The sequence below is a fragment of the Pseudomonas sp. FW305-20 genome, assembly GCF_058788075.1.
In genome coordinates, this window is record NZ_JBYTAJ010000008.1 from 57,097 (window position 1) to 170,779 (window position 113,683).

108 protein-coding genes and 1 pseudogene (2 of these 109 running past the window's edge) are annotated in these 113,683 nt (G+C 58.5%); 51 read left to right on the forward strand and 58 right to left on the reverse strand.

The genetic code is table 11. The annotated features are described in order from the left end of the window. On the reverse strand, positions 1-464 hold the 5' portion of the coding sequence (locus AC3WP4_RS09265; protein WP_102615559.1) for a peptidylprolyl isomerase. The gene continues 40 nt to the left of window position 1, outside the view; only the first 464 of its 504 coding nucleotides appear in the window; it begins with the start codon at positions 462-464; its stop codon lies beyond the left edge, outside the window. 277 nt (positions 465-741) lie between these two features. On the opposite strand from AC3WP4_RS09265, the gene AC3WP4_RS09270 reads away from it, so the two are divergent. The 3 genes from AC3WP4_RS09270 (at position 742) to AC3WP4_RS09280 (ending at position 5,460) form a co-directional block, all read left to right on the forward strand. Beyond that, positions 742-2,439, forward strand: a complete 1,698-nt coding sequence (locus tag AC3WP4_RS09270; protein ID WP_102615560.1) for a glutamine--tRNA ligase/YqeY domain fusion protein — start codon at positions 742-744, stop codon at positions 2,437-2,439. Positions 2,440-2,478: 39 nt separating this feature from the next. Beyond that, the gene (gene cysS / locus AC3WP4_RS09275; RefSeq protein WP_102615561.1) at positions 2,479-3,861 is read left to right on the forward strand and encodes a cysteine--tRNA ligase; all 1,383 of its coding nucleotides are present in this window, start codon (positions 2,479-2,481) and stop codon (positions 3,859-3,861) included. A 390-nt stretch (positions 3,862-4,251) separates the two neighbouring features. Further along, entirely contained in the window at positions 4,252-5,460 is a 1,209-nt protein-coding gene (locus AC3WP4_RS09280) for an MFS transporter (protein ID WP_074878251.1), read from the forward strand. 201 nt (positions 5,461-5,661) lie between these two features. On the opposite strand, the gene AC3WP4_RS09285 is transcribed toward AC3WP4_RS09280, so the two are convergent. After that, positions 5,662-7,497, reverse strand: coding sequence for a sigma-54-dependent Fis family transcriptional regulator (locus AC3WP4_RS09285; RefSeq protein WP_102615562.1), 1,836 nt, complete (start codon positions 7,495-7,497; stop codon positions 5,662-5,664). A gap of 301 nt (positions 7,498-7,798) precedes the next feature. On the opposite strand from AC3WP4_RS09285, the gene AC3WP4_RS09290 reads away from it, so the two are divergent. Genes AC3WP4_RS09290 through AC3WP4_RS09315 form a run of 6 tightly spaced genes read left to right on the forward strand, consistent with a single transcriptional unit; the run spans position 7,799 to position 13,735 of the window. Further along, positions 7,799-8,893 (forward strand): ABC transporter ATP-binding protein, encoded by a 1,095-nt coding sequence (locus tag AC3WP4_RS09290; RefSeq protein WP_008146067.1) that lies wholly within the window; start codon positions 7,799-7,801, stop codon positions 8,891-8,893. Beyond that, positions 8,893-9,984, forward strand: a complete 1,092-nt coding sequence (locus AC3WP4_RS09295; RefSeq protein ID WP_102615563.1) for an ABC transporter ATP-binding protein — start codon at positions 8,893-8,895, stop codon at positions 9,982-9,984. The genes AC3WP4_RS09290 and AC3WP4_RS09295 overlap by 1 nt, the downstream gene beginning before the upstream one ends. Positions 9,985-9,986: 2 nt before the next feature. Then, entirely contained in the window at positions 9,987-10,853 is an 867-nt protein-coding gene (locus AC3WP4_RS09300; protein ID WP_074878246.1) for a carbohydrate ABC transporter permease, read from the forward strand. Between the two features lie 8 nt (positions 10,854-10,861). Next, a complete protein-coding gene (locus AC3WP4_RS09305) occupies positions 10,862-11,662 on the forward strand; it encodes a carbohydrate ABC transporter permease (RefSeq protein ID WP_017339615.1) in 801 nt (266 codons plus the stop codon). Between the two features lie 10 nt (positions 11,663-11,672). Then, positions 11,673-11,945: a DUF2160 domain-containing protein gene (locus AC3WP4_RS09310; protein ID WP_008146061.1), complete on the forward strand. Its 273-nt coding sequence runs from the start codon at positions 11,673-11,675 to the stop codon at positions 11,943-11,945. Positions 11,946-11,992: 47 nt separating this feature from the next. Then, a complete protein-coding gene (locus AC3WP4_RS09315; protein ID WP_076027932.1) occupies positions 11,993-13,735 on the forward strand; it encodes an ABC transporter substrate-binding protein in 1,743 nt (580 codons plus the stop codon). Between the two features lie 330 nt (positions 13,736-14,065). Here AC3WP4_RS09315 and AC3WP4_RS09320 read toward each other — a convergent pair whose 3' ends face one another. Both AC3WP4_RS09320 and AC3WP4_RS09325 read right to left on the reverse strand, forming a co-directional pair. Next, the gene (locus AC3WP4_RS09320) at positions 14,066-15,475 is read right to left on the reverse strand and encodes a heavy metal sensor histidine kinase (RefSeq protein WP_074878242.1); all 1,410 of its coding nucleotides are present in this window, start codon (positions 15,473-15,475) and stop codon (positions 14,066-14,068) included. Beyond that, a complete protein-coding gene (locus AC3WP4_RS09325) occupies positions 15,472-16,146 on the reverse strand; it encodes a heavy metal response regulator transcription factor (protein ID WP_074880806.1) in 675 nt (224 codons plus the stop codon). Before AC3WP4_RS09325 ends, AC3WP4_RS09320 begins: the two co-directional genes overlap by 4 nt. A gap of 464 nt (positions 16,147-16,610) precedes the next feature. Here AC3WP4_RS09325 and AC3WP4_RS09330 point away from each other — a divergent pair, with 464 nt between their 5' ends. The 5 genes from AC3WP4_RS09330 to AC3WP4_RS09350 all read left to right on the forward strand — a co-directional run bounded on the left by AC3WP4_RS09330 (position 16,611) and on the right by AC3WP4_RS09350 (position 23,135). Continuing rightward, positions 16,611-17,882, forward strand: a complete 1,272-nt coding sequence (locus tag AC3WP4_RS09330) for a TolC family protein (RefSeq protein ID WP_102615564.1) — start codon at positions 16,611-16,613, stop codon at positions 17,880-17,882. A gap of 49 nt (positions 17,883-17,931) precedes the next feature. Beyond that, complete coding sequence (locus AC3WP4_RS09335; protein WP_102615565.1) at positions 17,932-19,116, forward strand: efflux RND transporter periplasmic adaptor subunit; 1,185 nt, start codon at positions 17,932-17,934, stop codon at positions 19,114-19,116. Positions 19,117-19,168: 52 nt separating this feature from the next. Continuing rightward, positions 19,169-22,321, forward strand: coding sequence for a CusA/CzcA family heavy metal efflux RND transporter (locus tag AC3WP4_RS09340; RefSeq protein ID WP_102615566.1), 3,153 nt, complete (start codon positions 19,169-19,171; stop codon positions 22,319-22,321). Between the two features lie 201 nt (positions 22,322-22,522). Continuing rightward, entirely contained in the window at positions 22,523-22,723 is a 201-nt protein-coding gene (locus tag AC3WP4_RS09345; protein ID WP_076027927.1) for a co-regulatory protein PtrA N-terminal domain-containing protein, read from the forward strand. Between the two features lie 79 nt (positions 22,724-22,802). Further along, positions 22,803-23,135: a DUF2790 domain-containing protein gene (locus tag AC3WP4_RS09350; protein WP_076027926.1), complete on the forward strand. Its 333-nt coding sequence runs from the start codon at positions 22,803-22,805 to the stop codon at positions 23,133-23,135. A 172-nt stretch (positions 23,136-23,307) separates the two neighbouring features. Here the strand turns inward: AC3WP4_RS09350 and AC3WP4_RS09355 are convergent, their stop codons facing one another. The 17 genes from AC3WP4_RS09355 to AC3WP4_RS09435 all read right to left on the reverse strand — a co-directional run bounded on the left by AC3WP4_RS09355 (position 23,308) and on the right by AC3WP4_RS09435 (position 42,152). Then, a complete protein-coding gene (locus AC3WP4_RS09355; RefSeq protein ID WP_102615567.1) occupies positions 23,308-24,633 on the reverse strand; it encodes an OprD family porin in 1,326 nt (441 codons plus the stop codon). 318 nt (positions 24,634-24,951) lie between these two features. Further along, entirely contained in the window at positions 24,952-25,329 is a 378-nt protein-coding gene (locus AC3WP4_RS09360; RefSeq protein WP_074878228.1) for a type II toxin-antitoxin system VapC family toxin, read from the reverse strand. Further along, positions 25,326-25,760, reverse strand: coding sequence for a type II toxin-antitoxin system Phd/YefM family antitoxin (locus AC3WP4_RS09365; RefSeq protein WP_256581146.1), 435 nt, complete (start codon positions 25,758-25,760; stop codon positions 25,326-25,328). Before AC3WP4_RS09365 ends, AC3WP4_RS09360 begins: the two co-directional genes overlap by 4 nt. A 207-nt stretch (positions 25,761-25,967) precedes the next feature. After that, positions 25,968-27,431 carry an NADH-quinone oxidoreductase subunit NuoN gene (gene nuoN, locus AC3WP4_RS09370; RefSeq protein ID WP_033057078.1) on the reverse strand — a complete coding sequence of 488 codons (1,464 nt, stop codon included), beginning with the start codon at positions 27,429-27,431 and terminating at the stop codon, positions 25,968-25,970. Positions 27,432-27,438: 7 nt separating this feature from the next. Further along, positions 27,439-28,971 carry an NADH-quinone oxidoreductase subunit M gene (gene nuoM / locus AC3WP4_RS09375; protein WP_102615568.1) on the reverse strand — a complete coding sequence of 511 codons (1,533 nt, stop codon included), beginning with the start codon at positions 28,969-28,971 and terminating at the stop codon, positions 27,439-27,441. A 40-nt stretch (positions 28,972-29,011) separates the two neighbouring features. After that, the gene (gene nuoL / locus AC3WP4_RS09380) at positions 29,012-30,865 is read right to left on the reverse strand and encodes an NADH-quinone oxidoreductase subunit L (protein WP_074878221.1); all 1,854 of its coding nucleotides are present in this window, start codon (positions 30,863-30,865) and stop codon (positions 29,012-29,014) included. Continuing rightward, positions 30,862-31,170 carry an NADH-quinone oxidoreductase subunit NuoK gene (nuoK, locus tag AC3WP4_RS09385; protein ID WP_007946416.1) on the reverse strand — a complete coding sequence of 103 codons (309 nt, stop codon included), beginning with the start codon at positions 31,168-31,170 and terminating at the stop codon, positions 30,862-30,864. Before nuoK ends, nuoL begins: the two co-directional genes overlap by 4 nt. Positions 31,171-31,172: 2 nt before the next feature. After that, positions 31,173-31,676, reverse strand: coding sequence for an NADH-quinone oxidoreductase subunit J (gene nuoJ / locus AC3WP4_RS09390; protein WP_007905076.1), 504 nt, complete (start codon positions 31,674-31,676; stop codon positions 31,173-31,175). Between the two features lie 9 nt (positions 31,677-31,685). Further along, positions 31,686-32,231 (reverse strand): NADH-quinone oxidoreductase subunit NuoI, encoded by a 546-nt coding sequence (gene nuoI / locus AC3WP4_RS09395; RefSeq protein ID WP_200889382.1) that lies wholly within the window; start codon positions 32,229-32,231, stop codon positions 31,686-31,688. A 12-nt stretch (positions 32,232-32,243) separates the two neighbouring features. Next, on the reverse strand, positions 32,244-33,251 hold the full coding sequence (nuoH, locus tag AC3WP4_RS09400) for an NADH-quinone oxidoreductase subunit NuoH (protein WP_074878218.1): 1,008 nt from the start codon (positions 33,249-33,251) through the stop codon (positions 32,244-32,246). Beyond that, complete coding sequence (gene nuoG / locus AC3WP4_RS09405) at positions 33,248-35,962, reverse strand: NADH-quinone oxidoreductase subunit NuoG (RefSeq protein ID WP_074878216.1); 2,715 nt, start codon at positions 35,960-35,962, stop codon at positions 33,248-33,250. Before nuoG ends, nuoH begins: the two co-directional genes overlap by 4 nt. A 137-nt stretch (positions 35,963-36,099) precedes the next feature. After that, positions 36,100-37,455, reverse strand: coding sequence for an NADH-quinone oxidoreductase subunit NuoF (gene nuoF, locus AC3WP4_RS09410; RefSeq protein ID WP_008146041.1), 1,356 nt, complete (start codon positions 37,453-37,455; stop codon positions 36,100-36,102). Then, positions 37,452-37,949, reverse strand: a complete 498-nt coding sequence (nuoE, locus tag AC3WP4_RS09415; protein WP_008146039.1) for an NADH-quinone oxidoreductase subunit NuoE — start codon at positions 37,947-37,949, stop codon at positions 37,452-37,454. The genes nuoF and nuoE overlap by 4 nt, the downstream gene beginning before the upstream one ends. 2 nt (positions 37,950-37,951) lie before the next feature. Beyond that, entirely contained in the window at positions 37,952-39,736 is a 1,785-nt protein-coding gene (nuoC, locus tag AC3WP4_RS09420; RefSeq protein WP_074878214.1) for an NADH-quinone oxidoreductase subunit C/D, read from the reverse strand. Between the two features lie 72 nt (positions 39,737-39,808). Further along, entirely contained in the window at positions 39,809-40,483 is a 675-nt protein-coding gene (locus AC3WP4_RS09425) for a NuoB/complex I 20 kDa subunit family protein (protein ID WP_008146035.1), read from the reverse strand. Between the two features lie 10 nt (positions 40,484-40,493). After that, entirely contained in the window at positions 40,494-40,907 is a 414-nt protein-coding gene (locus tag AC3WP4_RS09430) for an NADH-quinone oxidoreductase subunit A (RefSeq protein ID WP_008146033.1), read from the reverse strand. Positions 40,908-41,390: 483 nt separating this feature from the next. Next, a complete protein-coding gene (locus AC3WP4_RS09435; protein WP_074878212.1) occupies positions 41,391-42,152 on the reverse strand; it encodes an SDR family NAD(P)-dependent oxidoreductase in 762 nt (253 codons plus the stop codon). 397 nt (positions 42,153-42,549) lie between these two features. Here AC3WP4_RS09435 and AC3WP4_RS09440 point away from each other — a divergent pair, with 397 nt between their 5' ends. The 9 genes from AC3WP4_RS09440 (at position 42,550) to leuS (ending at position 53,021) form a co-directional block, all read left to right on the forward strand. After that, the gene (locus AC3WP4_RS09440; protein ID WP_074878210.1) at positions 42,550-43,788 is read left to right on the forward strand and encodes an aminotransferase class I/II-fold pyridoxal phosphate-dependent enzyme; all 1,239 of its coding nucleotides are present in this window, start codon (positions 42,550-42,552) and stop codon (positions 43,786-43,788) included. A gap of 6 nt (positions 43,789-43,794) precedes the next feature. Continuing rightward, a complete protein-coding gene (locus AC3WP4_RS09445) occupies positions 43,795-44,625 on the forward strand; it encodes an HpcH/HpaI aldolase/citrate lyase family protein (RefSeq protein ID WP_232252196.1) in 831 nt (276 codons plus the stop codon). A gap of 10 nt (positions 44,626-44,635) precedes the next feature. Beyond that, positions 44,636-45,160: a MaoC family dehydratase gene (locus tag AC3WP4_RS09450; RefSeq protein ID WP_102615569.1), complete on the forward strand. Its 525-nt coding sequence runs from the start codon at positions 44,636-44,638 to the stop codon at positions 45,158-45,160. A gap of 108 nt (positions 45,161-45,268) precedes the next feature. Further along, a complete protein-coding gene (locus AC3WP4_RS09455) occupies positions 45,269-46,258 on the forward strand; it encodes an ornithine cyclodeaminase family protein (protein ID WP_102615570.1) in 990 nt (329 codons plus the stop codon). A 64-nt stretch (positions 46,259-46,322) separates the two neighbouring features. Beyond that, on the forward strand, positions 46,323-47,300 hold the full coding sequence (locus AC3WP4_RS09460; protein ID WP_102615571.1) for a C-terminal binding protein: 978 nt from the start codon (positions 46,323-46,325) through the stop codon (positions 47,298-47,300). Continuing rightward, a complete protein-coding gene (locus AC3WP4_RS09465) occupies positions 47,293-48,036 on the forward strand; it encodes a class II aldolase/adducin family protein (RefSeq protein ID WP_102615572.1) in 744 nt (247 codons plus the stop codon). The genes AC3WP4_RS09460 and AC3WP4_RS09465 overlap by 8 nt, the downstream gene beginning before the upstream one ends. Beyond that, positions 48,033-49,136: a pyridoxal phosphate-dependent aminotransferase gene (locus tag AC3WP4_RS09470; protein WP_102615573.1), complete on the forward strand. Its 1,104-nt coding sequence runs from the start codon at positions 48,033-48,035 to the stop codon at positions 49,134-49,136. The genes AC3WP4_RS09465 and AC3WP4_RS09470 overlap by 4 nt, the downstream gene beginning before the upstream one ends. Further along, positions 49,136-50,338 (forward strand): MFS transporter, encoded by a 1,203-nt coding sequence (locus tag AC3WP4_RS09475; protein ID WP_232252194.1) that lies wholly within the window; start codon positions 49,136-49,138, stop codon positions 50,336-50,338. Before AC3WP4_RS09470 ends, AC3WP4_RS09475 begins: the two co-directional genes overlap by 1 nt. Positions 50,339-50,432: 94 nt before the next feature. After that, entirely contained in the window at positions 50,433-53,021 is a 2,589-nt protein-coding gene (leuS, locus tag AC3WP4_RS09480; protein WP_102615574.1) for a leucine--tRNA ligase, read from the forward strand. Positions 53,022-53,212: 191 nt separating this feature from the next. On the opposite strand, the gene aceA is transcribed toward leuS, so the two are convergent. The 9 genes from aceA to AC3WP4_RS09525 form a co-directional block, all read right to left on the reverse strand. After that, entirely contained in the window at positions 53,213-54,538 is a 1,326-nt protein-coding gene (gene aceA, locus AC3WP4_RS09485; protein WP_008032724.1) for an isocitrate lyase, read from the reverse strand. A 494-nt stretch (positions 54,539-55,032) separates the two neighbouring features. Then, on the reverse strand, positions 55,033-55,794 hold the full coding sequence (locus AC3WP4_RS09490; protein WP_102615575.1) for a secretin N-terminal domain-containing protein: 762 nt from the start codon (positions 55,792-55,794) through the stop codon (positions 55,033-55,035). 237 nt (positions 55,795-56,031) lie between these two features. Further along, a complete protein-coding gene (locus AC3WP4_RS09495) occupies positions 56,032-56,457 on the reverse strand; it encodes a GNAT family N-acetyltransferase (RefSeq protein ID WP_074878193.1) in 426 nt (141 codons plus the stop codon). After that, positions 56,450-57,619 carry a ribosomal protein uL16 3-hydroxylase gene (locus AC3WP4_RS09500; protein ID WP_102615576.1) on the reverse strand — a complete coding sequence of 390 codons (1,170 nt, stop codon included), beginning with the start codon at positions 57,617-57,619 and terminating at the stop codon, positions 56,450-56,452. The genes AC3WP4_RS09495 and AC3WP4_RS09500 overlap by 8 nt, the downstream gene beginning before the upstream one ends. Before the next feature lie 86 nt (positions 57,620-57,705). Further along, the gene (purB, locus tag AC3WP4_RS09505; RefSeq protein WP_102615577.1) at positions 57,706-59,076 is read right to left on the reverse strand and encodes an adenylosuccinate lyase; all 1,371 of its coding nucleotides are present in this window, start codon (positions 59,074-59,076) and stop codon (positions 57,706-57,708) included. A 126-nt stretch (positions 59,077-59,202) separates the two neighbouring features. Continuing rightward, positions 59,203-59,826 (reverse strand): high frequency lysogenization protein HflD, encoded by a 624-nt coding sequence (gene hflD / locus AC3WP4_RS09510; RefSeq protein WP_076027912.1) that lies wholly within the window; start codon positions 59,824-59,826, stop codon positions 59,203-59,205. Continuing rightward, positions 59,823-60,968 carry a tRNA 2-thiouridine(34) synthase MnmA gene (gene mnmA, locus AC3WP4_RS09515; RefSeq protein ID WP_008146022.1) on the reverse strand — a complete coding sequence of 382 codons (1,146 nt, stop codon included), beginning with the start codon at positions 60,966-60,968 and terminating at the stop codon, positions 59,823-59,825. The genes hflD and mnmA overlap by 4 nt, the downstream gene beginning before the upstream one ends. A gap of 59 nt (positions 60,969-61,027) precedes the next feature. After that, the gene (locus AC3WP4_RS09520; RefSeq protein ID WP_074878184.1) at positions 61,028-61,474 is read right to left on the reverse strand and encodes an NUDIX hydrolase; all 447 of its coding nucleotides are present in this window, start codon (positions 61,472-61,474) and stop codon (positions 61,028-61,030) included. 211 nt (positions 61,475-61,685) lie between these two features. Then, complete coding sequence (locus AC3WP4_RS09525; RefSeq protein ID WP_102615578.1) at positions 61,686-63,911, reverse strand: NADP-dependent isocitrate dehydrogenase; 2,226 nt, start codon at positions 63,909-63,911, stop codon at positions 61,686-61,688. A gap of 496 nt (positions 63,912-64,407) precedes the next feature. Between AC3WP4_RS09525 and icd the strand changes: the two genes are divergently transcribed. Then, the gene (gene icd, locus AC3WP4_RS09530) at positions 64,408-65,664 is read left to right on the forward strand and encodes an NADP-dependent isocitrate dehydrogenase (protein ID WP_008146904.1); all 1,257 of its coding nucleotides are present in this window, start codon (positions 64,408-64,410) and stop codon (positions 65,662-65,664) included. 62 nt (positions 65,665-65,726) lie between these two features. Here icd and AC3WP4_RS09535 read toward each other — a convergent pair whose 3' ends face one another. Next, positions 65,727-66,008 (reverse strand): cold shock domain-containing protein, encoded by a 282-nt coding sequence (locus AC3WP4_RS09535; protein WP_074880797.1) that lies wholly within the window; start codon positions 66,006-66,008, stop codon positions 65,727-65,729. A 225-nt stretch (positions 66,009-66,233) separates the two neighbouring features. Between AC3WP4_RS09535 and clpS the strand changes: the two genes are divergently transcribed. Both clpS and clpA read left to right on the forward strand, forming a co-directional pair. Further along, complete coding sequence (clpS, locus tag AC3WP4_RS09540) at positions 66,234-66,617, forward strand: ATP-dependent Clp protease adapter ClpS (protein WP_074878178.1); 384 nt, start codon at positions 66,234-66,236, stop codon at positions 66,615-66,617. A 30-nt stretch (positions 66,618-66,647) separates the two neighbouring features. Further along, positions 66,648-68,918 carry an ATP-dependent Clp protease ATP-binding subunit ClpA gene (gene clpA / locus AC3WP4_RS09545; RefSeq protein ID WP_008146900.1) on the forward strand — a complete coding sequence of 757 codons (2,271 nt, stop codon included), beginning with the start codon at positions 66,648-66,650 and terminating at the stop codon, positions 68,916-68,918. Positions 68,919-69,069: 151 nt separating this feature from the next. Here the strand turns inward: clpA and infA are convergent, their stop codons facing one another. From infA to trxB, 4 genes are all read right to left on the reverse strand, one after another. Next, the gene (infA, locus tag AC3WP4_RS09550; RefSeq protein WP_002553999.1) at positions 69,070-69,288 is read right to left on the reverse strand and encodes a translation initiation factor IF-1; all 219 of its coding nucleotides are present in this window, start codon (positions 69,286-69,288) and stop codon (positions 69,070-69,072) included. 111 nt (positions 69,289-69,399) lie between these two features. After that, on the reverse strand, positions 69,400-70,107 hold the full coding sequence (locus AC3WP4_RS09555) for an arginyltransferase (protein WP_074878177.1): 708 nt from the start codon (positions 70,105-70,107) through the stop codon (positions 69,400-69,402). Positions 70,108-70,164: 57 nt separating this feature from the next. After that, positions 70,165-70,845: a leucyl/phenylalanyl-tRNA--protein transferase gene (gene aat / locus AC3WP4_RS09560; RefSeq protein ID WP_074878175.1), complete on the reverse strand. Its 681-nt coding sequence runs from the start codon at positions 70,843-70,845 to the stop codon at positions 70,165-70,167. 64 nt (positions 70,846-70,909) lie between these two features. Next, positions 70,910-71,869, reverse strand: coding sequence for a thioredoxin-disulfide reductase (gene trxB, locus AC3WP4_RS09565; RefSeq protein WP_074878173.1), 960 nt, complete (start codon positions 71,867-71,869; stop codon positions 70,910-70,912). A gap of 37 nt (positions 71,870-71,906) precedes the next feature. Here trxB and AC3WP4_RS09570 point away from each other — a divergent pair, with 37 nt between their 5' ends. From AC3WP4_RS09570 to cysG, 7 genes are all read left to right on the forward strand, one after another. After that, complete coding sequence (locus tag AC3WP4_RS09570; RefSeq protein ID WP_139273420.1) at positions 71,907-72,179, forward strand: hypothetical protein; 273 nt, start codon at positions 71,907-71,909, stop codon at positions 72,177-72,179. Next, the gene (locus tag AC3WP4_RS09575; RefSeq protein WP_076027906.1) at positions 72,176-74,578 is read left to right on the forward strand and encodes a DNA translocase FtsK; all 2,403 of its coding nucleotides are present in this window, start codon (positions 72,176-72,178) and stop codon (positions 74,576-74,578) included. The genes AC3WP4_RS09570 and AC3WP4_RS09575 overlap by 4 nt, the downstream gene beginning before the upstream one ends. A 65-nt stretch (positions 74,579-74,643) precedes the next feature. Then, entirely contained in the window at positions 74,644-75,267 is a 624-nt protein-coding gene (gene lolA, locus AC3WP4_RS09580) for an outer membrane lipoprotein periplasmic chaperone LolA (protein ID WP_102615967.1), read from the forward strand. A 157-nt stretch (positions 75,268-75,424) separates the two neighbouring features. Then, on the forward strand, positions 75,425-76,747 hold the full coding sequence (locus AC3WP4_RS09585) for a replication-associated recombination protein A (protein WP_074878169.1): 1,323 nt from the start codon (positions 75,425-75,427) through the stop codon (positions 76,745-76,747). Continuing rightward, the gene (gene crcB / locus AC3WP4_RS09590; protein ID WP_074878168.1) at positions 76,747-77,121 is read left to right on the forward strand and encodes a fluoride efflux transporter CrcB; all 375 of its coding nucleotides are present in this window, start codon (positions 76,747-76,749) and stop codon (positions 77,119-77,121) included. Before AC3WP4_RS09585 ends, crcB begins: the two co-directional genes overlap by 1 nt. Before the next feature lie 15 nt (positions 77,122-77,136). Next, positions 77,137-78,417: a serine--tRNA ligase gene (gene serS / locus AC3WP4_RS09595; protein WP_074878166.1), complete on the forward strand. Its 1,281-nt coding sequence runs from the start codon at positions 77,137-77,139 to the stop codon at positions 78,415-78,417. Next, positions 78,418-79,812, forward strand: coding sequence for a siroheme synthase CysG (cysG, locus tag AC3WP4_RS09600; protein ID WP_102615968.1), 1,395 nt, complete (start codon positions 78,418-78,420; stop codon positions 79,810-79,812). It abuts the gene before it with no gap. 129 nt (positions 79,813-79,941) lie between these two features. Here cysG and AC3WP4_RS09605 read toward each other — a convergent pair whose 3' ends face one another. From AC3WP4_RS09605 to AC3WP4_RS09645, 9 genes are all read right to left on the reverse strand, one after another. Further along, positions 79,942-80,943, reverse strand: coding sequence for a glutathione S-transferase family protein (locus AC3WP4_RS09605; RefSeq protein WP_102615969.1), 1,002 nt, complete (start codon positions 80,941-80,943; stop codon positions 79,942-79,944). Between the two features lie 90 nt (positions 80,944-81,033). Further along, entirely contained in the window at positions 81,034-82,035 is a 1,002-nt protein-coding gene (locus AC3WP4_RS09610; RefSeq protein ID WP_102615970.1) for a glycosyl transferase family protein, read from the reverse strand. After that, positions 82,032-82,367 (reverse strand): TusE/DsrC/DsvC family sulfur relay protein, encoded by a 336-nt coding sequence (locus AC3WP4_RS09615; RefSeq protein WP_074878158.1) that lies wholly within the window; start codon positions 82,365-82,367, stop codon positions 82,032-82,034. The genes AC3WP4_RS09610 and AC3WP4_RS09615 overlap by 4 nt, the downstream gene beginning before the upstream one ends. Then, a complete protein-coding gene (gene tusB / locus AC3WP4_RS09620) occupies positions 82,364-82,657 on the reverse strand; it encodes a sulfurtransferase complex subunit TusB (protein ID WP_074878156.1) in 294 nt (97 codons plus the stop codon). Before tusB ends, AC3WP4_RS09615 begins: the two co-directional genes overlap by 4 nt. Continuing rightward, entirely contained in the window at positions 82,657-83,019 is a 363-nt protein-coding gene (tusC, locus tag AC3WP4_RS09625; RefSeq protein ID WP_074878155.1) for a sulfurtransferase complex subunit TusC, read from the reverse strand. The genes tusB and tusC overlap by 1 nt, the downstream gene beginning before the upstream one ends. A 1-nt stretch (position 83,020) precedes the next feature. Beyond that, a complete protein-coding gene (tusD, locus tag AC3WP4_RS09630; RefSeq protein WP_008154829.1) occupies positions 83,021-83,413 on the reverse strand; it encodes a sulfurtransferase complex subunit TusD in 393 nt (130 codons plus the stop codon). Between the two features lie 138 nt (positions 83,414-83,551). Further along, positions 83,552-84,256, reverse strand: a complete 705-nt coding sequence (locus tag AC3WP4_RS09635; RefSeq protein ID WP_102615971.1) for a YoaK family protein — start codon at positions 84,254-84,256, stop codon at positions 83,552-83,554. Between the two features lie 35 nt (positions 84,257-84,291). Further along, the gene (locus AC3WP4_RS09640; protein ID WP_074878153.1) at positions 84,292-84,621 is read right to left on the reverse strand and encodes a DUF6388 family protein; all 330 of its coding nucleotides are present in this window, start codon (positions 84,619-84,621) and stop codon (positions 84,292-84,294) included. Positions 84,622-84,641: 20 nt separating this feature from the next. Then, positions 84,642-84,890 carry a hypothetical protein gene (locus AC3WP4_RS09645; protein WP_008154823.1) on the reverse strand — a complete coding sequence of 83 codons (249 nt, stop codon included), beginning with the start codon at positions 84,888-84,890 and terminating at the stop codon, positions 84,642-84,644. A 161-nt stretch (positions 84,891-85,051) separates the two neighbouring features. On the opposite strand from AC3WP4_RS09645, the gene AC3WP4_RS09650 reads away from it, so the two are divergent. Further along, complete coding sequence (locus tag AC3WP4_RS09650; RefSeq protein WP_102615972.1) at positions 85,052-85,402, forward strand: hypothetical protein; 351 nt, start codon at positions 85,052-85,054, stop codon at positions 85,400-85,402. Positions 85,403-85,559: 157 nt separating this feature from the next. On the opposite strand, the gene AC3WP4_RS09655 is transcribed toward AC3WP4_RS09650, so the two are convergent. Then, complete coding sequence (locus AC3WP4_RS09655) at positions 85,560-85,991, reverse strand: GNAT family N-acetyltransferase (RefSeq protein WP_074878149.1); 432 nt, start codon at positions 85,989-85,991, stop codon at positions 85,560-85,562. Between the two features lie 150 nt (positions 85,992-86,141). Between AC3WP4_RS09655 and AC3WP4_RS09660 the strand changes: the two genes are divergently transcribed. After that, on the forward strand, positions 86,142-86,579 hold the full coding sequence (locus tag AC3WP4_RS09660) for a hemerythrin domain-containing protein (protein WP_102615973.1): 438 nt from the start codon (positions 86,142-86,144) through the stop codon (positions 86,577-86,579). Positions 86,580-86,640: 61 nt separating this feature from the next. Next, a complete protein-coding gene (locus AC3WP4_RS09665; protein WP_102615974.1) occupies positions 86,641-87,234 on the forward strand; it encodes an NUDIX domain-containing protein in 594 nt (197 codons plus the stop codon). A gap of 21 nt (positions 87,235-87,255) precedes the next feature. Here AC3WP4_RS09665 and AC3WP4_RS09670 read toward each other — a convergent pair whose 3' ends face one another. Then, complete coding sequence (locus AC3WP4_RS09670; RefSeq protein ID WP_076027894.1) at positions 87,256-87,771, reverse strand: methylated-DNA--[protein]-cysteine S-methyltransferase; 516 nt, start codon at positions 87,769-87,771, stop codon at positions 87,256-87,258. A 151-nt stretch (positions 87,772-87,922) separates the two neighbouring features. Between AC3WP4_RS09670 and ggt the strand changes: the two genes are divergently transcribed. From ggt to AC3WP4_RS09685, 3 genes are all read left to right on the forward strand, one after another. Next, positions 87,923-89,650, forward strand: coding sequence for a gamma-glutamyltransferase (ggt, locus tag AC3WP4_RS09675; protein WP_102615975.1), 1,728 nt, complete (start codon positions 87,923-87,925; stop codon positions 89,648-89,650). Positions 89,651-89,723: 73 nt separating this feature from the next. Continuing rightward, the gene (locus tag AC3WP4_RS09680) at positions 89,724-90,257 is read left to right on the forward strand and encodes a cysteine hydrolase family protein (protein ID WP_074878139.1); all 534 of its coding nucleotides are present in this window, start codon (positions 89,724-89,726) and stop codon (positions 90,255-90,257) included. A 265-nt stretch (positions 90,258-90,522) separates the two neighbouring features. After that, entirely contained in the window at positions 90,523-91,218 is a 696-nt protein-coding gene (locus tag AC3WP4_RS09685) for a tRNA (adenine(22)-N(1))-methyltransferase (protein WP_305885253.1), read from the forward strand. Between the two features lie 40 nt (positions 91,219-91,258). Here the strand turns inward: AC3WP4_RS09685 and AC3WP4_RS09690 are convergent, their stop codons facing one another. The 3 genes from AC3WP4_RS09690 to AC3WP4_RS09700 form a co-directional block, all read right to left on the reverse strand. Beyond that, entirely contained in the window at positions 91,259-91,999 is a 741-nt protein-coding gene (locus AC3WP4_RS09690) for a Mut7-C RNAse domain-containing protein (RefSeq protein WP_074878132.1), read from the reverse strand. A 691-nt stretch (positions 92,000-92,690) separates the two neighbouring features. Then, positions 92,691-93,113, reverse strand: a complete 423-nt coding sequence (locus tag AC3WP4_RS09695; protein ID WP_074880789.1) for an MAPEG family protein — start codon at positions 93,111-93,113, stop codon at positions 92,691-92,693. A gap of 80 nt (positions 93,114-93,193) precedes the next feature. After that, positions 93,194-94,147: a diiron oxygenase gene (locus AC3WP4_RS09700; RefSeq protein ID WP_102615978.1), complete on the reverse strand. Its 954-nt coding sequence runs from the start codon at positions 94,145-94,147 to the stop codon at positions 93,194-93,196. A 199-nt stretch (positions 94,148-94,346) separates the two neighbouring features. On the opposite strand from AC3WP4_RS09700, the gene AC3WP4_RS09705 reads away from it, so the two are divergent. The 3 genes from AC3WP4_RS09705 (at position 94,347) to AC3WP4_RS09715 (ending at position 97,287) form a co-directional block, all read left to right on the forward strand. After that, the gene (locus AC3WP4_RS09705) at positions 94,347-95,303 is read left to right on the forward strand and encodes an AraC family transcriptional regulator (RefSeq protein ID WP_074878126.1); all 957 of its coding nucleotides are present in this window, start codon (positions 94,347-94,349) and stop codon (positions 95,301-95,303) included. A gap of 144 nt (positions 95,304-95,447) precedes the next feature. After that, a complete protein-coding gene (locus AC3WP4_RS09710; protein ID WP_102615979.1) occupies positions 95,448-96,197 on the forward strand; it encodes a tetratricopeptide repeat protein in 750 nt (249 codons plus the stop codon). Positions 96,198-96,360: 163 nt separating this feature from the next. Next, positions 96,361-97,287: a transporter gene (locus AC3WP4_RS09715; RefSeq protein ID WP_102615980.1), complete on the forward strand. Its 927-nt coding sequence runs from the start codon at positions 96,361-96,363 to the stop codon at positions 97,285-97,287. Positions 97,288-97,384: 97 nt separating this feature from the next. Here the strand turns inward: AC3WP4_RS09715 and AC3WP4_RS09720 are convergent, their stop codons facing one another. Further along, positions 97,385-98,083 (reverse strand): ion channel, encoded by a 699-nt coding sequence (locus AC3WP4_RS09720; protein ID WP_074878119.1) that lies wholly within the window; start codon positions 98,081-98,083, stop codon positions 97,385-97,387. A gap of 238 nt (positions 98,084-98,321) precedes the next feature. Between AC3WP4_RS09720 and AC3WP4_RS09725 the strand changes: the two genes are divergently transcribed. The 4 genes and pseudogenes from AC3WP4_RS09725 (at position 98,322) to AC3WP4_RS09740 (ending at position 101,969) form a co-directional block, all read left to right on the forward strand. Continuing rightward, a complete protein-coding gene (locus AC3WP4_RS09725) occupies positions 98,322-99,887 on the forward strand; it encodes an MltF family protein (RefSeq protein ID WP_207250609.1) in 1,566 nt (521 codons plus the stop codon). Positions 99,888-100,237: 350 nt separating this feature from the next. After that, positions 100,238-100,767: pseudogene (locus AC3WP4_RS09730) on the forward strand (dehydroquinate synthase/iron-containing alcohol dehydrogenase family protein); the annotation flags it as partial. A gap of 179 nt (positions 100,768-100,946) precedes the next feature. Further along, a complete protein-coding gene (locus AC3WP4_RS09735) occupies positions 100,947-101,276 on the forward strand; it encodes a DHCW motif cupin fold protein (RefSeq protein ID WP_102615982.1) in 330 nt (109 codons plus the stop codon). A gap of 96 nt (positions 101,277-101,372) precedes the next feature. Continuing rightward, complete coding sequence (locus AC3WP4_RS09740) at positions 101,373-101,969, forward strand: eCIS core domain-containing protein (RefSeq protein ID WP_102615983.1); 597 nt, start codon at positions 101,373-101,375, stop codon at positions 101,967-101,969. Between the two features lie 24 nt (positions 101,970-101,993). Here AC3WP4_RS09740 and AC3WP4_RS09745 read toward each other — a convergent pair whose 3' ends face one another. The 6 genes from AC3WP4_RS09745 to napE form a co-directional block, all read right to left on the reverse strand. Next, a complete protein-coding gene (locus AC3WP4_RS09745; protein ID WP_102615984.1) occupies positions 101,994-102,665 on the reverse strand; it encodes a class I SAM-dependent methyltransferase in 672 nt (223 codons plus the stop codon). A gap of 64 nt (positions 102,666-102,729) precedes the next feature. Continuing rightward, positions 102,730-103,326 carry a cytochrome c3 family protein gene (locus AC3WP4_RS09750; protein WP_102615985.1) on the reverse strand — a complete coding sequence of 199 codons (597 nt, stop codon included), beginning with the start codon at positions 103,324-103,326 and terminating at the stop codon, positions 102,730-102,732. A 9-nt stretch (positions 103,327-103,335) separates the two neighbouring features. Next, positions 103,336-103,821, reverse strand: coding sequence for a nitrate reductase cytochrome c-type subunit (locus AC3WP4_RS09755; RefSeq protein ID WP_074878098.1), 486 nt, complete (start codon positions 103,819-103,821; stop codon positions 103,336-103,338). 11 nt (positions 103,822-103,832) lie between these two features. Next, a complete protein-coding gene (gene napA, locus AC3WP4_RS09760) occupies positions 103,833-106,337 on the reverse strand; it encodes a nitrate reductase catalytic subunit NapA (RefSeq protein ID WP_102615986.1) in 2,505 nt (834 codons plus the stop codon). Continuing rightward, positions 106,334-106,594, reverse strand: coding sequence for a chaperone NapD (locus AC3WP4_RS09765; RefSeq protein WP_102615987.1), 261 nt, complete (start codon positions 106,592-106,594; stop codon positions 106,334-106,336). The genes napA and AC3WP4_RS09765 overlap by 4 nt, the downstream gene beginning before the upstream one ends. A gap of 37 nt (positions 106,595-106,631) precedes the next feature. Continuing rightward, the gene (gene napE, locus AC3WP4_RS09770) at positions 106,632-106,799 is read right to left on the reverse strand and encodes a periplasmic nitrate reductase, NapE protein (RefSeq protein ID WP_008154754.1); all 168 of its coding nucleotides are present in this window, start codon (positions 106,797-106,799) and stop codon (positions 106,632-106,634) included. Positions 106,800-107,162: 363 nt separating this feature from the next. Between napE and AC3WP4_RS09775 the strand changes: the two genes are divergently transcribed. Next, positions 107,163-107,735 (forward strand): DUF2214 family protein, encoded by a 573-nt coding sequence (locus tag AC3WP4_RS09775; RefSeq protein WP_102615988.1) that lies wholly within the window; start codon positions 107,163-107,165, stop codon positions 107,733-107,735. Positions 107,736-107,806: 71 nt separating this feature from the next. Here AC3WP4_RS09775 and AC3WP4_RS09780 read toward each other — a convergent pair whose 3' ends face one another. Beyond that, positions 107,807-108,106 carry a hypothetical protein gene (locus AC3WP4_RS09780; RefSeq protein ID WP_074878094.1) on the reverse strand — a complete coding sequence of 100 codons (300 nt, stop codon included), beginning with the start codon at positions 108,104-108,106 and terminating at the stop codon, positions 107,807-107,809. A gap of 215 nt (positions 108,107-108,321) precedes the next feature. On the opposite strand from AC3WP4_RS09780, the gene AC3WP4_RS09785 reads away from it, so the two are divergent. The 4 genes from AC3WP4_RS09785 (at position 108,322) to AC3WP4_RS09800 (ending at position 112,933) form a co-directional block, all read left to right on the forward strand. Further along, entirely contained in the window at positions 108,322-109,341 is a 1,020-nt protein-coding gene (locus AC3WP4_RS09785; protein WP_102615989.1) for a helix-turn-helix transcriptional regulator, read from the forward strand. Positions 109,342-109,681: 340 nt separating this feature from the next. After that, entirely contained in the window at positions 109,682-111,424 is a 1,743-nt protein-coding gene (locus AC3WP4_RS09790; protein ID WP_102615990.1) for an amidohydrolase, read from the forward strand. Positions 111,425-111,534: 110 nt separating this feature from the next. Beyond that, positions 111,535-112,275 (forward strand): TorF family putative porin, encoded by a 741-nt coding sequence (locus AC3WP4_RS09795; RefSeq protein ID WP_102615991.1) that lies wholly within the window; start codon positions 111,535-111,537, stop codon positions 112,273-112,275. Between the two features lie 199 nt (positions 112,276-112,474). Next, positions 112,475-112,933 (forward strand): GNAT family N-acetyltransferase, encoded by a 459-nt coding sequence (locus tag AC3WP4_RS09800; RefSeq protein WP_074878085.1) that lies wholly within the window; start codon positions 112,475-112,477, stop codon positions 112,931-112,933. A gap of 15 nt (positions 112,934-112,948) precedes the next feature. On the opposite strand, the gene AC3WP4_RS09805 is transcribed toward AC3WP4_RS09800, so the two are convergent. Beyond that, on the reverse strand, positions 112,949-113,683 hold the 3' portion of the coding sequence (locus tag AC3WP4_RS09805; RefSeq protein WP_102615992.1) for a phosphotransferase. It continues 126 nt past the right edge of the window; the window shows 735 of its 861 coding nt (coding positions 127-861); its start codon lies beyond the right edge, outside the window — the gene reads right to left on this strand; the stop codon is at positions 112,949-112,951.

The following is a 113,683-nucleotide window of genomic DNA, read 5'->3' on the forward strand; positions in this document are numbered from 1 at the left end:
GCAGGTACGTCCTGGTGGCCGGCTTTGGAAGTCGTGGCCACGCCTTTGATCTTGTCGACCACGTCGGTGCCTTCAACGACTTTGGCGAATACGGCGTAGCCCCAACCCTGAGTGGTTTTGCCGCTGTGGTTCAAAAAGCTGTTGTCAGCCACGTTGATGAAGAACTGGGCGGAAGCCGAATGCGGCTCCATGGTGCGGGCCATGGCAACGCTGTACTTCTCGTTCGGCAGGCCGTTGTCGGCTTCGTTCTGGATGCTTGGGCGCTTGTCTTTCTTTTCTTTCATGCCTGGCTCGAAACCGCCGCCCTGGATCATGAAGTTACCGATGACGCGGTGGAAAACAGTGTTTTCGTAGTGACCGGCTTTGACGTACTCGATGAAGTTGGCCACGGTGATCGGGGCTTTCTCAGCGTTCAGTTCCAGGACGATGTCGCCATGGTTTGTTGTCAGTTTGACTTGGGTCATGATCGGGGACTCTTTATAAAAGAAGCGGTTTCTAATAATTCGTGGGTTTTGGGGCATTGAAGCCCTCAACCGGTCCGGCCAGATTCGGCCAAGGTGCGCAGTTTAGCGTGCCGGGCGCGAATTTCGAGGCTGTTTTTCACTTGCCCCCGATTAAATGCAGCCGTTTTCGGGCCTGCTCTGTCAGCGACTTGACGGCATCGGCTATGATAAGCCCCTTTGTTTTAACCGCCGCTTTGATTTGGCCAACTGGCCGCGCACTTGTACGTTCAAGGATCCTATGAGCAAGCCCACTGTCGACCCTACCTCGAATTCCAAGACCGGCCCTGCCGTGCCGGTCAATTTCCTGCGCCCGATCATCCAGGCGGACCTGGACTCGGGTAAGCACACGCAGATCGTCACCCGTTTCCCGCCTGAGCCCAACGGCTACCTGCACATCGGTCACGCCAAGTCGATTTGCGTGAACTTCGGCCTGGCCCAGGAATTTGGCGGCGTCACGCACCTGCGTTTCGACGACACCAACCCGGCCAAGGAAGACCAGGAATACATCGACGCGATCGAAAGCGACGTCAAATGGCTGGGCTTCGAATGGTCCGGTGAAGTGCGCTACGCCTCGCAGTATTTCGACCAGTTGCACGATTGGGCCGTTGAGCTGATCAAGGCCGGCAAGGCCTACGTCGATGACCTGAGCCCTGAACAGGCCAAGGAATATCGCGGCACGCTGATCGAACCGGGCAAAAACAGCCCGTTCCGTGATCGCAGCGTCGAAGAAAACCTCGACTGGTTCGCCCGCATGAAGGCCGGTGAGTTCAAGGACGGCGCACGCGTGCTGCGGGCCAAGATCGACATGGCTTCGCCGAACATGAACCTGCGCGACCCGATCATGTATCGCATCCGTCACGCGCATCACCACCAGACCGGTGACAAGTGGTGCATCTACCCGAACTACGACTTCACCCACGGTCAGTCGGACGCCATCGAAGGCATCACCCACTCGATTTGCACCCTGGAGTTCGAAAGCCATCGTCCGCTGTACGAGTGGTTCCTCGAGAACCTGCCCGTGCCGGCGCAGCCGCGTCAGTACGAGTTCAGCCGCCTGAACTTGAACTACACGATCACCAGCAAGCGCAAGCTCAAGCAACTGGTCGATGAAAAGCACGTTCATGGCTGGGACGATCCGCGCATGTCCACGCTGTCCGGCTTCCGCCGTCGTGGTTACACGCCCAAATCGATCCGCAACTTCTGCGAAATGATCGGCACCAACCGCTCCGACGGCGTGGTCGATTTCGGCATGCTGGAATTCAGCATCCGTGACGACCTCGACCACAGCGCCCCGCGTGCCATGTGCGTGCTGCGTCCGCTGAAAGTCGTGATCACCAACTACCCGGAAGGCCAGGTCGAGAACCTCGAACTGGCGTGCCACCCGAAAGAAGACATGGGCGTGCGCGTCCTGCCGTTCGCCCGTGAGCTCTACATCGACCGTGAAGACTTCATGGAAGAGCCGCCAAAAGGCTACAAGCGCCTGGAACCTGCTGGCGAAGTGCGTCTGCGCGGCAGCTACGTGATCCGCGCCGACGAAGCGATCAAGGACGCCGATGGCAACATCGTCGAACTGCGTTGCTCCTACGACCCGGAAACCCTGGGCAAGAACCCTGAAGGCCGCAAGGTCAAAGGCGTGGTGCACTGGGTGCCGGCTGCGGCCAGCGTCGAATGCGAAGTGCGCCTGTACGATCGCCTGTTCCGTTCGGCCAACCCTGAGAAGGCCGAAGACAGCGCCAGTTTCCTGGACAACATCAACCCTGACTCGCTGCAAGTCCTCACCGGTTGTCGTGCCGAGCCTTCGCTGGGCAATGCACAGCCGGAAGACCGTTTCCAGTTCGAGCGCGAAGGTTACTTCGTCGCGGATATCAAGGACTCGAAACCGGGCGCTCCGGTATTCAACCGTACCGTGACCTTGCGTGATTCGTGGGGCCAGTGATTACAGGCCTGACCGGCCTTGATAAATAGGCAACCTAAAGTGCTTACGATCTACAACACGCTCTCCAAGAGCAAAGAAGTCTTCAAGCCGCTGGATGGCAACAATGTGCGCATGTACGTCTGCGGGATGACCGTGTACGACTACTGCCACATTGGCCACGGCCGCAGCATGGTCGCGTTCGACCTGGTGACCCGCTGGTTGCGGTTCAGCGGTTATAACCTGACCTATGTGCGCAACATCACCGACATTGAAGACAAGATCATCAATCGGGCCAAGGAGAACGGCGAGCCGTTCGACGCGCTGACCGAACGCATGATCACCGCGATGCACGAGGACGAGGCCCGCCTCAATATCCTCAAGCCAGACATGGAACCGCGGGCCACCGATCACATTCCGGGCATGCTGAGCATGATCCAGACGCTGATCGACAAGGGTTACGCCTACGCCCCGGGCAATGGCGACGTGTACTACCGCGTCGCCAAGTTCATGGGCTACGGCAAGCTGTCGCGCAAGAAGATCGAAGACCTGCGCATCGGCGCGCGGATCGAAGTCGACGAGTCGAAACAGGACCCGCTGGACTTTGTGCTGTGGAAAGCCACCAAACCGGGTGAGCCGAGCTGGCCTTCGCCGTGGGGCGAGGGTCGTCCGGGCTGGCACATCGAGTGCTCGGTGATGTCCACCTGCTGCCTGGGTGAGACCTTCGACATTCATGGCGGCGGCAGCGACCTCGAGTTCCCGCACCACGAAAACGAAATCGCCCAGAGCGAAGCGGCCACCGGCAAGACCTACGCCAACGCGTGGATGCATTGCGGCATGATTCGCATCAATGGCGAGAAGATGTCCAAGTCCTTGAACAACTTCTTCACCATTCGCGACGTGCTGGAAAAGTACCACCCGGAAGTCGTGCGTTACCTGCTGGTGTCGAGCCACTACCGCAGCGCGATCAACTACTCGGAAGACAACCTCAAGGACGCCAAGGGCGCGCTCGAGCGTTTCTACCACGCGTTGAAAGGCCTGCCGAACGTCGCGCCGGCTGGCGGCGAAGCCTTCGTCGAGCGTTTCACCCAGGTGATGAACGACGACTTCGGCACGCCGGAAGCCTGTGCGGTGCTGTTCGAGATGGTTCGCGAGATCAACCGTCTGCGCGAGAGCGATCTCAATGCCGCGGCCGGTCTGGCGGCTCGTTTGAAGGAGTTGGCGAGCGTGCTGGGGGTGTTGCAGCTTGAGGCTGACGACTTCTTGCAGGCCGGCGCCGAAGGGCGGGTCGATGCGGCTGAGGTTGATGCGCTGATTGCTGCGCGTCTGGCGGCACGTGCTGGTAAAGACTGGGCTGAATCCGACCGTATCCGCGACCAGCTCACCGCGATGGGTGTGGTGCTGGAAGACGGCAAGGGCGGGACGACCTGGCGTCTGGCTGACTGATTGCTGCGTTTGCTCCAAACAAAACCCGCCTTGTGCGGGTTTTTGTTTGGGCGCGAAAAGAGACCCTAACCCTCTCCCAAAGCGAGAGGTGACCGATTGGGGGATGTTCAAGAGATACGCCGATCTGAACGATTTTTAGCGAATCCATAATCAACTCGATGTTTCAGGTCGATGTACAACGCCAGACACCTCGGTCGGCCCCCTCTACCTCCGGGAGGGCTGGGGTGAGGGCAACGCTTTGCGTCGGCTGCACGGTAAACGCAGTCATCAAAACCAAAGCCTGTGGTTGCTTTTGCCGTGCGCGTAGGTCTTGATGTCTGACGCGGCCAAACTTGGCGGCGGCGCATGCAGCGGGATGCTGATCGGCGACGATTATGGAATGGAGGCATCATGGCTAATCACTATAGCGAGCTTCTAACGACCCCCGGTGCCACGGGGTTAGTGCTCGCGAGTTCTATTGCGCGGTTGCCGCAGGCAATGATCGGCATTGGCATTATCACCATGCTGGTGCAGCAAACCGGTGTTTACTGGCTGGCCGGCGCAGTCGCCGGTACGTTTACCTTGGCCAATGCGCTGATCGGCCCGCATATCTCGAAACTGGTTGATCAGCGTGGCCAGAGTCGCGTGCTGCCCGTCGTCACCGCTTTCAGCATTGGCATGTTGCTGGCGCTGATCATCGCTGTGTACCTGCGGGCGCCGGTCGCGCTGCTGTTTGTTCTGGCGGCACTCGCGGGGACGATGCCGAGCATGCCCTCGATGATCAGAGCACGCTGGTCGCAGCTGTTCCGTGGCAAACCGCAATTGCACACGGCGTTCTCTCTGGACACCGTGCTGACTGAACTCGCCTACATCATCGGCCCACCCCTGGCGATTGGTTTGAGCGTGAGTTTTTTCGCCGAAGCCGGGCCGCTGGTTGCCGTTGTGATGCTGGCGGTCGGGGTGACGGCTTTTCTTATGCAGCGCCAGACAGAACCGAAAGTGGTCGTGGGCAACATCAGCCGCACCAGCTCCACGTTGCTTATTCCCGGCGTACGCACCATCGTCCTCGCGCTGCTGGCGATGGGGATGATTGGCGGATCGATCGACGTGGCAGTCGTGGCCTTCGCCAACGCACAAGGCTGGCCAGAGTCCGCCACATTCATCCTCGCAGCCTATGCGCTCGGCTCGATGATTGCGGGTCTGACATTTGGTGCGTTGAGGATTTCTCTGTCGATAGAAAAACAGTTCTTTATCGGGATATTGGTCACGGCACTCACAAGTGTTTTACCGATTTTTTCAGCGGACGTTTATATCCTTTCAGGGATGCTGTTTATCGCTGGCATGTCATTTGCGCCAACCATGGTGATGGTGATGCACCTGGGTACGATCATTGTTCCGCCATCTAGGATTACCGAAGGCCTGACGTGGATGACCACCGGCATCAGCATCGGCGTAGCGCTCGGTGGCATGCTTTCGGGTCTGGTTATCGATTCTTATGGCGCGCGGGCAGGATTCGGGGTGGCCATTGGCGCCGGGGTCGTGATGGTAGTAGTCGTGCTGGTTGGGTTGCGCACATTGAGTGCGGTCTCAGCTGCGAATGTTGAGCCAGCCTTTCAATAATTGGCACTGTCCGGAATTTCGCCCTAACCCAAGCCCTCTCCCCCAGGAGCGGGGACTGATTGGGGGATGCTCAAGATGCTCGGCAACTCGGAATTCATGCTTTGAATCCATAATCAACTCGGTCGTTCAGGTCGATGTATAGCGCCAGACACCCCGGTCGGCTCCCTCTCCTGGGGGAGAGGGCTGGGGAGAACGCCTCACTCAATCTCCAATCTGCCGCAACCGCTTGTAAAGCGTATTCCGGCTAACCCCCAACCTGCGGGCCAAATGGGAGATATTCCCCCCAGCCGCCTGCAACTGCCGATTCAATTCCTCGGCATCATTCAAGTCAACCGCTACCGGCTCCGGCAAATCCACCGGCTCCATCTCCAAATCAACAAAAAAATCATCCGGCAAATGCTCCGGCCGCACCGGTTGTTCCTCGGCCATGGCCAGCGCTACCTGCATCACGCTGCTGACCTGGCGTAAATTCCCCGGCCACGGGTGGCGCCCGAACAACTCCAATACCTCTCGGCTCAGCCCGGCCCACTGCGATGGCTCGCGGTGTTGTTCCCACAGGCGTTTGAACAAGGCCTCTTTATCACTGCGTTCTCTTAACGGCGGCAGTTCCAGGGTCAAACCACCAATCCGGTAATACAAATCCTCGCGGAAGCGCCCCAACTGTACCTGTTCGCGCAACGAGCGGTTGGTTGCCGAAATAATCCGTATATCCACCGGGAACAACTCGCTGCTGCCCACCGGTTGCACACAACGCTCCTGCAACACTCGCAGCAGTCGAGCCTGAGTCGGCAACGGCATATCGCCGATTTCATCAAGGAACAGGGTGCCTTTGTCGGCCTTGCGGATCAGCCCGATGCTGCCTTTCTGGTTGGCACCGGTGAACGCACCTTTCTCGTAGCCAAACAGCTCTGACTCCACCAGTTCGGCGGGGATCGCTGCACAGTTGACGGCAATGAACGGTTTTTTACTCCGGGAGCCGGCTTGATGCAGGGCTTTGACGAAGACTTCCTTCCCGACCCCGGTTTCGCCGTGGATCAGCAACGGAATGTCTTTTTCCAGCAGCCGCTCCGCCTGGCGCACGGCTTTTTCCACGCGACTGTCGCCGAAATGAAGGGTATTGAGGCTGATCGCTGCTGGAGTTGTCACCGCCGATTCGGTGAACACTCGCGCCTGAATCGGCACCTGTTTCGGCCGCTTCAACAGGCATTGAAAGCGATTGCGCCCGGAGGCTTGCAGGGCGAAGGGCAGGCCATCGGGCTGGTTCAGCAGTTCCAGCAAGGACACCTTGAACAGGCTTTCGACGCTGACCCGCGACAGACTGATGCCCAGCAGATTGTCGGCCCGGCGGTTGGCCGACAGCACCTGACCGGTTTCATCGAAGATCAGCAACCCGGCCCATTGGCTGTCGAGGTTGTTCAGCCCGGTGTTGAAGGTCAGTTGAAAATGCTGGCCATGGAACAGGTTGAGGATCAGCCGGTTTTCCACAGTCTGACTCATCATTTTGACCATGCCGAGCGTGTGGGACGGCGGCAGGTAGCTGTCGCTGGACACATCCAGCACCGCGATGACCTTGCGTTCGGCATCGAAAATCGGTGCGGCGGAACCGGTCATGAAACGGTTGGCCTTGAGGAAATGTTCATCGTGCTCGATGTGCACTGCCTGCTCGCAGGCCAGCGCGGTGCCGATCGCATTGGTGCCGCTGCAGCGTTCCATCCAACTGGCGCCGGCGCTGAAACCGCGGGTCAGGCTCGGCTCGATAAAACGCTGGGTGCCCCAGGACGTCAGCACCTGGCCCTGATTGTCAGCGAGCATGATCAGGCAGTTGGAGTTACTGAGGATGTTCTCGTAATACGGCAGGACTTCCTGGTGAGTGGTTTGCACCAGTGAGTGCTGGCTCTCCAGCAATTGCGCAATGCCCTCGGCCGGCAACTGATCGAACGCCGGTGCGCTCTGATGATTGAGGCCGAACGCGCGGCATCGGGACCAGGAGTCCTGGATGATGGCGTCATGGGAGAGCGGCAGGGCGGGTGCGGCCATGGCAGTCGATCTCTGAGCATTATTATTTTTGTTATGAGTAACGCGATCCCTGCTACAAGGGCGTGTGCGATTCAGAATTTCCCGCAGTAAAAGCATCCGTAGAGTGTTGTTCACTATTGTTCATTGTCAACCGCCGGATTGTTCAATTGTTCAGTCGCGGTTGTTCATTTCTGTTCAGCAACGAACCCGGTTTTTCTTCCATTTTCAGGATTCCCAAGCCGGATCAACGGCTTGCAGTTTCTGGCACGAATGTCGCTCTGTTGCTCAGGTCGCTTGACTCCAATAATAAAAAGGCCGAGCCATGTCATTAACCCTGGAGCACGTCAGCCGCACCGTCGAGGGCCAGACCTGGATCGACGATGCGTGCCTTAGTTTCGAAGCCGGATCCTTCAACGTTTTGCTCGGGCGCACGCTGTCCGGCAAAACCAGTCTCATGCGCCTGATGGCCGGTCTGGACAAGCCCGACAGCGGGCGCATCCTGATGAACGGCGTCGACGTTACCCAGCGCCCGGTGCGATTGCGCAACGTGTCGATGGTTTATCAGCAGTTCATCAACTACCCAACCATGACGGTGTTCGAGAACATCGCCTCGCCCTTGCGCCAGGGCGGCGTTTCCAATGAGCTGATCCAGAGCAAAGTGCTGGAAACCGCAAAGATGTTGCGCATCGAGAAATTCCTCCAGCGCCATCCGCTTGAACTCTCCGGCGGTCAGCAACAGCGCACGGCAATGGCCCGGGCGCTGGTCAAGGATGCCGAGCTGATCCTGTTCGATGAGCCGCTGGTGAACCTCGACTACAAACTGCGCGAAGAATTGCGTCAGGAAATGCGCGAGCTGTTCAAGGCTCACCACACCATCGCCATCTACGCCACCACCGAACCCAACGAAGCCCTGGCGCTGGGCGGCACCACCACCATTCTTCATGAAGGCCGGGTGATTCAAAGCGGCAAGTCTTCCGAGGTTTATCACCAGCCGCAAACCGTGCTGGCGGCGGAGCTGTTCTCCGAGCCGCCGATCAACCTGATGCCGGGGCGTATCGCCGGCAACGAAGTCAGCTTCGCCAATTTCGTGCACTTCCCGCTCAACGTCGATCTGCGGCCAGTGGGCGAGGGCGAGTTCCGCTTTGGCGTACGGCCCAGCCATATTTCGCTGGTACCAAGCAACGACGATGACCTGGAACTGGCGGTGACCGTTGAGGTGGCCGAGATCAGCGGGTCGGAAACTTTCCTGCACGTGCGCAACGAACATTTCCTGCTGGTGCTGCACTTGCCCGGCGTCCACGAATACGACGTCGATGCGCCGATTCGGATCTATATCCCGACCCATAAACTGTTTGTCTTCGATACGCAGGGGCGGCTGGTCCAGGCGCCCGGTCGCCGTATCGCGAGGGTTGCCTGATGGCCGAGATTCGTTTGCAGCACCTTGCCCACAGTTACAGCCGCACGCCGACCGGCCCCGAGGATTACGCGATTCGCGAGATGGACCACGTCTGGGAGCAGGGGGGGGCTTACGCACTGCTCGGGCCTTCGGGCTGCGGTAAATCGACCTTGCTCAACATCATTTCCGGATTGCTCAGTCCGTCCCAGGGCCAGGTGCTGTTCGACAGCAAAGTGGTCAACGACCTGACCCCCGAGAAGCGCAACATCGCCCAGGTTTTCCAGTTCCCGGTGGTCTACGACACCATGACCGTGTTCGATAACCTGGCCTTCCCCCTGCGTAATCAGGGCATGGCCGAGGCGAAAATTCACAGCAAGGTGCAGGAAATCGCTGAAGTCCTGGACCTCCAGGCGTTGCTGGGCAAGAAGGCGCGCAACCTCACCGCCGATGAAAAGCAGAAAGTCTCCATGGGCCGAGGGCTGGTGCGCGATGACGTGTCGGCGATTCTGTTCGATGAACCGCTGACCGTGATCGACCCGCACCTGAAGTGGAAGCTGCGGCGCAAGCTCAAGCAGATCCACGAGCAGTTCAACATCACCATGGTCTACGTCACCCACGATCAGCTCGAAGCCTCGACCTTCGCTGACAAGATCGCGGTGATGTACGGCGGGCAGATTGTGCAATTCGGTACGCCGCGAGAACTGTTCGAGCGGCCGAGCCACACCTTTGTCGGCTATTTCATCGGCAGTCCGGGGATGAACCTGATCGAGGTTCAGCCGCAGCCTGGCGGTGTCGGTTTCGCCTCGACGCATTTGCCGCTTTCCGATGCTCAGCAGAAACGCGTCGCCGAGTCCGAGTGGAAAACCCTGAAGGTCGGTATCCGTCCGGAGTTCGTGCACGTGTGGGATGAGCCGTTTGATGAGGCGATGCAGGCACAGGTCGTACACGTCGAAGACCTTGGCACCTACAAGATCATGACCCTGAACCTCGACGGCGCCCCTTTGAAAGTGCGCCTGGCCGAAGACAAGCCAGTGCCTGAGGGAACCGCCTACATCAGCTTCCCGGCTCAATGGTTGATGGTGTATGCCGACGAATACCTCCTGGAGACGTAGCCATGAACAAGGTGCAGAACAACAAGGCCTGGTGGCTGGTGTTGCCGGTGTTTTTGCTGGTGGCGTTCAGTGCGGTGATCCCGATGATGACCGTGGTCAACTACTCGGTGCAGGACATTTTCGATCAGTCCAGCCGCTACTTCGTCGGCGCCGACTGGTACAGGCAAGTGCTGCTCGATCCGCGCTTGCACGACTCATTACTGCGTCAGTTCATCTATTCCGGCTGTGTGCTGCTGATCGAAATCCCGCTGGGCATCGCCATCGCCCTGACCATGCCGACCAAGGGCCGCTGGTCGTCGCTGGTGCTGATCATCCTGGCGATTCCGTTGCTGATTCCGTGGAACGTGGTGGGGACGATCTGGCAGATCTTCGGTCGGGCGGACATTGGCCTGCTCGGCGCCAGCCTCAAGGCCATGGGCATCAACTACAACTATGCGGCCAACACCATGGACGCCTGGGTCACGGTGCTGGTGATGGACGTCTGGCACTGGACGTCGTTGGTGGCGCTGTTGTGTTTCTCCGGTTTGCGGGCGATTCCGGACGTGTATTACCAGGCGGCACGGATTGATCGGGCATCGGCCTGGGCGGTGTTCCGACACATCCAGCTGCCCAAGCTCAAGAGCGTATTGCTGATCGCGGTGATGCTGCGGTTCATGGACAGTTTCATGATCTACACCGAGCCGTTTGTGCTGACCGGTGGCGGTCCGGGGAATGCCACGACCTTCCTGAGCCAGACCCTGACGCAAATGGCGATCGGGCAGTTCGACCTCGGCCCGGCGGCGGCTTTCTCGCTGGTGTACTTCCTGATCATCCTGTTGGTGTCCTGGCTGTTCTACACGGCCATGACTCACTCTGACGCCAACCGCTGAGGTCTGCCATGAGTAAAAGAAAGCTCATTCCGTTGCTGATTTACATCCTGTTCCTGCTGGTACCGATCTACTGGTTGCTGAACATGTCCTTCAAGAGCAACACCGAAATCCTCAGCGGCCTGACGTTGTTTCCGCAGGATTTCACCTTCGCCAACTACAAGGTGATTTTCACCGATCCGGCCTGGTACACCGGTTATCTCAACTCGCTGTACTACGTGAGCCTGAACACGGTGATTTCCCTGAGCGTGGCCTTGCCGGCCGCGTATGCGTTCTCGCGCTATCGGTTCCTCGGAGACAAACACCTGTTTTTCTGGCTCCTGACCAATCGCATGGCGCCGCCAGCGGTGTTTTTGCTGCCGTTCTTCCAGCTGTATTCCTCGATTGGTTTGTTCGACACCCACATCGCGGTTGCGTTGGCTCATTGCCTGTTCAACGTGCCATTGGCGGTGTGGATCCTTGAGGGCTTCATGTCCGGCGTGCCGAAGGAAATCGACGAAACCGCCTACATTGATGGCTACAGTTTTCCCAAGTTCTTCGTGAAGATCTTCGTTCCGCTGATCGGCTCCGGGATCGGTGTGACGGCGTTTTTCTGCTTCATGTTTTCCTGGGTCGAGCTGCTGCTGGCGCGGACGCTGACCTCGGTCAACGCCAAACCGATTGCGGCGGTGATGACGCGCACGGTCTCGGCGTCCGGCATCGACTGGGGCGTGCTGGCGGCGGCGGGGGTGTTGACTATCCTGCCAGGCATGCTGGTGATCTGGTTTGTTCGCAACCACGTGGCCAAGGGCTTTGCCCTGGGCCGGGTCTGAGGAGCTGATGATGGAATGGATGAGTTGGACCGGCCCTACGGCGGCATTCTTCAGCGTCATTGCCTTGATCCTGGTGGGCATGACGACCTGGGAACTGCGTTCGCCGAGCATTCTTCGCCGTGGTTTGTTGCCGATTGCCACCACCCGTGGCGATCGGTTGTTTATCGGTCTTCTCGGCAGCGCCTACCTGCATTTGCTGGTAATCGGCGTCACCGACTGGAGCATCTGGGTGGCGTTCGCGTTGTCCCTGGTGTGGCTGTTGGCTGTGATGCGTTGGGGCTAGTCGAATCGCTCGGCAAAGTTGCTCCGAAACCCTATAAGGAGGTCTCTATGTTCGACAAAAACAATAAGCTGCGACATAGCGTTTCATTGGCAGCCATGCTGGCACTCAGCGGGTTGAGCGCTGCAGCCTGGGCCGATGCCTATGAAGACGCCGCCAAGAAATGGATTGGCAGCGAATTCAAACCGTCCACCCTCACCCCGGAACAGCAGCTCGAAGAGTTGAAGTGGTTCATCAAGGCGTCCGAGCCGTTTCGCGGGATGAGCATCAAGGTGGTTTCGGAAACCATCGCGACCCACGAATATGAATCCAAAACCCTGGCCAAAGCCTTTACCGAAATCACCGGGATCAAGCTGACCCACGACTTGCTGCAAGAAGGCGACGTGGTGGAAAAGCTGCAGACCCAGATGCAATCGGACAAGAACATCTATGACGGCTGGGTCAACGATTCGGACCTGATCGGCACGCACTTTCGCTACGGCAAAACCGAATCGATCACCGACCTGATGGCCAACGAAGGCAAGGCTTACACCTCGCCGACCCTGGACATCAAAGACTTCATCGGCATCTCGTTCACCACCGCGCCGGACGGCAAGATCTATCAGCTACCCGACCAGCAGTTCGCCAACCTTTACTGGTTTCGCGCCGACTGGTTCGAGCGGGCGGACCTGAAAGCAAAATTCAAGGAAAAATACGGTTATGAACTGGGCGTGCCGGTGAACTGGTCGGCCTATGAAGACATCGCCAAATTCTTCAGTGAAGACATCAAGGAAATCGACGGCAAGCGCGTCTACGGTCACATGGACTACGGCAAGAAAGATCCGTCCCTGGGCTGGCGCTTCACCGATGCCTGGTTCTCGATGGCCGGCGCTGGCGACAAAGGCATTCCCAATGGCTTGCCGGTGGACGAGTGGGGCATCCGCGTCGAGGACTGCCATCCGGTGGGCTCCAGCGTGACCCGCGGCGGCGACACCAACGGCCCGGCGGCGGTCTATGCCACCACCAAATACGTCGACTGGCTGAAGAAATACGCGCCACCGGAAGCGGCGGGCATGACCTTCTCGGAATCCGGTCCGGTGCCGTCCCAGGGCAACATCGCGCAGCAGATCTTCTGGTACACCGCGTTTACCGCCGACATGACCAAACCGGGCTTGCCGGTGATGAACGCCGACGGCACGCCGAAATGGCGGATGGCACCGTCGCCGAAAGGTCCGTACTGGGAAGAGGGCATGAAACTCGGTTATCAGGACGCCGGTTCCTGGACCTTCCTCAAGTCCACGCCTGAGAAGCAAAAACTCGCGGCCTGGCTGTACGCGCAGTTCGTGACCTCGAAAACCGTATCCCTGAAGAAAACCATCGTCGGCCTGACGCCCATCCGCGAGTCGGACATCAACTCGCAAGCCATGACCGACCTGGCGCCGAAACTCGGTGGTCTGGTCGAGTTCTATCGCAGCCCGGCCCGTGTGCAATGGACCCCGACCGGGACCAACGTGCCGGACTATCCGCGTTTGGCACAACTGTGGTGGAGCCACATCGCCGAAGCGGCCAGCGGCGAGAAAACCCCGCAACAGGCGCTGGATGGTCTGGCCAAGGATCAGGACGCGATCTTGACCCGTCTGGAACGCTCGAAGGCGCAAGCCACCTGCGCACCGAAAATGAACCCCGAACGTGACGCGCAGTACTGGTTGGACCAACCGGGTGCACCGAAGCCGAAACTGGCGAACGAGAAGCCTAAAGGTGAAACCGTGAGCTATGCCGAACTGCTGAAATCGTGGGAGGCGGCGCGTAAGTAAGCGTCTGTAATGTGAAACGCAAACGGCACCGTGAGGTGCCGTTTTCTTTGGCGCCTGATCCATTGCAATCGCGAGCAGGCTCACTCCTACAATGATCTGCGGTGTTCACAGCATTTGTGACCGGCACAACACCTGTAGGAGTGAGCCTGCTCGCGATAGCGGAATGTCAGGCAACAAAGGTGTTGACTGACCGGGCGCCTTCGCAGGCAAGCCCGTTCCCGCAGGTTTCAGTGATGTCTACAGATTCTGTGGCCACCCCCGATCACTGTGGGAGCCGGGCTTGCCCGCGAAGTGGCCGGCCCGGATATTGGAAGTCGGGAGCCGGACACCTCAGCGCGCCACCCGCTCAACCGCAGGAAATCCCAACCGAAACACCGTCATCGCCCCCGGCAAGCTCTTCACCTCGGCCACACCCTGATGCAGGCTCATGATCGACCGCACAATCGCCAACCCCAACCCGGTGCTGCCCTGTGAACGCGAGCGGCTGCTGTCGACCCGGTAGAACCGATCAAACAGGTGCGGCAGATGCTGCGCCTCAATCCCAGCGCCCGGGTTGCTGACCAGCAACGAAACCTGGGTCGCGCCGCGCTCAATCAGCAGCGTTACGGTTTTCCCGGGCGGGCAGTGGCGTAGTGCGTTGGACAGCAAATTCGAGATCGCCCGTTGAATCATCAACCGGTCACCCATCACCTGCGCACTGCCGACCACGTTCAGATGGACCTGCTTGTCCTGCGCCGACAGGGAAAACATCTCGGCGACTTTCCAGGCTTCTTCTTCCAGGGCAACCGACTCGAACGGCGCGAGCGCCGACGGGTGACTGACCTGTGCCAGAAACAGCATGTCCGAGACAATCCGCGCCACGCGCTCCAGCTCTTCAGTGCAGCAAACCAGGACATCCTTGTACTCATTCACGCTGCGTTCGCGGGACAACGTCACCTGCGCCTTGCCCATCAAATTGTTGATCGGCGTACGTAGCTCATGCGCCAAATCATCAGAGAACTGCGACAGCTGCTGCACACCGGCGTCGAGACGATGCAGCATGAAGTTGATGCCCTGCGCCAGTTCGCTCAGCTCCTGGGGCATGTTCACCACCGACAGCCGATGATCCAGATCCTGGGTCGAGACCATCGCCGCCACTTTGCGAAATTCACGCATCGGCGCCAGACCGCGCTGCACCGCGCCCCAGGCACTCAGTCCGATAAAGATCAGCAGCAACGGCAAGGCAATCAGGGTCGAGCGCAGGTAGGCGCTGAGCAAGGCCTCATCGTGGGCGTTGTCCATCGATAACAGCACCGGGACGCGGGTGCCGTCCTTGAGGCTGATCAGCCTGGACGCTGTGAGGAATTTCGCCCCCTTGGCGTCGGTGTTGGTGGTGTAGGCCAACTCGTCGCTGACGGCCCGCACCGCCTTCAATTCAAGTCGCGGATCGGCCATGCCGGTGCCGGATTTGAGCAGTTGCGTGCGCAGGTTGTTGCGGTCGTAAATGGTTAGCGTGAGGTTGTCATGGCCCATGACCTGATCAAGCAGGATGTGCGGTTTCGCCCTGATTTCTCCGGGGTCAGTGTACAGCGACAGGCTGTGTTCAACCTGCTCCATCTTCTTTTCCAGACTGTCCCTGGATAACCCGTTCAGCTCATGGGTCAGGGCGAAATACGCCAGGATCGCCAGGAACACCACGAGCAGCGCGCCGAGAATACTGACCGTCAGCCCCAGCCGCATCGACAGGCTGGCCGGCTTCATTCCCGCGACTCCAGCACGTAGCCGACACCGCGCAGGGTGTGGATCAACTTGTTGTCGAACGGGTCATCGATCTTCGCCCGCAACCGCCTGATCGACACTTCGACCACGTTGGTGTCGCAGTCGAAGTTCATGTCCCACACCAGCGAAATGATCTGGGTGCGGGTCAGCACTTCGCCGGACTGGCGCATCAACAGATGCAGCAGGGCGAACTCCTTGGTGGTCAGGTCGATACGCTGTTCGCCACGAAACGCACGATGACGGCCAGGGTCGAGTTCCAGGTCGGCGACTTTCAGTACCTGCGGCACCGGGATGTTCTCGCTGCGACGCATCAGAGAGCGCACCCGTGCCAGCAATTCCGGAAACTCGAACGGCTTGAGCAGATAATCGTCGGCGCCCAGATCGAGGCCACGAATCTTGTCAGCCAGGCGACCGCGCGCGGTGAGCATCATCACCCGCGTGGAGTGAGTGCGACGCAGTTGTTCCAGCACGCCCCAGCCGTCCAGTTCCGGCAGATTCACATCCAGAATGATCAGGTCATAAACCTGTTGTTGCGCCAGATGCAATCCATCGGCGCCATTGGCGGCGTGGTCAACGATATAACCACTTTCCGTCAGTCCCTGATGTAAGTATTCGGCAGCTTTAAGCTCGTCCTCGACGACAAGGATTCGCATGATCAATCACCACTTTCATTGAATGGATATTTAATTAAGGTGGCCGGGAAAGTTGTTGTTTTTGTAAGGGCTTCCGGACGGGTTTGAATAACGACTCACTATTTTTCTACAGCACTTTCTCCGTTTGCAGGCGTGCAAGGTAAAGGCTGTAGTGACTACAGAGTCAACCGATTACTCGGTGTTGAGGCTTTAAAACCACAGTCTGCGACAGCCTGTCGCAGCAGGCGGGAACAAAAATCCATCTGCCTCATGAGAGGTGAATTGAGACAAGTACTGTTCGACGGATGCCGGCACATCATTTGTTTCTATGTATTGCTAGTTAGGTATTTGCGCTTTGCATGCTAGAGCAAAACAACTTGGCGCAACCGTGGATAACGGATTTGTAATGTTTCAGTCACCTTGTCGATAAGTTCAAAACCCTACCGTGGCGGCATCGAAGATTCTTGATTAAAGGAAGTATTCCATTGCCCGGTTTAAGAGAACTGACGGCGCGGTCACGCCTGAAAAAAACGGCGTGGATGGTCATGGTCAGCGGCGGTTTGTTGCTGGCCGGCGCGCCTTTTGCCAATGCATCGACCCTGACCCTCGATCAGGCCCTGCAAACCGCATTCGCCGGCAACCCGGATCTGGCAGCGGCGCAATGGGAAATCGGCATCGCCGAGGGTGACCGCCAGCAGGCCGGTCTGATCCCCAACCCCGAAGTGTCGTGGGAAGCCGAGGACACCCGCCGCGATTCGCGCACCACCACAGTGATGCTCAGCCAGCCGATTGAACTGGGCGGCAAGCGCGGCGCGCGGATCGATGTCGCCAGCCGCGCCCAGGACGCCGCCGGGATCGAACTGCAGCGCAAGCGCAATGTCTTGCGCGCCGATGTGGTTCAGGCGTTCACCAGCGCCCAGACTGCGCAGCAACGCGTGCAGTTGTCTCGCCAGTCGCTGCAACTGGCCGAGCACGGATTGCGCGTGGCGCTGGGGCGGATCGAGGCGGGCAAGTCGTCGCCAGTCGAAGGCACACGGGCGCAAGTGCAACGCTCCGAAGTGCGACTGGAACTGAGCCGCGCCGAACGGGATCAGGCCAACGCCTATCAGCAACTGGCGCAGGTCATGGGCGCACCGTTACCGACTTCGACCACCGTGCAGACGGCCACGCAAAGCATGCCCGCCGTGCCGCCGCCGACCCGCTTGCTGGAGCGCCTGAACGAGACCGCCGAGCTGCAGCTGGCCACGTTGCAGATCGATCAGCGCGAGGCATCGTTGGGACTGGAGAAGGCGCAACGGATTCCCGACCTGACCGTGAGCATCGGCAGTCAGTACAGCGAACAGGAGCGCGAGCGGGTCAACGTGGTCGGGCTGTCGATGCCGATTCCGCTGTTCAACCGCAATCAGGGCAACGTGCTGGCGGCAGCGCGCCGTACCGATCAGGCGCGGGATCTGCGCAACGCCACCGAGCTGCGCTTGCGCACCGAAATCCAGACCACCCTTGAGCAATGGCAGACCGCCAACGGCGAAGTCCAGGCGTTCAACCAGACCATCCTGCCCGCCGCACAACGTGCAGTGGACAGCGCCACGCGCGGCTTCGAAATGGGCAAGTTCGGTTTCCTCGACGTGCTCGACGCCCAGCGCACCCTGATCAGCGCCCGCACCCAATACATCCAGGCCGTTGCCGAGGCGACGGACGCGCGGGTGCGCATCGAACGCATTTTCGGCGACCTCGGCGCACTCGCCGTCAGCCCTTGAATTTCACCTTTCAGATCACTGCGCGATGGCATGGCGCAGAGGAGTTTCCATGGATAAAAAACTGATCGTTGTCGCGGTGGCAACGTTGGCGCTGGGCATTGGTATTGGCTCGATGTGGGCGGGCAACGGGTCCATCGAGGCCCACGCCGATGAAGCGGCGGAGCATGCGGACCACGACGAAAAAGGCGTTGCAGCCGAAGGTGAAGAGGGGCATCTGACGTTGAGTGCCGAGCAGATCGTGGCGGCGGGCATTCAACTGACCGAAGCGCGGGCGCAAAGCATCAGCCTCGGTTTGTCGTTCCCCGGCGAAGTGCGCCTGGACGAAGACCGCACCGCCCACGTCGTACCGCGGGTGCCAGGGGTAGTCGAGTCGGTGTCGGTCAATCTCGGGCAGTGGGTGAAGAAGGGCCAGCTGCTGGCGGTGATCGCCAGTCAGCAGATCTCCGATCAGCGTAGCGAACAGGCTGCGGCGCAACGGCGCTTGGCCTTGGCGCGCACCACCTACGAGCGCGAGAAGCAGTTGTGGCAGGACAAGATTTCCGCCGAGCAGGATTTGCTGCAGGCGCGCCAGGCGCTGGAAGAAGCCGAAATCGCCGTGAACAACGCCCGGCAAAAGATCAGCGTACTCAGTGGCAGCGTGGTTGCCACCGGCGGCAATCGTTATGAACTGCGCGCGCCGTTCGACGGGGTGGTAGTGGAAAAGCATCTGACGTCAGGGGAGGTGGTCGACGAAACCACGGCGGCGTTCACGCTCTCGGACCTGTCGCGAGTGTGGGTGACCTTCGGCGTTTCGTCCAAGGATCTGAACAAGGTGCAGGTGGGCAAAGCGGTCACTGTCAGCGCCCCGGAACTCAATGCGCAAGTCGCCGGCACGGTGGCTTACGTCGGCAGTTTACTCGGCGAACAGACCCGTACCGCCACCGTTCGCGTCACCTTGGAAAACCCTCAAGGTTCGTGGCGTCCCGGATTGTTTGTCACCGCACTGGTCGCTACCGACAGCCGTCAGGCCAACGTGGCGGTGCCGGAAGCTGCGATCCAGACCGTCGAGGACAAACCCACGGTGTTCGTGCGCACCGATGACGGCTTCGAGGCGCGGGCCGTGGAGCTGGGCAGTCGTGCAGCGGGGCAGGTGGAAGTTACGCAGGGGCTGGAGGCCGGTGCGCAAGTCGCTGCGGCCGGCAGCTTCGTTCTCAAATCGGAACTGGGCAAGGCCTCGGCCGAGCACTCTCATTGAAGACTCCCCCTAAAGACGCCCATCGATTCGCCCCCTCGACGAGAAGGTTCTCATGTTCGAACGCCTGATCCAGTTTGCCATCGAGCAGCGCATCATCGTGCTGCTCGCCGTTCTGCTCATGGCCGGCCTCGGGATCGCCAGTTATCAAAAACTGCCGATCGACGCCGTGCCCGACATCACCAACGTCCAGGTGCAAATCAATACCGGCGCCGCCGGGTTCTCGCCACTGGAAACCGAGCAGCGCATCACCTTCCCGATTGAAACCGCCATGGCCGGTCTGCCGGCGCTGGAGCAGACCCGTTCGCTGTCGCGTTCGGGGCTGTCGCAGGTTACGGTGATTTTCAAGGACGGCACCGACCTGTTCTTCGCCCGGCAATTGGTCAACGAGCGGTTACAGATCGCCAAGGAGCAATTGCCCGAGGGCACCAACGCGGTGATGGGGCCGATTTCCACCGGCCTCGGCGAGATCTTCCTGTGGACCGTGGAAGCCAGGGAAGGTGCGCTCAAGGACGATGCAAGTGCCTACACGCCGACGGATTTGCGGGTGATTCAGGACTGGATCATCAAGCCGCAACTGCGCAACGTCCCTGGTGTGGCCGAGATCAACACCATCGGCGGCTTTGCCAAGGAATACCAGATCGCCCCCGATCCGAAACGGCTGGCAGCCTACAAGTTGACCCTCACCGACCTGATCACGGCGCTTGAGCGCAACAACGCCAACGTCGGCGCCGGGTACATCGAGCGCAGCGGCGAGCAGTTGCTGATTCGGGCGCCGGGACAGGTGGCGAGCATCGAGGACATTGCCAATATCGTCATGGCCAACGTCGATGGCACGCCGATCCGGGTGAAGAACGTCGCCACCGTGGACATCGGCCGCGAACTGCGCAGCGGCGCGGCCACGGAAAACGGCCGTGAAGTGGTGCTCGGCACCGTGTTCATGCTGATCGGCGAAAACAGCCGAACCGTGTCCCAGGCCGTCGCCAGCAAGCTGGAGCAGATCAACCGTTCGCTGCCCAAAGGCGTGATCGCGGTGCCGGTGTACGACCGCACGCACCTGGTGGACAAGGCCATTGCCACGGTGAAAAAGAACCTGATCGAAGGCGCGATTCTGGTGATCGCGATTCTGTTCCTGTTTCTCGGCAACATCCGCGCGGCATTGATTACCGCGATGGTGATTCCGTTGTCGATGCTATTCACCTTCACCGGTATGTACAGCAACAGGGTCAGCGCCAACCTGATGAGCCTGGGCGCCCTCGACTTCGGCATCATCGTCGACGGCGCGGTGGTGATCGTCGAAAACACCCTGCGACGGCTGGCCCATGCGCAGCAGCATCACGGGCGTTTGCTGACCCGCTCCGAGCGTTTGCGTGAAGTGTTTGCGGCGGCCAAAGAGGCTCGGCGACCGCTGATTTTCGGCCAGTTGATCATCATGGTCGTGTACCTGCCGATCTTTGCCCTGAGCGGCGTCGAAGGGAAAATGTTCCACCCGATGGCGTTCACCGTGGTCATCGCCTTGCTCGGCGCCATGCTGCTGTCGGTGACCTTTGTGCCGGCCGCGATTGCGCTGTTCGTCACCGGCAAGGTCAAGGAAGAAGAGGGCATGGTGATGCGCGGTGCGCGCCGGGTGTATGCGCCGGCGCTGGCGTGGGTGATGAACCATCGCGCCGTGGCGGTGGGCGCGGCGTTGGGCGTGATTGTGCTCAGCGGCGTGCTGACCAGCCGCATGGGCAGCGAGTTCGTGCCGAGCCTCAGCGAGGGCGATTTTGCCCTGCAAGCCTTGCGCGTGCCGGGCACCAGCCTCACGCAATCGGTGGACATGCAGCAGCGTCTGGAAACCCTGATCCTGGGCAAAGTACCGGAAGTCGAGCGCGTGTTCGCCCGCACAGGCACTGCGGAAATCGCCTCCGACCCGATGCCGCCGAACATCTCCGACAGCTACGTGATGCTCAAGCCAAAAGAGCAATGGCCGGACCCGGACAAGTCTCGCGAAACCCTGATGGCGGAACTGCAACAGGCCGCCGCGACGTTGCCGGGCAGTAACTACGAACTGTCGCAGCCGATTCAGTTGCGCTTCAACGAACTGATCTCCGGCGTGCGCAGCGACGTCGCGGTCAAGGTGTTCGGCGATGACATGGCCGTGCTCAACGCCACCGCGGCGAAGATTGCCGCCGCCATGCAGAAGGTCAATGGCGCCTCTGAAGTCAAAGTCGAACAAACCACCGGCCTTCCGGTGCTGACCATCAACATCGACCGCGACAAGGCGGCGCGTTACGGGCTCAACGTCGGCGATGTGCAGGACACCATTGCCGTCGCGGTGGGTGGGCGTCAGGCCGGCACGTTGTATGAAGGCGACCGACGTTTCGACATGGTGGTGCGGTTGTCCGATGCCATGCGCAAGGACATCGAAGGTCTGTCGGCGCTGTTGATTCCGGTGCCGGCACTGCTCAATGGCGCGGCTGATCAGATTGGTTTTATTGCCTTGAAAGAAGTCGCCAGCCTTGATCTGGTGCTGGGGCCGAATCAGGTCAGCCGCGAAAATGGCAAGCGCCTGGTGATCGTCAGCGCCAACGTGCGCGGGCGCGATATCGGGTCGTTCGTCGAAGACGCGGGCGAGGTGATCGAGCGAGAGGTGCAGGTGCCTGCGGGTTACTGGATAAGTTGGGGCGGGCAGTTCGAGCAACTGCAATCGGCGGCCAAGCGCCTGCAGATCGTGGTGCCGGTGGCGTTGCTGCTGGTGTTCGGGTTGTTGTTCATGATGTTCAACAACCTCAAGGATGGCTTGCTGGTGTTCACCGGGATTCCGTTTGCGTTGACCGGCGGGGTCATGGCGCTGTGGTTGCGGGACATTCCGCTGTCGATCTCGGCAGGCGTGGGCTTTATCGCGCTGTCGGGGGTAGCGGTGCTCAACGGGCTGGTGATGATTGCGTTCATCCGCAACCTGCGGGAGGAGGGGCGTTCGCTGTCTGATGCGATCAATGTAGGTGCGCTGACACGTCTGCGCCCGGTGTTGATGACGGCGCTGGTGGCGTCCCTGGGCTTTATTCCGATGGCGCTGGCGACCGGTACTGGCGCGGAAGTGCAGCGACCATTGGCGACGGTGGTGATTGGCGGGATCCTGTCCTCGACCCTCCTGACGCTGCTGATCTTGCCGGCGCTGTATCAGCTCGCCCATCGCCGAGAAGAAGACACAGCTCCAACAGAGTAGGTGATCTACCTGTGGGAGCTAGCCTGCTAGCGATAGCAAATCTGTCAGTCGACACTGATGTTGATTGATCCATCGCTTTCGCGAGCAGGCTCGCTCCCACAGTTTTTTTGGCACATGACGGATATGTAATTTGTGCGCCACCGTTATGAAAGGTTCGGATTGTTACCTTGATCCCGTCAGCTACTAAACGAGGAATCAAACATGAAATTCGCACAAATCAGTGCCTTTGCAGCAGCGTTGGCGATGTCTTCTCTGGCCTTGGCCGAAGGCGGCGGCGATCGGACCTTCGAAAAAATGATGACCGCCAATGACCGCTCCGTAGAACTGTTCGTCGCCAAGGAACAAGCTCGCGACCCCGTCGTCGTCAATGAAAAGAAAGACGACAACACCAAAGACTTGTAAGCGCATCGCACTTGAACAAGCCCGACATCGAGTCTCGATGCCGGGCTTTTTTATGGGCCAGGATTGGAAGGAAATGGATATGAAAGTGCTTAAGTCAATGACGTTCGCCAGCGTGCTGGCGATGTCCCTGAATGTGTTCGCCGAGGGTGGTGGTGACCGGACGTTCGAGCGGGCGCTGAGTGCCAATACCAAAGCCATGCAGCAGTACGCGGCCAACCAGGGCAAACCGGCGCCGGTGGTCAAGGACTACGAATACGGAATGAAGCTGGACGTGGTGAAAGTGGTGAGCGTTGTGCGCCCGCCAGCTGCCTGCGCCGTAGTCCCCACCGCCATGACCTACGAAGACTCCAAGGGCCAACTCAACACCATCAAATACACCGTGGCGGGGGATTGCCGCAATCGCGGCGGCTGACACCGCCTTGATGGCCAGGACCGGATTCTCCGAAGGCGCTGCCGAATCTTCGGCAGCTCCTTCGGGTTTTATTCAGGCGCACATAAAAAAGGCGCCCCGAAGGACGCCAAAGATTCACCTCTTACCAAAGGAGCAAGGAGCTTCTAAAGGTGAATGTGTATCAACCGCTCAATCAGAGAATCGCCAACGGGTACTCGACAATCACCCGCACTTCATCCAGATCCGATTCAAACGCCGTGGCGCGAGTCGTGGCCTGGCGCAAACGCAGCGACAGGTCTTTCATCGAACCGCTCTGCACCACGTATTTGACTTCGACATCGCGCTCCCAGCGCTTCTGGTCGGTCAGTGGATTGCCGTCAGCATCGCGGCGCATGTACACGGCGTTGGCGTTGGAGTAATCGGCGTCGGTGCCTCGGGCGTAACGAGTCATGAACGATAGCCCCGGCACACCGTAAGTGGTCATGTCGAGGTCGTAGCGCACCATCCACGAACGTTCCTTGGGCGAGTTGAAGTCGCTGTACTGGATGGAGTTGTCGAGGAAGATCGAGTCGGATTGACGCAGGTAATCGAAGTCGTCATTGCCGTTGTTGCGCTGGTGCGAAAGCGCAACGGAGTGCGCGCCGAGTTTCACGCCGACCCGGCCGCTCCAGATGTTGTTATCGAACTTGCCGAGCAATTGTTTGCCTTCGTCGACAGCCTTGTAATAGTTCAGGCCGCCAAACAGCGACAGGTCATCCGATAGCGGATAGGTCCAGGCAGTGCCGGCGTAGTACTGATTCCAGGCATCCTTGAGGCGGCTGGAGTACAGGCTGAAACTGAGGTTCTTGTTCAGCGCATAGTCGCCGCCGCCGTAAGCGATCCACGGCGAATTGACCGGGCCGGCATAAAACGTGGCGAAGTTCTCGCGCATGTCGCTGGACACGGGTTGGCTCATCGCATGCAACCGACCGCCCTGAATCGACAGGCCTTCGATGCTGGTGTTGGTCGCCGTCACGCCGCGAAAGCTCTCCGGCAGCAAGCGCGAGTCACCGGCCGCCACCACCGGGTTGGCCGGGAACACGTCACCGACCTTGACCACCGTATCGAAGGCTCGCACTTTGGCGGCGCCACCCATCTTCGTGTACTCATTGCGCGCCTCGCCATCATTGTTGACTGGCAGCACATCAAACGAACTACGGCCACCGTTGCGCCCGTCACCGGTGTCGAGCCTCAAACCGATCATCGCAAACGCATCGACACCGACGCCGACGGTGCCTTGGGTAAACCCGGATTCGAACTTGCTGATCACCGCTTGGGCCCAGGCTTCGGAATAACCATTGCCGGTGGGGCTGGACTGGCCGTTGCGGTGATCACGGTTGAAGTAGAAGTTACGGTTGAGCACCGTCAGGCTGCTGCCCTCGATAAACCCTTCGGCTTTATCATCCGCCATCACCATGGACGGTCCGGAGCCGACCACCACCGCTAAAGCGGCCATCGACATTTTTGTATTGTTAACCATCAATCACTCCTTGGGTTCGGCAGAACGGGAACGTGCTTCGGCGTGGGTTTTTATTGTTCGGCGGAGAAGGCCCGCCGGCATGGTCGCCGGGTGACATCGTTGCAAGCTGCGGATAACGCCAAGGTGATGCGGGAATTACAATTTCGTTATGTGGGTGGAGTAAAAGCCCTAAGCATTCAGGTCAGGGTTGCGAGCTGATCGATCTCTGCCGAAGCAGTGATCAGCATCAGCTTTTGGTAGTTGAACCTTGCAATCAGTTAAGGAACAACACAATCCGAAGGCCCCGTTTTTTATTGCGTTGCCTAGGGACCAGCAGCCTCAAATCAAAATGGCCAACGATGTGTACTTGGCTACCATTGGATCCGCAGTAAGAAGTTTCATCGGTTCTGTCATTGCAGTGGCCACGATGAGGCGGTCGAACGGATCACGATGGTGAGGTTCCAGATCTTTCACCGCAATGGCGTGTTCGGATGAAACAGGTAGTTCAATAAATCCGCTTTGGATGCAGTATTGGCGGATTTCCTCCAGATCAACGCTTAGCTTTCCTAGACCGACCTTGATAGCCATTTCCCAGAAGGTCGCGGCGCTGACATAAACTTCAGTGGCGTTATTAATGAGTTGTCGGGCTTTGCCAGATAATTTCTGATCGTCGGCGAGTGTCCAGAGCAGTACATGGGTATCGAGCAACACCCTCATGGTTGCTGCCCTTCAAATGCATCCAGCAGGTCGTCTGGCAAAGCGGCGTCGAAGCCGTCGGTAAGGATGAGTTTGCCTTTCATCGCTCCAATTCGCTGTCCGCGCGGTCTTTCCACTGGAACCAGGCGGGCAAGGGGACGGCCGTGTTTGGCGATCGTGATGACTTGTCCGGCGGCTGCGTCATCGACGAGTTTGGATAAATTGTTTTTTGCTTCTGCTAACGGAACAATGATCATGATTCGCCCCTCCCTATATTCTGGACAAATATAGCCAGAATTTTGTGGAGCTGCAAAATTGCGCAAGACGTCAGCACAGACGAATGGCAAAAGGGTCGGTTTGATGTCGTAGCGCTCAGGTGAAGCTTCGTTCCGACGTCCAGTGGCCAAAGCGTCAGATCCGTCTACCAGTTCATAAAAGATGTCGCGTTTCATTGCTCGTCCTCGCTTCGGTTTGTCTGTCCGGCAGGCACTCAAGATAGAGGCACTACCCCAATTCTGGCTGTAGGACGAACCTGACGATTCCGCGAGAGCTTTCTGGGATTAGAGAAGGAGGGCAGGGCAGCAGTAACAAATCCCACAAACGCAAAAACGGCACCCGAAGGTGCCGTTTCTGTTTTCTACCAAGTGTCGCTTAAGCGATCAACCCGCCAACCCCGCCTGCTGAACCAGCACCAGCAACGGTTGCGGATACAGACCGAGGAAGAACGCCAGTGCGGCGATCGCCAGCAGCATCACGCCGCCTGCACGTTGTTCCCAGTGCAGTTGTGCATCGTGGCGACGCAGGTTCGGTTCGATCAGGTACAGGGTGACCATCACGCGCAGGTAGTAGAAGACGCCGATGGCGCTGCCCAGAACCAGGGAACCGACCAGCCACCATTGGTGCGACTCGACACCGGTAGCGATGATGTAGAACTTGCCGATGAAGCCCGCGGTCAGCGGGATACCGGCCAGGGACAGCATCATCACGGTCAGTACGGCGGTCAGGTACGGACGGCGCCAGAACAGGCCGCGGTATTCGTACAGCGCATCCGCGTCACGGCCGTTGTACGGCGAGGACATCAGGGTGATCACGCCGAACGCGCCGAGGCTGGTGATCACGTAGGTGACCAGGTACACGCCGATGGCTTCCACGGCCAGGCCTTTGCTCGCCACCAGGGCGATCAGCAGGTAACCGAAGTGAGCGATGGACGAGTAACCCAGAAGACGCTTGAGGTTGCTCTGGGTCAGTGCCAGCAGGTTACCGAACAGGATCGACGCGATGGCGATGATGGTCAGCACGTCGCTCAGGACACCGCTGCTTGCAGCCGGCGAGATCTGGAACAGACGCACCATCACTGCGAACACAGCGACTTTGGACGCGGTGGCCAGGAACGCGGCCACCGGTGCCGGAGCACCTTCGTAAACGTCCGGGGTCCAGAGGTGGAACGGTACCAGCGACAGCTTGAACGCCAGACCGATCAGCATCATGCCCAGGCCCAGTTGCGCCAGCGAGCTTGGCAGGCCGGTGGCTGCGAGGGCCTGGCCGATACCGACGAAGCTCAGGCTGCCGGAGTCGGCATACAGCAGGGCCATGCCGAACAACAGGAACGCGGAACCGGCGGCCGACAGCACCATGTACTTGATGCCGGCTTCCAGCGAACGCTTGTTGAAGAAGGCATACGCCACCAGACCGTAGACCGGTACCGAGAGCAGTTCCAGACCGATGAACAACCCGGCCAGGTGCTGCGCGCTGACCAGAACCAGGCCACCGGCAGCGGCCATCAGGATCAGCAGGTAAAGTTCTTCACGGTTGCCCGGGTAACCCGAACCGCCATCGCCGAGGTAGGCGTGGGCGAGGGTCACACAAGCGAGGGTGGCGACCAGGATCAGCGCCATGTACAGACAAGCGAAGGTGTCGATCTGCAGCAATGGCGTCACGGCCAGAGGCGCGACTTTCAGGGCTGGCAGGATCGACAGCAATGCCAGGTTCAGGCCCGCCACGGAAATCAGGAAGGTCTGCGAGTGGTTGCGGCGCCAGGCGATCGCCAGCATCACCACGATGATCGTGGCGCTGGTGATCAACAACGGCGCAAGCGCGATAAAGTGTTGAGTCGTGAATTCCATAGCGCTCTTACCGGGCCGAAGCGAGTTGAGTGAAGGCGGTACCGAGCCATTGCTGCACGCCATGCATCGTCGCAGCAGAGGTATCGAGGAACGGTTGCGGGTACACGCCGATGTAAATCAGCAGCGCCGCAAGCCCAACCACCATGATCAGTTCGCGACCATCCATGCCATGCAGCACCGCGTCCGACTTGGACGGGCCGAAGTAGGCACGGTGGATCATGATCAGCGAGTAGACCGAACCGAACACCAGGCCGGACGTCGCGATGATCGTGATCCATGGGGCGGCCGGGAACGTGCCGATCAGGATCAGGAACTCACCCACAAAGTTACCGGTACCCGGCAAGCCCAGCGACGCGGCTGCGAAGAACAGGCTGATGGCTGGCAGGTAAGCGATCTTCGACCACAGGCCGCCCATCTCACGCATGTCGCGGGTATGAGTGCGCTCGTACAGTTGACCACTGAGGATAAAGAGTGCCGCCGCCGACAGACCGTGCGCCAGCATCTGCATCACCGCGCCCTGCAGGGCCAGTTGGCTGCCGGAGTAGATGCCGATCAACACGAAACCCATGTGGGAAACGGAGGAGTAGGCGATCAGGCGCTTGATGTCGGTTTGGGCGAAGGCCAGGAACGCACCGTAGAAGATCCCGATCAGACCCAGGGTCATGGCGATCGGCGCAAACTCGGCCGAGGCATTCGGGAACAGCGGCAGGGCGAAACGCAGCAGACCGTAAGCAGCGGTTTTCAGCAAGATACCGGCCAGGTCGACCGAACCCGCTGTTGGCGCCTGGGCGTGAGCGTCAGGCAACCAGGAGTGGAACGGCACCACTGGCAGCTTCACCGCGAAGGCGATGAAGAAGCCGAGCATCAGGATGTACTCGGTGGTCAACGACATCTTGGTTTTCAACAGGTCGGCGTAGTTGAAGGTAATCACGCCGGTTTCGTCGAAGTTGACCAGGACCAGGCCCAGGATCGCCACCAACATGATCAGGCCGGAAGCCTGGGTGAAGATGAAGAACTTGGTCGCCGCGTAGATCCGGGTTTTCTTGCCGTCCGAAGAACTGTGACCCCAGAGCGCGATGAGGAAGTACATCGGCACCAGCATCATTTCCCAGAAGAAGAAGAACATGAACAGGTCGAGGGCGAGGAACACGCCGACGACACCGCCCAGGATCCACATCAGGTTCAAGTGGAAGAAACCAACGTGACGCTGGATCTCTTTCCACGAGCAAAGTACCGAGAGGATACCCAGCAGGCCGGTCAGCAGGATCATCAACAGCGACAGGCCGTCGAGGGCCAGGTGCACGCTGATGCCGAAGCGCTCGATCCAGATGTGCTTGAACTCGAGCACCCAGGTCGGATCGGCGCCAGGCGCCGGAGCAAATGAATAATCACCGTGGGCCCACAGCCAGAGGCCGAGTGCGAGTTCCAGGGTCATGGTCAACAGCGCAATCCAGCGGGGGAGGGTAGCGCCGAAGCGCTCACCCATCCAGCACAGCAGGCCGCCGATGAAGGGGATCAGGATTAGCCAAGGCAGAATCATGACGGGCTCAATTCCTTTCGCAAGTTCGCAAGGTTCATATTCAGACCGCTACCAGCACGATGGCGCCGATGACCAGCACGGAGCCGGCTGCCATCGATGCCGCGTACCAACGCAGTTGACCGGTTTCGGTACGACTCAGGGCGGTGTGACCGCCTTTGGCCATACGCGGGATCAGACCGATGGTCTGGTCGAGCGGGTCTCTGCGCAGTGCGTGGCTGAGCGCAAGGTATGGCTTGACGAACAGTTTGTCGTAGATCCAGTCGAAGCCCCAGGCAGCGAACCACCAGGCCGAAAGGAAGCGGCCGATGCCGCTGTTGGCGATAGCAGTGACGAAACGACGCTTGCCGAGGAACAGCAAGGCGGCCAGCAGGATCCCGGCCAGGGCGATAGCGCCCGAGGCGATTTCCAGGCTGTGCTTGGCGTCGCCGCCGGCATGGCCGACGCTTTCTGGCAGCACACCGTGCAGCGGCGGAACGATCATCGCGCCAATGGCGGTCGACAATACGATCAGCACCGACAGCGGCAGCCAGTGAGCGATGCCGTGACCGGCGTGCGCTTCGGTCTTCAATTCACCGTGGAACGCGATGAAGATCAGGCGGAAGGTGTACAGCGAGGTCATGAACGCGCCGACCAGACCTGCATAGAGCAGACCGTTGTTGCCGCTGGCGAACGCTTCCCAGAGGATTTCGTCCTTGGAGTAGAAGCCCGCGGTCACCAGTGGCAACGCCGCCAGAGCCGCGCCGCCGACGATGAAGCTGGCGTAGGCCAGTGGCAGTTTCTTCCACAGGCCGCCCATCTTGAAGATGTTCTGCTCGTGGTGGCAGGCAACGATCACCGCACCGGACGCAAGGAACAGCAGCGCCTTGAAGAAGGCGTGGGTCATCAGGTGGAAGATCGCGCCATCCCAGGCACCAACGCCCAATGCCAGGAACATGTAGCCGATCTGGCTCATGGTCGAGTAGGCGAGGATACGTTTGATGTCGGTCTGGACCAGTGCGGCAAAACCGGCGAGTACCAGGGTCACACCGCCGACAACGCCAACCAGGTGCAGGATCTCCGGCGCCAGGGTGAACAGGCCGTGAGTACGGGCGATCAGGTAGACACCGGCAGTTACCATGGTCGCGGCGTGGATCAGTGCCGAAACCGGAGTAGGACCGGCCATCGCATCCGCCAGCCAGGTTTGCAGCGGCAGTTGCGCCGATTTACCGACAGCGCCGCCCAGCAGCATCAGGGTCGCCATGACCATCCAGAAGTCGCCGGCCTGGAATTTCTGCGGTGCCAGCACCAGCAGTTCCTGGATGTTCAGCGTGCCCAGTTGCGCGAACAGGATGAACAGGCCGATGGCCATGAACACGTCGCCGATCCGGGTCACGATGAAGGCTTTGAGTGCCGCGTTACCGTTGTTGCGGTTGCTGTAGTAGAAACCGATCAACAGATACGAGCACAGGCCCACACCTTCCCAGCCGAAGTACAGGAACAACAGGTTATCGCCCAGGACCAGGAACAGCATGCTGGCGATAAACAGGTTGGTGTAGGCGAAGAAGCGCGAGTAACCGGCTTCACCGCGCATGTACCAGGACGCGAACAGGTGGATCAGGAAGCCGACGCCGACCACCACACCAAGCATGGTCAGGGACAGACCATCCAGGTACAGCGCGAAGTTAGGCGTAAAGCCTTCCACCGCCATCCACTGCCACAACACCATGGTGTAGTGACCGCCTTCAGGTGGCGCGACGTTGAATTGCCAGATCACATAAGCCGTGACGATGGCCGACAAGCCGATGGAACCGACGCCGATCAGCGCCGACAGGTTTTCCGAAAAACGGCCGCGTGAGAACGCCAGCAGCAGGAAACCTATGAGAGGGAATACGAAAGTCAGATAGAGAAGATTCATCCGCGCATCTCGCTGGCAGCGTCGATATCGAGAGTGTGGAAGCGGCGATACAGCTGCAACAGAATCGCCAGGCCAATACTGGCCTCGGCGGCTGCCAGGCTGATCACCAGGATGAACATGATCTGTCCATCCGGCTGCGCCCAGCGGCTACCGGCAACGATGAAGGCCAGTGCGGAGGCATTCATCATGACCTCCAGGCTCATCAGCACGAAAAGAATGTTGCGCCGGACCATCAGGCCGACCAGACCGAGGCAGAACAGGATGCCGGCGACCGCCAGACCATGCTCCATAGGGATAGCAGGCATCGTCATTGCTCCTTGGCTTCGTTGCGGCCCAAGTGGAACGCCGTGACGGCTGCGGCGAGCAGCAGCATCGAGGCGAGTTCGACCACCAGCAGATAAGGACCGAACAGGCTGATGCCCACGGCCTTGGCGTCTACGGTGGTGTGGCCGATGGCCTGGCCGCTGGCGTCGCTGAACAGCACGTACAGCAGTTCAACCAGCAGCAGGGTCCCGAGCGCGACCGGGCCGAGCCAGATGCCGGGCTTGAGCCAGACGCGCTCTTGCTGAACCGAGGCCGGGCCCAGGTTCAGCATCATCACCACGAACACGAACAGCACCATGATGGCGCCAGCGTAGGCGATCACTTCGAGCACACCGGCAAACGGTGCGCCGAGGGCGAAAAACGTCATCGCCACGGCAATCAGCGAAATGATCAGGTAGAGCAGGGCGTGCACGGGGTTGGTGTTGGTGATCACGCGAAGCGTGGACACAACAGCGATACCCGATGCGAAATAGAAAGCGAATTCCATCTTTCTTCCTTAAGGCAGCAAGCTCTTCACGTTGATCGGTTCGGCTTCATTTTGCGCGGAGCCTTTTGGCTTACCGGCAATCGCCATACCTGCAACACGATAGAAGTTGTAATCAGGGTTTTTGCCGGGGCCGGAGATCAGCAGATCTTCTTTCTCGTACACCAGGTCCTGACGTTTGAACTCGGCCATCTCGAAATCCGGTGTCAGCTGGATCGCGGTGGTCGGGCAGGCTTCCTCGCAGAGGCCGCAGAAAATGCAGCGCGAGAAGTTGATACGGAAAAATTCCGGGTACCAGCGACCGTCATCGGTTTCAGCTTTCTGCAGCGAGATGCAGCCAACCGGGCACGCCACGGCGCACAGGTTGCAGGCTACACAGCGCTCTTCGCCGTCGGGGTCGCGGGTCAGCACGATGCGGCCACGGAAGCGCGGCGGCAGGTAAACCGCCTCTTCCGGGTATTGCAGCGTGTCGCGCTTGCGGAAGGCGTGGCCGAAGATCATCACCAGGCTGCGAAGCTGGGTGAAGAAGCCATGCACGATGTCAAATATGTACTTCATGATTCTCTATCCTCACTGAGCCGCGACAGCGGGCGTGTTGAGCAACACGATCGCAGCGGTCACCAGCATGTTGACGAGGGTCAGCGGCAGGCAGAACTTCCAGCTGAAATCCATCACTTGGTCATACCGTGGGCGCGGAATCGAAGCGCGCAGCAGGATGAAGAACATGATGAAGAACGCGGTTTTCAGTGCGAACCAGATGAACGGGATCTGCGGCAGAATGCCGAACGGACCGTGCCAGCCACCGAAGAACAGGGTCACCAGCAGCGCCGAAATCAGCACGATGCCGATGTACTCACCGACGAAGAACATGCCCCATTTCATGCCGGCGTATTCAATGTGGTAACCGTCGGCCAGTTCCTGCTCCGCTTCCGGCTGGTCGAACGGGTGACGGTGAGTCACAGCGACGCCGGCAATGAAGAAGGTCAGGAAACCGAAGATCTGCGGAATGATGAACCACATGTTCTGCGCCTGGTATTCAACGATGTCGCGCATGTTGAACGAGCCGACCTGGATCACGATGCCCATCAGCGACAGGCCCATGAACACTTCGTACGACACGGTTTGTGCCGAGGCCCGCAAGCTGCCCAACAGGGCGAACTTGTTGTTGCTCGACCAGCCGGCGAACAGCACCGCGTAGACCGACAGACCAGCCATGGCGAAGAAGAACAGGATGCCGATGTTGATGTCCGCCACACCCCAGGTCGGGGTGATCGGGATGATCGCGAAGGCAATCAGCAAGGCGCTCATGGCCACGACCGGCGCCAAGGTGAAGATCACCTTGTCGGCGAACGGCGGGGTCCAGTCTTCCTTGAAGAACATCTTGATCATGTCGGCCGCAATCTGGAACGCGCCGAACGGGCCGACGCGGTTCGGACCGTAACGGTCCTGCCAGAGGGCGAGCAGACGACGCTCGACCCAGCTCAGCAGCGCGCCGCACACCACCACGGCGAGCAGAATCACGATGGCCTTGAGGACCGCGATGATCACGTCAATCACTTCAGGCGTGAACCAGGTCATTGAGCTGCCTCCTGCAGACCGTCAACGGATTTGCCAAAGATCGCTGGCGGAATGCCGGCGATACCGGCCGGCAATGCGACCAAGCCGGCACCCAGCTCTTCGTTGATGCGCAGTGGCAGACGCAGGGTCTGGCCAGCAACGCTCAAGCTCAGCAAGGCACCGTCATTGACACCCAGGCGGTCGGCTTCTGATTTGGCCAGCGACACGTAAGCGGCCGGGATGCGTTCCTGAACCGGCGCGGCTTTGGAAGAGTTCTCTTCGCTGCCGAACAGGTGGAAGAACGGCACGACCTGCCAGGTGCCCGGCGCCGGGTTGAACGCGCGAGGAACACTGGCGAACCAGTTCAGCGAATCACCGGTGCTTTCGATCAGGCGGGTGCCCGGGTCGCCAGCGCGGATATGACCACCGACTTCGTCCTGGAACTTGTTCCAGGCTTGCGGCGAGTTCCAGCCCGGAGACCAGGCGAATGGCACTTGCTGACGCGGTTCGGCCGAGCCCGAGTAACCTTCCATGGAGAACGAGAACGCGGTGTCGTTATCTTGGGAAGTGCGCGGTTCGTGCACGCTGATATCGGCGCGCATGGCAGTACGACCGGAGTAACGCAGCGGTTCGCGAGCCAGTTTCAGGCCTTTGATACGGAACGCGGCGGACGGTGCGGCGCTGACGATGCCGGCCAGTTGCGGAGTGCTTGCGGCACAGGCAGCGGTGACGTGGTCCAGTTGGGTCCAGTCGATCGGCTGGCTCAACAGGGTAGCGCGCAGGGCATGCAGCCAGCGCCAGCCTTCGTGAACCATGATGCTTGCGTCGAGGTAAGTCGGGTCGAAGACCTGGAAGAAGCGCTGGGCGCGGCCTTCCTGGCTGACCAGCGTACCGTCGCCTTCAGCGAAGCTGGCAGCTGGCAGAACCAGGTGCGCACGATCGCTGGTAGCGGTCTTCTGATGGTCCGCCACGATTACCACTTTCGCGGCGTTCAGGGCAGCATCGACACGGGCTTTGTCGGTACGGGTGTACAGATCGTTTTCCAGCACGACGATGGCGTCGGCCTTGCCGTCGATCACCGCTTGCAGCGCGGCATCGACCGAGTCGCCACCGAGCATGGCCAGGCCGAGGCTGTTGGCCTCCGGCACGATCAGGCTGATGGAACCGTTCTTCTCGCGCAGCTTCAGGGCCTTGGCGATGTTCGCCGCGGCTTCGATCAGCGCCTTGGAACCCAACGAGGTGCCGGCAATGATCAGCGGACGCTTGGCGGCGAGCAGGGCGTCGGCAATGCGCTTGGCCAACTCGAGAGCTTCAGCGTCCAGGCCTTCTACGGCAGGCGCGCTGGCATCGAGGGCGTGAGCCACGGCGAAACCGATGCGGGCCAGGTCGTCTGGCGCAGCGTGAACGCATTCTTCAGCGATGTCGTCGAGCTTGGTTTCAGCCAGGCTGGCGATGAACAGCGGGTTCAGCGCGTTCTGACCGATGTTCTTCACGGCAGCGTCGAGCCAAGGCTGAACGCGCATGGCGTCGGCCATGTCTTCGGCTTTGCCTTTGACCGATTGACGCAGGGACAGGGCCATGCGCGCAGCGGTCTGGGTCAGGTCTTCGCCGAGGACGAAGATCGCGTCGTGGTCTTCGATGTCGCGCATGTTCGGGATCGGCAGCGGGCTGTCTTTGAGCACCTGCATGACCAGACGAATGCGTTCCAGCTCGCCGGCTTCGATACCGGAGTAGAAGTGCTCGGCGCCGACCAGTTCGCGCAACGCGTAGTTGCTTTCGAGGCTGGCACGCGGCGAACCGATACCGACGATGTTGCGACCGCGCAGCAGATCGGCGGCTTTATCCAGCGCTTCATCGAGGGTCAGCTTGGCGCCGTTGGCCAGCTTTGGCTGACGCGGGCGGTCTTCGCGGTTGACGTAGCCGTAGCCGAAACGGCCACGGTCGCACAGGAAGTACTGGTTTACCGAACCGTTGAAACGGTTTTCGATACGACGCAGTTCACCGTAGCGCTCGCCCGGGGAAATGTTGCAACCGCTGGAGCAGCCATGACAGATGCTCGGCGAGAACTGCATGTCCCACTTGCGGTTGTAGCGTTCGGAGTGAGTCTTGTCGGTGAACACACCGGTCGGGCAGACCTCGGTGAGGTTGCCGGAGAACTCGCTTTCGAGGGTGCCGTCTTCAACGCGACCGAAGTACACGTTGTCGTGGGCGCCGAATACGCCGAGGTCGGTGCCGCCAGCGTAGTCTTTATAGAAGCGCACGCAGCGGTAGCAAGCGATGCAGCGGTTCATTTCGTGGGAAATGAACGGGCCCAGTTGCTGGTTCTGGTGAGTACGCTTGGTGAAGCGATAACGGCGCTCGTTGTGGCCGGTCATCACTGTCATGTCTTGCAGATGGCAGTGACCGCCTTCCTCACAGACCGGGCAGTCGTGAGGGTGGTTGGTCATCAGCCATTCAACGACGCTGGCGCGAAACACTTTCGCTTCTTCGTCATCGATGGAGATCCAGCTGCCGTCGGTGGCGGGGGTCATGCACGACATGACGATCCGACCACGCTTGTCGTTTTCGTCGGTGTACTGCTTGACCGCGCACTGGCGGCAAGCGCCAACGCTGCCAAGGGCTGGGTGCCAGCAGAAATAAGGGATATCGAGGCCTAGCGACAGACATGCCTGTAACAGGTTGTCTGCCCCATCGACTTCGAGCTCTTTGCCGTCTACGTGGATAGTGGCCATGGTTCAAAGTTCTTCGTTGGCCCGGTGTCAGCGGGCGTGGCTAATGGAATCTTGTTGTTCGCGTGAATCAACACAGCCGTTCAAGGCGTCATCACACGACAAAGCGAAGGGCACGGACCCTTCGCTTCTTTAAGCGTTTACGCGCCGACTACGATCGGCCTTGCCAGAGGCGGGACGACGGCGCTGGTAGGCGCGATGCCGGCTTCGAACTCATGGCGGAAGTATTTGATTGCGCTGCCCAACGGCTCCACGGCGCCCGGTGCGTGAGCACAGAAGGTCTTGCCTGGGCCGAGGAAACCGACCAGACCCAGCAGGGTCTCGATATCGCCGGCTTGCCCTTCACCGTTCTCGATCGCGCGCAGCAGCTTGACGCTCCACGGCAAACCGTCACGGCACGGGGTGCAGAAACCGCAGGATTCGCGGGAGAAGAACTCTTCCATGTTGCGCAGCAGGGAAACCATGTTGACGCTGTCGTCCACCGCCATGGCCAGGCCGGTACCCATACGGGTGCCCACTTTGGCGATGCCGCCGGCGTACATTTGCGCGTCCAGGTGTTCCGGCAACAGGAAACCGGTACCGGCGCCACCAGGCTGCCAGCACTTGAGCTTGTAACCGTCGCGCATGCCGCCGGCGTAGTCTTCGAACAACTCGCGACCGGTGACGCCGAACGGCAATTCCCACAGGCCCGGGTTCTTGACCTTGCCGGAGAAGCCCATGAGCTTGGTGCCCATGTCTTCACTGCCTTCGCGGGCCAACGATTTGTACCAGTCCACGCCGTCGGCAATGATCGCCGGCACGTTGCACAGGGTTTCAACGTTGTTCACGCAAGTCGGCTTGCCCCACACGCCCACGGCGGCAGGGAAGGGCGGCTTGGAGCGCGGGTTGGCGCGGCGGCCTTCGAGGGAGTTGATCAGTGCGGTTTCTTCACCGCAGATGTAACGCCCGGCGCCGGTGTGGACGAACAGCTCGAAATCGAAGCCGCTGCCCAGGATGTTCTTGCCCAGCAGGCCCGCTGCCTTGGCTTCTTCGACGGCACGGTTCAGGTGCTTGGCGGCGGTGGTGTATTCGCCACGCAGGAAGATGTAGCCACGGTAGGTTTTCAGCGCGCGAGCACTGATCAGCATGCCTTCGATCAGCAGATGGGGCAGTTGCTCCATCAGCATGCGGTCTTTCCAGGTGTTCGGTTCCATCTCGTCCGCGTTGCACAGCAGGTAGCGGATGTTGATGGATTCGTCCTTGGGCATCAGGCCCCACTTCACGCCTGTGGGGAAGCCTGCACCGCCGCGACCTTTAAGACCGGAGTCCTTCACGGTCTGGACGATGTCGTCCTGAGCCATGTCGGCGAAGGCCTTGCGCGCAGCGGCGTAACCGTTCTTGGCCTGGTACTCGTCGAGCCAAACGGCTTCGCCGTCGTCACGCAGACGCCAGGTGAGCGGGTGAGTCTCGGCCGACCGCTTGATGCGGTTGGCTGGACCGAAGGAAGTCAGGGTCATACGTAGCCCTCGAGCAATTTGGCAACGCCGGCAGGCTGCACATCACCGAATGTGTCGTCGTCGATCATCAACGCCGGCGCCTTGTCGCAGTTGCCGAGGCAGCAGACCGGCAGCAGGGTGAAACGACCGTCGGCGGTGGTCTGACCCAAGCCGATGCCCAGATTGCTCTGGATTTCGCTGACTACCGATTCATGGCCGCCGATGTAGCAGACCATGCTGTCGCAGACGCGAATGATGTGACGGCCGACCGGCTGACGGAAGATCTGGCTATAGAACGTCGCCACGCCTTCAACGTCGCTGGCCGGGATGCCGAGGATCTCGCCGATGGCGTAGAGCGCGCCATCAGGCACCCAGCCACGTTCCTTCTGGACGATCTTCAAGGCTTCGATCGACGCCGCGCGCGGGTCTTCGTAGTGATGCAGCTCGTGCTCGATGGCCGAGCGCTCGGTTTCGCTCAGGGCGAAACGGTCTGTCTGGATAAGCGTGCTGTTCATGCTTAGCGGTCCACGTCGGCCATAACGAAATCGATACTACCCAGGTACGCAATCAAGTCCGCGACCATGCTGCCTTTGATCACCGAAGGGATCTGCTGCAGGTGCGGGAAGCTTGGGGTGCGAATCCGGGTGCGGTAGCTCATGGTGCCGCCATCGCTCGTCAGGTAATAACTGTTGATGCCCTTGGTCGCTTCAATCATCTGGAAGGATTCGTTGGCCGGCATGACCGGGCCCCACGAAACTTGCAGGAAGTGCGTGATCAGGGTCTCGATGTGCTGCAGGGTGCGCTCTTTCGGTGGCGGCGTGGTCAGCGGGTGATCCGCCTTGTACGGGCCTTCCGGCATGTTGCGCATGCACTGCTCGATGATCTTCAGGCTCTGGCGCATTTCTTCGACACGCACGATGCAACGGTCGTAGGCATCGCCATTGGCCGCCAGCGGTACTTCGAATTCGAAGTTCTCGTAACCGGAGTACGGGCGAGCCTTGCGCAGGTCGAAATCGCAACCGGTCGAACGCAGGCCGGAACCGGTGACGCCCCATTCCAGGGCTTCTTTGGTGTTGTAGGCGGCGACGCCGATGGTCCGGCCACGCAGGATGCTGTTGTCCAGTGCGGCTTTCTGGTATTCGTCCAGACGCTTTGGCATCCAGTCGATGAAGTCTTTCACCAGTTTTTCCCAGCCACGCGGCAGGTCGTGAGCGACGCCACCGATGCGGTACCAGGCCGGGTGCAGACGGAAACCGGTAATGGCTTCGATCACCGTGTACGCCTTCTGACGGTCGGTGAACGTGAAGAACACCGGGGTCATGGCGCCGACGTCCTGGATGTAAGTCCCCAGGAACAGCAGGTGGCTGGTGATCCGGAAGAACTCGGCCATCATGATGCGGATGACGTCGACCTTCTCAGGCACCTTGATGCCGGCCAGCTTCTCGACCGAGAGCACGTACGGCAGGTTGTTCATCACGCCGCCGAGGTAGTCGATACGGTCGGTGTACGGAATGAAGCTGTGCCAGGACTGACGCTCGGCCATCTTCTCGGCACCACGGTGGTGGTAACCGACGTCCGGCACGCAGTCGACGATCTCTTCACCGTCCAGCTGCAGAATGATGCGGAACGCACCGTGCGCGGAAGGGTGGTTAGGACCGAGGTTGAGGAACATGTAGTCCTCGTTCGCACCGGAACGCTTCATGCCCCAGTCTTCAGGCTTGAAGCGCGCGGCCTCTTCCTCAAGCTGTTGCTTGGCCAGGGTCAGGCTGAACGGGTCGAACTCGGTGGCACGTGCCGGGAAGTCCTTGCGCAACGGGTGACCTTCCCAGGTCGGCGGCATCATGATGCGGGTCAGGTGCGGGTGACCGGCAAAGTTGATGCCGTACATGTCCCACACTTCACGCTCGTACCAGTTGGCGTTCGGCCAGATGCCGGTCACGGTCGGCACGCTGAGGTCGCTCTCGGACAAGGCGACCTTGATCATTACGTCACTATTACGCTCGATCGACATCAAGTGATAGAACACAGTGAAGTCGGCGCCGCTTGGCAGCCCTTGACGCTTGGTGCGCAGACGCTCGTCCACGCCGTGCAGGTCATAAAGCATGACGTACGGCTTGGGCAGGTTGCGCAGGAAGGTCAGGACTTCGACGAGTTTGGCGCGGGCAACCCAAAGCACCGGCATGCCGGTGCGAGTAGGCTGGGCGGTGAACGCCTCGGGGCCAAAACGGTTGTTCAGTTCGACGACCACATCCTGGTCGTCTGCCTTATAAGGCGGGATGTACAGAGCACTGCCTGTAGTCATGGTTATTTATCGCTTTCGGTCAACGTAAAGAATGAAGCCAGGTTCTCGTTCTATAAAAGAAGCAGGTCTGGATCAGACTTCGTCGGGGCTGCGCAGGTTGGTGACTGCGATTCGCTGTTCGCGGCGCTGTTCCTTTTGCGAAGGCATCTCGGCGCGGTACACGCCTTGATCGCCGACGACCCAGGAAAGCGGACGACGCTCCTGTCCAATCGACTCCTGCAAGAGCATCAAGCCTTGCAAAAAAGCTTCTGGGCGGGGCGGGCAGCCAGGCACGTAGACGTCCACGGGCAGGAACTTGTCCACCCCTTGAACGACGGAGTAGATGTCGTACATGCCACCGGAGTTGGCGCACGAACCCATGGAGATAACCCATTTAGGTTCGAGCATTTGCTCGTAGAGACGCTGGATGATCGGCGCCATCTTGATGAAGCAGGTACCGGCGATAACCATGAAATCCGCCTGACGCGGCGATGCCCGGATAACCTCGGCGCCAAAGCGCGCGATGTCGTGGGGCGCCGTGAAGGCGGTGGTCATTTCCACGTAGCAGCACGAAAGACCGAAGTTGTACGGCCACAGGGAGTTCTTGCGCCCCCAGTTGATCGTGCCGTTAAGCACGTCTTCGAGCTTGCCCATGAAAATGTTTTTGTGGACTTGATCTTCTAACGGATCGGAAACGGTTTCCCGTTCGCCAATCGGATACTGCTCGTTAGGAGCATCGGGGTCGATCCTGGTGAGATTGTATTGCATTGCCAAAGCCTCATTGTTTCAGCTTCGCTTGCCGCTTAAGACGAGCTGCCGGAGCCCAGTCAAGGGCGCCCACTCGAAATAGGTAGACAAGACCTGCCAACAGAATTGCTATGAAAACGAGAGCTTCGACGAATCCGGTCCAGCCGCTTTCGCGGACGGACACAGACCAGGCAAAGAGAAAAAGGGCTTCGATATCGAAGATCACGAAGAGCATCGCGACCAGATAGAATTTTGCAGAGAGCCGCAGACGGGCGCCACCTGTAGGCAGCATGCCGGATTCGAACGGTTCGTTTTTGCTGCGGCCCCAGGCTTTTGACCCAAGGAGGCTGGAAACGCCGAGCATGAAGGCACAAAGGCCGACAACGCCCAGAAGGAAAATGGCAAAGCCCCAGTTGTGGGCCATGAGTCCTGTCGCTTCGGGCATGCTGGTAATCCTTAACAGAGAGCAAAGGTCTCTGAGCTTGAAAAGAAATAAAGCAGTGACGATATGTCGCAGCAATCAATCCCGCTGATTTTATGGCACAACACCGTGCAAGTAAAATTCAGATAGCGAAATTATTTACAGGAATAAGGACATAGCGTACCTCCAAAGCTCCGCAGCCCATGCGGTTCGGGCATTAGCCGGAATTTCATCAATATTGTTTTGTTGGGAATGTAACGAATATAGCGACAGCTAAATGATAATCAATACTGTTTGTGCCGGTTTTCAAACTGTCTAATGGGGTGAGGGTCGGAAAGTTGTCTTATATGCGCGTTACTACAAGTAGTGGCCGGGGTCGTTTTACCTTCTTTTCCTGATCGAGAAAATGCTCCGGATCAAGGTTTTCCGCACCGTTTGCGGCTTCTCGCATTCCCTGTGGCAGCCGGCGGTGCGGCGATCAGCGTGCCCCGCGACTTTCCGGGTTCTTTATGTGCAGCTGTGTCCCCCATCGATTACCAGATCCGCACCGGTCATCCAAGATGACTCATCAGATGCCAGCAGGATGGCAGCGCCTGCCATATCTGCAGGCATTCCAGCACGCTGCATGGGAATCTCCTTTTTCCTGTTTTGCCAAATCTCTGGGGAGTCCCGCCACTGATTGGCGTTACCACTGGTCGCGGTCAGCCCCGGTGAAATCGTGTTGACTCTGATGCCATAGGGTGCCAGTTCTACCGCGCAGCTTCGAGTAAGCATCGACAGTGCTGCTTTGCTTGCCTGATAAGCTGACATTCGACTGACCGCCTTGAAGGCACTGACCGATGAAATGTTAATGATGCTGCCGCCCTGTTTGCGAGCGATGCAGTCTTTTGCAAAGCGTTGAGCCATAAAAAATGGAAAGCGGAGGTTGACCGCAAGGGTGCGTTCGTACTCGTCTTCGCTCAGCTCAAGAAACGGAGTACGGGTTATGAATGCCGGATTGTTGACGAGTATATCCAAGGGACCAACGGCTGCTTGCGCTTCTTCAAAGAGTGCATCAATGCTGGTGCTTGCGGCATCCATAAGGGTGAAGCCGGCCCGCTGGCCAACTTGTTCAGCTAATGCAATTACTGCACGAGCCCCAGCCTCGTCAGTGCGGGCGGTAATGAAAACATCGGCGCCCTGGGCAATGTAGGTTTCGGCTATAGCTCTTCCAATGCCTGCCGATGCACCTGTTATAAGCGCTCGCTTGCCTCTTAGTCTTCCATTCATGATGAGTTAATACTCCGCAGAGAGTTTGCTGGTCGTGTGCATAACGTATGAATATGGCGTGATACTTGAATGTAGACGGTGCGTCGCTTTTTGCTAGCGTGAATTCTAATAGTAGTGTCTTCGTTTGTTGCCTCGTGTTGCGGTTCTGGGTTGGGGTTTTTATTCCAAGTTTGTGGGGGGCGGACGCGGTTATCTGTTGTGTTTTGAATATGAGCGGAAATTCTCAGAAAATTCCTACGGATCATTCACTTTTCAATGAGCGAACTTTCCTAAGCATTGGTGGAATTTGATTTTATGAGATTGATAGTACGCTGCCATTAGGTAAATTAGATGGCTAGATAGATGGCATTGAAATCAGTATTGGTCTGACTCTTAAGTCCATAGAGAGAGGTCATGTATGTCTGAGCAAATAAATAAGTTTATAAACACCGCCAGGTCGGTAGAGATCGGTAATCCCTCTTGGGCGCTTGCGCAAAATTCGGGGCTGACCGATTTGAGTATCAAGCATGCTCAGCAGGGACGTATGCAGGACCAGAATGGTCATTTATTCATGAATATGTGCTCGTGTTCATATTTGGGTCTTGAAGTCGATGAGCGTCTGGCTCGACGTGCCGCAGATTATGTGTTGAGTTGCGGTACTGTGAATTTGCCCACCTCACGTATCAGAATAAGGCTGAAAGAACTCGATGAACTTGAAGAAGCCTTATCGGCACATTTTGCTTGTCGAGCGTTCACCGCGACTTCCTGCAGCGCGGGCATTGTCGCGTCTTTACCCTTACTGGCAGCCGGGATGTTTACTGATGGCCAGCGCCCTGTTTTGATTTTTGATAAGCATGCCCACTTTGCTCTGAATCAGGTAAAGGCCATCTGTGGTGATGAAACGCAAGTTGTCACTTGCAATCATAATGATGTCGACTTTATTGAGGATATGTGTAAGCGCCATCCTTTGGTCGCGTATGTTGCTGACGGTGCTTACAGTATGGGGGGAAGTGCGCCTGTTGAGCGACTGTTGGCTTTGCAGGACAAATATGGGCTATTTCTATACTTCGATGATTCTCATTCATTAAGTGCCTATGGCGAGAAGGGAGAGGGCTATATTCGTACTTTCATGCCTGAGCTTAATCCGCGAACCATACTGGTTTATTCATTGGCCAAGGCGTTTGGTGCCAATGGTGGCGGTATATATATGTCGGAAAAGTCCAATTATCACGAGGTTTTCCGCCGTTTTGGCGGGCCGATGTCCTATTCGCAATATGTAAACCCCGCCACTGTTGGCGCGGCCATGGCTTCCCTGGATATTCACAAGACCAGTGAACTGGCCGTTTTGCAGGAGAAACTCAATTCCAATATCCGCCTGTTCGACAGCTTGTTTGTGACGGAACACGCGGGATCGGGTTTGCCTATTCGGGTTATTCCCTTGGACAGTCCGGATATGGCGATTGGCGTTTCCGAGGGGGTATTCAAGCGTGGGTATTACACCTCGGCAGTCTTCTTCCCGATTGTGGCCAGGAATAAATCCGGTTTGCGCGTGATGATGCGTGCAGACATGTCCCAAGGCGATGTTCTGGGGTTCTGCTCCGCAGTTAAGGCGGAGATCGAAAGGGTTCGTCTGAGCTTGAAACCAGCCCAGTATTGAGAGGACATGATGATCAATCCCACACCAAGAAGCTTACTGTACTGCTCTGCTTTGTACCCCGGGCAATACGCTAAGAATAATCTGACTGATGTAATGGTGATTGACCTGGAGGATGGCGTGCCACTCCCACAGAAGGTTCAAGCACGGTTGTGTGTCGAGCAGTTCTACCGTGGCCATGTCTCGCAGCGCACGGCGCTGCGAATTAACCCTCTGCGCGATAATCAGGGATTGCTTGATCTGCTGCTGGTGCAATCGCTTGATCAGCGACCCGAGTTCATCGTCATGGCGATGACCGAGGCGGCTGCTGAAATAGATATTGTACGGGCCAATTTGAGCCGCGACGGAGAGAGCCCAAAGATTCTGGTTACGGTTGAGACGCCAGCCTGTCTACGTGATATTCACACCATCGCGTCCAGTGCTGATGGACTGATCTTCGGCTCCGCCGACTATGCGGCCAGCCTGGGTGTCACTATCGGAGGTTGGGCCAATATGCTGCATGCTCGCGCGAGCATCGTCTCGGCTGGCAGTGCGGCGAGGATCCCTGTGTTCGACACCGCCTACTTCAAACTCGATGATGAGATGGGACTTCTGCAAGAGTGCCGTGACGTCCGGGAGTTGGGTTTCAGTGGCAAGACGGCCATTCATCCAAAGCAAATATCCACTATCAATGAAGTCTTCACTCCGTCCGTTGCTGAATATGAGCATGCATTGGCAATTGTGCAGGCTTCGGAAAACAGCGGCGAAAAAATTACGAAATTGAAGAACCTGATGGTGGGGCCTCCGTTTGTAAAACAAGCAAGAAAATTGATCCAGCGCGCTCAAGAGTTGGGTCGGTGAGGAGAAGGCAATGGAACCGATGATTCTGGCCCACGAGCGGATCGGTGAAAATCGATATCGCGAGTCCTATGGCCTGCATTACGAACAGTTTGTGGTGGGTGATATTTTCGAGCACCGGCCCGGCCGTACCGTAACGGAGTTGGATAACATCTGGCAGTCATTTATCAATATGAATAACCATCCTGCGCATATCGATCTTGCGTATGCACAGCAAACCGAATTCAAGAAGTTGTTGGTCAACAGTTCGGTGACACTGTCCATTGTCAGCGGAATGACAGTGGCAACCATGAGTGCGCGTGCGATCGCAAATCTGGGCTGGGACGAGATTCGATTGCCGAACCCGGTCTATGTTGGTGACACCTTGTACGCTGAGAGTGAGGTGGTTTCCAAGCGCGAATCCCGGTCGCGTCCAGGGCAAGGCATCGTCACCATCAAGGTCATTGGACGCAAGCAGGATGGAACACCGGTGATCACTTACTTGCGTACATTCCTAGTTCCCCGGAACGGTATGTCGCAGGACTACCCCGTCGGATAAGGCAGCGCCATTCCGAGATTCTGGTCGCAGACCTGGCTGGCGGTGACCAACCGCAGCTCCAGGAATGACAGGCCCTTTCGAACAGCATCAATGGAACAAGGAATTGCCATGCTGCTTCTGAACAGTGAAGACATTGAGCGGTGTATCAATTTTCCAAGGCTTGTCCTGGCACTGGAGGAGGCTCATAGAGGGTTTGCGTTGGCGTCCCCGGTGGTCCCACAACGTTTGATCATTACACATGAGCGACAAAGAGCTTTCTCACTGTTCATGCCGGCATTTATACCCCAGAGCCAGACACTGGGGATTAAGGTGTCGTCATTTCATCCAGGCAACGCAGAGCGGGGGTTATCGTCAGTCAATGGCGCGGTTTTATTAATGGATATCGAAACCGGGCAGTTACTGGCGATACTCGACGGGGCGACCCTTACTGCCCTCCGTACCAGTGCCATGAGTGCCTTGGCGACGGACAAGCTTTGCCCGCATGAGTGGCTTAATTTGGCCGTCATCGGTGCCGGTACCCAAGCTGCGGCGCATATAAGAGCGATGACCACCATCCGGGAGTTGGGGTGGATCAAGGTGTATTCGCGTCGATTTAATCAAAGTGTCGCTTTGGCCGAACGTCTTTCCAATGAACTGTCGCTGCCGATCACTGCGGTGCGAAGTATGGATGAGGCGCTGGCCGATGCTGACATCGTCTGCACGACAACGTCCCATGATCGTGCGCAACCGCTGATTATGGCGCACCAACTGAAACCATCCGCCCATGTAAACGCCATTGGTGGCAGTTCGCTGCTGGCGTGTGAGATCGACCCTGCAATGTTGGCTGATGCTCAGGTTCATGTTGACCATCTGGGTTCCGCTCGATGTGAGTCGGGAGAAATTTCTCAGGCTTTAGCGTTATCGATAATCGGCGAAAAGGACATCCGTGAGATGAGTGCATTGGTTGCCGATCATTCTCCGCCGGCAATGCTGAAGCGTGGTCTGAGTTACTTCCGCAGCGTCGGGCATGCCAGTCAAGATATGGTGACTGCTACCTGTATCTATGCCTTGGCCAAGGAAAAGCACATCGGCATGAGCTGCAACTATCTAAGTACTTGAGGGTAGTTAAACCGGGACGTTTGAAACAGCAATCAATGTTGCCGACAGGGAAAGAGGAGCATTCATGAATATTCTGATGATCGATTCGTTGCGAGTGAATTATGTCGAGCCGGGGGAGTACTGCTGTGGGCCAGAGCAGCAGCCGTATGCAGTTGAGGTGACGTCCAATCCATCGGATGAGCAACTCGCCCGGGCCGACGGCATTATTGCCTTTCATTCGGTCGTCATCGATGAGCCGTTAGTTGCCAAAATGCATCGTTGCCGGGCGTTGGTGAAGGCGACCATCGGTCTTGATGATGTCGATGTCGAGGCCTTGAGCACGAAGGGCATTCTGCTCTCCAATATTGGTTCGGTGGGGGTAGAGGAAGTCGCGGAGCACGCCATGGCGCTCATATTGTCCGCCCAGCGAAAGCTTCTCGATTACGCCGCGCATACCAGGCGAGGCGGTTGGAGTTGGAGAGCGCATTCCGGTGAAGTTAAAGCGTGCCGCGACACGGTTCTGGGGCTGATCGGCTATGGGGCAACGGGGCAGGCATTGGCGCGCAGGGCGGCTGCCATGGGTTATCAGATCTGCTATTACGATCCTTGCGTTGAGAAATGTGTTGAAGGCATTGCAGAGGGCGGGTCACTGGAGTCTTTGTTCGCTAGGGCAGATGTCATATCGCTGCATCTGCCCCTCACCCCCGATACGCGACACCTGCTGAACGACCGGTGTTTTTCACGCATGAAGCGGGGTGCAACTCTGGTCAATACTGCGCGGGGCGCAATTGTCGATACCGACGCGTTGCAGCGGGCCTTGCAGTCCGGGCTTGTGTCCATGGCATTCCTGGACGTGCTGCAGGAAGAGCCGACCCCCCCACAGGCATTAATCGATCATGAACGTGTATTGCTGACACCCCATGCCGCGTTTTACAGCGAGCGATCGCTGGGTCAGTTGAAGGCCCGTGCTTTGGGAGCGATGCTGAGTTTGCTGCGAGGGGAAAGGGTGGATACCGTCGTCAATCCTGATTGCGCACGGATGGAGGCGAAGGGATATGCCTGAGTTGAAACTTGCAGGTCCTGAGACTTCGAAGCCTGGATTGCCGGCCTGGTTCGACCTGGCGATCGGCAACAGTATTCTTCAATACGGTCAGCGGTTGGCGGCGCGGCAATTACTGGTCAATACCTTGGGTAATATTGCGATACGCAACCATTGCCCGTACTGGCGGCGAGAAGTGATCTACACCAAGCACCGAGGCGTGTCGCTGGAAGAGTGCGGTCTTGAGCATCTGGCGGTGCTGGATATGCAATCCAATGAGCTGCTGCATGGTCGTTTTCGCCCTAGTGCAGGACATCAAATGCACCGGGAAATCATGCGGTGTCGCTCTGACGTTAATGCCACCGTGCATCTTCATCCCAATGAAGTCATTTCTTTTTTTGCTGTCATGCAGTGGCGTGAGATGGCGTATGTGTCCAATGACACCGCGCTGGTGATGGGCAAGCCACCGTGCATTCTTCGCGAAGGTGTGAACATCGAACTGGACGTCAGCGCCATTGGACAATGCGCGCATGACACCAACTGTATTGTCATGCCCGGTCATGGCATCACCAGTTTCGGCCGTGACCTGTCTGAGGCGTTTCATCGTGCTGTGGCATTCACTGCGGAAATCAGTCGGCTGATCACCAGCCAGTGTTTGTCGGCAGCCACTGGCAAGTCGGTCGTGTACGCGAGCGATGAACAGGTGCAGCACATGTACGAATCGGGTGAGCAGGTGATCTACGGGGGTATGCACAGATGAAGGTTCATGAGCATATCAAGCGTTCCGGGTTATGGAAGGTACCTGAACGCGACCTCTCGTCGGTGTTGCTGGATTTGAACGAAAATCAGTTTTTAAACGATTTTCTGCTGAGATTCATTGCCACCGAGTTACAGGCCCGGGATCTGTTTACCTACCCTAACTATCAGCCGCTGCTGGCCGAGCTGGCAAACTACTGCAAGGTTTCGACCGACAGCCTGCTGCTGACCAATGGTGCGGATCAGGCAATCGACTTGGTAGTGCGCTTGCTGTTTTCACCAGGGGATCGGGTGGTCATTCCGTCTCCGGTATTTTCCTTCTATTACCAGATGCTCAGTGTGAATGGTGTAGAACCGGTGATTGTGGGATTCGAGAAGCAAACACAGCATTTCACTCTCCCGACCAAAGCCATACTCGAAGCCTTGCAGGCGAGCCACGGGCTGATTCTGTGCAATCCCAATAATCCGTTGGGCGCGCGAATCGACGCTGAACAATTGAAGGTTCTGGTCGAGGCTTGTGTGAGACTGAACAAGCCAGTAATTGTTGATGAGAGCTACTTTGAATATTTGCAGCAGACCTGCCTGGACGCGTTCAGCTCAGTCAGGCAATTGTTCGTCATTCGCTCATTCTCCAAGTATTTCGGCCTTGCCGGATTGCGTTTGGGGTATGTCGTCACGCATCCGGAATCAATTCGCGAGTTGTTGAAGGTGCGAGGGCCTTGGGATGTCAACCACGTAGCGGTGAAAGCTGCCCTGTTCTGTTTGAATAACCGTAAAGCACTAGAGCAAGCCCACCATGAACTGGCGCAGGTCAAAAACGAGATAATCGAGTTTTGCCGGGTTTACGGAATCGTCGTTTTCGATAGCGAAACGAACTTTCTACTATTGGAAGACCATAGCGACGGCCGTTTGGCCAAGGCGTTCGCACGGGCAAACATTCGCGTAAGCGACTGTTCCCAATATCCTCACAGTTTCGGGTTACTTGAAAACATTCTGCGTGTAGTCGTGCCGGCGTCTTCGGATCTGAAAACATTCCTGATGGCGGTAATGCAGGGAAGCGGCAATGAGGGCAGCAAGAGCGATGTGAAGGAAGCAGTTCAGTAGTGAAGCCATTGCTGATAATGAGCGGTTTGGGCACTGGGATGCGCAATATCGTGCTGCTCCGATTGCTGTTCGTCATGACGAATGCCTTGGGTCCCTTCGCCGCTTTGTTTTTCCAGCGTCATTACCGGCTCGATAGTGCCGGGGTGGCATTGGTGATTACGCTGATGTCGGCGTTTTTTCTCGTGGGTAACGTGTTGGGAGGAGCGTTGGTCGGACGCTATACGTTCAGGACACTGTTGGTCTGCTCTTCTGTATGTTCATTTGTATGCTTGTTGTGCGGGATTTTGTTCAGTGCGCCGGTCGCATCCATTGCCATGGTTTTGCTGTTCATGTTCTGCGCGGGGCTGGTCACACCTGTGTTCAGTATCTTGACGTCCTTGACGGCTAACGATAGTAACCGCGTCGCCTTTTTTGGCTATTTGCATCTGGCCAGCAATCTGGGAGCGGCTCTGTTGTTTGTCATTGGCGGATATTTACTGGCCCTCGATAGCGTCTACCTAATGTTTTTTGCGCTAGTCACCAGTGTGTTGTGCCTGTTCTCAAGTGCCTGTCTGTCTCTGCCGGAAAGCCACGGCAGCAAACCTGCAACAAGGGAAACTTCAATTGGCATGATGGCTGGCATACCGCATGTCGTGATTGCTGCGGGCGTCATGTTCTTTGCGTTGGCGGTGCTGGATGCACAGCGTGAGTACCATCTGCCGTTGTGGCTTGATGTGGTAACGGCAGGGAAGGCTGCCAGCCTGTTCGGTGCAGTAGGAATCGTCAATGCGCTGCTGGTGATACTGTTGACGCAGTCGCTGATTGCATTGACGTCGCGTTTCGAGCCGCTCACCAATTTGGCTTTTGCCGCGATTTTCTACAGTGTTGGATTCGGCGCCTATGCCTTTTTCGAACATACGGTGCTGATTCTTTTTTTTGTTTTTTTCTGGACGCTAGGTGAGATTCTCAGCGTTACCTACGTCACCGCGCTCATCTCGCAAAAAGCTCCATTGCAAACGCAACCTACGCTCTTTTCTCTTGTTCCTGTCGTACTGGCGGGGGCGAGGATGGTGTCCGTGGGGCTGGGAGCCTTGCTGATCGCTGGCGTTGGTTTCCCGTTGAGTTGGAGCCTCTATGGGGTTCTGGGCATCGCATTTGGAGGCATCTGTTTTTTTGTCGGACACAGGGCAGTTGTATTACCCCGCACCACATCGCTCGACTAAGGGCTGCATCCGAAACACCGATCGAGAACTAACAAAGGAATTGTGGGTTGATCGAGTCTTGTCGCTCAGCTCCAGCACAGGTGAGGAACACTCTATGCGAGCACAGTACGACGCGGCCTCTGTTGAAAGTACGGCTCAGGCCCAATGGCTTGAAAATGATGTATTCAGGGCGATTGAAGATACTTGCCGGCCTAAATTCTATGCCTGCTCGATGCTTCCCTATCCATCGGGAAAGTTGCACATGGGGCATGTACGCAACTATACGATCAACGACATGTTGGCTCGCCATATGCGCATGAAAGGATTCAATGTCCTGATGCCTATGGGATGGGATGCCTTTGGCTTGCCTGCAGAAAACGCAGCTATGAAATCGGGTGTTTCGCCAGCGCAGTGGACGCTATTGAATATCGCGGACATGAAATCGCAAATGCAGCCTTTGGGGCTTGCCTTCGATTGGTCCCGGGAGATTGCCACTTGCGACCCTGAATACTACAAGTGGAGTCAGTGGTTTTTCCTCAAATTGCTGGAAAAGGGCGTGGCCTACAAGAAAACCCAGGTAGTCAATTGGGACCCTGTCGATCAAACGGTGCTGGCCAATGAGCAAGTGATCGACGGTCGAGGTTGGCGTTCGGGGGCTCTCGTCGAAAGGCGGCAGATACCGGGTTACTACCTGCGTATAACCCAGTATGCCGAGGAATTGCTCTCGGCAATCGACACTCTGGATGGTTGGCCGGATAGGGTCCGCACCATGCAGCGCAACTGGATAGGGAAGGTCGCAGGAGTGCGTTTGGCATTTGCCCACCGAATTCAGGACGCTGCTGGACAAGTGATCGACGAAGGCAAACTCTGGGTATTTACCACCCGTATCGATACGCTCATGGGCGTCACCTTCTGTGCCATATCCCCTGAACATACACTGGCCAAGTACGCCCTGGAGCTCAACCCTGGGTTGGAGCCACAGGTGCAAACCTGCCGACAAACGGCGGATTCCGGCCCGTCCGGCAGTCAGAGCAAGTTTGGCGTCCACTGTGGCTTGCATGTGGAGCATCCGTTGACCGGTGAGCCTGTTGAGCTGTGGATAACCAATTATGTGCTCGGCGAGTATGGTGACGGAGCCCTGATGGGGGTGCCTGCGCACGATGAGCGCGACTTTGAATTTGCCAATCAATATGGCTTGGCCGTCCGCCCAGTCATTGCCTGGGACGATCACGTATTCGACCCGAAGTTCTGGTCCGACAACTGCACTCGTCGAGAGGGGCACCTCATCAACTCAGGTGTCTACGATGGCCTCTCTGTTGCAGAGGCGGCCCAAGCGATAACCGCTGCGCTGATTGATCGCCGAATGGGAGAGAAGACTACGACTTGGCGCCTGCGCGACTGGGGGATCTCACGGCAACGTTACTGGGGGACGCCGATTCCTGTCATCCAGTGTGAGCAATGTGGTGACGTGCCGGTGCCTTATTCGGACTTGCCGGTCGTATTGCCTACTGACTGTGTGCCGGATGGAAGCGGCAACCCGTTGCTGGCGCATAAGTCGTTTCTTCATGTGGATTGCCCACGCTGCGGAGCGGCAGCGCAGAGAGAAACAGACACCATGGATACCTTCGTCGATTCGAGCTGGTATTTCATGCGTTATTGCGATCCTGATAGCGATACCTCGATGGTTGGCTCCGGCAGTCGTTACTGGATGCCAATCGATCAATACATCGGTGGTATCGAGCATGCGGTGTTGCACTTGCTCTATGCGAGGTTCTGGGCACGAGCCATGCGTGACGAAGGGCTGGTGGATTTCAGCGAGCCGTTCAAGAACCTGTTTACCCAAGGCATGCTCTTGCGTGAAAGCTATTTCCGAAAAGCCGACGACGGTAGCCTGCAGTGGTTTTACCCCGCGCAGGTGGTGGTCGAATATGACGAAAAAAACCGTCCTTTGAGGGCTACGGCGCTTGAGGACGGTTTGCCCGTCATCATCGGTGGCGTGGAAAAAATGTCCAAATCGAAGAATAACGTCGTCGAGCCGAAAGACATCATTAACAAGTTCGGCGCTGACACCGCCCGACTTTTCACGATCTTTGCAGGGCCTCCTGATCAGGACACGATCTGGAGCGATAGCGGCGTTGAAGGAGCCTATCGCTTTCTGCGCCGGCTCTGGAGTTTCTTCCACGACGAGCAGTCTCGGTGCTGGGCAGATGATCGGGTTGAAGACACGGCTGAATCGAAACGCGTGCGCTTTGAGACGCATCGTTTGCTGCAGCAGATCAACAACGATTACGAACGATTGCAATACAACACCGTCGTTTCGGGCGCAATGAAAATGCTCAAGGTGCTGGAGGGGGGCAGGGGGGCCAGTCAGCCGATTCGCCGCGAGGCCATGGTCTTCCTGTTACAGGTTTTGCACCCAGTGACGCCGCACATCACTCAGGTCCTTTGGACGGAGGTTGGGTTCGAGGGGGATATTTACGACAGTCCGTGGCCCATGCCGGACGGCGAAGCCTTGAAACAGGACGAAGTAAAAATGATGGTGCAGATAAATGGCAAGTTGCGCGGGCACATTATGATCGAGGCTGATGCCGAGCATGACGCCATTCGGTGCAGGGCGTCATCCGAAGCAGGGTTGCGCAACCACCTGAAAGGGGCTGGCAGGATGATTGTGGTGCCCAACCGGCTGGTGAACTTCATCGTCTGAACTATTGAACTGGCGAACCGGAAACAAAGCGCGGTTACCGAGGAGGTGCCGGTCGACAGCTTTCACGAGCGAGTCCGCTCGCTAAATCCGAGGCAAAAAAAACGCCCCGAACCAGTCGGGGCGTCAGATGTGCGGCGATGCGGTTAGCTTTCTATTCGGTCCGCAACGGCCGTTTGCTCAGGTGAAGCAGATCAGTGGAACTGTTCTTCTTCAGTCGAACCGGTCAGCGCGGTTACCGAAGACGAGCCACCTTGAATTACAGTGGTCATGTCGTCGAAGTAGCCGGTGCCCACTTCCTGCTGGTGAGCCACAAAGGTGTAGCCTTTGGCGGCGTCAGCGAACTCTTGCTCTTGCAGCTTCACGTAGGCAGTCATGTCGTTACGGGCGTAGTCGTGCGCCAGGTTGAACATGCTGTGCCACATGTTGTGAATGCCGGCCAGGGTGATGAACTGGTGCTTGTAACCCATGGCGGACAGTTCGCGCTGGAACTTGGCGATGGTCGCGTCGTCCAGGTTTTTCTTCCAGTTGAAGGAAGGCGAGCAGTTGTAGGACAGCAGTTGGTCCGGGTATTCCTTTTTGATCGCTTCGGCGAAGCGACGAGCTTCGTCCAGATCCGGCTTGGCGGTTTCGCACCAGATCAGGTCGGCGTACGGCGCGTAAGCCAGGCCGCGAGCGATGGCCTGGTCGAGACCGGCGCGCACTTTGTAGAAGCCTTCCTGGGTACGTTCGCCAGTTACGAACGGCTGGTCGTACGGATCGCAGTCGGAAGTCAGCAGGTCAGCCGCGTTAGCGTCGGTACGAGCCAGGATGATGGTCGGAGTACCAGCAACGTCAGCCGCCAGACGGGCAGCGGTCAGCTTCTGTACAGCTTCCTGGGTAGGAACCAGTACCTTGCCGCCCATGTGGCCGCATTTTTTCACGGAAGCCAGTTGGTCTTCGAAGTGAACGCCAGCGGCGCCTGCTTCGATCATGCTCTTCATCAGCTCGTAAGCGTTCAGTACGCCGCCGAAACCGGCTTCAGCATCAGCCACGATCGGCGCGAAGTAGTCGATGTAGCCTTCGTCGCCCGGGCCTTTGCCGGCTTTCCACTGGATCTGGTCAGCACGACGGAACGAGTTGTTGATGCGCTTGACCACGGTTGGAACCGAATCCACCGGGTACAGCGACTGATCCGGGTACATCGATTCGGCGGAGTTGTTGTCCGCAGCGACTTGCCAGCCCGACAGGTAGATCGCCTGGATACCGGCTTTAACTTGTTGTACAGCCTGGCCGCCGGTCAGGGCGCCCATGCAGTTGACGAAATCTTTCTCAGGACGGAAGGACGGCTTGGCGCCCTGGGTTACCAGGTTCCAAAGCTTCTCGGCGCCCAATTTTGCAAAGGTGTGCTCAGGTTGAACCGAGCCACGCAGGCGGACGACGTCAGCAGCGGAGTAAGCGCGTGTCACGCCTTTCCAGCGTGGGTTTTCAGCCCAATCTTTTTCGAGGGCTGCAATTTGCTGTTCGCGTGTCAGTGCCATGGAGATAAACCTCGTCGCATAGGTCTGGGTGGAAAATTCCTGCTCCTGCCAAATACGCATCAGGGGCGTAAGGGGCTGCTCGCTGACCAGAAGCTTAGGTATTCAAGTCGGATTCGGCGGGGATGGCGACGGGATGAACGATGGGCTCGAGGGGAAGTGAGCAGGTAAGGGCGAACTGGCGAGCGCATTCGGGCGTCGTGGGCCTTGGTGCGAACTTCAGTGTGGAGCCGGGTTACCTAATTACGCTTCCGTCCCTCGGGACAACTTCGTTCCAGTCGGCAACCTCGTCAAACACACCTTGTGGGCGGTACAGACACGAAGCGGCTCGCGGGGTAGGTGCGAACGGCGCTTCGAAGGCCCTTGCCAGGGCCCCTGATTAGCGGGAGCGAGGCCATCATGCCTTTGCTTTTTTGTATCGTCAAACGTTTTGTAGTGCTTTTTTTATGGCACTACATCTTTGGTCTAATACGACTAATCAGTCAGTTTTCGGTGAATTAGTCCAAAGTATCGACTTTCACCCGCAGGGTCATGTCATCCCGGCCCTGAGTCGAGTAGCTGCGGGTCTGACCCTGTTTATCGGCTTGAGTCTGGCGGTTCACACCGGCCAGGGTGATCCATTCACCTAGTCGTCCCGTGACAGTGGTGTCGGTACTTTGCACATTCACTACATCGGGACGTTCCTGGCTCATTCGGTCACGATTGGTGCTGATCGCCAGGTGAACGATGTCGCCGGTGACGCTGGCAGTGACATAGAAACCTTGAGTGACGTTGCGGTATTCGGTCTGGCTGCGCAGATCGCCGTAGGAATCGGTCTGTGTGCTGGTGAGCGGAACGCTCTGGCCGACCTGGATCAGTGCCGGCGTCCCTTCGCTGGCCTGGACCTGCTGAATCCCGCCGTCACGGCTGTCGGTACTGTGATTGATAATGCGAGTCTGGCTCGGTTTGGCGCCATTGACCGAGTAACCCTGATCGCCCTGGAAGTTGTTTTCGTTGGTGTCGACGGTGATCAGCAGGCGCTTGGGTTGGGTGTCGAGTTGCGCGATAAGGGCCTTAAGTTCGTCGATCTTGCGCTGATCGGCATTGACGATCAGTTGGTTGCCGTAGGCGCTGACCTGGCCATCCTTGCCAATGAAATCCTGGGCCATCGGCAGCATGTCGGCACTGGTGCGGTAGTTCAGTGGCACGATCTCGGTGGCCGCCATGGCCGAAAAACTGCAGGCCATCAGCAGCGTGGTGAGCAGGGTGCGTAGGGACATATCCGTTATCTCCGACATCTTGAAGTGGTGATATTGCCAGTTTGTCGGCCTGGAGTGGGGCAAGTTGAATCGTAGACAGCAAAACGCCCCGGCATCCGAGAATGACGGGGCGTGATCGTTCCCACGCTCCGCGTGGGAATGCAGCCTGTGACGCTCCGCGTCACTAGCCGCGATGGGACGCGGAGCGTCCCGAGAGGCATTCCCACGCGGAGCGTGGGAACGATCGGTGGCAGGGTGTCAGACCGAATGCCGCACCATGTCCACATGCGGAATCCCGGCTTCCAGGAATTCCTCGCTGACCAGGCTGAAGCCCAGGCGCTCATAGAACGCCGTGGCCTGTACCTGTGCGCTCAACATTTGCTGCTTCAGTCCGCGCTTTTCGGCTTCACCGATCACCGCTTGCATCAGCGCATCGCCGACTTTCAAGCCGCGCCAGTCTTTCAGCACCGACACCCGGCCGACGTGGCCGTCAGGCAGCAGGCGGGCGGTGCCAATCGGAAAGTCGCCTTCAAATGCCAGAAAATGCACCGCCGTTGCGTCATCAGCATCCCATTCCAGCTCAGGTGGAACAGATTGCTCGGCGATGAACACCGTCTCACGAATGCGCCGGATCTCGGCGTTGTCCTTTTGCCAGTCTGCGACACGTACGTGAATTTTATTCATCAGCAAACCCCAGGCTTCCTTGCTTGACCAGCTCGCACAGCAGGCCGCGGCCGTCTTCGTCGCTCAGCCAGTCACCGAGGTTATCGGTGTGCAGGGCGTCGGCAGCGCAGATCAATTTCAGCAGTTCGCGCAGTTTGCCCGGCAGGTAACGGCTCTGGCCGCTGGCGAACAGCAGCAGGTCGTCATCGACTTCGGACCAGGCCATGCGCGCGCTCGGGTTGCGGATCAGCACAGCGCCTTGTTCCAGGCTGGCGATAAAGTCTTCTTCTTCGACTTCTTCCGGGCCGACGACCAATTCCGGGTAGCGCGGCTCGGTCATGTACTGGCCGAACCAGGTCAGCAGCAGGCGCTCGTCGCTCATGTGCTCGGCCAGCAAAGCTTTCAGGCGATCAAGGGCGTCGTGCTGAATCTGGTGTGGATCGACCGCCGGCAGGGCGTCGGCATCGGTGTAGCGCTCTTCATCGGTCAGGAACTGGCTGAGGAAGTCGGTGAAGTGAGTCAGGACTTCAGAGGCGCTCGGGGCGCGGAAGCCGACCGAGTAAGTCATGCAGTCATCCACCGCAACGCCGCAATGGGCCAGGCGCGGCGGCAGGTAGAGCATGTCGCCCGGTTCCAGAACCCACTCATCGGTGGCTTCGAAGTCGGCGAGGATGCGTAGGTCTGCGTGTGGCAGCAGCTTGCTCTCGGAGTCGCACATCTGGCCGATCTTCCAGTTGCGCTTGCCGTGACCTTGCAGCAGGAACACATCGTAGTTATCGAAATGCGGACCGACGCTGCCACCCGGGGCGGCGAAGCTGATCATCACGTCGTCGACGCGCCAGCTCGGCAGGAAGCGAAAGTTTTCCAGCAGCTCGCTGACTTCTGGTACGAATTGGTCGACCGCTTGCACCAGCAGGGTCCATTCGGTTTCCGGCAACTTGCTGAATTCGTCTTCGGCAAACGGGCCACGACGCATTTCCCAAGGGCGCTCGCCGTGCTCGATCACCAGGCGCGATTCAACTTCTTCTTCCAGCGCCAGGCCGGCCAGTTCGTCTGGGTCGATCGGGCTTTCGAAGTCAGGAATCGCCTGGCGGATCAGCAGGGGTTTTTTCTGCCAGTAGTCACGCAGGAATTCACGCGCCGTGATGCCGCCCAGAAGTTGAAGAGGAATATCAGGATTCATGTGTAACCTATTGAAAAAAAGCACTTTTCAGACGGGAATAAAAACGCCCGGCGCTGCCGGGCGTCTCAAAAGGGTCAAGCGGTCGATCAGATGCGTTTGGCTTGCTCTACAGCGTTACCGATGTAGTTCGCCGGGGTGAGCAATTTCAGCTCAGCCTTGGCGGCGGCTGGCATGTCCAGGCCGTCGATGAAAGTTTGCAGTGCTTCAGGGCTGATGCCCTTGCCACGGGTCAACTCTTTCAGTTTTTCGTACGGGTTTTCGATGTTGTAGCGACGCATCACGGTCTGGATCGGCTCGGCCAATACTTCCCAGCACGCGTCCAGGTCGGCAGCAATCTTCTGAGCGTTGAGCTCGAGCTTGCTGATGCCCTTGAGGCTGGCTTCGTACGCGATCACGCTGTGGGCGAAGCCGACACCGAGGTTGCGCAGTACGGTGGAGTCGGTCAGGTCGCGCTGCCAGCGGGAGATCGGCAGCTTGCTCGCCAGGTGCTGGAACAGTGCGTTGGCGATGCCCAGGTTGCCTTCGGAGTTTTCGAAGTCGATCGGGTTGACCTTGTGCGGCATGGTCGACGAACCGATTTCGCCAGCGATGGTGCGCTGCTTGAAATACCCCAGGGAGATGTAGCCCCAGATGTCGCGGTCGAAGTCGATCAGGATGGTGTTGAAGCGCGCGATCGCGTCGAACAGCTCGGCAATGTAGTCGTGCGGTTCGATCTGCGTGGTGTACGGGTTGAAGTCCAGGCCCAGCTCGTCTTCGATGAAGGCGCGGGCGTTCTCTTCCCAGTCGATCTCAGGGTAGGCCGACAGGTGAGCGTTGTAGTTGCCGACAGCACCGTTGATCTTGCCCAGCAGCGGAACGGCCGCGACTTGAGCGATTTGACGCTCCAGGCGGTAAACCACGTTCGCCAGCTCTTTGCCCAGGGTGGTCGGCGAGGCCGGTTGACCGTGGGTGCGCGACAGCATTGGCACGTCAGCGAAACGGATGGCCAGTTCGCGGATGGCTTCGGCAGTCTGGCGCATCAGCGGCAGCATCACGTCATCACGGCCTTCGCGCAGCATCAGGGCGTGGGACAGGTTGTTGATGTCCTCGCTGGTGCAGGCGAAGTGGATGAATTCGCTGACAGCAGCCAGTTCCGGCAGCTTGGCCGCTTGCTCTTTGAGCAGGTACTCAATGGCTTTGACGTCGTGGTTGGTGGTGCGCTCGATCTCTTTGACACGCTCGGCGTGCTCCAGAGCGAAGTTTTCCGCCAAGGTGTTCAGCACAGCGTTGGCTTCGGCGGAGAACGCCGGCACTTCGCTGATGCCTGGGTGAGCGGCCAGGCGCTGGAGCCAGCGCACTTCAACCAGAACGCGAGCACGGATCAGGCCGTATTCGCTGAAAATTGGGCGCAGGGCCTGGGTTTTGCCGGCGTAGCGGCCGTCAACAGGGGAAACCGCAGTGAGCGAAGAAAGCTGCATGGGGTGTTCTCGGACAGTCGGGCAACGAAATGGGGCGCGTATCATACATGAAAAAATCCGCCGGTCCGTTGCCAACTGACCAGCGTCTTACGCGTTACAAATTACAAAAGGTCTTGCGGGCGCGGTTCAGCTGTTGCGCATCAGCGGGTAAAGCTCTTTCAGCAACTTGCGACGGCTGATCACCAGCTGCCAGCGATGACCGCCCAACTGCCGCCACAGGCGCGCCGATCGAATCCCGGCCAGCAACAGGGCGCGGATTTTCGAAGCGTTGCTCGGTTGCTGCAGGTTACGCATGTCGCCGTGGACCTGAATGCGTTGGCGCAAGGTGCTCAGGGTGTCCTGATACAGGGCGCCGCACGCTGCGATGACGTTTTCGTGAGCCGGGCCGAAATGCTCGACCTGGGATTGAATCTGCGGCAGACGCTTGCCGATCTCGTCCAGCATGTCGTTGCGCTTGGCCAGCTGACGCTCCAGGCCGAGCATCGCCAGCGCATAGCGCAGCGGTTCGCGCTGAAGGGTGCTCGGGTCGCGTTCCAGGGCACCAATCAATGCGCGGTAACCTTCACGCAGATTGAGGTCGTCGCCGCCATAGACTTCCAGGGTGTCCTTGGGGTCGCGAATCAGCAGGCTGCCGAGCATGCAGGTCAGGCCGGCTTCGGTGGTCTGGCCAGTCTTGGCGATCTTGTCGACCAGCACCGCAGCGAGGAACACGCCGCCCAGTGCCGTCAGTTGCTCCTGAGTGGGGCTCATTGCTGCTCGCCTTGAGGAGTGCCTTTGCTGGTCCACGGCTCCGCGACTTCGATCACGCCACCGCCGAGGCAGATTTCACCGTCGTAGAACACCACGGACTGGCCTGGGGTGACCGCGCGTTGCGGGTCATCGAAGGTCGCGCGGTAGCCGGTGGCGGTTTTTTCCAGCGTGCAGGGCTGGTCGCTTTGGCGATAGCGGACTTTGGCGGTCAGCCGGCGCGGCTCGCTCAGGTCGATCGGGTTGACCCAATAGATGTCTGAAGCGAGCAGGGCGCGGGAGAACAAGTAGGGGTGATCATTGCCTTGGCCGACGATCAGCTCGTTGTGCTCCAGGTCTTTGATCAGCACGTACCACGGCTCGTCACTGGCGTCTTTCAGGCCGCCAATGCCCAGGCCCTGACGCTGGCCTATGGTGTGGTACATCAAGCCGTGGTGACGGCCGATGACTTCACCTTCGGTGGTCTTGATCTCGCCTGGCTGGGCCGGCAGGTATTGCTTGAGGAAATCGCTGAAGCGACGTTCGCCGATAAAGCAGATTCCGGTGGAATCCTTTTTCTTCGCGGTGGCGAGTTCATGCTTCTCGGCAATTGCGCGCACTTCGGGTTTTTCCAGCTCGCCGACCGGGAACAGGGTCTTGGCGATCTGTTCGCCGCCCACGGCGTGCAGGAAGTAGCTCTGGTCCTTGTTCGGGTCCAGGCCCTTGAGCAGCTCGGTACGGCCATCGATATCGCGGCGTCGCACGTAGTGGCCAGTGGCAATCAGGTCGGCACCAAGCATCATGGCGTAGTCGAGGAACGCCTTGAACTTGATCTCGCGGTTGCACAGGATGTCCGGGTTCGGCGTGCGGCCGGCCTTGTATTCGGCCAGGAAGTGCTCGAACACGTTGTCCCAGTACTCGGCGGCGAAGTTGGCGGTGTGCAGCTTGATGCCAATCTTGTCGCACACGGCCTGAGCGTCCGCCAGGTCATCCATGGCGGTGCAGTATTCCGTTCCATCGTCTTCTTCCCAGTTCTTCATGAACAGGCCTTCCACCTCATAACCCTGCTCGATCAGCAGGAGAGCGGAAACGGAAGAGTCCACGCCGCCGGACATGCCGACAATGACGCGCTTCTTTTGTGTGTCAGAAGGGGCTGGATCACGCATAGGGATTCAATGAGTGTCTTGAAAAAGGACGCGATTCTAACAGGCCGAAGCCCGCAAGGCTAAAGAGAAGGGCGGATCAGTTCGAGACCGAAGTGTTGGCCGTCCAGATAATCATCGATACAGCGGATGATCAGCTCACTGCGCCAGTTTGCGCGCTGTGCCAGCAGTTCGTCACGCGTCAGCCATTTTGCACCGACGATTCCGTCGTCCAGCTGATAGTCGGGGTGATGTTTGAGCGGTTTTGCGGTGAAGCAGACCCGCTGATAAGTCACGCCGTTGCTCGGAGCGGTGTAGAGGTAAATGCCCACTACGCCAGTCGGCTCGACGTCCCAGCCGGTTTCCTCGAGGGTTTCGCGCACGGCAGCTTCGATCAGGGTTTCGTCCGGGTCGAGGTGGCCGGCGGGCTGGTTGAGCACCGTTCGTCCGTGCTTGGATTCTTCGACCATCAGGAAGCGGCCGTTGTCTTCGACGATGGTCGCTACGGTGATGTGGGGTAGCCAGTCCATTAACCTTCCTCAATTTCCAAGGTGTAAATACGATCAAATGTAGGAGTGAGCCTGCTCGCGATGACGGTGGGTCAGTCGACATCAATGTTGAATGATATACCGACATCGCCGGCAGCCGGTCTCGCTCCCACAGGGGTTCGGGTTATGACCTGCGAGCGCCACAAACAGAAACCCCGGCACTGGGCCGGGGCTTCCTTGCATCCTTACAACCTTAAACCAGCGCAGCGATCGCGGCGTTGAAAGTGTTGCTCGGACGCATGGCCTTGCTGATCAGCTCGGCATTGGCGTGGTAGTAACCGCCGATGTCCACTGGCTTGCCCTGGACGGCGTTGAGCTCGGCAACGATGGTTGCTTCGTTCTCGGTCAGGGTCTTGGCCAATTCGCCGAACTGCGCTTGCAGTGCAGTGTCTTCGGTTTGGGCGGCCAGGGCTTGTGCCCAGTACAGCGCCAGGTAGAAGTGGCTGCCGCGGTTGTCGATGTTGCCGACTTTGCGCGATGGCGACTTGTTGTTGTCCAGGAACTGGCCGGTGGCCTGGTCCAGGGTCTTGGCCAGCACCAGCGCTTTAGGGTTGTTGTAGGTAACACCCAGGTGCTCAAGGGAAGCGGCCAGGGCCAGGAACTCACCCAGGGAATCCCAGCGCAGGAAGTTCTCTTCCAGCAGCTGCTGAACGTGCTTCGGTGCCGAACCGCCGGCGCCGGTTTCGAACAGGCCACCGCCGTTCATCAGCGGAACGATCGACAGCATCTTGGCGCTGGTGCCCAGTTCCATGATCGGGAACAGGTCAGTCAGGTAGTCGCGCAATACGTTGCCGGTCACCGAGATGGTGTCCTTGCCTTCGCGAGTGCGGTCCAGGGTGAACTTCATCGCGTCGACTGGCGACATGATGCGGATGTCCAGGCCCGAGGTGTCGTGATCCTTCAGGTAGGCCTGAACTTTCTCGATCACTACACCGTCGTGGGCGCGCATCGGGTCCAGCCAGAAGATCGCTGGAGTGGCGCTTGCGCGAGCACGGTTGACGGCCAGTTTGACCCAGTCCTGGATCGGCGCGTCTTTGGTCTGGCACATGCGGAAGATGTCGCCGGCTTCAACCGGTTGCTCCAGCAGCAGGCCACCTTTGCTGTCGGTCACGCGGACAACACCGTTGGCCTTGATCTGGAACGTCTTGTCGTGCGAGCCGTACTCTTCGGCTTTTTTCGCCATCAGACCAACGTTTGGCACGCTGCCCATGGTGGTTGGATCGAAAGCGCCGTGCAGCTTGCAGTCTTCGATTACCGCCTGGTAGATGGTGGCGTAGCAGCGATCCGGGATCACAGCCTTGGTGTCGTGCAGTTGGCCGTCGGTGCCCCACATTTTGCCGGAGTCACGGATCATCGCTGGCATCGAGGCGTCGACGATCACGTCGCTCGGCACGTGCAAGTTGGTAATGCCTTTGTCGGAGTTGACCATGGCCAACGACGGACGAACGGCGTAGACCGCCTGGATGTCCGCTTCGATCTGCGCTTGTTGCTCGGCCGGCAGGGCTTTGATGCGAGCGTACAGGTCGCCGATGCCGTTGTTCAGGTTGAAGCCGATCTGCGCCAGCACGTCAGCGTGCTTGGCCAGTGCGTCCTTATAGAACTCGGCAACGATCTGGCCGAACATGATTGGGTCGGAGACCTTCATCATGGTGGCTTTCAGGTGAACCGACAGCAACACGCCTTTGGCTTTGGCGTCTTCGATCTCGGCTGCGATGAAGCTGCGCAGCGCTTTTTTGCTCAGAACGGCACAATCGAGGATCTCACCGGCTTGCACGGTGGTTTTTTCTTTCAGGACGGTGGTGGTGCCGTCTTGAGCGATCAGTTCGATTTTGACGGCATCAGCGGCGTCGATCAGGGCAGCTTTTTCGCTACCGTAGAAATCGCCGGTGCTCATGTGCGCAACGTGGGACTTGGAGTCTTTGGCCCAGGCGCCCATTTTGTGCGGGTGCTTGCGCGCGTAGTTCTTGACCGACAGCGGTGCACGACGATCGGAGTTGCCTTCGCGCAGAACCGGGTTCACGGCGCTGCCCTTGATCTTGTCGTAACGCGACTTGGCGAGCTTGTCGGCGTCGCTGGTCACGGTTTCCGGGTAGTCAGGCAGTGCGAAGCCCTGGGCTTGCAGTTCCTTGATCGCGGCTTGCAGTTGCGGAACCGAGGCGCTGATGTTCGGCAGCTTGATGATGTTGGCTTCAGGCGTAACGGCCAGGTCGCCCAGTTCGGCGAGGTGGTCGGCTACGGCTTTGTCACCCAGTTGCTCGGGGAAGCTGGCCAGGATGCGCCCTGCAAGAGAGATATCGCGGGTTTCCACGGCGATATCAGCGGAGGCGGTGAAGGCCTCTACGATAGGCAACAGTGAATAGGTGGCGAGGGCGGGAGCTTCGTCGGTGAAGGTATAGATGATCTTCGAGCGGGTGGGCATATTCGGATTAACTCTCTCTTCTTTGCTAAAGCGTGCGCAGAAAAACTCGAGGGGCGCCGGGTAAGCGCGTTCGTTCAAAGTCATCCATGAGCCGAATGTCGAGATTTCTTCGCGGTGATGTTGGGTGCATCAGTCGAGCGTCAAGCGGGTGGACTGCGGTAACAGTCCTGCTTTTTCGGGCCGTGGGTCTCGTCGTAGAGCAGTCGGCCGTCGTGACTCTGTGGTCAGCGGGCGGCATTATACATAGGTAGCTGGCAATCTGCCGATGGTTCATAGGTAACGATTATCGTCCATTGGTCTAAAGGTCGCAGGGGCGAGGGGGGCGTAGAGTCTCGCACCGTGCTTGAGTTTGGCGCTTTTCCCTTTGCTTTCAGACTTGTACGTCGCGAACTGTGCAGCTTTGCGGCAGATGGTTGGAACATAGGGTTTGCGTGCCGATTTAACTGGGGTACGCTCGAACGAAGCCAGATGTTCAATCCAAACAATGGAGTTCAGCATGGGATACAAGAAGATTCAGGTTCCAGCAGTCGGCGACAAAATCACCGTCAACGCAGACCATTCTCTCAATGTTCCTAACAACCCGATCATCCCCTTCATCGAAGGCGATGGTATTGGCGTTGATATCAGCCCGGTAATGATCAAGGTTGTCGATGCTGCTGTTAAGAAGGCTTACGGCGGCGAGCGCAAAATTTCCTGGATGGAAGTCTACGCCGGGGAGAAAGCGACTCAGGTTTACGATCAGGACACCTGGCTGCCCCAGGAAACCCTGGACGCAGTCAAAGATTACGTGGTTTCCATCAAGGGCCCTCTGACCACCCCGGTCGGTGGCGGCATCCGTTCCCTGAACGTGGCCCTGCGTCAGCAACTCGACCTTTATGTCTGCCTGCGCCCAGTGCGCTGGTTCGAAGGCGTGCCTAGCCCGGTCAAGAAGCCAGGCGACGTCGACATGACGATCTTCCGTGAGAACTCGGAAGACATCTACGCCGGTATCGAGTGGAAAGCCGGTTCGCCGGAAGCGACCAAAGTCATCAAGTTCCTTAAAGATGAAATGGGCGTCACCAAGATCCGTTTCGACGAAAACTGCGGTATCGGCATCAAGCCGGTCTCGCTGCAAGGCACCAAGCGTCTGGCACGCAAGGCCCTGCAGTATGTGGTCGACAATGACCGCGACTCGCTGACCATCGTGCACAAAGGCAACATCATGAAGTTCACCGAAGGTGCCTTCAAGGAATGGGCCTACGAAGTGGCGGCTGAAGAGTTCGGCGCGACCCTGCTCGATGGCGGTCCGTGGATGCAGTTCAAAAACCCGAAAACCGGCAAGAACGTTATCGTCAAGGATGCCATCGCCGACGCCATGCTCCAGCAGATCCTGCTGCGCCCGGCCGAATACGATGTGATCGCGACCCTGAACCTGAACGGCGACTACCTCTCCGACGCCCTGGCGGCGGAAGTGGGTGGTATCGGTATCGCACCGGGCGCCAACCTGTCTGACACCATTGCGATGTTCGAAGCGACCCACGGTACTGCGCCGAAGTACGCTGGCAAGGACCAGGTCAACCCGGGTTCCCTGATCCTGTCCGCAGAGATGATGCTGCGTCACATGGGCTGGACCGAAGCCGCTGATCTGATCATCAAGGGCACCAACGGCGCGATCTCTGCCAAGACCGTGACCTATGACTTCGAACGACTGATGGAAGGCGCGAAACTGCTGTCTTCGTCCGCGTTTGGTGATGCGCTGATTTCGCACATGTAAGCGAATAGGTATAAAAAAACCGCCTTCGGGCGGTTTTTTTTATGACTGGATGACGGTTTGTATTAACTCGATACAGTTTCTTGCTGGAGGGCAGGGGCGGCCTGCTCGTTCTCGGTCGTGACGGACATAATCTTCACGGCATGCAACCCTTTGGGGCCCTGGACAATCTCGAAACTTACAGCTTGCCCAGCCTTGAGCGTCTTGTACCCGTTCATCTCAATGGCCGAGTAGTGGGCAAAGAAATCAATAAGATGACCGTCTTCGTCACGACCTTCTCTGGCATCGGTGTTAATGAAACCGAACCCCTTGGCATTGTTGAACCATTTCACCTTGCCGACTGACATACCCATATCCCTCTGCAACAGACTCCATCACTGGAGTATCATCCAGTTCATCCGCAGTCATTTCCTGGAAATAAGATTGACTCCGCGGACCTTTTTTACCCACTGTGGGCTCTATTGGTTGTAACACCGTTTTGCCGATAGTCAAGGTGACCGGGCAGTCGGAGTTGAAATCGTCCATAGCCGCCCCCACCACTGTATTTGAACAACAGACGAACCTTTCTTTCCATGCATGCAATCAGCCAGATTCGACTAACATTCAATCAGGATCGCCCGGCTCTCCAAAAAGATCACCCGGGGACTCACGACGACGATTCCGCAGGCATTGCTGTTCAGGAGGCAAAGCCTGCTTTACAGGCGCCGCCGATGTACAAGGTGGTTTTGTTCAATGATGACTACACACCGATGGATTTCGTCGTCGAAGTGCTCGAGGTGTTTTTTAACCTGAATCGGGAGCTGGCGACCAAGGTCATGCTGGCCGTCCACACAGAAGGACGGGCAGTATGTGGAGTGTTTACCCGCGACATCGCCGAGACTAAGGCCATGCAGGTCAACCAGTACGCCAGGGAAAGCCAGCATCCGCTACTCTGTGAAATCGAGAAGGACGGTTAATCGCCGACCACTTGGGTATGAGGTGAAGCTATGTTAAACCGCGAGCTCGAAGTCACCCTCAATCTTGCCTTCAAGGAGGCACGTTCGAAGCGTCATGAGTTCATGACCGTCGAACACCTCCTGCTGGCCCTATTGGACAATGAGGCTGCCGCCACCGTTTTGCGTGCCTGCGGCGCAAACCTCGACAAACTCAAGCACGATCTGCAGGAGTTCATCGACTCCACCACGCCATTGATCCCCGTTCATGACGAGGATCGTGAGACCCAGCCAACCCTGGGCTTCCAGCGTGTTCTGCAACGTGCTGTCTTTCACGTACAGAGCTCGGGCAAACGCGAAGTGACTGGCGCAAACGTACTGGTCGCGATCTTCAGTGAGCAAGAGAGTCAGGCAGTGTTCCTGCTGAAACAGCAGAGCGTTGCGCGCATCGATGTCGTCAACTACATCGCACACGGCATTTCCAAAGTGCCGGGGCATGGCGATCACTCTGAAGGTGAGCAAGATATGCAGGACGACGAGGGCGGTGAGTCTTCTTCTTCAGGCAATCCTCTGGATGCTTATGCCAGCAACCTCAACGAACTCGCGCGCCAGGGTCGAATCGATCCATTGGTAGGCCGCGAGCTGGAAGTCGAGCGCGTCGCGCAGATCCTGGCGCGTCGTCGCAAAAACAATCCGCTGCTGGTGGGCGAGGCGGGCGTGGGTAAAACCGCGATTGCCGAAGGCCTGGCCAAACGCATTGTCGACAACCAGGTGCCAGACCTGCTGGCCAACAGCGTGGTGTATTCCCTCGATCTGGGGGCCTTGCTGGCCGGCACCAAATACCGCGGCGATTTCGAGAAGCGCTTCAAGGCGTTGCTCAATGAGCTGAAAAAACGTCCTCAGGCGATCCTGTTCATCGACGAAATCCACACCATCATTGGTGCGGGTGCCGCGTCCGGTGGGGTCATGGATGCCTCGAACCTGCTCAAGCCGCTGCTGTCGTCGGGTGATATCCGTTGCATCGGCTCGACCACGTTCCAGGAATTCCGCGGGATCTTCGAGAAGGACCGTGCGTTGGCCCGGCGCTTCCAGAAGGTCGACGTGTCGGAACCTTCGGTGGAAGACACCATTGGTATCCTGCGCGGCCTGAAAGGTCGTTTCGAAGCGCATCACAACATCGAATACAGCGATGAAGCGTTGCGTGCGGCGGCGGAACTGGCCTCACGCTATATCAATGACCGGCACATGCCGGACAAGGCCATCGACGTCATCGACGAGGCGGGCGCCTACCAGCGTCTGCAGCCAATCGAGAAACGAGTGAAGCGCATCGAAGTGCCTCAGGTCGAGGACATCGTCGCGAAAATCGCGCGGATTCCGCCTAAGCACGTCACCAGCTCCGACAAAGAGCTGCTGCGTAACCTTGAGCGTGACCTGAAGCTGACCGTATTTGGCCAGGATGCCGCAATCGACTCACTGTCGACCGCGATCAAACTGTCCCGTGCCGGCCTCAAGTCGCCTGACAAGCCTGTCGGTTCGTTTCTGTTCGCAGGGCCTACCGGTGTCGGTAAAACCGAAGCGGCGCGTCAGTTGGCCAAGGCATTGGGCATCGAGCTGGTTCGCTTCGACATGTCCGAGTACATGGAGCGCCACACCGTATCGCGTCTGATCGGTGCGCCTCCAGGCTATGTCGGGTTCGATCAGGGCGGTCTGCTGACTGAAGCCATCACCAAGCAGCCTCACTGCGTGCTGTTGCTCGATGAGATCGAGAAGGCGCATCCGGAAGTCTTCAACCTGCTGCTGCAGGTCATGGATCACGGTACGCTGACCGATAACAACGGGCGCAAGGCGGACTTCCGTAACGTGATCGTCATCATGACGACCAACGCCGGTGCCGAAACCGCGGCTCGCGCTTCGATCGGTTTCACCCATCAGGACCACTCGTCCGATGCGATGGAAGTGATCAAGAAGAGCTTCACGCCAGAGTTCCGTAACCGTCTGGACACCATTATCCAGTTTGGTCGCCTCAGCCATGAGGTCATCAAAAGCGTGGTGGACAAGTTCCTTACCGAGCTTCAGGCGCAGCTGGAAGACAAGCGCGTACAGCTGGAAGTGACGGACGCGGCGCGCAGCTGGCTGGCAGCGGGTGGCTACGACTCGGCAATGGGTGCTCGACCAATGGCGCGTTTGATTCAGGACAAGATCAAGCGTCCACTGGCGGAAGAGATCCTCTTTGGCGAACTGGCCGACCATGGTGGTGTGGTTCACATCGATCTCAAGGACGGCGAGCTGACCTTCGACTTCGAGACCACGGCTGAAATGGCCTGACGTTAAACCGCAACAAAGCAAAAGGCGCCGAAAAGGCGCCTTTTTGCTGTCTGCTGATACTGCGCCGCTCCCACATTGACTATGTGTGGGGCGTTAAATCGCAGGCACACAAAAACGCCCGGCATAAACCGGGCGTTTTGTATTGACTTGATTAGCGAGCGCGGTAAGTGATGCGCCCTTTGCTCAAGTCATAGGGCGTCAGCTCGACGCGCACTTTGTCGCCGGTAAGAATACGAATGTAATTCTTGCGCATCTTGCCGGAGATATGCGCGGTTACGACGTGCCCATTTTCCAACTCCACACGAAACATGGTGTTGGGCAGGGTGTCGACGACAGTGCCTTCCATTTCGAAGCTGTCTTCTTTCGACATGCAGTAAAGCCCTCGGTGTCCAATGAATGGCCCGGTGCAACTGCGCCAGGCAAAAGCGGCGTGCATTGTGCCCGAAAAATGGGGTTTACGCCAAGGGGTTTACGGCTTGCTCTAGTTCAGGATGACCCAGCGCTGATTAATCAGCAGTTCGATAGGGCGATATTGAGTCTTGTAGCTCATCTTTTTGCAGTTTTTGATCCAATAACCCAGATAGACCGCTTCCAGCCCCAGTCGTCGGGCCTCGGCGATTTGCCAGAGAATCGCATAACGCCCCAGGCTGCGGCGTTCTTCGGCGGGCTCGTAGAAGGTGTAGACCGCCGAGAGACCATTCGGCAGCAAGTCGGTGACGGCCACCGCTACCAGTCGTCCTTCGAGGCGGAATTCGTAGAATCGCGAAAACGGCAGGTCTCGTACCAGGAACGTTGCAAACTGATCGCGACTCGGCGGGTACATATCGCCATCGGCGTGACGCTGCTCGATATACCGCTGATACAGGTCGAAATACTCTTCGCTGAACTGCGGCCTGGCAGGGCGCACCTGCAGGTCGACGTTGCGTTTGAAGATGCGTTTTTGCTGGCGGTTGGGCGAAAACTGCGCCACAGGGATGCGCGCCGGTACGCATGCATTGCAATTCTGGCAATGAGGCCGGTAAAGATGATCGCCGCTACGACGGAAACCCATTTCAGACAGGTCTGCATAGACATGCACATCCATGGGCTGACTAGGGTCGAGGAACAGAGTCGTGGCCTGCTCCTCGGGCAGATAACTGCAAGAGTGGGGCTGAGTGGCATAGAACTTCAAACGCGCCAACTCGGTCATGATCAACCCTCGGAATAAGGTTTTGAATTAAGTGTAAGCCACACGCGCAAAAGTCGCTCAGCAAACCCAGGTTGCGCGGCTGGGTTGGTCCAGGTGCCGCGCAAGGTAGTCGGCAAACTCGCGACGGGGAATCGCTCGGGCGCCGAGGCTGTGCAGATGGTCGGTCGGCATCTGACAGTCGATCAGTACAAAGCCTGAGTCTTTCAGATGTCGGACCAGCGTGGCAAAGCCATATTTCGAGGCGTTGTCGGCACGGCTGAACATGGACTCGCCGAAAAACAGCTGACCCATCGCCAGGCCGTAGAGCCCGCCGACCAGTTCGTCCTGGTCCCAGACTTCCACCGAATGGGCGTAGCCGCGCCTGTGCAGCTCGAGGTAGGCGTTCTGCATGGCTTCTGTGATCCAGGTTCCATCGGCGTAATCCCGAGGCGCGGCGCAAGCGCGGATCACTGCGGCAAAATCCTGATCAAAGGTCACTTGATAGCGTTGCTGGCGCAACAATTTATTCAGGCTGCGTGAGACATGCAGTTCGTCGGGAAACAGTACGGTGCGCGGATCCGGCGACCACCAGAGAATCGGCTGGCCTTCCGAGAACCACGGAAAACAGCCGTGGCGATAGGCCTGAATCAGACGATCGGCGGACAGATCCCCGCCCGCAGCCAATAGCCCGTTGGGATCGCGCATGGCTTTTTCCAGGGGCGGGAAGGTCAGGGTGTTGCGTTGTAACCAAGTCAGCATGGCATCCGGGCTTGCAGAAGGGGAGGGCAGTGGTGGGCGGGTGGGCCCACCGTCAAGTGTGCCGTCAAACGACTGGAATGTCGTCGAGATACTTCTCGGCGTCCAGCGCGGCCATGCAACCGGCCCCGGCAGACGTGACGGCCTGGCGGTAAACGTGATCGGCCACGTCACCGGCGGCAAACACCCCCGGAATTTCGGTGCTGGTAGCATCGCCTTCGCTGCCGCCCTTGACCAGCAGGTAGCCGTTACGCATTTTCAGCTGGCCTTCGAACAGGTCGGTGTTGGGTTTGTGGCCAATAGCGATGAACACGCCGGTCAGCGGTAATTCACTGGTTTCGTTAGTGTGGCTGTCCCGCAGGCGCGCGCCGGTCACCCCGCTGGCATCGCCCAGCACTTCATCCAGGTTCTGGTTCCAGTGCAAACGGATATTGCCTTTAGCGGCTTTTTCGAAGAGTTTGTCCTGAAGAATCTTCTCCGAACGCAACTTGTCGCGGCGGTGAATCAGGTGAACTTCCTTGGCGATGTTCGACAGGTACAGCGCTTCTTCAACTGCCGTGTTGCCGCCGCCAACGACTGCGACCACCTGATTGCGGTAGAAGAAACCGTCGCACGTCGCACAGGCCGAGACCCCTTTGCCGGCAAATGTCTCTTCAGATGGCAACCCCAGGTATTGCGCCGAGGCGCCGGTGGCGATAATCAGCGCGTCACAGGTGTAAGTGCCGCTGTCGCCGATGAGTTCGAAGGGGCGCTGCTGCAACTTGGCCGTGTGGATGTGGTCGTAGACGATCTCTGTGTGAAAACGCTCGGCGTGTTTTTGCATGCGTTCCATCAGTACCGGGCCGGTGAGGCCTTCGACATCACCGGGCCAGTTGTCGACTTCGACGGTGGTGGTGAGCTGGCCACCTGCCTGTATGCCGGTAATGACAACGGGATTGAGGTTGGCGCGGGCGGCATAAACGGCAGCGCTGTAACCGGCGGGGCCCGAACCCAGAATGATCAGGCGGGAATGCTTCGCTTCGCTCATAAAACACCTCATAAGCCTTTGTCACAAAAGAGAATGCATGCTCAAATTGAACCGCGCGATCTGTGCTGTTGGCTATGCTACACCTTGGGTTTCAAGCATGGCATCGGACGAACAAACCCGTACAATGCCGGCCTGTAACAGCGTTTGTAATAAAATATGCGTTGCGCGCCGTGTTTATAAAAACCGGAGCGTAGTGTTAAAAGTAGTCCCAGTTACGCCTGTTAACTTTTTTACCTGCCTGGATTGGGCAGTTTTTTATAGTCATTCAACAGATGGACGCGCCATAGGCGCAGGAAAAGAAGCGTTTTGAAGAAATCCACCGCAGCACCAAAAACAGTCGTTCCGCTCTGGCGCCAGCAATTGCACTACCGGCTCAAGGAAGGTGCATTGATCGCCATCGGCGGCTTGTGCCTGTTCCTGATGATGGCCTTGTTGACCTACGGCAAGGACGATCCGGGCTGGAGCCATAACAGCAAGATCGACGATGTGCAGAACTTCGGCGGGCCGGTTGGCTCCTACAGCGCCGATATCCTCTTCATGGTGTTGGGTTATTTCGCCTACATCTTCCCGCTGTTGCTGGCGATCAAGGCTTATCAAATCTTCCGTCAACGCCACGAGCAGTGGGAGTGGAGCGGCTGGCTGTTTTCCTGGCGCCTGATCGGCCTGGTGTTTCTGGTGCTCTCGGGTGCGGCCCTGGCCCATATCCATTTTCACGCCGCGACCGGTCTGCCGGCCGGCGCTGGCGGTGCTTTGGGCGAAAGCCTCGGTGATCTGGCCAGGAACGCCCTGAATATCCAGGGCAGTACGCTGTTGTTCATCGCATTGTTCCTGTTTGGCCTGACGGTGTTCACCGACCTGTCGTGGTTCAAAGTGATGGACCTCACCGGCAAGATTACCCTCGACCTGTTCGAACTGTTTCAGGGCGCGGCCAACCGCTGGTGGGCGGCCCGTGTCGAGCGCAAACAATTGGTTGCGCAGCTGCGTGAAGTCGATGATCGCGTGCATGACGTGGTCGCGCCGACCGTCACCGACAAACGCGAGCAAGCCAAGGTCAAGGAGCGCCTGATCGAACGTGAGCAGGCCCTGAGCAAACACATGTCCGACCGTGAGAAGCAGGTGCCGCCGGTGATTGCCCCTGCGCCGCCCAAGCCAGCGGCGCCGAGCAAACGCGTGGAAAAAGAGAAACAGGCGCATTTGTTCGTCGACAGTGCCGTCGAAGGCACCTTGCCGCCGATCTCGATTCTCGACCCGGCAGAAAAGAAACAACTCAATTATTCGCCTGAATCCCTGGCTGCGGTTGGCCACTTGCTGGAAATCAAGCTCAAGGAGTTCGGCGTCGAAGTGTCGGTGGATTCGATTCACCCTGGCCCGGTGATTACCCGTTACGAAATCCAGCCGGCGGCCGGCGTCAAGGTCAGCCGCATCTCCAACCTGGCAAAAGACCTCGCGCGTTCTCTGGCCGTGACCAGCGTGCGTGTGGTGGAAGTGATTCCGGGCAAGACCACCGTCGGTATCGAGATTCCTAACGAAGACCGCCAGATCGTGCGTTTCTCCGAAGTGCTGTCGACCCCAGAGTACGACAACTTCAAGTCGCCGGTCACTTTGGCCCTGGGTCACGACATCGGTGGCAAACCGGTCATCACCGACCTGGCGAAAATGCCTCACTTGCTGGTTGCCGGTACCACCGGTTCCGGTAAATCGGTGGGCGTGAACGCGATGATCCTGTCGATCCTGTTCAAGTCCGGTCCGGAAGACGCCAAGCTGATCATGATCGACCCGAAAATGCTTGAACTGTCGATCTACGAAGGCATTCCGCACCTGTTGTGCCCGGTCGTGACCGACATGAAGGACGCCGCCAACGCCCTGCGCTGGAGCGTGGCGGAGATGGAGCGCCGCTACAAACTGATGGCGAAGATGGGCGTGCGTAACCTGTCGGGCTTCAATGCCAAGGTCAAGGAAGCCCAGGACGCCGGTGAGCCGTTGACCGATCCGTTGTACAAGCGCGAAAGCATTCACGACGAAGCGCCGCTGTTGACCAAGCTGCCGACCATCGTCGTGGTGGTGGACGAATTCGCCGACATGATGATGATCGTCGGCAAGAAGGTTGAAGAACTGATCGCCCGTATCGCCCAGAAGGCCCGTGCCGCCGGTATCCACTTGATCCTCGCGACCCAGCGTCCGTCGGTTGACGTGATCACCGGTCTGATCAAGGCCAACATTCCGACCCGTATGGCGTTCCAGGTGTCGAGCAAGATCGATTCGCGCACCATCATCGACCAGGGCGGCGCCGAGCAACTGTTGGGCCACGGTGACATGCTCTACATGCCACCGGGCACCAGTCTGCCGATTCGTGTTCACGGCGCTTTCGTCTCCGATGATGAGGTTCACCGGGTGGTCGAAGCCTGGAAACTGCGCGGTGCGCCGGAATACAACGACGAGATTCTCGCCGGTGTCGAAGAGCCGGGTAGTGGCTTTGAAGGCAGCAGCGGTGGCGACGACGACAGTGAATCCGACGCGCTCTACGACGAAGCAGTGCAGTTCGTACTGGAAAGCCGTCGTGCGTCCATCTCTGCGGTTCAGCGCAAGCTGAAAATCGGCTACAACCGCGCCGCGCGCATGATCGAGGCCATGGAAATGGCTGGGGTCGTGACGTCCATGAATACCAACGGTTCGCGTGAAGTGCTGGCCCCGGGCCCGGTACGCGACTGAATTGATTGAAACGCGGTGGCGTAATGACGCGCCATCGCACCCCCACGAATGTTATGAGGACTCCCATGCGTCTTATCCGCATGCTGTTGCTGCCGGTTTTGGCTTTGACCACGCTCTCGGCCCACGCCGATGACAAGGACGTGGCGCGTCTGACCCAATTGCTGGAAAAATCCCAGACCCTGACCGCGCGTTTCTCCCAGCTGACCCTCGACGGCAGCGGTACCCAATTGCAGGAAACCGTGGGTGAAATGTCCTTGCAGCGTCCGGGCTTGTTTTACTGGCACACCAACGCGCCGGCCGAACAGACCATGGTCTCCGACGGCAAGAAGGTGACGTTGTGGGATCCGGACCTGGAACAGGCCACCATCAAGAACCTCGATCAGCGCCTGACCCAGACCCCGGCGTTGCTGCTGTCCGGTGACGTGTCCAAGATCAGCCAGAGCTTCGACATCAGCGCCAAGGAAGCCGGTGGCGTGATCGACTTCACCTTGAAGCCGAAAACCAAGGACACCCTGTTCGACAGCCTGCGCCTGTCGTTCCGCAATGGCCTGGTCAATGACATGCAGATGATCGACAGCGTCGGTCAGCGCACCAACATCCTGTTCACCGGGGTGAAAGCCAACGAGCCGATCCCGGCGTCCAAATTCAAGTTCGACATCCCTAAAGGGGCGGACGTGATTCAAGAGTAAGACGCAAAACCTGTGGGAGCGAGCCTGCTCGCGATAGCGTCGGGTCAGTCAACTTTGATGTTGAATGTAATGCCGCCATCGCGAGCAGGCTCGCTCCCACAGGGGCCGGCGGCGTTCAAGTGATTGGCTGATAGTTAGTGAGGTTTCATAAGTAGTGATGGACCTGTTTCGCAGTGCCCCGATAGCTCAACCTTTGGCAGCACGCCTGCGTGCGGCCAATCTGGACGAGTACGTCGGTCAGGAACACCTGCTCGCTCGCGGCAAGCCTTTGCGCGAGGCGCTGGAGCAGGGTGCCTTGCACTCGATGATTTTCTGGGGCCCGCCGGGTGTGGGCAAGACCACCCTGGCGCGTCTGCTGGCGGAAGTCTCGGATGCGCACTTTGAAACGGTTTCGGCGGTACTGGCCGGCGTGAAGGAAATCCGTCAGGCGGTGGAAGTCGCCAAGCAGCAGGCTGGGCAGTACGGCAAGCGAACCATCCTGTTCGTCGATGAAGTGCACCGCTTCAACAAGTCCCAGCAGGACGCTTTCCTGCCGTACGTTGAAGACGGCACGCTGATTTTTATCGGCGCCACCACGGAAAACCCCTCATTTGAACTCAACAACGCGTTGCTCTCCCGGGCGCGCGTCTACGTGCTCAAAAGTCTCGACGAAGCGGCCCTGCGCAAGCTGGTGCATCGCGCGCTGACGGAAGAGCGTGGCCTGGGCAAGCGGCAACTGACCCTCAGCGATGAAGGCTTCCAGATGTTGCTGTCGGCCGCCGATGGCGATGGCCGGCGTCTGCTCAACCTGCTGGAAAACGCCTCGGACCTGGCTGAAGACAACAGCGAGATCGGCGTCGATCTCCTGCAAAGCCTGCTCGGTGATACCCGCCGACGTTTCGACAAGGGCGGAGAAGCGTTTTACGACCAGATTTCCGCGCTGCATAAATCCGTGCGCGGCTCCAACCCCGACGGCGCACTGTACTGGTTCGCACGAATGATCGACGGCGGTTGCGATCCGTTGTACCTGGCCCGGCGCGTGGTGCGCATGGCCAGCGAAGACATCGGCAACGCCGATCCCCGCGCCCTGAGCCTGTGTCTGGCGGCGTGGGAAGTGCAGGAGCGCCTCGGCAGTCCCGAAGGCGAGTTGGCGGTGGCCCAGGCCATTACTTATCTGGCCTGTGCGCCGAAAAGCAACGCGGTGTACATGGGCTTCAAAGCCGCAATGCGCAGCGCCACCGAACACGGTTCGCTGGAAGTACCGCTGCACCTGCGCAACGCACCGACCAAGCTGATGAAACAACTGGGTTATGGCGACGAATACCGTTACGCCCACGATGAGCCGGACGCTTACGCCGCTGGCGAAGACTATTTCCCGGAAGAGCTCGAGCCGCAACCGTTCTATCAGCCAGTGCCGCGTGGCCTGGAGCTGAAGATCGGCGAGAAGCTCAATCACCTTGCGCAACTTGACCGTCTCAGCCCCCGGCAGCGGAGAAAATAGTGATCCCTTTGATCGTTGCTGTTTCTGTGGGCGGTATCGCCGGAACGCTTTTGCGCTTTGCCACGGGTAACTGGATCAACGCTAATTGGCCGCGGCACTTCTATACCGCGACGCTGGCCGTTAATATCGTCGGCTGTTTGCTGATCGGCGTTCTATACGGTCTGTTTTTAATACGCCCGGAGGTGCCGATTGAGGTGCGCGCCGGGTTGATGGTCGGCTTCCTCGGGGGGCTGACGACTTTTTCATCTTTTTCACTGGACACGGTGCGCCTGCTGGAAACCGGGCAAATGCCGCTCGCTATTGTCTATGCTGCCATCAGCGTATTCGGTGGGCTGCTCGCTACCTGGGCTGGCCTGTCCTTGACCAAACTTTGATAACGAGAGACCGACATGCTCGATTCCAAACTGTTACGTAGCAACCTTCAGGACGTAGCGGACCGCCTGGCATCCCGTGGTTACACGCTGGATGTTGCGCGCATCGAAGCGCTGGAAGAACAGCGCAAGACCGTCCAGACCCGCACCGAAGCACTGCAGGCTGACCGTAATGCGCGCTCCAAATCCATCGGCCAGGCCAAGCAGCGCGGCGAAGACATCGCGCCGCTGATGGCGGACGTCGAGCGCATGGCGAATGAATTGAGCGCCGGTAAAGTCGAGCTGGACGCGATCCAGACCGATCTGGATTCGATCCTGCTCGGCATCCCGAACCTGCCGCACGAATCCGTACCGATCGGTGATGACGAAGACGGCAACGTCGAAGTGCGCCGTTGGGGCACCCCGACCGCGTTCGATTTCCCGGTTCAGGACCACGTCGCCCTGGGCGAGAAATTCGGCTGGCTGGACTTCGAAACCGCCGCCAAGCTGTCCGGCGCCCGTTTCGCCCTTTTGCGCGGCCCGATTGCGCGTATGCACCGCGCCCTGGCGCAGTTCATGATCAACCTGCACACCAGCGAACACGGTTACGAAGAGGCCTACACGCCTTATCTGGTTCAAGCGCCAGCGTTGCAAGGCACAGGTCAGCTGCCGAAGTTCGAAGAAGACCTGTTCAAGATCACTCGCGAAGGCGAAGCCGATCTGTACCTGATTCCGACCGCCGAAGTGTCGCTGACCAATATCGTCGCTGGCGAAATCGTCGATTCGAAACGGCTGCCGATCAAGTTCGTCGCCCACACCCCATGCTTTCGCAGTGAAGCCGGTGCCTCGGGTCGCGATACGCGCGGCATGATCCGTCAGCACCAGTTCGACAAGGTTGAAATGGTCCAGATCGTTGAGCCGTCGACCTCGATGGAAGCGCTGGAAGGCCTGACCGCCAACGCCGAAAAAGTCCTGCAATTGCTCGAACTGCCTTATCGCACTATTGCGCTGTGCACCGGCGACATGGGCTTCAGCGCGGTCAAGACCTACGACCTGGAAGTGTGGATCCCGAGCCAGGACAAATACCGCGAGATTTCGTCGTGCTCCAACTGCGGTGATTTCCAGGCCCGTCGCATGCAAGCGCGTTTCCGCAACCCGGAAACCGGCAAGCCTGAACTGGTTCACACCCTGAACGGTTCCGGCCTGGCGGTCGGTCGTACCCTGGTGGCGGTGCTGGAAAACTATCAGCAAGCCGACGGTTCGATCCGTGTGCCGGACGTGCTGAAACCGTACATGGGTGGCCTCGAGGTCATCGGCTAAATGGACTATCTGCCGCTGTTCCATAACCTTCGCGGCAGTCGTGTCTTGGTCGTCGGCGGGGGGGAGATTGCCTTGCGCAAATCCCGCCTGCTGGCCGAAGCCGGTGCGCTGCTGCGGGTGGTCGCACCTGAAATCGAACCGCAACTGCGCGAACTGGTTGCCGGTAGCGGTGGCGAATGTCTGGTGCGAGGCTACGTTGAATCGGACCTGGACGGTTGCGGGCTGATCATCGCCGCCACCGACGACGAACCGCTGAACGCGCAAGTCTCCGCCGATGCCCATCGGCGTTGCGTGCCGGTCAACGTGGTGGACGCGCCAGCCTTGTGCAGCGTGATCTTCCCGGCGATCGTCGACCGGTCTCCTTTGATCGTAGCGGTCTCCAGCGGCGGCGATGCGCCGGTGCTGGCGCGGTTGATCCGCGCCAAACTGGAAACCTGGATTCCTTCCACCTACGGTCAACTGGCCGGCCTGGCCGCGCGTTTTCGCAGCCAGGTCAAACACCTGTTCCCGGATGTGCAGCAGCGTCGGGCGTTCTGGGAAGATGTGTTCCAGGGCCCGATTGCCGACCGGCAACTGGCCGGGCAGGGCGCCGAAGCCGAGCGCTTGATGCTGGCGAAAATTGCCGGTGAAGCACCGGATGCCACGGGCGAAGTCTATTTGGTGGGCGCCGGCCCGGGTGATCCCGACCTGCTGACCTTCCGTGCCCTGCGGCTGATGCAGCAAGCCGATGTGGTGCTGTATGACCGCTTGGTGGCGCCGGCGATTCTGGATTTGTGCCGTCGCGATGCCGAGCGGGTTTACGTCGGCAAGCGTCGCGCCGATCACGCCGTACCTCAGGATCAGATCAATCAGCAATTGGTGGATTTGGCCAAGCAAGGCAAGCGGGTGGTGAGGCTGAAGGGCGGTGATCCGTTCATCTTCGGTCGCGGCGGTGAAGAAATCGAAGAACTGGCGGCCCATGGCATCCCGTTCCAGGTGGTGCCGGGTATCACCGCGGCCAGCGGTTGCGCGGCGTATGCCGGGATTCCGCTGACGCACCGTGATTACGCGCAGTCTGTGCGTTTTGTCACCGGGCACCTGAAGGACGGTTCCACTGATTTGCCGTGGGCCGACCTGGTCGCGCCGGCGCAAACCCTGGTGTTTTACATGGGGTTGGTGGGGTTGCCGATCATTTGCGAACAGTTGATCAAGCATGGTCGCGCAGCGGATACGCCAGCGGCGTTGATCCAGCAGGGCACCACGATCAATCAACGGGTGTTTACCGGTACCCTGGCCGATCTGCCAAGCCTGGTGGCGGAGCATGAAGTGCATGCGCCGACGCTGGTGATCGTTGGGGAAGTGGTGCAGTTGCGCGAAAAACTGGCGTGGTTCGAGGGCGCTCAGGCGCAGGTCTGAACATCCGGTAACTGATCGTTCCCACGCTCTGCGTGGGAATGCATCCCGTGACGCTCTGCGTCACATCCGAAGCGGAACGCGGAGCGTCCCTGGCGGCATTCCCACGCGGAGCGTGGGAACGATCGTCTGTCAGGCTCTGCGCCAAACCCCTTTCCCGCTCAACCGCTCGCGATCATGCGTCGCTGTGAAATCCTGCGCCGGCCCTTTAGGCACGATTCCCGTCGGATTGATGGTCTTGTGGCTGCCGTAGTAGTGATTCTTGATGTGCTCGAAGTTCACCGTCTCGGCAATCCCCGGCCACTGATAAATCTCCCGCAGCCAGTTCGACAGATTCGGATAATCGGCAATCCGCCGCAGGTTGCACTTGAAGTGCCCGTAATACACCGCGTCAAAGCGAATCAACGTGGTGAACAGCCGAATATCCGCTTCGGTCAGGTACTCACCCGCCAGATAACGATTGGCATCCAATAGCTGTTCCAGCCGATCAAGCTCCTCGAACAACCCGTCGAACGCTTCTTCATAAGCCTTCTGCGCTGTGGCAAATCCTGCGCGATACACGCCATTGTTCACCGTCGGATAAATCCGTTCGTTCAGCGCGTCGATCTCGCCCCGCAGCGGCGCCGGGTAGAAATCCAGGTCATTACCCGTCAAATCATCGAAGGCGCCATTGAACATGCGGATGATCTCCGCCGATTCATTGTTGACGATGCGATTCTGCTGTTTGTCCCAGAGCACCGGCACGGTGACGCGACCGGTGTAGTCGGCGGTATCGGCGGTGTAGCGCTGGTGCATGAAATTGAAATGATCGAGCTTGTCCCCGGTCGATCCGAGGTTCCGGTCGAAGGTCCAGCCGTTTTCCAGCATCAACCAACTGACCACCGAGACGTCGATGAGGCTTTCGAGGCCTTTGAGTTTGCGCAGGATCAGCGTGCGGTGAGCCCATGGACAGGCGAGGGACACGTAGAGGTGATAACGACCGGCCTCGGCCGCAAAGCCACCGATACCTGTCGGGCCAGGTTTGCCGTCGGTGGTCAGCCAGTTACGACGCTGCGCTTGTTCACGCTGGAACGCGCCATCCTTGCTGCTTTCGTACCACTGGTCATGCCAGCGACCTTCAACTAACAAACCCATGTTCAAGACTCCTCAACCAATAAGCGTTGGAGAGGAGTCTATTCGCATAGGTTCGATTAAAAAGCGCAAAGGTTGGGCGCTTATGATCGGTTATATCGATTTGTCCCGCGCATCCCAATACTGCTGGGCGGTTTCGAAGGCCTGCTCACGGGGTTGGCCGAGGCCGCGCAAGGCCAGAGCCATGGTCGAGATCAATGCCATTTGCGGATAGCTGTCGACTACGTCGCCACGCCACACGGCTTTCAAGTGCTCGGGATCGAGGGTGGCCGGTTTGACGTGGCGTTGTGCCGACAACTGCGGCCATTCCTCGTCCCAGCTTTCGCCGCCAGTGGTGCCGTACAAGTGACTGTCGGCGTCTGGGTTGATCTCGATTTCGCCGCCGTCGCCTTTCACCACGATCGCGGTATCGCCGAGCAAGCCGCTGGCATCTCGATGCACCGCCTGGTAACCGGGGTGGAAAATACTTTGCAGGCCACAGCGGGCACTCAACGGGTTGAGAATCCGCGTCAGGGAATGGATCGGCGAACGCAGGCCCAAGGTGTTGCGCAGGTCGATCATTCGTTGCAGCTGCGGCGCCCAATCCACCAGCGGCATGAAGGCCAGGCCGCCGTTATCCAGTGCGTCGCCGACCTGCTGCCAGTCGCGGCACAACGGAATTTTCAATTCATCCAGCAGTTGCTCGCTGTAGAGCCGACCCGCGGTGTGCGCGCCGCCGCCATGCATGAAGATGCGCACGCCGTTCTGCGCCAGACACTTGGCGGCTAGCAGGTACCAAGGCAGATGGCGTTTCTTGCCGGCATATGTCGGCCAGTCCAGATCGACGGCCAGTGCCGGTGGATTCAACCGTTCACGCAACGCTTCGGTAAACCCAGCCATTTCCTCGGCGCTTTCTTCCTTGTGCCGCAACAGCATCAGGAACGCGCCAAGCTGGGTGTCTTCGACCTTGTGGTCGAGCACCATGCCCATGGCTTCGCGGGCTTCCTCGCGGGTCAAGTCGCGGGCGCCGCGTTTGCCCTTGCCGAGAATGCGCACAAACTGGGCGAACGGGTGTTCGGCGGGTGTTTCGAGGGTCAGCGCAGGGTAGTCGGTCATAAGCAATTCGTCGGTTTGGGCAGGCCCGCCAGTTTCGCGGCGAGTTTGGCAGGGGTGCCTTTGAACAGTCGGTTCAGGTGCAGGCTGTTGCCCTTTTCCGGGCCCAGCTTCGTTGCTGTGTATTTGATCAGCGGACGGGTGGCCGGCGACAGCTGGAATTCGGCGTAGAAGCTGCGCAGCAGTTCGAGGATTTCCCAGTGTTCGGGGCTCAACTCGATGTCTTCGGCGGCGGCCAGGGCGCTGGCTACCTCGCAGGACCAGTCGCTCAGTTCGACCAGGAAACCGTCCTTGTCCAACTCGATGGCGCGTGCGCCGACCGTCAGGGATTTCATAGCCAACTGTTGACCTTGTCGTAGTGAATCGACAGCTCGACGAAGGCCGGGTAATCGATGGCCTTGGCCGTGTCAGGAATCTCCAGCGCGCGAGCCTGGGCGTCTTCGGCCAGTACGAACAGTTTCGGGTGGCGGGCGTTCAGCGCTTTGAACGGCGCGGTGCCTGGCTGCAGCGCATAAACCGCGTCGCCAGTCAGCAGCAGCGCATCGTCAGCGCCCATCAAGCGCAGGCAACTGGTCAGGCGATCGTCGCCGAACGGGGAATGAGACAACACATGCAAAGTCGACATCAGAGGGTGATCACCTGGTCGTAACGGTCAATAAGTGCGGTGATTTCGTGGGCGGCCAGCACCTGCGCTTCTTCCAGCGCCAAACCAGTCGGGTTCAGACCCCGTTCCGCAACGCTGTCGGCACAGACAAACAGTTCGTCGACACCGAACATTGGCAAGGCTTGCAGATTGGCACTGAGGTCCTTCTGCTGGAGGGCCTTGGCGTCCTGTTTCGCGGCGAGCTGGAACACTCCGTCATCGAGAAACAGCAGGCCGATCGGCAGATCGAAGGCGCCGCCGGCCAGCACGATGTCCAGCGCTTCGCGCGCACTCGGCCCGGACCATGGCGCCTGACGGCTGATAATCAGCAAGGACTTAGCCATCTCACGCGCCTCCGAAACAGATCAGGCGGTCAGCATCCTGCACCGCGTCATGCAACTGGCCCAGGCCGGACAATTCCCACGGCGCGCCCACTGCAACGGCTTCACGCTGATAGCGCCCGGCTTCTTCTTCATTCAGCACGCCACGACGCAGGGCCGCCGCGATACACACGACGCCGTCCAGTTGATGCTCGGTGACGAAGTTGCGCCATTGCTTGGGCAAGTCCTGCTCATCCTGCGGCGTGACCACGCTGCCGGAGGCGTTGTAGACGCCGTCCTGGTAGAAAAACAGCCGGACAATCTCATGCCCACCGGCCAGCGCAGCCTGGGCAAACAGCAGGGCGCGGCGCGAGGAGGGCGCATGGGCGGCGGAAAACAGCGCGATGGCGAATTTCATGACGGACTCGATCAGCAAAACTGCGGCCATGATAAAGCTTTATCGCCGGGGCGGCGAAGGGCTTTGCCGCGAGATGGTGTGTCAGGTGCACCCAATTCGATCGTTCCCACGCTCTGCGTGGGAACGATCAACTGCCGATCAGCGCGGCATGTAACCCAACTGCCAGCGCTGCGGGATTTTCAGCGACAGCAACCCGACTGCGCCGGCCAGCAGACCGCTGACAAACAAAGCCTTGAGCCCCAGGTGATGTTCCAGCAAGGCGCCGATTACCGCGCCGGCAAACATCCCGGTCCAGGGGATCAGTTGCACGCGCCAGCCGTTGCGTCGTTCGCCGAGCATCCAGCGTCCCAGCCCGCGGCCGAAGCGTGACAGGGCGCCGGTGACGTAGGTCAGGCCGACCGGCAGTCCATTCACTTCTTCCACGGCGGCATTGAGCATGCCCATGGCGATGATCGTCGCCAGAAGCGCCGGCAATTGTTCGTCGTAAGGCCAGGCAGCGGCGCCGCAGAGCAGCGTGGCGATGCACAGCAGCAAGGGCAGCGCCCGACGGCCGCCGAGGCGACTGACGACAATGCCCAAGGCGTTGCCGACGACGAAGGTGCCGACGAGGATCATCAGGCGCAACATGAGGCCCAGGTCGCCATCGCTGATGGCGACGGCGAGGCGGGTGGTGTTGCCGCTCATGAACGAGACGAAATCACCGCTGGCCATGAAGCCGATGGCGTCGGTCATACCCGCGAGTACCGAGAGGCTGGCCACCAGCGACATGCCAATGCGCCCACGCCATTTGCGGGTATGCAGGTGGCCCGGGCTGGCGCGGTCAGTTGAGAGGGATGGCAACATCAGCGAAGGTCGTCCTCAGGCAGCGACTGGAATAGTCACTTACTCAATCCATATAACTCGCAATACTCCCGCCAGTCCATGCCGGCCATCTCGGCCACTTCCTTGTGCACTTCCAGGCGCTGTGCCTGATAGTCCTCGGGCGTCGCGGCGGTCAGTTGCAGCGTCAGCTCCCAGGCAAACAATCCCAGACGCTCGGCCTCGGCTTCGAAGGCTTCATGCAAGCGTTCGTCGCGGTACTGCGCCGCGGTCTCGCCCTTGGCCTGAGCCATCAGCGGGTTGAGGTTGTCGAGTTCGACGCGCAGTTCAGGGCGCTCATCGAGAAACTTCTTCAGCGCTTGCTCGTGTTGCTGTTCGGTTGCCGCCATGGTCGCTCCTTGAGGCTGGATTACGAAGACTGCTTCTTGCTGGCCTTGGCCGCTGCTGCCAGGCACTCGAGGGCAAACTGCTCGGGGTACGTCATCTGGATTGGCGTGGTTTCACCCTTGACGGTTCTTTCGCCGTCGAGGATGTAACGAATTCGCTTGTCGGTGACGCCAATCCGCTTGGCAATCCAGGACGGCGTCTGACCGATCTGGCTGATCAGTTTGTCGGCATATTCAGCGGTCGGTTTGTAATATTCGGCGTTGGGTGTCATGACCTTTCCAGAAAATAAGCCCGGAAAAACGGGCGATGCGGTGTTTATGGCGCGACAGGGTGCGCGAATCGTCACTCGGTGTCGCGGTATAAATGAAGTAAAGCAGAACGATACGCCGTGCCGCGGTGATACAGTCCGCTTTTTCTTGATGAGCGAACGCAATGCGAATTCTGATGGTGGCGCTGGCCGTAACGTTGCTGGCCGGATGCGCGGGCTCGGCGATGAACGACGCCCGCACTGGAACCCCGTACAAAACCCTGACGTCGGACAAACCGGAAAAAGTGGTCGCCCAGTGTGTGCAGTTTTCCTGGCAGGACGAGGCGGTGTTCGGTGTCGATGCCAGCGCGTATTTGCAGCCTGGCGAGAACGGCGGCACCACCGTTTACACGCGTTCGGCGGAGTCCTTTGTGGACGTGAAGACTGACGCTTCCGCCACCGTGCTGAATTATTACGCTCAGCGTGACGACTTTGTGGCCAAGCGCCGACTGGCGGCGTTGGCGACCTGCCTCTGATTCTTTGGATTGACGCATACCCCTGTGGGAGCGGGCTTGCTCGCGAAGAGGCCGGTACATTCAACATCTCTGTTGACTGACACACCGCCTTCGCGAGCAAGCCCGCTCCCACAGTTGTTCTGTGTTGATTATGAAAATGGGGTTTGCTCCCGCCGGGTCAGGTTTCGTTTTTCAGGCGCTTCTGGAAAAAGAAGCGCTTGTGGCCCGGCGGGTAGTCGGCGATCTGGCCGAGTTCGCTGTAGCCGAGCTTGCGGTAGAACTCCGGCGCCTGGAAGTCGAAGGTGTCGAGCCAGATTCCGATGCATTCCTTTTCCCGTGCCAGGTCTTCAGCCATTTGCATCAGCTGCGTGCCCATGCCCTGTCCGCGAGCCTGTTCAGGCACCGACAACAGGTCGATGTACAACCATTGGTAAAACACCCGACCGTGAAGCCCGCCGAGAATCTCGCCGCTTTCGTCACGCACCAGCAAGGCAACGGGCTCCTGAGTCGAGACACCGGCCTTTGCGGCGTTATAGGCGCGCAACGGCAGCAGGATTGCCTGGCGTTCTTCATCCGTGGGGTTTTGCGATCGTTCGATTCGCAGGGTCATCAGCTATTTCCTTATGGCCAGAGTGGTAAACATTTCCAAGACTATCGCGGCTCCTGGTCGTTGTTCCAGTCTTCAGGTGGAACCGTCGTTCGTGCGCAGGTGTCTAGGCTAAACAGCGTCATTCCTGAACGCGGCCCATGAGGACAATCCGTGAATATTTTCGAAGCCTTGCGCGAAAGCCACGACCGCCAACGTATCTACGCCGATGCGCTGATCCAGACCAGCGGCGACACCCCCGAACGGGTCGAGGCTTACAAGCAGCTCAAGTCCGAGCTTCAGGCCCACGAAACCGCTGAAGAGCGGCATTTCTACATCCCGCTGATGGAGTTCGATAACGGCGTCGACCTCAGTCGTCATGCGATTGCCGAACATCACGAGATGGACGAAATGATGGAAGCACTCGACGAAACCGAGATGTCCAGCCCGGCCTGGCTGGTCGCCGCGAAGAAGCTCGCCGAGAAGGTCAATCACCACCTGGAAGAGGAAGAGCAGAAGTTCTTCCAGATGGCTGGCAAGCTACTCGACGACAAACAGAAAGAGACGCTGGCGGGGCAGTATGAGAAGGAATACAAGGCTCAGCTGTCTTAGCGTCGGGCTTTCGTTTTCGCCTAAGATGTGCGTCTTCTGACGAAAAAAGGGATGCATTGTCATGTCGAACACAGCCGAGCGGGTCAACCTCATCGAGTCCCAGGTGTTGTCCCACGACTGGTACCTGCTCAAGAAAATTACCTTCGATTACCAGCGCAACAACGGTGAATGGCAACGCCAGACCCGCGAGGTCTACGACCGCGGCAATGGCGCGGCGATCCTGCTGTTCAACCGTGAAAAGAAAACCGTGGTGCTGACCCGGCAATTCCGCTTGCCGGTGTTCGTCAACGGCCACGATGGGTTGCTGATCGAAGTGGCGGCGGGGCTGCTAGAAGGTGCGGCGCCTGAAGAGCGCATCCGCGAAGAAGCCGAGGAAGAAACCGGTTATCGCGTGCATCATGTGCACAAGGTGTTCGAGGCCTACATGAGCCCCGGGTCGGTGACTGAGAAACTGCACTTCTTCATCGCCGAGTACGACGCTGCTGCCAAGGTCAGCGAGGGCGGCGGGCTGGAGGAGGAGACCGAGGAACTGGAAGTGCTGGAGTGGAAATTCGACGACGCACTTGATGCGTTTTATCGCGGGGAAATCTGCGATGCGAAGACCATCATGCTGTTGCAGTATGCGGCGATGAAAAACATCTTCACCACCGCCTGATCAACGTAGCGTTTGGGCTGATCAGAACAAATCGCCTGTCCTGCCGGCCCCAGACCATTGGCAACCTTCCAGCGTCAGCAACTGTTCCTTCGCTTCAAGCCCTCCGGCAAACCCCGTCAACTTTCCCGAAGCGCCAATCACCCGATGACACGGCGCAACAATCGAAATCGGGTTCTTGCCGTTCGCGGCGCCCACTGCCCGAACTGCACTGGGATTGCCGATCTGCCGGGCTATCTCGCTATAGCTGCGGGTCTCGCCAAACGGAATGGTCAGCAGCGCTGCCCAGACCTTCTTCTGAAATTCCGTCCCGGCAAAATCCAGTTCCAGGTCGAAACGATTGCGCGTGCCTGCAAAGTATTCCCGCAGCTGCTGAGCCGTGCGCATCAGGATCGGGTTATCCGGCGCCTCGCGCATCGGTCCAAGCCGCACCCGGTCGGGTTTGTCGTTTTCCCAGAGGATGGCTGCCAGTCGTGAGCCGTTCGCGACCAGCTTCAACTCGCCCACCGGTGTGGCGAGGGTGATGAAGGTGTAACTCATGCCGGTGGACTCCGTAAAAGTGCTGAACCGAGGCCAAGCATACTGCCTCGACGGGGAGGCGCAATACGCAATCCCAGCCATACTTGCCTCTGCTCTTGAAGCCTTCCCCTCTGTTTTTTTACAGAGCCTAAAAACAAAAAGAGACCGACTCATGAAGTTCGAACCTTTTGCCAAATCGCTGATTGCGACCTCATTGGTGCTCAGCTGCCTCAGTGCTTACGCGGCTTCCGTGGCGCCGGTCGCGGCCGAAAACGGCATGGTCGTCACCGCCCAGCATCTGGCCAGTCACGTGGGCGTCGATGTGCTCAAGAACGGCGGTAACGCCGTCGACGCTGCGGTAGCGGTCGGCTATGCGCTGGCGGTGGTTTATCCCGCGGCGGGTAACCTGGGCGGCGGCGGTTTCATGACCATTCAGTTGGCGGACGGGCGCAAGACCTTCCTCGACTTCCGTGAAAAAGCGCCGCTGGCCGCCACCGCCGACATGTACCTCGACAAGGAGGGCAACGTCGTCCCTGACCTGAGCACCCGTGGCCATCTGGCCGTTGGCGTGCCGGGTACCGTGTCGGGCATGGAACTGGCGCTGAAGAAATACGGCACCAAACCGCGCAAGGAAGTGATCGCCCCGGCCATCAAGCTCGCCGAAGACGGTTTTGTGCTGGAGCAGGGCGATGTCGAGTTGCTGGAATACGCCACTGACGTGTTCAAGAAGGACATCAAGGATTCCGGTGCGATTTTCCTGAGCAACGGCGAGCCGATGCAAGTCGGTCAGAAACTGGTGCAAAAAGACCTCGGCAAAACCCTGCGGGAAATCTCCGAGAAGGGCGCCGACGGCTTCTATAAAGGCTGGGTGGCCGATGCCATCGTCACCTCCAGCCAGGCCAACAAAGGCATCATCACTCAGGCCGACCTCGACAAATACAAGACCCGCGAACTGGCCCCGATCGAATGCGATTACCGCGGCTACCATGTGGTCTCGGCACCGCCGCCCAGCTCTGGCGGCGTGGTGATTTGCGAGATCATGAACATTCTCGAAGGCTATCCGATGAAAGACCTGGGCTATCACTCGGCCCAGAGCATGCACTACCAGATCGAAGCGATGCGTCACGCCTATGTGGACCGCAACAGCTACCTGGGCGACCCGGACTTTGTGAAAAATCCGATCGCCCATCTGCTGGATAAAAACTACGCAACCAAAATCCGCGAAGCCATCAATCCGCAAAAGGCCGGTGTGTCCCGCGAGCTCAAACCCGGCGTAGCGCCACACGAAGGCAGCAACACCACCCATTACTCCATCGTCGATAAATGGGGCAATGCGGTCTCGGTGACCTACACCTTGAACGACTGGTTCGGCGCCGGCGTCATGGCCAGCAAAACCGGGGTGATCCTCAACGACGAAATGGACGATTTCACCTCGAAAATCGGCGTGCCGAACATGTACGGTCTGGTGCAAGGGGAGGCCAATGCCATCGCGCCCGGCAAGGCACCGCTGTCGTCCATGAGCCCGACCATCGTCACCAAGGACGGCAAAGTGGTGATGGTCGTCGGCACCCCCGGCGGCAGTCGCATCATCACTGCAACCTTGTTGACTATGCTCAACGTGATCGACTACGGCATGAACATCCAGGAGGCGGTGGATGCACCGCGTTTCCACCAGCAGTGGTTACCGGAAGAGACCAACCTTGAGACCTTCACCACCAGCCCTGATACGGTGAAGATGCTCGAAAGCTGGGGGCACAAGTTTGCCGGGCCGCAGGACGCCAACCATGTGGCGGCGATTCTGGTCGGCGCACCTTCGCTGGAAGGCAAGCCGGTGGGCAAAAACCGCTTTTATGGGGCGAACGATCCACGTCGTAACACCGGGTTGTCGCTCGGTTATTGAGGGGTGTTTTTCAAAGGGGGGACGGATCTATTGTTCGTCCCCTGATCCACTGATTCTTTTCAAGGACGGGACCATGGCTACCGCACTGCTGATCATCGATGTCCAGCGCGCCCTGTGCACTGGCGAGTACGAATGTTTTGAGATCAAGCGTGTTATCGAGAACATCAACGACCTCAGTGCCAAGGCTCGCGGAGCAGGCATCCCGGTCATCCTCATCCAGCACGAAGAAAGGGGCGACCAGTTGCAATACGGTTCCGAAGGCTGGCAACTGGCCGAAAGCCTGAAGACTTCGCCGCAAGACATTCGCGTGCGAAAAACCAATCGAGACTCGTTCTACCGGACCCACTTGCAAGCGCAATTGCAGGATATGGACGCCGACCGCCTGATCGTCTGCGGACTGCAAACCGACTATTGCGTCAACGCCACTGTCCGCCAGGCACTGAACCTGGGCTATGACGTAGTGCTCGCCGCCGATGCGCATTCCACCGTCGACAACGGCAACCTCGCCGCCGAAGACATCATCACCGAACACAACGCAGACCTGGCGCATTTGACGGGGCCCGTGGCGCGGATCGACGTGATGCCGACCAGCGAAATCCGGATCTGAAAACGGGTGAGGGGCTTGCTCCTATTGACGTTTGCACGGCCCCGAAAATACCGATCAACTCAGTCAAAAAAGCACTGAGCACATCCCGCTGACGCGCCTGATGCCTTACCGCAGCATGAAGGCCGCCCTCATAGCACAACCACTCAGAATTCGGGTCGAACCATGGCTCTTGTCGCATAAATTTGAAATGCACGGCGTTGCTCGACAGAATCGCGTCCCGACCTGGCCAAAGGTGCCGGACATTCGTGGTGAAAAGGAACTGCAGTTGAACGAACAGACATTGTCCCAGCGCCTGGAGCGCGTGGCGGCGCATGTACCAGCAGACGCACGCCTGGCCGATATCGGCTCGGATCACGGCTACCTGCCGGTGGCGTTGATGCGCCGTGGCGCCATTGCGGCGGCGGTGGCCGGGGAGGTGGCGTTGACGCCGTTCCATTCGGCCGAACGCACCGTGCGCGAGAGCGGTCTGGACCAGCGGATCAGCGTGCGCCTGGCCAGTGGTCTGGCAGCGATCGAACCGGGTGACGGGATCACTGCGATCACCATCTGCGGCATGGGCGGCGAGACGATCCGCGACATCCTCGACAGCGGCAAGGCGCGTCTGAGTGGCCAGGAGCGCCTGATTCTGCAACCCAACGGCGGCGAGCAGCCACTGCGCCAGTGGCTGATGGAAAATGGCTACCGCATCCTCTGCGAGGAACTGCTGCGGGAAAATCGTTTCGACTACGAAATCATCGTCGCCGAGCGCGCCGGGCCGGTGATGTACACCGCCGAGGAGCTTTATTTTGGCCCACTGCAGATGCAGGCACGCAGCCCGGCGTTCCTGATCAAGTGGCAGCGCATCCTGCGCGAGAAGCAGAAGACCCTGACCCACTTCGCCCATGCGCGACAGGCCTTGCCCGAAGAAAAAGTGCAAGACATCGCCCGGCAGGCCCGGTGGATCACCGAGTTGCTGGCTTGAGGCCGGTCCAGGGTTTGTACGAAAAAGTCGATGCGCTCGGCTATCGGTTCAGCAGAGGCGCCAGCAGTGCATGCATGCTGCGCCAGTGCGAACCCTCCCAGTAAATCCGTTGGCAGGCATCGCAGCGCAAGAAGTGCGAATAGAGGGCGCCAACCCGTGGCGGCACCTGCAGCCGGGCCAGTTCCGGGCTGATCTCGTGCAGCGGCAGGTTGCAATGAAGGCACAGGCTGAATGGCCGCGCGTTACGCGCCAGGTCGAGGCGTTCGTACATTTCGCGCAGCTGTAGCGACGGTTTGAGGGCATGCACGTAACAGCCGTGGCTGATGATCCGCCGCTTGAGCAATTCGCGGTCACGGGTCAGCACGATGCGTCCTTGCTGAGCAGCGATCTCGGCGATCTCGCCATCCTCGAAGCCATTGTCGTAGAGGGTGTCGAAACCGCTCATGCGCAGCAGGTTGGCCAGCCCGCCAAGATGTGCATCAGCAATGAAGCGCAGCACCCGTAAAGGTTGCGCACGAACCTTGAGCAACGGGCTGATGTCCAGCGCTTCGAACTTGGGATACACCGCCAGCCGGTCACCGTCGAAGATCGTCCGCTCCAGGCCCACCGACTCGCCGTTGAGCAGCACCAACTCAACCTCCGTGTGCGGTATCCCGAGCGCCTCGATCATGTGCTTGACCGTCGCCCCTCGCGCGCACTCGCAGGTGAATGACTGCCGGCGCCGTTCGGCCGGCAGGAAATCGTTGAGCTCCTCGTAGAAGCGGAAAGTTGCACGAGTCATGTTGAACAGTATGGCAGGGCTGCGGGATGAGCGAGTCTGGTCCGCACGCCTGCTCTGGCAGGCCTAGCGACGATAGTAGCGGCGATCGTCCTCGTAGCGGTGCCGCATGGCCCGATCCTGGTGGCGCTCCCAATCACGACGATCAGCTTCTCGGCGGGCTTGCTCTCGACGCCACTTATCTCTACGCCAGTCGTCTCGGCGCCAATTGTCCCTGCGATCATGCCAACGGCCGTCATGCCAGTATCGGTCGTCATGGGCAAGCAACGCCCCCGGCTGCGTGGCGGCCATACTGGCCAGGGTCGGCCAAGGGTTGCCGGCGGCCTGGACAGGAGCCTGAACGGCGGTGACTTCAGTTGCGACAACAGGGGTTGGGGTCTTCATCGGTGTTGCGCAGGCCGAGCCCACTGCCGCGAACGCAAACAGGCCGAAGAGCACCATCCGTGGGTCATGGAATTTCATGAGAGAAGGCAACCTCTGATTGACAATCGGACGTATGGCCATCTTGCTGCGGGAAGCCTTGGGGGTTCGCGCTTACCGAGCGGATGTGCCTATCCACATAGACAGATTAATAGGGAAAAGTTCTAGGGGACCCCCTGCTTAAATAGCCAACGTTGTACGTCCAGAACTTTGCTACAGCAGCGCGCCCTTCGGTGATCGACGGGTGCGCTGTGCCGATGATCTATTTGAGTATTCAGGCGCCGTAACAAGCGGCTATCACAATGAGTGCGAGAAAACAGACCAACTGCACGCAAAAGAAGGTAAACCGAACCGCCACGAACGTATCGGTTTGCACATGGGAGACGTGAACCAGCGACTGGCACACACGAGCGGTCAGGACGAATATGGACAGGTAGTTCACTGCGGGGCCGTCGATACCAAGGGCTGAAATCACGAACACGATGGCGCCAAAGACAGGCAGATTTTCCACACAGTTCGCGTGTGCCCTTGTCCCACGCCGATACCAATCCTCGCCTTCGAGCTGATCGCTTCGGAAAGAAGCAATCGGAATATTCGAGAACAGGATTCTGACCCAGCGATACACTCCGACGGTTGCCATCAACAACAGTAAAGTCCAGGTCGCAAATCCAAGCAGCATCCACATCGGAATCGTCATGGCTGCCATCCTCAATCAATCATTTTCGGCATGTCATCCCACCGTCGTGCGACCGACGCGCGGTCGGTCGCCCCTGTCGATCAATGGCTCATGATGGGTGCCAGTGCGGTCTGAATCCTGAACATCTGTGCTGGCGTTGTCATGCGCGTAAGCAGCCGGCCAAAGTGTGGATGTTGCACGCCCGAGATAATGTATTGCCAGCGGTAGGCGCTCAGCACGCAGGCGTTGATTTGCGCTGTCTGATCGACACTGAACGATCGTGAAGCATTTCGAATGAAGTAGTCGGCATCGGATGCCGATTGTGCCTGCAGGATTGCGTCGACAGCCGCCACCAGCGCAATCAGATCGTTCACTGCCTGGTCGCGCTTGGCCGGGGAGAGTTTTGCGTGCTCAGCCTCCCACTCCAATTCATCGAGTACGACGTGCCGACTTTCATCCTTCCAATGAAACTTGAAGACATCCTTGAAGAGCGGGCATATCTCCTCGCGCGGGGCGATGCTTTGCACGTAGTGCGTCTGAACAAACAGTTCGATATGACAGGTCAGCGCCAGTACCGACCAGGTACTGGCCGCCAGTACCGCGCGCGCTACATCGTTTGGGTCGGCAACCTGACGATACCCCGCTGGCAATTGCTTACCCATCATCGTCTCAATGCGTCGGAACAGCTCCTGATGCTTGATCTCGTCGTTGGAAAAGCGCACCAGCGCTTCCAGTGCGAGCTGATCGTCAAATACATGGGCCCGACCTTGATCGAGCATTTTGGCACTGATAAAACGCTCGACGAGGCCAAAGATATACGCATAGGTCCGGCCCTGAATCTGACTGAGCAGACGCGCCTCGTCCGCGGCGAGAAAGGTCAGGCAGTCGATCCGCGATAGCCCGTCCGGCAAAAATTTGCGCGAGAAGTCGAAGCTACGGTCCTGTAGCAAATCGCGATCGATTTGCCATTCCGCTTTCTTCGATGATCTGACGATTTGAGCAAAACGGGCGGCGTTGCCTGAATCTGAGCGGGGTAGGGTAGCTGCGGTGTTCATATCGATCTCCGGCTTGCGTGGTCGAGTTGGAGTGGGCCAATTGCGGTTAACGCGGGAGTCAATGACCATCGGTGAAGCGTCCGGGGAGCGCCTCGATCATTGAGTCCACGTTGGTGCTAATCTAGGCCTCGCAGTTCAGGCAGCGAATGACCAGTGCGCCTGATTACATGCTCCGGACTCCGGAAAGGAGGGCTGGCAATTGTTGGATGCTCTATCTGATGTCTTGCGTGTGATTCGGCTGTCTGGTGGGGTCTTTCTCGAGGCGGAGCTCAGTGCGCCCTGGTGCATCAGCGGAAGAATCTCTGCAGACGACTGCAAACCGTTCCTGGCGGCACCTCGACATATCATTGCGTCGCATTTTGTCGCGGCGGGGCACATGCAATTACGTATCGACGATGGCGCCACCCTCGACGTGCGGGCAGGCGAACTCATTCTGCTTCCTCGCAATGACGTTCATACCTTTGGCAGTGATCTAAGCATTGCGCCCATGTCGGCGCGCGAAGTTATCCAGCCGCCGGAAATCGGTGGAATTTCACGAATCAAGTACGGCGGGGGCGGCGAGGCCACACAGTTATTGTGCGGATTCCTCGGCTCTGAAACACCGTTCAGCCCGTTGCTTTCGTCGCTGCCATCCTTATTGAAACTAGACGTCCGCGCGACGGCTTCGGGAGCCTGGATTGAAAGCTCATTCCGTTTCGCTGTCAGTGAGATCGCGACGGGGCGCGTCGGCTCGACAACAGTCATCGCCAAGCTATCCGAATTGCTGTTCGTCGAAGCCGTCAGCCAGTATGTCGCCAACCTCCCCACTGAGCGGCGCGGGTGGCTGGCGGGTTTGCGAGATCCGCATATCGGGCGCGCACTGGCGCTGCTCCATGCTCGTCCAACCGAGGGCTGGACGGCAGAAGCCCTGGCGCTTGAGGTGGGCATGTCGCGCTCGGTATTCGCGGAGCGATTCACGGCATTGGTCGGACAGCCACCGATGCAATACCTGACGCTCTGGCGAATGCACGTGGCGGCTCAACACCTGCGCGAAGGGCGCGGGAATGTGGCGCAAATCGGCTTTGCAGTGGGCTACGAATCCGAAGCAGCGTTCAGTCGCGCATTCAAACGCCAGTTCGGCACATCACCCGGCACTTGGCGCAGACAATCCGCATGAGAAGGTCTGGTGCCGATGGCCTGTTGCAGCGGGAACTTCAGGGTACTGGCCAGGTCAACAGGGGCCCTGTATCGGCGATGCCGAGCAGCGCTGGTGGCCTGTTTTACGACAGTGCCGTCCTCGATCAGCCGAGTCCGCCCCCTGATGCCAACCAAGAGTTTTCTGCCGGGTCTCCTCCTGGCGTTCTGCGCTGTCGCGTCGCTTTGTTCGGTTGCTGCCGAACGAAGACCGCTCTCGCAAAGTAACAGCGCATCAACCACGCTAATCGAAACCGCCTCGCGGCAATATGAAAATGGCCAGTTGGACCAAGCCGCTGCCACGCTGGAGCGTGCCCTGCATATCCAGCCGAACAATCCCGCGACGCTGCATTACCTTGGTGTGTTGCGTCTTCAGCAGGGGCAGTACCAGCAGGCAGAAACGTTGGCGGCGCGCTCGAACATGCGGGTTGGTCGCAACGTCGAGTTACGCAACCGCAACTTCCAATTGATCCAGGCGGCGCAGCAGGCCAAGGCTTCGAGTACCTCACCCAACGCCAAAGAGGACCAGGTCGCAGTACAGCAGGGGCTCAAAGAGGAGGTCCAAAAGCGTCGCGAAGCAGAAATGGCCGCTGTTGAACAAGCCAACGCTGGCAACTTCGCTAACGCACAGGCAGAGAGGGTATCGGATTCGCCGACGGCTGGCAGGCCTCGGCGCGAAGGAGAAGTGCCCGTGGCTTTCGTCGAGCCACAGCGGCCTGCGTACGATGAGGTTGAGATCCCCAGCGGCCATTGGCCGCCTCCGGGTAAGTGCCGAATCTGGTTTCCTGATCGCCCGCCCGGGCATCAGCCCAAACCCGGCAAATGCAAGAAGCTGCGAGATCGGGTTCCGTCAGGAGCCTACCTGGTGCGCGGTTGAGTTTCTGCGTGTCCTTTTGGCCGGTTAAGTCAAAGGCTCGGAGCGTGCTGTAGATAGCCAAGTGCGACTACGCAGTGCGGGTGGCATCTGTCTATGCCAAACAAATGCAGATGCGCTACAACTCATAGAACTCCGGGGTCCTCACAGAAGCGAGCGAAAGTGGATGAAACACAATCTCTGTGTCATCAGGCTGGTTCGTTTCGCATCCGCTTCGGTCATCATGCTCGCCACCGCCGCAGTGGCAGAAGATCTCGAACCCAGGTCCTACGCCAATACACCGGTCGGTATCAATTTCCTGCTCATCGGCTACAGCGATCTCCATGGCAATGTGACGGCCAACCCCTCGATCCCACTCGAAGATGCCAGGCTCAATATCAAGACGGTCGTGTTTGCCTTTGCCAGATCCCTGGACGTCTGGGGCCGCTCGGGGAAGTTCGATATCGTCGTGCCCGAGGCAAAACTGACCGGCTCAGCCCTGCTTGCCGGCGAACCCAGGGAGCGTAATGTCTCTGGGCTGATCGACCCAAGATTTCGCTTCTCGGTCAACTTGTATGGCGCCCCGGCGATGTCCCTGGCCGAGTTCCCCAGCTACCAACAGGATGTGATTATCGGCGCCAGCCTGGCGATCACGGCGCCACTGGGCCAATACGACGACAGCAGGCTGATCAATCTGGGCAATAATCGCTGGTCATTCAAGCCTGAACTCGGGGTTTCCAAACGTGTGGGGCCAGTGACCCTGGAATTATCCGGCGCAGGAACCTTTTTCACCGACAATGACGAGTTACTCGGCGACCACGTGCTTTCCCAGGATCCGATTTACCAAATACAGGGGCATCTTATCTACGCCTTCAACTATGGGGTCTGGGGTTCGCTGGATGCGACCTACTTCGCTGGCGGCAGCAGCTCAGTGGATGGGGTCAGTAACCGTGATTTTCAGGAAAGCACCCGCTACGGCTGCACCCTTTCGCTGCCGTTGAACCGCAACCATTCGATAAAGCTGAATGCGAGCTATGGCGGACATTCCCGCACGGGCAGCGAATACGATGCTGTCGGCATGGTCTGGCAGTATCGTTTCGGTGCAGGACTTTGAAAGACAGGATTTACGCTACGTCCCATTCACGCGTTGGTGGGACATTTGTCCGACCCTGCTTGCTTACCCCCCGGAGGTGGCTCAGGCAAATCGACAGTTACCTGACCTGATTCGACGGATAAAGACCGGCAAGCCGCGCAATCACAACACCTACGTAAAAGACGCCGGAAAATTCTTCGACCATCACAAGTGAGCGGGCGTGGTTGGTCAGCGGGATAACGTCACCGTAGCCGGTGGTGGTGAGCGTCGTGAGGCTGAAATAGATCAGTTTGAAGAAGGTCCCGGGCTGTGCGAAGTCGAGTTGGCCAGGGCCGAATGAGCCTGCGGCGGATATCTCGACCAGGGCAAAGATGAAGGACCAAACGAAGGCCAGCATGATGTAACCCGCCAGCGCGCCATGCAGTTTGTCAGCTGTAATTGGCCCGCGCATGAGGATATAGCGAAGCACTCCGCTAAACGAAACCGCAAGAGACGCCGCATAGGAAATCCCGGCAAGCTTAAGAATCGCGATACTCCCAGCCCCCAAGGCCGCCCATTGAAGGCCAACCCCAAGCAGCGCCAGACACAGCTTGAGGATGAACCCTCGCCGAGTCTGCCTGGTGGCGAAAGCGCCCACGAGCAGCACCGTTGAAAACAGAATGCCGAGCGACAAGCGAGGCATTAAACCCTCCTCAAGGAAGGGAAACAGAAGGATCAATCCTAGTAAGAGCAGCAATAGATAGGTGCAGGGCCCTCGTCCTATCACCATCTGAGCTAAATCCGCGTCGGACTCGGCTTTATCTTGCGGATTTGTCATACCGGTTTCCCTGAGGACGAAGTCACCCTCGATACCTGACGTTGCACGGCTGAATTCTGATCTTGTTTCAGGATAGTTGGCAGTGAAACTCTCTGCTCAAACCAAGCACTCTGCCATCACTCGACTAGACTTCGAAATGTGCTTCTAGCGTGAAGTTCGTGGCCGGCGTGCCACTGCTGTATCTGGTATGGAGCAGTAAAAGCCGATACGAAACAGCGCAACTTGTGGAGCGCAGACTATGTTTTGGAATCACTCTCTGAAAACATGGCATCCATGTTGTTCGCCAACCGACACCTGGCTGGGCGCGATGGCGATTGCGGCCTTCACGTTCGCGCTGTTTGCTGGCCCAGTCCATGCTGCGATCGAAGCAAAACCCTCCCCCCTGACGCCCTCACAGCGTGAGGAACTCACGATCTCTTCCCAAGAGGTGATGAAACCTTGGAAAGGCGACCTCGACGGGATGATCCAGCGCGGGACCATTCGAGTCCTGACTGTCTATAGCAAGACATTCTATTTTGTTGACAAGGGTGTCCAGCGCGGCGCTGCCTATGAGATTTTTCGCCTGTTCGAGGCGGATCTGAACAAGAAGCTAGCTAACGAAAACAAGCTCAAGCATAAACATCTCAAGGTCCGCATGGTCTTTGTTCCGGTTGCGCGGGGCGACCTGCTGGAGGCGCTGGTTGCCGGTAAAGGCGACATTGCGGCGTCCAACCTCACCGTGACTGAAGATCGCAAGCAGCAAGTCGACTTTTCCGTACCCACCTATCGAAATGCCAGTGAAGTGGTGGTGACCGGTCCAGGCTCTCCCCCAGTATCGAGCGTGGATGAGCTATCGGGAAAGGTAGTCTTCGTTCGCCAATCCTCCAGTTATTACCAAAGTCTGATGGCCCTCAACCGGCGCTTCGCCACCGAGAAGAAGCCTGCCCTGATTCTCAAATTGGCGCCGGAGAACCTGGAGGACGAGGATCTGATTGAGATGCTCAACGCCGGATTGATTCCGCTCATCATCGTGGACAAGCACAAGGCGGACTTCTGGAAACAGGTCTTCCCCCAGATCACGGTGCATGAAAATGTCGCCGTGCGCACCGGCGGTGAAATTGCTTGGGCGATCCGTAAAGACAGTCCGAAACTTATGGCTGCCACCAACGATTTCGTGGCGGGCCATAGCCTGGGGACTACAGAGGGGAACATTATCCTGGCGCGTTATTTGAAGAACGCAAAGTATGTGAAGGATGCGGCTTCAGAGTCCGAGCGCCAGAAATTCCTCGTCCTGGTTCAGCTCTTTCAAAAATATGGCGATCAGTATGATGTGGACTGGTTGCTGATGGCGGCCCAGGGGTATCAGGAGTCTCAGCTCAATCAAGCCGTCAAGAGCAAGGTCGGCGCGATTGGTGTGATGCAGGTCATGCCCGCTACCGGCAAGGAACTCGCTGTAGGCAACATTTCGCAATTGGAGCCGAACATTCATGCAGGCATCAAGTACATGCGCTGGATGATCGATCAGTACTACGGCAAGGAACCCATGACCAAGCTGGACAAGGCACTCTTCGCCTTCGCTTCCTATAACGCTGGCGCAGGTCGGGTTTCGAAGCTTCGCAAGGAAGCGGCCAATCGCGGCCTGGACCCAAATGTCTGGTTTCACAACGTGGAGTATGTTGCCGCCGATAAAATCGGAGCGGAAACAGTGACCTACGTGAGTAACATCTACAAGTATTACATTGCCTACAAATTGCTCATCGAAGCCAGGACGGCAAAGGAGGAAGCCGCGAAAAAGTTGAAGGGTGAGATCGAGGAAGCGCACTAAGTCCGCAAGGGTGAAAGAAAAATCGTTCGATTCGGGTAGCTCCCGGTACTAAGGGAGGTACCAATGAACGCTAAAGGACCATTCCTGTCTGGCGTCACAGGTTTAGGCTCGATTCCAAGAGCAAAAGTTACCGGCTGCGATAGCCCATCCACCTCTGCGTCTTAAAGTGTTTGCCTGAACACTTGATACAGCACGTCTCCCGCTGAACTCGTCAATGACGATATTCAGACCCGCCTCACAGCCTGCGATTTGAGTACAAGATCTCACCTGATTTCCGGGTTTCCAGAATAAAAGAGGAATTACCATGAGCAGCACCTTCTTCATTCCATCCGTGACCATGATGGGCATCGGCAGTCTCGACGAAGCGATGCTCGCCATCCGTAAATATGTTTTTTCGCAAAGCCTTGATTGTCACTGATGCAGGCCTGGCCGCCGCCACCGGCATGGACGCGCTGACCCACGCTATCGAAGCCTATGTGTCGACTGCGGCAACACCGATCACCGATGCCTGTGCACTCAAGGCCGTGGAGTTGATCTCGGCCAACCTGCGCACTGCCGTTGCCCAGGGTGACGACATGACCGCTCGGGAAAATATGGCCTACGCGCAATTTCTTGCCGGCCCGGTTTAAAGACATCGCCAACGCAATGGGGGGTCGACACCCAGCAGCTGAATGCGGAAAAAGGCGCCGCCGCGGCCATCACCGCCATCCGTAAACTGTCTTTGGATGTCGGTATTCCGAGCGGCCTCGCCGAACTGGGCGCCAAAGCCGACGACATCCCGATCCTGGCCACCAATGCCATGAAGGATGCCTGCGGCTTCACTAATCCGCGTCCTGCCAACCAGGACGAGATCGAGCAGATTTTCCTTACCGCGATGTAACCGATGTGAAGTGACGCCAGCCAGATCAAAAGCCCCGCCTTCGGTTGAAGTGCGGGGCTTTTTTGGGGTTCTTCGCAGGTGTTCGAGTCTGTATCTCATAAACGCGTGGCATCTGTGTCTATCGGAAGCAGGACTGGGTGAGTACGGTCCGCAGACACTCCTTCAATGACGAGGCAACGATGGATCTAACGGCTGTTCCCTTTGGTACGACCGATTGGTCGACCGTCGAACCTGTACAGCATGCTGGACAGACCGGTACCGCCTATTGGCGAACCTGTCAGTTTGGTTCAACCCGTGTGCGGATGGTTGAGTACAGCGCCGGGTATCTGGCCGATCACTGGTGCTGGAGAGGTCATATCCTGTTGTGCCTGGAAGGCGAGTTGCACACGGAGCTGGAGGATGGTCGTCAGTTCACGCTCACCGCCGGGATGAGCTATCAGGTGGGCAGCAATACTGAGGGGCATCGATCTTTCAGCACCACCGGTGCCAAGTTGTTCGTCGTGGATTAACGCTGGGGCGCCTGGTTCGGGGCTACGCTAAAGCCATGCGGATCGTCGATCAATCGGGACCCACTGTTCGCGCTGCGTCCGTCCTTGGAGCGACCAATGCCGTCCATCATCACGCGCCTGGTGGCGCTGTTTGTTCTTTGCCTGACGCTTGAAGTACCAGCCCAGACCAACGCCTGCCCGGCTGGCGAAACACAAGTGTGCCTGGACGGCTGCATCTGCCTGCCAGACGTGGGACCGCTGCTTGGTCCCCTGGCTGATGATATCCACCAGATCGCGGCGCCTGCTTTGGCGATGTGGCTGACCCAAGCCCGCGCGGACGCCGCCAGCGCCGGCATCCAATCCATTCCACCGCACATCCGCGAGCAACTGCTGCGCTGGTACGACCCCAGCGTCCTCGACGCTGCGCGCTACAAAGTGAGCGACAACGGCCAATTCAACGCCGCCACGGCCATGCTGCAAAACCCCGATGTCGGTGCCGTGACGCTGATCGACATCATCCTTTTCCGGGACGCTCAAACCGCAGAGCAGGACATTGCGCTCTGGGCGCACGAACTAAAGCATGTGCAGCAATATCTGGAATGGGGGGTAGAAGGATTTGCCCAGCGGTATACACAGGATTTCAATGCTGTGGAGGCGCCGGCTTATGCCATACAGGCTGAGGTCAGGCAGTTGTTGCGGGAAGGGAATGACTGAAAAGCCCGAGTTGATCGATTGCACTTACCTCTGCGGTTCGGCCACCAGCAGCAATGACTGCGGCGCAGGACTTTGCGGGTGCTGCGGCTCTTGCAGGGCGGCCAGCCGAAAACCGGCCATGTCCAGCGCATTGAACCAACTGGACAAGGTGCGCAAGTACCACGGCATGGGTTGCCATTGGCCCTTGAACCCGGCGAAGGTCTCTTCCCGCCAGCCATCCTGATAGTCGCCCGCTGCCGCGGTCCATGGATGCAACGTCTGGATCACCAGCGCGCCGCCAGGGGCGAGCAGGGCGTTCATGGCGGTGAGCAGCGGGATGATGTCCTGGTGCAGCAGGGCGAAGTTGGCGCAGATCAGGTCGTAGTCGCGGCCAATGTCCACCTTCGCCTCCACCAATTCTTCATAGCTCGCCAGATGCACCGACGAAGAGCCCGCCGCCCGCGCCGCCTCGACCAGCGTCGCATCGCCATCCACACCGACCGCCTCGATGCCCCGTTCAGCCAGCGCGCGCAACAACCAGCCCTCGCCGCAGCCCAGGTCAAGCACACGCTCGGGCTGGCGACTCAGCACCGCCAGCAGGATGGCCTGGTCGGTGACTTTGAGGCGGCTTTCGATGGCACCAGTGCGGATGGCGTCGATCCAGGATTGGGCGTTGTGGTGCCAGCTGTCGAGGAGGGTGGATTCGGGGGTGGGCATGTCGGTGACCAGCGTTGTGGGTTGGATAAAAAGCCAGGGCAAGTTCGGGCTGATCGAAAAATCCTTACCAGCCTTTCACCCCGCTCATATCGGGCAGCTTGTGAGCGATGCCCTTGTGGCAGTCGATGCACGTGGCTTCACCATTGGCCAGAGAAGTTGAATGCATGGAGGAAGCGCGCTTGCTCTGGCGGGTAAAGTCCATGAATTCGAAGTTGTGGCAGTTGCGGCATTCACGCGAGTCATTGGCCTTGAGCCTTGCCCACTCATGTTCGGCCAGTTCGCGACGCAGCATGAGAAATTTGTCACGCGTATCGATGGTGCCAAAGATCTTCCCCCACACCTCTTTCGAAGCCTGCATCTTGCGCGCGATCTTGTGGGTCCATTCGTGGGGCACGTGGCAATCCGGGCAACTGGCGCGCACGCCGGAGCGGTTCGTGTAATGAATGGTGTCCTTCAGTTCGACGAACACGTTGTCCCGCATTTCATGACAGGAGATGCAGAATTTCTCGGTATTGCTCAGCTCCAGCGCGGTGTTGAAGCCACCCCAGAAAATGATCCCGGCGATAAAGCCCCCCAACGTCAGAAAGCCCAGGCTGTAGTAGAGGCTCGGACGACGCAGAATGCCCCAGTAATCCTTGAGCAGGGCGAACAGTTTTCTCATGTTGCCTCCTCAGGGTTTCTGCGTGGCGTTGGCTTCGTCTTGCAGTATTTTGTCGATCGTCTCGAAACTGTTGCCCACCAGGGGCAGTACTTCTGTTTGCGGCACGTGGCATTGGTTGCAGAAGTACCGGCGCGGTGACACCGCCGCCAGCGCCTGGCCGTCGCGGTCCATGTAGTGGGTGATGCTGATCATCGTTGCCTGGGTTCGCGCGCTGTTGGCCCGGCTGTGACAGGACAGGCACTTGTTGCCGTTCTTGTCGATCTGATAACCGAGGATGGTGTGGGGGATGGTGGGTGGCTGGTCCGGGTAATTGCGTTCGCGTTTCAGGTCCTTGTTTTCTTCATTGGCAATGGGCGGGGCCGGCATACTCTGGGTCAAGGTGCCACCGGGTCGGCGTCCATCTGGCCCCGAGGCATCGAGGGGGTAATTGACTTCTGCAGCCATCACCACGCCAATCGCAGCGAGCAGGAGCAACGGCAGGGTTCGCAAAGGCATGACGGTTCTCCTCAGGCCACGCTGATCAACTCGATTCGTATCGCGCATTTTTTGTAGTCGGTCTGCTTGGAGATCGGATCGGTGGCATCGAGCGTGACTTTGTTGATCAGCTTGTTGGCATCGAAAAACGGCACGAATACCAGTCCTTGAGGCGGTTTGTTGCGTCCGCGGGTTTCTATGCGTGCACGGATTTCACCGCGTCGGCTGATCAACTTCACTTCACTGCCACGCCGCGCCTTCAAGGCCTTGGCATCTTCGGGGTGCATGTAGACCAATGCGTCCGGCACCGCTTTGTACAGTTCCTCGACGCGCTGGGTCATGGTGCCGGTGTGCCAGTGTTCGAGGACGCGTCCGGTGCTCAGCCAGAATGGATAATCGGCATCCGGGGCTTCGGCTGGCGGCTCGTAGGGGAGGGCGAAGATAATCGCCTTCTTGTCCGGGTAACCGTAGAACTGCACCTCGCTGCCTTTCTCCACATAGGGGTCGAGCCCTTCGCGGTAACGCCAGCGGGTTTCCTTGCCGTCCACCACCGGCCAGCGCAGGCCTCGTTCGCTGTGATAGCGGTCGAACGTGGCAAGGTCATGCCCGTGGCCGCGACCGAACTGGGCGTACTCTTCGAACAAACCTTTTTGCAGGTAGAAGCCAAACGCTTTGGCTTCATCATTTTTGTATCCGGCTTCCATTTGCTCGACCGGGAACTGGTCAACCTGGCCGTTCTTGTAAAGCACTTCAAACAGGGTTTTGCCCTTGAGATCAGGAGACTTGGCGAGTAACTCGGCGGGCCAGGTTTCATCGGTGGTGAAGCGCTTGGAAAACTCCAGCAACTGCCACAGGTCCGACTTGGCGTCCCCCGGTGCGGTCACCAATTGATGCCAGAACTGCGTACGCCGCTCGGCGTTGCCAAAGGCACCTTCCTTTTCTACCCACATGGCGCTGGGCAGGATCAGGTCGGCGGCTTGCGCGGACACGGTGGGGTAGACATCCGAGACAATCACGAAATTATCCGGGTTGCGCCAGCCCGGCAGGACTTCCTGCATGATGTTCGGCCCGGCGTGCATGTTGTTGCTGGCCTGGGTCCAGTAAACGTTGAGCACGCCGTCCTTGAGCATGCGGCTCTGTTCCACCGCGTGAAACCCAGGTTTCTCCTGAATGGTACCGGCGGGCAGCTTCCAGATTTTTTCGGCGATGGCGCGGTGCTTGGGGTTGGTCACCACCAGATCGGCGGGCAAACGGTGGGAGAAAGTCCCGACTTCGCGCGCCGTACCACAGGCCGACGGCTGGCCGGTCAACGAGAAGGGGCTGTTGCCCGGCTCGCTGATTTTGCCGGTGAGCAAATGGATGTTGTAGATCAGGTTGTTGGCCCAGACGCCGCGAGTGTGCTGGTTGAAACCCATGGTCCAGAACGACACGACCTTGCGCTTGGGATCGGCATACAACTCGGCCAGCGCCTTGAGCCTTTCAGTCGGAACGCCTGTCTCCTTGGCGGTTCGCTCCAGTGTGTAAGGTTTGACGAAGGCTGCGTATTGGTCGAAGGAAATATCCGTCCAGGTGTTGGCCTTGGCGGCATTTTTCGCCTTCATTTCCCGTGGATCATCAGGGCGCAGGCCGTACCCGATGTCGTCGGCACCTTGGGCAAATCGGGTGTGCTTGGTAATGAAGTCCTGGTTCACCGCGCCGTTTTCAATGATGTGGTTGGCGATGTAGTTCAGGATCATCAGGTCGGTTTGCGGCTTGAACACCATGGGGATGTCGGCCAGCTCGAAACTGCGATGTTCGAAGGTCGACAGCACGGCCACTTTCACGTGAGGCTGGCTCAAACGGCGGTCGGTGACCCGGCTCCAGAGCACCGGGTGCATCTCGGCCATGTTCGAGCCCCAGAGCACGAAGGCATCGGTGGCTTCGATGTCGTCGTAGCACCCCATCGGCTCATCCATGCCAAAGGTGCGCATAAAACCCATCACCGCCGAGGCCATGCAATGGCGAGCGTTGGGGTCGATGTTGTTGCTGCGAAAGCCAGCCTTCATCAGCTTGTTGGCGGCATAACCTTCCCACACGGTCCATTGCCCGGAGCCGAACATGCCGACCGACCCGGGGCCTTTGCTCTTCAAGGCTTCCTTGAATTTCAGCTCCATGATGTCGAAGGCCTTCTCCCAACTGATCGGCTGGAATTCGCCTTGCTTGTCGTACTGGCCGTTAGTCATGCGCAAAAGCGGTTGGGTCAGGCGATCGACGCCATACATGATCTTCGAAAGGAAATAGCCCTTTACGCAGTTCAGTCCGCGGTTGACCTCGGCCTTGACGTCTCCGTGGGTGGCGACCACCCGGTTGTCCTTGGTTGCGACCATCACGCTGCACCCGGTGCCGCAGAAACGGCAGGGCGCCTTGTTCCAGTCAAGGGTGACCATGTCCGCTTCGGTGACCAGATTACTGGCGTCGGTAATAATCGGCAGGCCAGCAGCGGCGGCTGCAATGGCGGCAGCCTGGGCTTTGACGAATGCTCGGCGCGACATGCTCATTCGATATCCCCTTCGGGTTCGAGGACTTCGTGATAGATCAACGCCGCGTTGAGTACACCGGGCAAATTGTTGATCTGTTCGATGCGTTGAAGGATCTGGCTTTCGTGTACGGCCTCAAGGACCACCACCAGTTTTCCCGCCGTACTTTCCTGATGCAGTTCCAGGCCGTCCAACAGGCGCAGGTTGGCTTTGACGGCATCGAACAATTCAGGCCTGGCAAGTACTACAAGACTGGCAATATGCAAAGCTTCGTCCATGCGCTGGCTCCAATAGGCTTTCAGAAAAGGCTATTAGTTAGTTGGGTGGTCCTGGGGGGCCGTACAGCATCTGGAAAAACCAGACGATAAAACCGTAGCCGCCGACGATAGCGACTGACAGCAGCGGGAAGAGGCAGATGACAAGAAAGAGAAACAGCCGGGTTTCTTTGCGGCGCTGAGGTTTTCGTTCTTCAGCCAATGACATGCGTAATCTCCTGCCGAACGTGCAGTCAGACTAGATCACGAAGTTTTCGCAGGTTTTCTACCAGGGGGTTTACAGACGAACGGTTGATAACCCGTGCTCTTGGGTCGCAACGGGTTATAACGTTTTCAATCATTACTTCGTTTAGTTCGCAAAATTTCAACTTTTAGTCGCAGGCTTTCAAATCGAGCGTCGAGCGCTCGCGCACACCGGGCCTTTTGCTGCCTGTCGCGACAGTTGTCTCGCGGTCGGTATCAGCCTGTGACGGATTGCTCATCTTGAAAATGCAATTGCAAATTTGTATCATTCGTTTTCAATTCAGCGAAGCAGGGAACGCAGCGCCAAAACAATAATAAGGTCCAGGCAATGCTCAAAATGCTTCTCGTATACGGTCATCTGCTCGCTACGTGTATTGCCCTGGGGAGGGTGTTGCAGGCGGATCACAAGCTTTGGAGTTGGCGCAAGGAAATACTTGACCAGGCCAGGCTTGAGTACCTTGATGAAACTCAGAGGATTGTCAGCCTCGCACTGCTTGCCCTTTGGGCAAGCGGATTGTTGCTGGTGCTTGAGGGTTATCTCAATGAAGGCGACGCGTATCTGCTCAATCAGAAACTCTGGGCCAAGGTAACTGTCGTCGCGCTGCTCAGCCTCAACGGTGCATTACTGCATCGAGTCGGCTTCCCGTTGCTGCAAAAGGCTCCATTCGTCGCACTGCGCAGTGCAGGCCGCACGCGGCTCGCCTTGTTGGGTGCGCTTTCCATGAGCGGTTGGCTATTCGCCGCTTTCCTGGGGGTGGCTCGGGCCTGGAATCACGTGTTGCCTTATCTACATGTGATGGGCGCATTCGCCGCCTTCTCGTTATTGGCGTGTTGCGTGGCACTTGCAGTCGCCGGTAAGGCGGGCAGTGTCGGTGTGCCAAAATCCTCGGTACCGGGGTAGTTCAAATGACCGACTGGCGTTCGGTCACGCGGTTGACCGCGAACCGAACGGCCCGCGTCACCGCCGCTCTCTTAATTTTTGCACTCGGCCAATACCACTTTGCAGGTGTCGGGCGTGCCACCGGATCGTCCGGCATAGCGTATGCAATTATTCAGGGATTTTTTGCGAGCCATGTTCAAGGTGGAGCCCCACGCCAGGCCGCCCTCGCCGACAGTGGGAAGCGCTTTTGCATAGCAGCTGTCGCCCAGGCTTGAGGCCGCATAGCGAGCCGTCGCCGCTTTGCCTGAGCATCCCGCTGTCAGCGCGAGGCTGATCGCGAGGAGGGAGAGCAGGCCCCATGACGAGCATCGGCGCGCTGTTGTTCCGGTCATCCGGTCTCCCCCTTTATCAAGAGGCTAGAGGCTTGTTTGGGGTCGTGCTCTATTCAGGTTAGATGGTGTTGTGCCGGCTCTTGGGCCGGTTTAATGGAATTAGCGCTTTTGAGTCATTCTCGCTGACAGCCGGCGTCGCGAGCGCTCGCTGGACGCCATGACCGCGGCTATGGCATCGTCGAAAAATACGCCATGTAGTAAACAGGATAAAAACAATGGAGGAGGGTGATGAGGTCGGCGCCAACACGTCGCTGGCAACGCTAAAGGCGTTCAATCGTTGCGTGTTGCACCTGGGTCGGCTTGCGCGCGATCACGGCGCCTCCCAATTCATCGCCGATGGCTTGCAGGCCTTCGGTCAACTGGTGCCCTTCGCTTCGGCATGGTGGGGCGAGATGTCGACATCAGACGCCAGTACGCCTCAAAGCTGGATGCACGGGCGGATCAATCTGCCTGAATCGTTTGCCGTCGAATGGCACAAAGTAGCGATCAACGACCGATTTTCCCAGGAGACCTTAAGTCAGCCCGGGGAAGTGTTACGCGACAGTGGGTTCAACGATCCCTGCGAGCAGGTGAATGACTTCGCACGCCGTCACGATCTCTATTACCTGATGAGCATCACGTTCGAGCTCCCGGAAAGCGGCTTGATGTTCTTCGTTTGTCTCTACCGTGGCCTTCATGCGCAGGCTTTCAACGCCAGCGAGGACGGATTGTTTTCGGCGTTCTGCGACCATCTGTTGCAGCTGTGGCGCTTTCAGGTGCAGGACATGATTCGCTGTGACACGGGCAACGGGGCGAGTGACTTCGGGGTCGCCCGGATGGATGGCAGTCTGCTGTATGTGGGCGCAAGCCTGTGCGCCGCCATTCAGCGCGAATTGCCTGGGTGGAGTGGTTCAATGCTTCCCGTTGATGTCATCGCACACCTGGAAAAAGCGCCGTGTGTGATTCGCCTGGGGCGTACTGCAATGACGCTTAGCCCCAACGCCGAGCACGTCATCCTGTCACTCGAAACACAGTCGCGCGGGGCGGTGCTGGCACCTCGCGAGCGCACGGCGGCGATGCTGTTCGCCGCCGGCCATTCCTATAAGGAAATTGCCAAAATGCTTGCACTGAGTCCGGCCACAGTGCGCACCTATCTGCGCAACTGCTACGTGCAGCTCGGCGTGAAGAGCAAAGTGGAGCTGGGTTCTGTCCTGCGCTCATCGACTTCGCCTACGGAAACTGCACGTCGTAATTAAGCGCAGCGCCTTCAGCCATAACGCAGACCTTGTAGCAGCTGCCGAAGGCTGCGTCCGGCTGCGCAGCAGTCGTAAACCCTGAGTGCGCGGTGAGTCTGGTGCACCGCATAGTCTGACTTCACGACTGCTGCGCAGCCGGACGCAGCCTTCGGCAGCTGCTACAAGGACTGTGTTGCTGCTTAGCTGACGGTATTTGCCTTACCCCTCCTCATTTGTGGAGGTCCATCCGACCGCCGCGCTCTATAGGGTATGCCCTGTATATCAGGGGCTTGCGACCGTCCGTTCGGGCCACTTCCACAACATCTGCCTCCCAGTCCAATAAAAACAAGAGAGTGTTCCGATGCAGCGATTTATTCCAAACCTGTTGGCCGCAGCCCTGGCTTTTTCTTCGGTGCAAGCCATGGCCGCCGCTGACCTTGTGTTGTTCAACGGCAAGGTCTTCACCGCCGAACCCGGTCAGGGACTGGTCCAGGCAGTGGCCGTGCAAGACGGCAAGATCCTCAAAGTGGGCAGTAATGCCGAAATCAACGCCCTGGCCGACACCCGCACGCAACGGATCGATCTGGCAGGCAAGGTGCTGATGCCGGGAATGATTGATACCCACAGTCACCCGGTGGTCGGGGCCTTCGACAGCATGGGCGCCAACCTGCTGGATGAAGTCAAACCGTTGCCGGAGCTTGAACAGTGGATCATTGAACAGGATCAGGCAGGCATCGCGCGGGCCGGTGACGTGATCAGCATCGCCGGGGCCAGTTCGGCGTATTGGGACAAGAGCCGGGAGCTGGGCCAGCGCTTCAATCAGGGGCGCTGGGCCGATCAACCGGTGGTCCTCAGCGGGATCGACGGGCACACCGGCTGGGCCAACAACGCCATGCTCAAGCGCTTGAAGATCGACGCGGCGCTGGTTAAAGGCCTGTCGGAACAGGATCGCGCCTATGTGGGCCACGAAGCGGATTTCACCCCCAATGGTTATTTTGCCGAGTCGCGCTGGGACCAGGTACGCAGCCAGATCCCCGCGCCCAGCGGCGAGATCATGTTGAAAGCCGCCCGCGAGGCGGTGAAGGTCAACAATCAATACGGCATCACCGCCTGGATGGACGCGGCGGCGAATGCCGGCAGTGGCGATTCGTTGTTCGATTTCAAGGCAACCGAGCAGAGTTACGGCGTGCTGCCGCTTTATCGCGAACTGGCGGAGAAGGGCGAACTCAATGCCCACGTCGCCGCGCTGCTGTTGGCCAACCCGAAAAGCCGACCGGCCGACCTGGAAGTGCTGGCCAAGGTGATGAAGAAATTCGAGGGTGTGCCTAACCTGAGTTTTCCCGGGATCAAGGTATTCGCCGATGGCGTTCTGGAGTTTCCGGGGCAAACCGCCGCGGTCATCGTGCCCTTCAACAACAGTCATAAAAACGGTCAACTGCTGATCGACCCCGCGCACTTCGGTGAGTTGGTGGTGGCAGCGGAGAAGCGTGACTGGATTGTGCACATGCATGCGGTCGGCGACCGTGCGGTGCGTGAGTCACTCGATGGTTTTGCCTATGCGCGCAAACTCAATCCGACACCGGTGGCCCATAGCATCAGCCACCTGCAACTGGTCAACCCGAAAGAGTTTCCGCGCTTCAAGCAACTTGGCGTGATCGCTTCCATGCAATTGCTGTGGGCCACGGGCGAGACGTACACCGTCGAGCTCGTCAAACCCTATATCAGTGCATTTGCTTACGGTTATCAGTATCCCGCCAAGTCCCTGCATAACGCCGGTGCGGTCATCGCCGGTGGCAGCGACTGGCCGGTGTCCAGCCCCAATCCATGGAACGCCATCGCTCAGGCCAGCACGCGCAAAGGGCCGCTGGGCGTGTTGAATGCCAAGGAAAGCATCGATCGCCAGACCATGTTCTATGCCTACACCCTCAATGCCGCCAAGGCCCTGCGTCTTGAGCAGCAGATTGGTTCGTTGACGCCCGGCAAACAGGCCGACCTGATCATCCTCGACCGCGATGTCTTCAAGGTCAGCGATGACGAACTGTTCGACACCAAAGTCCTGAAGACCTTCTTCGCCGGCAAAGAGGTGTACGCGCCCGCGTCCTGACACGCCGTTCGCCCGCACCCCGCAACAGACGCCTGGCTCCTCCCATGACGAGGGGCTCGGCACCGCCATGCCTGAAATAACCCGCAGCTCCATAACAATAAGAGACTTGTATGAACGCACGCTCAGTATTGACCCTTGCCATTCTTGCATTGGCACCCCTGACCACCCACGCACTGACACTTAACGATGACTTCAGCCTGGACATGACCCTGGGAGTCTTCAGCGACTACCGCACCCGTGGCATTTCGCAAACACTGGGTGATCCGGCGGCTCAGGCCGGCGCCACGCTGGTCCATAGCAGCGGCCTGTACGTGGGCGCCTGGACCTCGAACGTCGATTTCGGCGGCCAGTTCAAGACGCGCCAGGAACTCGAGTATTACGCGGGCTACTACTGGCAGGCGACCGAGGCCATCAGCCTCGACCTGGGGTACATCAAGTACGACTATCCAAAGGAAGGCCAATTCAACATGAGCGAGGTCTACGCCATCCTTGACGTTTATGGCGTGAAGCTCGGCACCAACTACTCAAACGATACGCCTAACTTTTTTGGCGAAGACCAGGACACCCTTTACACCTACCTCAGCTACAAAATCGAGTTGCCGGCCGACATCGGCCTGGACCTGCGCGTGGGACGCAACGATTTCAAAGACCCGGCGTTCTGGTCCGCCAGCGGCGACAGCCGTGAGGCCTACACCGAGTGGGAAGCCAAGTTGACCCGTGACTTCGTGGGCGTGACCTGGGGCCTTAGCTACATTGATACCGACCTGTCGAAAAGCGAATGCGCGAGCTGGTACGGCTATGGTGATTTGTGCTCCGCCACTGTGGTTGCCAGCGCCAGCAAGGCGTTCTAAGCGTTAAAAGCCCTGCCAGTGAGTTAACAGGAACCCAGGGTTGTCAGCCTCCTGGCAGATCGCTTTTGGCCCCTTATGTGGCGCGTTACCTGCCGAGCAAGACCTCGTCGCCCTTGTAGGCGCTGGCGCAGGCTGCGATTTTTTAATCTACCTTTCCCTTTTCCCGCTCATCAATTCAATCCGCAAGGAAACGATCAACATGGACATCCAGGCCCTGCGCGCCGACGCAACCCACCTCGATAAAATCGCCAGCCTGTTCGACGCCTATCGGGGCTTCTATGGCCAGCCGTCGAACCTGCCGCAGTCTCGCGACTTCATTGCCGAGCGCATTGCCCGGGACGAATCTGCGATCTTCTTCGCCCAGGCCCCCGGCGGTGACGCGTTGGGTTTCGTCCAGTTGTTCCCGACGTTCTCCTCCATCGACGCGCACCGCACCTGGCTGCTTGGCGACCTGTTCACAACACCTGCCGCCCGAGGGCAGGGCGTAGGCACGTTGCTGATGAACACAGCGCGAGCCTTCGCATTGTTGACCGGTGCAAAAGGCATGGTGCTGGAAACCGCCACGGACAATGTCGGCGCGCAACGGTTGTATGAATCCCTGGGCTATGTGCGCGATACGGGTTACTACACCTACTGCCTCGATTTGAAACAAGGTTGAGCCCACCGCTGTCGGTTACACCAACGCGTGCAGGAATTCAGCTTGGGCCTTGGGGCACGTGAGGATGCGGTAACGGGTGCTGCGGGAAACATCACGGTCGCGAAAACGTTCATACACCGCCTGGAAAACGTCGCGGTTCAATGCTGGGTGCTGATGCGTGAGGTAGCGTTCGCAGCACGCGTTGTAGTCTTCAACCGATATGAACCTGTTGAACCAGAAGCGATAGAAGTAACCCAGCAGAAAACCCAGGCTGAAGTCGTGTTCCAGCACCGAATGCGCGCAGCATTCGAAATCGATCAAGCGCAGCCTGCCCTCGGGGCCAATCAGGATGTTCTTGGGGTGCGGGTCCATGTGCACAAACCCTTCGACCAGCGTCTGCCCGAACAGGTGGAAAATGTCCGACAGCAGCGCTTGCGCCTGTTCGGGGTGGCTGATCAGTCGATCATCGACGCTGCAATGATTGTCAAAAAAACTGACCAGCAAATACTCTTCCTTGAGAAAAGGAAAACGCCCGACGTAGCCGAATGCAGCCACTCGGGGCGATGACTCCGACTTGGCGGACACAACGGACAGGTTGATGAATTCGTTGGTCAGGTCATGCAGCCCGAACACACGCTTGAGGCCCAGGAAATTCTGCAGCTGCTTTTTCCAGTGAATCAGGCGATTGTGTTTCAACACCCATTTACGCTCGCCTTCGAGCAGGAACACACTGCGGGTTTCCTCGGGAATATCCAGCAATGCATGTTGATC

Coding starts and splice junctions, on each gene's coding strand:
- AC3WP4_RS09270 (WP_102615560.1), top strand. CDS start 742: ATGAGCAAGCCCACTGTCGACCCTACCTCGAATTCCAAGACCGGCCCT.
- AC3WP4_RS09280 (WP_074878251.1), top strand. CDS start 4,252: ATGGCTAATCACTATAGCGAGCTTCTAACGACCCCCGGTGCCACGGGG.
- AC3WP4_RS09285 (WP_102615562.1), bottom strand. CDS start 7,497: ATGGCCGCACCCGCCCTGCCGCTCTCCCATGACGCCATCATCCAGGAC.
- AC3WP4_RS09290 (WP_008146067.1), top strand. CDS start 7,799: ATGTCATTAACCCTGGAGCACGTCAGCCGCACCGTCGAGGGCCAGACC.
- AC3WP4_RS09295 (WP_102615563.1), top strand. CDS start 8,893: ATGGCCGAGATTCGTTTGCAGCACCTTGCCCACAGTTACAGCCGCACG.
- AC3WP4_RS09300 (WP_074878246.1), top strand. CDS start 9,987: ATGAACAAGGTGCAGAACAACAAGGCCTGGTGGCTGGTGTTGCCGGTG.
- AC3WP4_RS09305 (WP_017339615.1), top strand. CDS start 10,862: ATGAGTAAAAGAAAGCTCATTCCGTTGCTGATTTACATCCTGTTCCTG.
- AC3WP4_RS09310 (WP_008146061.1), top strand. CDS start 11,673: ATGGAATGGATGAGTTGGACCGGCCCTACGGCGGCATTCTTCAGCGTC.
- AC3WP4_RS09315 (WP_076027932.1), top strand. CDS start 11,993: ATGTTCGACAAAAACAATAAGCTGCGACATAGCGTTTCATTGGCAGCC.
- AC3WP4_RS09320 (WP_074878242.1), bottom strand. CDS start 15,475: ATGAAGCCGGCCAGCCTGTCGATGCGGCTGGGGCTGACGGTCAGTATT.
- AC3WP4_RS09325 (WP_074880806.1), bottom strand. CDS start 16,146: ATGCGAATCCTTGTCGTCGAGGACGAGCTTAAAGCTGCCGAATACTTA.
- AC3WP4_RS09335 (WP_102615565.1), top strand. CDS start 17,932: ATGGATAAAAAACTGATCGTTGTCGCGGTGGCAACGTTGGCGCTGGGC.
- AC3WP4_RS09340 (WP_102615566.1), top strand. CDS start 19,169: ATGTTCGAACGCCTGATCCAGTTTGCCATCGAGCAGCGCATCATCGTG.
- AC3WP4_RS09345 (WP_076027927.1), top strand. CDS start 22,523: ATGAAATTCGCACAAATCAGTGCCTTTGCAGCAGCGTTGGCGATGTCT.
- AC3WP4_RS09350 (WP_076027926.1), top strand. CDS start 22,803: ATGAAAGTGCTTAAGTCAATGACGTTCGCCAGCGTGCTGGCGATGTCC.
- AC3WP4_RS09355 (WP_102615567.1), bottom strand. CDS start 24,633: ATGGTTAACAATACAAAAATGTCGATGGCCGCTTTAGCGGTGGTGGTC.
- AC3WP4_RS09360 (WP_074878228.1), bottom strand. CDS start 25,329: ATGAGGGTGTTGCTCGATACCCATGTACTGCTCTGGACACTCGCCGAC.
- AC3WP4_RS09365 (WP_256581146.1), bottom strand. CDS start 25,760: ATGAAACGCGACATCTTTTATGAACTGGTAGACGGATCTGACGCTTTG.
- nuoN (WP_033057078.1), bottom strand. CDS start 27,431: ATGGAATTCACGACTCAACACTTTATCGCGCTTGCGCCGTTGTTGATC.
- nuoM (WP_102615568.1), bottom strand. CDS start 28,971: ATGATTCTGCCTTGGCTAATCCTGATCCCCTTCATCGGCGGCCTGCTG.
- nuoL (WP_074878221.1), bottom strand. CDS start 30,865: ATGAATCTTCTCTATCTGACTTTCGTATTCCCTCTCATAGGTTTCCTG.
- nuoK (WP_007946416.1), bottom strand. CDS start 31,170: ATGCCTGCTATCCCTATGGAGCATGGTCTGGCGGTCGCCGGCATCCTG.
- nuoJ (WP_007905076.1), bottom strand. CDS start 31,676: ATGGAATTCGCTTTCTATTTCGCATCGGGTATCGCTGTTGTGTCCACG.
- nuoI (WP_200889382.1), bottom strand. CDS start 32,231: ATGAAGTACATATTTGACATCGTGCATGGCTTCTTCACCCAGCTTCGC.
- nuoH (WP_074878218.1), bottom strand. CDS start 33,251: ATGACCTGGTTCACGCCTGAAGTGATTGACGTGATCATCGCGGTCCTC.
- nuoG (WP_074878216.1), bottom strand. CDS start 35,962: ATGGCCACTATCCACGTAGACGGCAAAGAGCTCGAAGTCGATGGGGCA.
- nuoF (WP_008146041.1), bottom strand. CDS start 37,455: ATGACCCTGACTTCCTTCGGTCCAGCCAACCGCATCAAGCGGTCGGCC.
- nuoE (WP_008146039.1), bottom strand. CDS start 37,949: ATGAACAGCACGCTTATCCAGACAGACCGTTTCGCCCTGAGCGAAACC.
- nuoC (WP_074878214.1), bottom strand. CDS start 39,736: ATGACTACAGGCAGTGCTCTGTACATCCCGCCTTATAAGGCAGACGAC.
- AC3WP4_RS09425 (WP_008146035.1), bottom strand. CDS start 40,483: ATGCAATACAATCTCACCAGGATCGACCCCGATGCTCCTAACGAGCAG.
- AC3WP4_RS09430 (WP_008146033.1), bottom strand. CDS start 40,907: ATGCCCGAAGCGACAGGACTCATGGCCCACAACTGGGGCTTTGCCATT.
- AC3WP4_RS09435 (WP_074878212.1), bottom strand. CDS start 42,152: ATGAATGGAAGACTAAGAGGCAAGCGAGCGCTTATAACAGGTGCATCG.
- AC3WP4_RS09440 (WP_074878210.1), top strand. CDS start 42,550: ATGTCTGAGCAAATAAATAAGTTTATAAACACCGCCAGGTCGGTAGAG.
- AC3WP4_RS09445 (WP_232252196.1), top strand. CDS start 43,795: ATGATGATCAATCCCACACCAAGAAGCTTACTGTACTGCTCTGCTTTG.
- AC3WP4_RS09450 (WP_102615569.1), top strand. CDS start 44,636: ATGGAACCGATGATTCTGGCCCACGAGCGGATCGGTGAAAATCGATAT.
- AC3WP4_RS09455 (WP_102615570.1), top strand. CDS start 45,269: ATGCTGCTTCTGAACAGTGAAGACATTGAGCGGTGTATCAATTTTCCA.
- AC3WP4_RS09460 (WP_102615571.1), top strand. CDS start 46,323: ATGAATATTCTGATGATCGATTCGTTGCGAGTGAATTATGTCGAGCCG.
- AC3WP4_RS09465 (WP_102615572.1), top strand. CDS start 47,293: ATGCCTGAGTTGAAACTTGCAGGTCCTGAGACTTCGAAGCCTGGATTG.
- AC3WP4_RS09470 (WP_102615573.1), top strand. CDS start 48,033: ATGAAGGTTCATGAGCATATCAAGCGTTCCGGGTTATGGAAGGTACCT.
- leuS (WP_102615574.1), top strand. CDS start 50,433: ATGCGAGCACAGTACGACGCGGCCTCTGTTGAAAGTACGGCTCAGGCC.
- aceA (WP_008032724.1), bottom strand. CDS start 54,538: ATGGCACTGACACGCGAACAGCAAATTGCAGCCCTCGAAAAAGATTGG.
- AC3WP4_RS09490 (WP_102615575.1), bottom strand. CDS start 55,794: ATGTCCCTACGCACCCTGCTCACCACGCTGCTGATGGCCTGCAGTTTT.
- AC3WP4_RS09495 (WP_074878193.1), bottom strand. CDS start 56,457: ATGAATAAAATTCACGTACGTGTCGCAGACTGGCAAAAGGACAACGCC.
- AC3WP4_RS09500 (WP_102615576.1), bottom strand. CDS start 57,619: ATGAATCCTGATATTCCTCTTCAACTTCTGGGCGGCATCACGGCGCGT.
- purB (WP_102615577.1), bottom strand. CDS start 59,076: ATGCAGCTTTCTTCGCTCACTGCGGTTTCCCCTGTTGACGGCCGCTAC.
- hflD (WP_076027912.1), bottom strand. CDS start 59,826: ATGAGCCCCACTCAGGAGCAACTGACGGCACTGGGCGGCGTGTTCCTC.
- mnmA (WP_008146022.1), bottom strand. CDS start 60,968: ATGCGTGATCCAGCCCCTTCTGACACACAAAAGAAGCGCGTCATTGTC.
- AC3WP4_RS09520 (WP_074878184.1), bottom strand. CDS start 61,474: ATGGACTGGCTACCCCACATCACCGTAGCGACCATCGTCGAAGACAAC.
- AC3WP4_RS09525 (WP_102615578.1), bottom strand. CDS start 63,911: ATGCCCACCCGCTCGAAGATCATCTATACCTTCACCGACGAAGCTCCC.
- icd (WP_008146904.1), top strand. CDS start 64,408: ATGGGATACAAGAAGATTCAGGTTCCAGCAGTCGGCGACAAAATCACC.
- AC3WP4_RS09535 (WP_074880797.1), bottom strand. CDS start 66,008: ATGTCAGTCGGCAAGGTGAAATGGTTCAACAATGCCAAGGGGTTCGGT.
- clpS (WP_074878178.1), top strand. CDS start 66,234: ATGCATGCAATCAGCCAGATTCGACTAACATTCAATCAGGATCGCCCG.
- clpA (WP_008146900.1), top strand. CDS start 66,648: ATGTTAAACCGCGAGCTCGAAGTCACCCTCAATCTTGCCTTCAAGGAG.
- infA (WP_002553999.1), bottom strand. CDS start 69,288: ATGTCGAAAGAAGACAGCTTCGAAATGGAAGGCACTGTCGTCGACACC.
- AC3WP4_RS09555 (WP_074878177.1), bottom strand. CDS start 70,107: ATGACCGAGTTGGCGCGTTTGAAGTTCTATGCCACTCAGCCCCACTCT.
- aat (WP_074878175.1), bottom strand. CDS start 70,845: ATGCTGACTTGGTTACAACGCAACACCCTGACCTTCCCGCCCCTGGAA.
- trxB (WP_074878173.1), bottom strand. CDS start 71,869: ATGAGCGAAGCGAAGCATTCCCGCCTGATCATTCTGGGTTCGGGCCCC.
- AC3WP4_RS09570 (WP_139273420.1), top strand. CDS start 71,907: ATGCTCAAATTGAACCGCGCGATCTGTGCTGTTGGCTATGCTACACCT.
- lolA (WP_102615967.1), top strand. CDS start 74,644: ATGCGTCTTATCCGCATGCTGTTGCTGCCGGTTTTGGCTTTGACCACG.
- AC3WP4_RS09585 (WP_074878169.1), top strand. CDS start 75,425: ATGGACCTGTTTCGCAGTGCCCCGATAGCTCAACCTTTGGCAGCACGC.
- serS (WP_074878166.1), top strand. CDS start 77,137: ATGCTCGATTCCAAACTGTTACGTAGCAACCTTCAGGACGTAGCGGAC.
- cysG (WP_102615968.1), top strand. CDS start 78,418: ATGGACTATCTGCCGCTGTTCCATAACCTTCGCGGCAGTCGTGTCTTG.
- AC3WP4_RS09605 (WP_102615969.1), bottom strand. CDS start 80,943: ATGGGTTTGTTAGTTGAAGGTCGCTGGCATGACCAGTGGTACGAAAGC.
- AC3WP4_RS09610 (WP_102615970.1), bottom strand. CDS start 82,035: ATGACCGACTACCCTGCGCTGACCCTCGAAACACCCGCCGAACACCCG.
- AC3WP4_RS09615 (WP_074878158.1), bottom strand. CDS start 82,367: ATGAAATCCCTGACGGTCGGCGCACGCGCCATCGAGTTGGACAAGGAC.
- tusB (WP_074878156.1), bottom strand. CDS start 82,657: ATGTCGACTTTGCATGTGTTGTCTCATTCCCCGTTCGGCGACGATCGC.
- tusC (WP_074878155.1), bottom strand. CDS start 83,019: ATGGCTAAGTCCTTGCTGATTATCAGCCGTCAGGCGCCATGGTCCGGG.
- tusD (WP_008154829.1), bottom strand. CDS start 83,413: ATGAAATTCGCCATCGCGCTGTTTTCCGCCGCCCATGCGCCCTCCTCG.
- AC3WP4_RS09635 (WP_102615971.1), bottom strand. CDS start 84,256: ATGTTGCCATCCCTCTCAACTGACCGCGCCAGCCCGGGCCACCTGCAT.
- AC3WP4_RS09640 (WP_074878153.1), bottom strand. CDS start 84,621: ATGGCGGCAACCGAACAGCAACACGAGCAAGCGCTGAAGAAGTTTCTC.
- AC3WP4_RS09645 (WP_008154823.1), bottom strand. CDS start 84,890: ATGACACCCAACGCCGAATATTACAAACCGACCGCTGAATATGCCGAC.
- AC3WP4_RS09650 (WP_102615972.1), top strand. CDS start 85,052: ATGCGAATTCTGATGGTGGCGCTGGCCGTAACGTTGCTGGCCGGATGC.
- AC3WP4_RS09655 (WP_074878149.1), bottom strand. CDS start 85,991: ATGACCCTGCGAATCGAACGATCGCAAAACCCCACGGATGAAGAACGC.
- AC3WP4_RS09665 (WP_102615974.1), top strand. CDS start 86,641: ATGTCGAACACAGCCGAGCGGGTCAACCTCATCGAGTCCCAGGTGTTG.
- AC3WP4_RS09670 (WP_076027894.1), bottom strand. CDS start 87,771: ATGAGTTACACCTTCATCACCCTCGCCACACCGGTGGGCGAGTTGAAG.
- ggt (WP_102615975.1), top strand. CDS start 87,923: ATGAAGTTCGAACCTTTTGCCAAATCGCTGATTGCGACCTCATTGGTG.
- AC3WP4_RS09680 (WP_074878139.1), top strand. CDS start 89,724: ATGGCTACCGCACTGCTGATCATCGATGTCCAGCGCGCCCTGTGCACT.
- AC3WP4_RS09690 (WP_074878132.1), bottom strand. CDS start 91,999: ATGACTCGTGCAACTTTCCGCTTCTACGAGGAGCTCAACGATTTCCTG.
- AC3WP4_RS09695 (WP_074880789.1), bottom strand. CDS start 93,113: ATGACGATTCCGATGTGGATGCTGCTTGGATTTGCGACCTGGACTTTA.
- AC3WP4_RS09700 (WP_102615978.1), bottom strand. CDS start 94,147: ATGAACACCGCAGCTACCCTACCCCGCTCAGATTCAGGCAACGCCGCC.
- AC3WP4_RS09710 (WP_102615979.1), top strand. CDS start 95,448: ATGCCAACCAAGAGTTTTCTGCCGGGTCTCCTCCTGGCGTTCTGCGCT.
- AC3WP4_RS09715 (WP_102615980.1), top strand. CDS start 96,361: ATGAAACACAATCTCTGTGTCATCAGGCTGGTTCGTTTCGCATCCGCT.
- AC3WP4_RS09720 (WP_074878119.1), bottom strand. CDS start 98,083: ATGACAAATCCGCAAGATAAAGCCGAGTCCGACGCGGATTTAGCTCAG.
- AC3WP4_RS09725 (WP_207250609.1), top strand. CDS start 98,322: ATGTTTTGGAATCACTCTCTGAAAACATGGCATCCATGTTGTTCGCCA.
- AC3WP4_RS09735 (WP_102615982.1), top strand. CDS start 100,947: ATGGATCTAACGGCTGTTCCCTTTGGTACGACCGATTGGTCGACCGTC.
- AC3WP4_RS09740 (WP_102615983.1), top strand. CDS start 101,373: ATGCCGTCCATCATCACGCGCCTGGTGGCGCTGTTTGTTCTTTGCCTG.
- AC3WP4_RS09745 (WP_102615984.1), bottom strand. CDS start 102,665: ATGCCCACCCCCGAATCCACCCTCCTCGACAGCTGGCACCACAACGCC.
- AC3WP4_RS09750 (WP_102615985.1), bottom strand. CDS start 103,326: ATGAGAAAACTGTTCGCCCTGCTCAAGGATTACTGGGGCATTCTGCGT.
- AC3WP4_RS09755 (WP_074878098.1), bottom strand. CDS start 103,821: ATGCCTTTGCGAACCCTGCCGTTGCTCCTGCTCGCTGCGATTGGCGTG.
- napA (WP_102615986.1), bottom strand. CDS start 106,337: ATGAGCATGTCGCGCCGAGCATTCGTCAAAGCCCAGGCTGCCGCCATT.
- AC3WP4_RS09765 (WP_102615987.1), bottom strand. CDS start 106,594: ATGGACGAAGCTTTGCATATTGCCAGTCTTGTAGTACTTGCCAGGCCT.
- napE (WP_008154754.1), bottom strand. CDS start 106,799: ATGTCATTGGCTGAAGAACGAAAACCTCAGCGCCGCAAAGAAACCCGG.
- AC3WP4_RS09775 (WP_102615988.1), top strand. CDS start 107,163: ATGCTCAAAATGCTTCTCGTATACGGTCATCTGCTCGCTACGTGTATT.
- AC3WP4_RS09780 (WP_074878094.1), bottom strand. CDS start 108,106: ATGACCGGAACAACAGCGCGCCGATGCTCGTCATGGGGCCTGCTCTCC.
- AC3WP4_RS09785 (WP_102615989.1), top strand. CDS start 108,322: ATGGAGGAGGGTGATGAGGTCGGCGCCAACACGTCGCTGGCAACGCTA.
- AC3WP4_RS09790 (WP_102615990.1), top strand. CDS start 109,682: ATGCAGCGATTTATTCCAAACCTGTTGGCCGCAGCCCTGGCTTTTTCT.
- AC3WP4_RS09795 (WP_102615991.1), top strand. CDS start 111,535: ATGAACGCACGCTCAGTATTGACCCTTGCCATTCTTGCATTGGCACCC.
- AC3WP4_RS09800 (WP_074878085.1), top strand. CDS start 112,475: ATGGACATCCAGGCCCTGCGCGCCGACGCAACCCACCTCGATAAAATC.